At 44.8% G+C, this 115343-nt stretch carries 115 protein-coding genes, 1 tRNA gene, 13 pseudogenes and 1 riboswitch (2 of these 130 cut by a window edge); of the genes and pseudogenes, 88 read left to right on the top strand and 41 right to left on the bottom strand.

The genetic code is table 11. The features are described from left to right. From MMY81_RS02250 to MMY81_RS02185, 13 genes and pseudogenes are all read left to right on the top strand, one after another. Positions 1 to 1192 carry the 3' portion of a CynX/NimT family MFS transporter gene (locus MMY81_RS02250; protein WP_252311473.1) on the top strand. It extends 11 nt beyond the left edge of the window, so only the last 1192 of its 1203 coding nucleotides appear in the window; its start codon lies beyond the left edge, outside the window; the stop codon is at positions 1190 to 1192. A gap of 36 nt (positions 1193 to 1228) precedes the next feature. Continuing rightward, positions 1229 to 1702, top strand: a complete 474-nt coding sequence (locus MMY81_RS02245; RefSeq protein ID WP_252311472.1) for a tetratricopeptide repeat protein — start codon at positions 1229 to 1231, stop codon at positions 1700 to 1702. 34 nt (positions 1703 to 1736) lie between these two features. After that, a complete protein-coding gene (locus MMY81_RS02240; RefSeq protein WP_252311471.1) occupies positions 1737 to 2771 on the top strand; it encodes a LytTR family transcriptional regulator DNA-binding domain-containing protein in 1035 nt (344 codons plus the stop codon). Between the two features lie 138 nt (positions 2772 to 2909). Beyond that, complete coding sequence (locus tag MMY81_RS02235; RefSeq protein WP_252311470.1) at positions 2910 to 3758, top strand: ABC transporter ATP-binding protein; 849 nt, start codon at positions 2910 to 2912, stop codon at positions 3756 to 3758. After that, on the top strand, positions 3755 to 4465 hold the full coding sequence (locus tag MMY81_RS02230; protein WP_252311469.1) for an ABC transporter permease: 711 nt from the start codon (positions 3755 to 3757) through the stop codon (positions 4463 to 4465). The genes MMY81_RS02235 and MMY81_RS02230 overlap by 4 nt, the downstream gene beginning before the upstream one ends. 159 nt (positions 4466 to 4624) lie before the next feature. Then, entirely contained in the window at positions 4625 to 5515 is an 891-nt protein-coding gene (locus tag MMY81_RS02225) for a cation diffusion facilitator family transporter (RefSeq protein ID WP_252311468.1), read from the top strand. A gap of 143 nt (positions 5516 to 5658) precedes the next feature. Continuing rightward, a complete protein-coding gene (locus MMY81_RS02220; protein ID WP_252311467.1) occupies positions 5659 to 6315 on the top strand; it encodes a carboxymuconolactone decarboxylase family protein in 657 nt (218 codons plus the stop codon). 448 nt (positions 6316 to 6763) lie between these two features. Next, positions 6764 to 7126, top strand: a complete 363-nt coding sequence (locus MMY81_RS02215) for an Asp23/Gls24 family envelope stress response protein (protein WP_308215194.1) — start codon at positions 6764 to 6766, stop codon at positions 7124 to 7126. 23 nt (positions 7127 to 7149) lie between these two features. Then, positions 7150 to 7431, top strand: coding sequence for an AbrB/MazE/SpoVT family DNA-binding domain-containing protein (locus MMY81_RS02210; RefSeq protein WP_252311465.1), 282 nt, complete (start codon positions 7150 to 7152; stop codon positions 7429 to 7431). Positions 7432 to 7507: 76 nt separating this feature from the next. Continuing rightward, a complete protein-coding gene (locus MMY81_RS02205; protein WP_252311464.1) occupies positions 7508 to 7927 on the top strand; it encodes a potassium channel family protein in 420 nt (139 codons plus the stop codon). 57 nt (positions 7928 to 7984) lie between these two features. Next, positions 7985 to 8736: pseudogene (locus MMY81_RS34865) on the top strand (SDR family NAD(P)-dependent oxidoreductase). 116 nt (positions 8737 to 8852) lie between these two features. Then, the gene (locus MMY81_RS02190) at positions 8853 to 9380 is read left to right on the top strand and encodes a hypothetical protein (RefSeq protein WP_252311461.1); all 528 of its coding nucleotides are present in this window, start codon (positions 8853 to 8855) and stop codon (positions 9378 to 9380) included. 19 nt (positions 9381 to 9399) lie between these two features. After that, positions 9400 to 10356, top strand: a complete 957-nt coding sequence (locus tag MMY81_RS02185) for an alpha/beta hydrolase (protein ID WP_252311460.1) — start codon at positions 9400 to 9402, stop codon at positions 10354 to 10356. A gap of 50 nt (positions 10357 to 10406) precedes the next feature. On the opposite strand, the gene MMY81_RS02180 is transcribed toward MMY81_RS02185, so the two are convergent. Further along, positions 10407 to 10976 carry a hypothetical protein gene (locus tag MMY81_RS02180; RefSeq protein ID WP_252311459.1) on the bottom strand — a complete coding sequence of 190 codons (570 nt, stop codon included), beginning with the start codon at positions 10974 to 10976 and terminating at the stop codon, positions 10407 to 10409. A 122-nt stretch (positions 10977 to 11098) separates the two neighbouring features. On the opposite strand from MMY81_RS02180, the gene MMY81_RS02175 reads away from it, so the two are divergent. The 4 genes from MMY81_RS02175 to MMY81_RS02160 all read left to right on the top strand — a co-directional run bounded on the left by MMY81_RS02175 (position 11099) and on the right by MMY81_RS02160 (position 14663). Further along, positions 11099 to 12406, top strand: coding sequence for a D-serine ammonia-lyase (locus MMY81_RS02175; protein WP_252311458.1), 1308 nt, complete (start codon positions 11099 to 11101; stop codon positions 12404 to 12406). Beyond that, positions 12393 to 13220, top strand: a complete 828-nt coding sequence (locus MMY81_RS02170) for a GGDEF domain-containing protein (RefSeq protein ID WP_252311457.1) — start codon at positions 12393 to 12395, stop codon at positions 13218 to 13220. Before MMY81_RS02175 ends, MMY81_RS02170 begins: the two co-directional genes overlap by 14 nt. Further along, a complete protein-coding gene (locus tag MMY81_RS02165) occupies positions 13195 to 14220 on the top strand; it encodes a putative bifunctional diguanylate cyclase/phosphodiesterase (protein WP_252311456.1) in 1026 nt (341 codons plus the stop codon). The genes MMY81_RS02170 and MMY81_RS02165 overlap by 26 nt, the downstream gene beginning before the upstream one ends. A 98-nt stretch (positions 14221 to 14318) precedes the next feature. Then, positions 14319 to 14663: an AbrB/MazE/SpoVT family DNA-binding domain-containing protein gene (locus MMY81_RS02160; RefSeq protein WP_252311455.1), complete on the top strand. Its 345-nt coding sequence runs from the start codon at positions 14319 to 14321 to the stop codon at positions 14661 to 14663. 140 nt (positions 14664 to 14803) lie between these two features. On the opposite strand, the gene MMY81_RS02155 is transcribed toward MMY81_RS02160, so the two are convergent. Then, positions 14804 to 16783 (bottom strand): methyl-accepting chemotaxis protein, encoded by a 1980-nt coding sequence (locus MMY81_RS02155; RefSeq protein ID WP_252311454.1) that lies wholly within the window; start codon positions 16781 to 16783, stop codon positions 14804 to 14806. Positions 16784 to 16987: 204 nt separating this feature from the next. Here MMY81_RS02155 and MMY81_RS02150 point away from each other — a divergent pair, with 204 nt between their 5' ends. The 4 genes from MMY81_RS02150 to MMY81_RS02135 all read left to right on the top strand — a co-directional run bounded on the left by MMY81_RS02150 (position 16988) and on the right by MMY81_RS02135 (position 19513). Next, positions 16988 to 17572: a GNAT family N-acetyltransferase gene (locus tag MMY81_RS02150; protein WP_252311453.1), complete on the top strand. Its 585-nt coding sequence runs from the start codon at positions 16988 to 16990 to the stop codon at positions 17570 to 17572. 69 nt (positions 17573 to 17641) lie between these two features. Further along, a complete protein-coding gene (locus tag MMY81_RS02145) occupies positions 17642 to 18064 on the top strand; it encodes a calponin homology domain-containing protein (RefSeq protein ID WP_252311452.1) in 423 nt (140 codons plus the stop codon). A 1-nt stretch (position 18065) separates the two neighbouring features. After that, positions 18066 to 18551, top strand: a complete 486-nt coding sequence (locus MMY81_RS02140; protein ID WP_252311451.1) for a hypothetical protein — start codon at positions 18066 to 18068, stop codon at positions 18549 to 18551. 98 nt (positions 18552 to 18649) lie between these two features. After that, a complete protein-coding gene (locus MMY81_RS02135; protein WP_252311450.1) occupies positions 18650 to 19513 on the top strand; it encodes a GAF domain-containing protein in 864 nt (287 codons plus the stop codon). A 62-nt stretch (positions 19514 to 19575) separates the two neighbouring features. Here the strand turns inward: MMY81_RS02135 and MMY81_RS02130 are convergent, their stop codons facing one another. The 7 genes from MMY81_RS02130 to uvsE all read right to left on the bottom strand — a co-directional run bounded on the left by MMY81_RS02130 (position 19576) and on the right by uvsE (position 27346). Next, on the bottom strand, positions 19576 to 20205 hold the full coding sequence (locus MMY81_RS02130) for a Fic/DOC family protein (RefSeq protein WP_252311449.1): 630 nt from the start codon (positions 20203 to 20205) through the stop codon (positions 19576 to 19578). 3 nt (positions 20206 to 20208) lie between these two features. Then, complete coding sequence (locus MMY81_RS02125; protein ID WP_252311448.1) at positions 20209 to 20373, bottom strand: antitoxin VbhA family protein; 165 nt, start codon at positions 20371 to 20373, stop codon at positions 20209 to 20211. Between the two features lie 122 nt (positions 20374 to 20495). Next, positions 20496 to 21284 carry a PhzF family phenazine biosynthesis protein gene (locus MMY81_RS02120; RefSeq protein WP_252311447.1) on the bottom strand — a complete coding sequence of 263 codons (789 nt, stop codon included), beginning with the start codon at positions 21282 to 21284 and terminating at the stop codon, positions 20496 to 20498. Positions 21285 to 21310: 26 nt separating this feature from the next. Beyond that, positions 21311 to 22705, bottom strand: a complete 1395-nt coding sequence (locus tag MMY81_RS02115) for a YfcC family protein (RefSeq protein WP_252311446.1) — start codon at positions 22703 to 22705, stop codon at positions 21311 to 21313. Positions 22706 to 22822: 117 nt separating this feature from the next. Continuing rightward, positions 22823 to 25828: an MMPL family transporter gene (locus tag MMY81_RS02110; RefSeq protein ID WP_252311445.1), complete on the bottom strand. Its 3006-nt coding sequence runs from the start codon at positions 25826 to 25828 to the stop codon at positions 22823 to 22825. 24 nt (positions 25829 to 25852) lie between these two features. Next, entirely contained in the window at positions 25853 to 26290 is a 438-nt protein-coding gene (locus MMY81_RS02105; protein ID WP_252311444.1) for a MarR family winged helix-turn-helix transcriptional regulator, read from the bottom strand. 99 nt (positions 26291 to 26389) lie between these two features. Further along, positions 26390 to 27346: a UV DNA damage repair endonuclease UvsE gene (gene uvsE / locus MMY81_RS02100; RefSeq protein WP_252311443.1), complete on the bottom strand. Its 957-nt coding sequence runs from the start codon at positions 27344 to 27346 to the stop codon at positions 26390 to 26392. A gap of 156 nt (positions 27347 to 27502) precedes the next feature. Here uvsE and MMY81_RS02095 point away from each other — a divergent pair, with 156 nt between their 5' ends. The 3 genes from MMY81_RS02095 (at position 27503) to MMY81_RS02085 (ending at position 31165) form a co-directional block, all read left to right on the top strand. Beyond that, positions 27503 to 28282 carry an SGNH/GDSL hydrolase family protein gene (locus tag MMY81_RS02095; RefSeq protein WP_252311442.1) on the top strand — a complete coding sequence of 260 codons (780 nt, stop codon included), beginning with the start codon at positions 27503 to 27505 and terminating at the stop codon, positions 28280 to 28282. Positions 28283 to 28340: 58 nt separating this feature from the next. Next, positions 28341 to 29099: an IclR family transcriptional regulator gene (locus tag MMY81_RS02090; RefSeq protein WP_252311441.1), complete on the top strand. Its 759-nt coding sequence runs from the start codon at positions 28341 to 28343 to the stop codon at positions 29097 to 29099. Between the two features lie 287 nt (positions 29100 to 29386). Then, positions 29387 to 31165, top strand: coding sequence for an L-lactate permease (locus MMY81_RS02085; RefSeq protein ID WP_252311440.1), 1779 nt, complete (start codon positions 29387 to 29389; stop codon positions 31163 to 31165). Between the two features lie 48 nt (positions 31166 to 31213). Here MMY81_RS02085 and MMY81_RS02080 read toward each other — a convergent pair whose 3' ends face one another. Next, a complete protein-coding gene (locus MMY81_RS02080; protein ID WP_252311439.1) occupies positions 31214 to 31429 on the bottom strand; it encodes a hypothetical protein in 216 nt (71 codons plus the stop codon). A 156-nt stretch (positions 31430 to 31585) separates the two neighbouring features. Here MMY81_RS02080 and MMY81_RS02075 point away from each other — a divergent pair. Further along, positions 31586 to 31660, top strand: a tRNA-Arg gene (locus MMY81_RS02075). A gap of 317 nt (positions 31661 to 31977) precedes the next feature. Here the strand turns inward: MMY81_RS02075 and MMY81_RS02070 are convergent. Beyond that, a complete protein-coding gene (locus MMY81_RS02070; RefSeq protein ID WP_252311438.1) occupies positions 31978 to 32301 on the bottom strand; it encodes a DUF4352 domain-containing protein in 324 nt (107 codons plus the stop codon). Between the two features lie 155 nt (positions 32302 to 32456). Here MMY81_RS02070 and istA point away from each other — a divergent pair, with 155 nt between their 5' ends. Together istA and istB are read left to right on the top strand one after the other, a co-directional pair. Beyond that, positions 32457 to 33911 (top strand): IS21 family transposase, encoded by a 1455-nt coding sequence (istA, locus tag MMY81_RS02065; RefSeq protein ID WP_252311437.1) that lies wholly within the window; start codon positions 32457 to 32459, stop codon positions 33909 to 33911. 90 nt (positions 33912 to 34001) lie between these two features. Beyond that, on the top strand, positions 34002 to 34775 hold the full coding sequence (gene istB / locus MMY81_RS02060; protein ID WP_252311436.1) for an IS21-like element helper ATPase IstB: 774 nt from the start codon (positions 34002 to 34004) through the stop codon (positions 34773 to 34775). Positions 34776 to 35018: 243 nt separating this feature from the next. Here istB and MMY81_RS02055 read toward each other — a convergent pair whose 3' ends face one another. The 6 genes from MMY81_RS02055 to MMY81_RS02030 all read right to left on the bottom strand — a co-directional run bounded on the left by MMY81_RS02055 (position 35019) and on the right by MMY81_RS02030 (position 38187). Beyond that, positions 35019 to 35195, bottom strand: coding sequence for a hypothetical protein (locus MMY81_RS02055; protein WP_252311435.1), 177 nt, complete (start codon positions 35193 to 35195; stop codon positions 35019 to 35021). A gap of 112 nt (positions 35196 to 35307) precedes the next feature. Further along, positions 35308 to 35472: a hypothetical protein gene (locus MMY81_RS02050; RefSeq protein WP_252311434.1), complete on the bottom strand. Its 165-nt coding sequence runs from the start codon at positions 35470 to 35472 to the stop codon at positions 35308 to 35310. 161 nt (positions 35473 to 35633) lie between these two features. Continuing rightward, entirely contained in the window at positions 35634 to 35843 is a 210-nt protein-coding gene (locus MMY81_RS02045) for a hypothetical protein (protein ID WP_252311433.1), read from the bottom strand. Then, positions 35840 to 36307 carry a hypothetical protein gene (locus tag MMY81_RS02040; RefSeq protein ID WP_252311432.1) on the bottom strand — a complete coding sequence of 156 codons (468 nt, stop codon included), beginning with the start codon at positions 36305 to 36307 and terminating at the stop codon, positions 35840 to 35842. The genes MMY81_RS02045 and MMY81_RS02040 overlap by 4 nt, the downstream gene beginning before the upstream one ends. Before the next feature lie 93 nt (positions 36308 to 36400). Continuing rightward, a complete protein-coding gene (locus tag MMY81_RS02035; protein ID WP_252311431.1) occupies positions 36401 to 37228 on the bottom strand; it encodes an ABC transporter permease in 828 nt (275 codons plus the stop codon). Positions 37229 to 37245: 17 nt separating this feature from the next. Next, complete coding sequence (locus MMY81_RS02030; protein WP_252311430.1) at positions 37246 to 38187, bottom strand: ATP-binding cassette domain-containing protein; 942 nt, start codon at positions 38185 to 38187, stop codon at positions 37246 to 37248. Positions 38188 to 38307: 120 nt separating this feature from the next. Here MMY81_RS02030 and MMY81_RS02025 point away from each other — a divergent pair, with 120 nt between their 5' ends. The 3 genes and pseudogenes from MMY81_RS02025 (at position 38308) to MMY81_RS02015 (ending at position 41350) form a co-directional block, all read left to right on the top strand. Beyond that, entirely contained in the window at positions 38308 to 38757 is a 450-nt protein-coding gene (locus MMY81_RS02025; RefSeq protein ID WP_252311429.1) for a MarR family winged helix-turn-helix transcriptional regulator, read from the top strand. A gap of 1 nt (position 38758) precedes the next feature. Next, a pseudogene (locus MMY81_RS02020) lies at positions 38759 to 40792 on the top strand (molybdopterin-dependent oxidoreductase). A 78-nt stretch (positions 40793 to 40870) separates the two neighbouring features. Then, positions 40871 to 41350 (top strand): GNAT family N-acetyltransferase, encoded by a 480-nt coding sequence (locus MMY81_RS02015; protein ID WP_252311428.1) that lies wholly within the window; start codon positions 40871 to 40873, stop codon positions 41348 to 41350. Positions 41351 to 41378: 28 nt separating this feature from the next. Here MMY81_RS02015 and MMY81_RS02010 read toward each other — a convergent pair whose 3' ends face one another. Then, positions 41379 to 41990 carry a GntR family transcriptional regulator gene (locus MMY81_RS02010; RefSeq protein WP_252311612.1) on the bottom strand — a complete coding sequence of 204 codons (612 nt, stop codon included), beginning with the start codon at positions 41988 to 41990 and terminating at the stop codon, positions 41379 to 41381. Between the two features lie 215 nt (positions 41991 to 42205). On the opposite strand from MMY81_RS02010, the gene garR reads away from it, so the two are divergent. The 5 genes and pseudogenes from garR (at position 42206) to MMY81_RS01985 (ending at position 48196) form a co-directional block, all read left to right on the top strand. Next, the gene (garR, locus tag MMY81_RS02005) at positions 42206 to 43105 is read left to right on the top strand and encodes a 2-hydroxy-3-oxopropionate reductase (protein WP_252311427.1); all 900 of its coding nucleotides are present in this window, start codon (positions 42206 to 42208) and stop codon (positions 43103 to 43105) included. Further along, positions 43102 to 44531: pseudogene (locus tag MMY81_RS02000) on the top strand (four-carbon acid sugar kinase family protein). Before garR ends, MMY81_RS02000 begins: the two are co-directional and overlap by 4 nt. A 13-nt stretch (positions 44532 to 44544) precedes the next feature. Further along, positions 44545 to 45894, top strand: a complete 1350-nt coding sequence (locus MMY81_RS01995; RefSeq protein ID WP_252311426.1) for a GntP family permease — start codon at positions 44545 to 44547, stop codon at positions 45892 to 45894. Positions 45895 to 46326: 432 nt separating this feature from the next. Continuing rightward, positions 46327 to 47247 carry an aldo/keto reductase gene (locus tag MMY81_RS01990; RefSeq protein ID WP_252311425.1) on the top strand — a complete coding sequence of 307 codons (921 nt, stop codon included), beginning with the start codon at positions 46327 to 46329 and terminating at the stop codon, positions 47245 to 47247. A gap of 127 nt (positions 47248 to 47374) precedes the next feature. Next, complete coding sequence (locus MMY81_RS01985) at positions 47375 to 48196, top strand: carotenoid biosynthesis protein (RefSeq protein ID WP_252311424.1); 822 nt, start codon at positions 47375 to 47377, stop codon at positions 48194 to 48196. 56 nt (positions 48197 to 48252) lie between these two features. On the opposite strand, the gene MMY81_RS01980 is transcribed toward MMY81_RS01985, so the two are convergent. Further along, positions 48253 to 48447 (bottom strand): hypothetical protein, encoded by a 195-nt coding sequence (locus MMY81_RS01980; RefSeq protein ID WP_252311423.1) that lies wholly within the window; start codon positions 48445 to 48447, stop codon positions 48253 to 48255. A 534-nt stretch (positions 48448 to 48981) separates the two neighbouring features. On the opposite strand from MMY81_RS01980, the gene MMY81_RS01975 reads away from it, so the two are divergent. Genes MMY81_RS01975 through MMY81_RS01965 form a run of 3 tightly spaced genes read left to right on the top strand, consistent with a single transcriptional unit; the run spans position 48982 to position 51745 of the window. Continuing rightward, positions 48982 to 49176, top strand: coding sequence for a hypothetical protein (locus MMY81_RS01975; RefSeq protein WP_252311422.1), 195 nt, complete (start codon positions 48982 to 48984; stop codon positions 49174 to 49176). After that, a complete protein-coding gene (locus MMY81_RS33730) occupies positions 49173 to 51596 on the top strand; it encodes a glycosyl hydrolase family 18 protein (RefSeq protein ID WP_252311421.1) in 2424 nt (807 codons plus the stop codon). The genes MMY81_RS01975 and MMY81_RS33730 overlap by 4 nt, the downstream gene beginning before the upstream one ends. Further along, a complete protein-coding gene (locus MMY81_RS01965) occupies positions 51548 to 51745 on the top strand; it encodes a hypothetical protein (RefSeq protein WP_252311420.1) in 198 nt (65 codons plus the stop codon). Before MMY81_RS33730 ends, MMY81_RS01965 begins: the two co-directional genes overlap by 49 nt. An 89-nt stretch (positions 51746 to 51834) precedes the next feature. On the opposite strand, the gene MMY81_RS01960 is transcribed toward MMY81_RS01965, so the two are convergent. Genes MMY81_RS01960 through pgaC form a run of 4 tightly spaced genes read right to left on the bottom strand, consistent with a single transcriptional unit; the run spans position 51835 to position 54351 of the window. Continuing rightward, positions 51835 to 52326: a polysaccharide deacetylase family protein gene (locus MMY81_RS01960; protein ID WP_252311419.1), complete on the bottom strand. Its 492-nt coding sequence runs from the start codon at positions 52324 to 52326 to the stop codon at positions 51835 to 51837. Further along, a complete protein-coding gene (locus MMY81_RS01955) occupies positions 52287 to 52673 on the bottom strand; it encodes a polysaccharide deacetylase family protein (RefSeq protein WP_252311418.1) in 387 nt (128 codons plus the stop codon). Before MMY81_RS01955 ends, MMY81_RS01960 begins: the two co-directional genes overlap by 40 nt. Beyond that, positions 52670 to 53134: a poly-beta-1,6-N-acetyl-D-glucosamine biosynthesis protein PgaD gene (gene pgaD, locus MMY81_RS01950; RefSeq protein WP_252311417.1), complete on the bottom strand. Its 465-nt coding sequence runs from the start codon at positions 53132 to 53134 to the stop codon at positions 52670 to 52672. Before pgaD ends, MMY81_RS01955 begins: the two co-directional genes overlap by 4 nt. Beyond that, positions 53092 to 54351, bottom strand: coding sequence for a poly-beta-1,6-N-acetyl-D-glucosamine synthase (gene pgaC / locus MMY81_RS01945; protein ID WP_252311416.1), 1260 nt, complete (start codon positions 54349 to 54351; stop codon positions 53092 to 53094). The genes pgaD and pgaC overlap by 43 nt, the downstream gene beginning before the upstream one ends. Positions 54352 to 54639: 288 nt before the next feature. Here pgaC and MMY81_RS01940 point away from each other — a divergent pair, with 288 nt between their 5' ends. The 3 genes from MMY81_RS01940 (at position 54640) to MMY81_RS01930 (ending at position 56673) form a co-directional block, all read left to right on the top strand. After that, entirely contained in the window at positions 54640 to 55464 is an 825-nt protein-coding gene (locus tag MMY81_RS01940) for an aldo/keto reductase (RefSeq protein WP_252311415.1), read from the top strand. Between the two features lie 102 nt (positions 55465 to 55566). Further along, positions 55567 to 55980 (top strand): Rrf2 family transcriptional regulator, encoded by a 414-nt coding sequence (locus MMY81_RS01935; protein WP_252311414.1) that lies wholly within the window; start codon positions 55567 to 55569, stop codon positions 55978 to 55980. Between the two features lie 60 nt (positions 55981 to 56040). Next, positions 56041 to 56673, top strand: a complete 633-nt coding sequence (locus MMY81_RS01930; RefSeq protein ID WP_252311413.1) for an NAD(P)-dependent oxidoreductase — start codon at positions 56041 to 56043, stop codon at positions 56671 to 56673. 25 nt (positions 56674 to 56698) lie between these two features. Here the strand turns inward: MMY81_RS01930 and MMY81_RS01925 are convergent, their stop codons facing one another. Continuing rightward, positions 56699 to 57574 (bottom strand): SDR family oxidoreductase, encoded by an 876-nt coding sequence (locus MMY81_RS01925; RefSeq protein WP_252311412.1) that lies wholly within the window; start codon positions 57572 to 57574, stop codon positions 56699 to 56701. 187 nt (positions 57575 to 57761) lie between these two features. Here MMY81_RS01925 and MMY81_RS01920 point away from each other — a divergent pair, with 187 nt between their 5' ends. Continuing rightward, on the top strand, positions 57762 to 58724 hold the full coding sequence (locus MMY81_RS01920; RefSeq protein WP_252311411.1) for an IS30 family transposase: 963 nt from the start codon (positions 57762 to 57764) through the stop codon (positions 58722 to 58724). 57 nt (positions 58725 to 58781) lie between these two features. Here MMY81_RS01920 and MMY81_RS01915 read toward each other — a convergent pair whose 3' ends face one another. Then, the gene (locus MMY81_RS01915) at positions 58782 to 60251 is read right to left on the bottom strand and encodes a DUF7309 domain-containing protein (RefSeq protein WP_252311410.1); all 1470 of its coding nucleotides are present in this window, start codon (positions 60249 to 60251) and stop codon (positions 58782 to 58784) included. A 103-nt stretch (positions 60252 to 60354) separates the two neighbouring features. Here MMY81_RS01915 and MMY81_RS01910 point away from each other — a divergent pair, with 103 nt between their 5' ends. Then, the gene (locus MMY81_RS01910; RefSeq protein WP_252311409.1) at positions 60355 to 61188 is read left to right on the top strand and encodes an AAC(3) family N-acetyltransferase; all 834 of its coding nucleotides are present in this window, start codon (positions 60355 to 60357) and stop codon (positions 61186 to 61188) included. Position 61189: 1 nt separating this feature from the next. Next, a complete protein-coding gene (locus MMY81_RS01905) occupies positions 61190 to 61927 on the top strand; it encodes an alpha/beta hydrolase (RefSeq protein ID WP_252311408.1) in 738 nt (245 codons plus the stop codon). Here the strand turns inward: MMY81_RS01905 and MMY81_RS01900 are convergent. Continuing rightward, positions 61915 to 62808, bottom strand: a complete 894-nt coding sequence (locus MMY81_RS01900; protein WP_252311407.1) for a LysR family transcriptional regulator — start codon at positions 62806 to 62808, stop codon at positions 61915 to 61917. The two genes, MMY81_RS01905 and MMY81_RS01900, sit on opposite strands and share 13 nt — an antisense overlap. 186 nt (positions 62809 to 62994) lie before the next feature. Between MMY81_RS01900 and MMY81_RS01895 the strand changes: the two are divergent. The 7 genes and pseudogenes from MMY81_RS01895 to MMY81_RS01870 all read left to right on the top strand — a co-directional run bounded on the left by MMY81_RS01895 (position 62995) and on the right by MMY81_RS01870 (position 70927). Continuing rightward, positions 62995 to 65174 (top strand): annotated as a pseudogene (locus MMY81_RS01895) (malate synthase G). 106 nt (positions 65175 to 65280) lie between these two features. After that, positions 65281 to 66000 carry a FadR/GntR family transcriptional regulator gene (locus MMY81_RS01890; protein WP_252311406.1) on the top strand — a complete coding sequence of 240 codons (720 nt, stop codon included), beginning with the start codon at positions 65281 to 65283 and terminating at the stop codon, positions 65998 to 66000. Positions 66001 to 66057: 57 nt separating this feature from the next. Next, a complete protein-coding gene (locus MMY81_RS01885; RefSeq protein WP_252311405.1) occupies positions 66058 to 67296 on the top strand; it encodes an FAD-binding oxidoreductase in 1239 nt (412 codons plus the stop codon). Between the two features lies 1 nt (position 67297). Beyond that, entirely contained in the window at positions 67298 to 68680 is a 1383-nt protein-coding gene (locus MMY81_RS01880) for a (Fe-S)-binding protein (protein ID WP_252311404.1), read from the top strand. A 5-nt stretch (positions 68681 to 68685) separates the two neighbouring features. Beyond that, complete coding sequence (locus tag MMY81_RS01875; protein ID WP_374561058.1) at positions 68686 to 70140, top strand: FAD-linked oxidase C-terminal domain-containing protein; 1455 nt, start codon at positions 68686 to 68688, stop codon at positions 70138 to 70140. Positions 70141 to 70169: 29 nt separating this feature from the next. Next, positions 70170 to 70307 carry a hypothetical protein gene (locus MMY81_RS34860; RefSeq protein ID WP_374561055.1) on the top strand — a complete coding sequence of 46 codons (138 nt, stop codon included), beginning with the start codon at positions 70170 to 70172 and terminating at the stop codon, positions 70305 to 70307. Then, on the top strand, positions 70295 to 70927 hold the full coding sequence (locus MMY81_RS01870; RefSeq protein ID WP_374561053.1) for a fumarylacetoacetate hydrolase family protein: 633 nt from the start codon (positions 70295 to 70297) through the stop codon (positions 70925 to 70927). Before MMY81_RS34860 ends, MMY81_RS01870 begins: the two co-directional genes overlap by 13 nt. A gap of 35 nt (positions 70928 to 70962) precedes the next feature. Here the strand turns inward: MMY81_RS01870 and MMY81_RS01865 are convergent, their stop codons facing one another. The 7 genes and pseudogenes from MMY81_RS01865 to MMY81_RS01835 form a co-directional block, all read right to left on the bottom strand. Then, complete coding sequence (locus MMY81_RS01865) at positions 70963 to 71571, bottom strand: hypothetical protein (protein ID WP_252311403.1); 609 nt, start codon at positions 71569 to 71571, stop codon at positions 70963 to 70965. A gap of 63 nt (positions 71572 to 71634) precedes the next feature. After that, positions 71635 to 72084 (bottom strand): ferredoxin reductase domain-containing protein, encoded by a 450-nt coding sequence (locus tag MMY81_RS01860; RefSeq protein ID WP_252311402.1) that lies wholly within the window; start codon positions 72082 to 72084, stop codon positions 71635 to 71637. 23 nt (positions 72085 to 72107) lie between these two features. Next, positions 72108 to 72830, bottom strand: a complete 723-nt coding sequence (locus MMY81_RS01855; RefSeq protein ID WP_252311401.1) for a globin domain-containing protein — start codon at positions 72828 to 72830, stop codon at positions 72108 to 72110. A 146-nt stretch (positions 72831 to 72976) separates the two neighbouring features. Then, positions 72977 to 74706: pseudogene (gene atzF / locus MMY81_RS34855) on the bottom strand (allophanate hydrolase). Then, positions 74706 to 78319, bottom strand: a pseudogene (gene uca / locus MMY81_RS01845) (urea carboxylase). Before uca ends, atzF begins: the two co-directional pseudogenes overlap by 1 nt. A 30-nt stretch (positions 78320 to 78349) precedes the next feature. Then, a pseudogene (locus tag MMY81_RS01840) lies at positions 78350 to 78984 on the bottom strand (urea amidolyase associated protein UAAP2). A 56-nt stretch (positions 78985 to 79040) separates the two neighbouring features. Further along, on the bottom strand, positions 79041 to 79787 hold the full coding sequence (locus MMY81_RS01835) for an urea amidolyase associated protein UAAP1 (protein WP_252311400.1): 747 nt from the start codon (positions 79785 to 79787) through the stop codon (positions 79041 to 79043). An 80-nt stretch (positions 79788 to 79867) separates the two neighbouring features. Continuing rightward, positions 79868 to 79988: riboswitch (guanidine-I (ykkC/yxkD leader) on the bottom strand. A 32-nt stretch (positions 79989 to 80020) separates the two neighbouring features. On the opposite strand from MMY81_RS01835, the gene MMY81_RS01830 reads away from it, so the two are divergent. The 3 genes from MMY81_RS01830 to MMY81_RS01820 all read left to right on the top strand — a co-directional run bounded on the left by MMY81_RS01830 (position 80021) and on the right by MMY81_RS01820 (position 82821). Continuing rightward, positions 80021 to 81457, top strand: coding sequence for an APC family permease (locus MMY81_RS01830; RefSeq protein WP_252311399.1), 1437 nt, complete (start codon positions 80021 to 80023; stop codon positions 81455 to 81457). A 98-nt stretch (positions 81458 to 81555) separates the two neighbouring features. Beyond that, positions 81556 to 81705: a hypothetical protein gene (locus tag MMY81_RS01825; protein ID WP_252311398.1), complete on the top strand. Its 150-nt coding sequence runs from the start codon at positions 81556 to 81558 to the stop codon at positions 81703 to 81705. Positions 81706 to 81834: 129 nt separating this feature from the next. Then, entirely contained in the window at positions 81835 to 82821 is a 987-nt protein-coding gene (locus tag MMY81_RS01820; RefSeq protein ID WP_252311397.1) for a DUF4003 family protein, read from the top strand. A 78-nt stretch (positions 82822 to 82899) separates the two neighbouring features. On the opposite strand, the gene MMY81_RS01815 is transcribed toward MMY81_RS01820, so the two are convergent. Further along, positions 82900 to 83556: an adenine nucleotide alpha hydrolase family protein gene (locus MMY81_RS01815; protein WP_252311396.1), complete on the bottom strand. Its 657-nt coding sequence runs from the start codon at positions 83554 to 83556 to the stop codon at positions 82900 to 82902. A gap of 253 nt (positions 83557 to 83809) precedes the next feature. Here MMY81_RS01815 and MMY81_RS01810 point away from each other — a divergent pair, with 253 nt between their 5' ends. From MMY81_RS01810 to MMY81_RS01770, 10 genes and pseudogenes are all read left to right on the top strand, one after another. Further along, positions 83810 to 86215: a Na+/H+ antiporter subunit A gene (locus tag MMY81_RS01810; RefSeq protein ID WP_252311395.1), complete on the top strand. Its 2406-nt coding sequence runs from the start codon at positions 83810 to 83812 to the stop codon at positions 86213 to 86215. Further along, positions 86205 to 86642, top strand: a complete 438-nt coding sequence (locus tag MMY81_RS01805) for a Na(+)/H(+) antiporter subunit B (RefSeq protein WP_252311394.1) — start codon at positions 86205 to 86207, stop codon at positions 86640 to 86642. The genes MMY81_RS01810 and MMY81_RS01805 overlap by 11 nt, the downstream gene beginning before the upstream one ends. After that, entirely contained in the window at positions 86642 to 86980 is a 339-nt protein-coding gene (locus MMY81_RS01800) for a Na(+)/H(+) antiporter subunit C (protein ID WP_252311393.1), read from the top strand. Before MMY81_RS01805 ends, MMY81_RS01800 begins: the two co-directional genes overlap by 1 nt. Further along, positions 86973 to 88238 (top strand): proton-conducting transporter transmembrane domain-containing protein, encoded by a 1266-nt coding sequence (locus tag MMY81_RS01795; protein WP_308215176.1) that lies wholly within the window; start codon positions 86973 to 86975, stop codon positions 88236 to 88238. Before MMY81_RS01800 ends, MMY81_RS01795 begins: the two co-directional genes overlap by 8 nt. An 8-nt stretch (positions 88239 to 88246) precedes the next feature. Then, positions 88247 to 88459, top strand: a complete 213-nt coding sequence (locus MMY81_RS33710) for a hypothetical protein (RefSeq protein ID WP_308215175.1) — start codon at positions 88247 to 88249, stop codon at positions 88457 to 88459. Between the two features lie 21 nt (positions 88460 to 88480). Next, positions 88481 to 88963, top strand: a complete 483-nt coding sequence (locus MMY81_RS01790) for a Na+/H+ antiporter subunit E (RefSeq protein ID WP_252311392.1) — start codon at positions 88481 to 88483, stop codon at positions 88961 to 88963. After that, positions 88963 to 89246: pseudogene (locus MMY81_RS01785) on the top strand (Na(+)/H(+) antiporter subunit F1). The gene MMY81_RS01790 and the pseudogene MMY81_RS01785 overlap by 1 nt, the downstream one beginning before the upstream one ends. Beyond that, the gene (locus MMY81_RS01780) at positions 89224 to 89592 is read left to right on the top strand and encodes a Na+/H+ antiporter subunit G (RefSeq protein ID WP_252311391.1); all 369 of its coding nucleotides are present in this window, start codon (positions 89224 to 89226) and stop codon (positions 89590 to 89592) included. Before MMY81_RS01785 ends, MMY81_RS01780 begins: the two are co-directional and overlap by 23 nt. A gap of 73 nt (positions 89593 to 89665) precedes the next feature. After that, complete coding sequence (locus tag MMY81_RS01775; RefSeq protein WP_252311390.1) at positions 89666 to 90085, top strand: VOC family protein; 420 nt, start codon at positions 89666 to 89668, stop codon at positions 90083 to 90085. Between the two features lie 141 nt (positions 90086 to 90226). Then, a complete protein-coding gene (locus MMY81_RS01770) occupies positions 90227 to 91561 on the top strand; it encodes an SNIPE associated domain-containing protein (protein ID WP_252311389.1) in 1335 nt (444 codons plus the stop codon). A 35-nt stretch (positions 91562 to 91596) separates the two neighbouring features. On the opposite strand, the gene MMY81_RS01765 is transcribed toward MMY81_RS01770, so the two are convergent. Next, positions 91597 to 91881, bottom strand: a complete 285-nt coding sequence (locus MMY81_RS01765) for a hypothetical protein (protein WP_252311388.1) — start codon at positions 91879 to 91881, stop codon at positions 91597 to 91599. A 219-nt stretch (positions 91882 to 92100) separates the two neighbouring features. Here MMY81_RS01765 and MMY81_RS01760 point away from each other — a divergent pair, with 219 nt between their 5' ends. From MMY81_RS01760 to MMY81_RS33705, 8 genes and pseudogenes are all read left to right on the top strand, one after another. Then, positions 92101 to 92775 (top strand): futalosine hydrolase, encoded by a 675-nt coding sequence (locus MMY81_RS01760; RefSeq protein WP_252311387.1) that lies wholly within the window; start codon positions 92101 to 92103, stop codon positions 92773 to 92775. Continuing rightward, positions 92772 to 93601 (top strand): annotated as a pseudogene (locus MMY81_RS01755) (1,4-dihydroxy-6-naphtoate synthase). Before MMY81_RS01760 ends, MMY81_RS01755 begins: the two are co-directional and overlap by 4 nt. A gap of 125 nt (positions 93602 to 93726) precedes the next feature. After that, a complete protein-coding gene (locus MMY81_RS01750; protein ID WP_252311386.1) occupies positions 93727 to 94434 on the top strand; it encodes a response regulator transcription factor in 708 nt (235 codons plus the stop codon). Beyond that, positions 94424 to 95821: a sensor histidine kinase gene (locus MMY81_RS01745; RefSeq protein ID WP_252311385.1), complete on the top strand. Its 1398-nt coding sequence runs from the start codon at positions 94424 to 94426 to the stop codon at positions 95819 to 95821. The genes MMY81_RS01750 and MMY81_RS01745 overlap by 11 nt, the downstream gene beginning before the upstream one ends. A 139-nt stretch (positions 95822 to 95960) precedes the next feature. Further along, positions 95961 to 96848 carry a peptidylprolyl isomerase gene (locus MMY81_RS01740; protein WP_252311384.1) on the top strand — a complete coding sequence of 296 codons (888 nt, stop codon included), beginning with the start codon at positions 95961 to 95963 and terminating at the stop codon, positions 96846 to 96848. A gap of 2 nt (positions 96849 to 96850) precedes the next feature. After that, the gene (locus MMY81_RS01735; RefSeq protein ID WP_252311383.1) at positions 96851 to 97483 is read left to right on the top strand and encodes a GTP pyrophosphokinase; all 633 of its coding nucleotides are present in this window, start codon (positions 96851 to 96853) and stop codon (positions 97481 to 97483) included. 16 nt (positions 97484 to 97499) lie between these two features. Beyond that, positions 97500 to 98723 (top strand): S1C family serine protease, encoded by a 1224-nt coding sequence (locus MMY81_RS01730; RefSeq protein WP_252311382.1) that lies wholly within the window; start codon positions 97500 to 97502, stop codon positions 98721 to 98723. A 140-nt stretch (positions 98724 to 98863) separates the two neighbouring features. Further along, on the top strand, positions 98864 to 99706 hold the full coding sequence (locus tag MMY81_RS33705; RefSeq protein ID WP_252311381.1) for an STAS domain-containing protein: 843 nt from the start codon (positions 98864 to 98866) through the stop codon (positions 99704 to 99706). 72 nt (positions 99707 to 99778) lie between these two features. Here the strand turns inward: MMY81_RS33705 and MMY81_RS01720 are convergent, their stop codons facing one another. Further along, positions 99779 to 100108 (bottom strand): hypothetical protein, encoded by a 330-nt coding sequence (locus MMY81_RS01720; RefSeq protein WP_252311380.1) that lies wholly within the window; start codon positions 100106 to 100108, stop codon positions 99779 to 99781. Between the two features lie 226 nt (positions 100109 to 100334). Between MMY81_RS01720 and MMY81_RS01715 the strand changes: the two are divergent. From MMY81_RS01715 to MMY81_RS01665, 11 genes and pseudogenes are all read left to right on the top strand, one after another. Continuing rightward, positions 100335 to 101258: pseudogene (locus tag MMY81_RS01715) on the top strand (Mur ligase family protein); the annotation flags it as partial. 52 nt (positions 101259 to 101310) lie between these two features. Further along, entirely contained in the window at positions 101311 to 101490 is a 180-nt protein-coding gene (locus MMY81_RS33700) for a glutamate ligase domain-containing protein (protein WP_252311379.1), read from the top strand. A 103-nt stretch (positions 101491 to 101593) separates the two neighbouring features. Then, the gene (locus MMY81_RS01705) at positions 101594 to 101842 is read left to right on the top strand and encodes a hypothetical protein (RefSeq protein ID WP_252311378.1); all 249 of its coding nucleotides are present in this window, start codon (positions 101594 to 101596) and stop codon (positions 101840 to 101842) included. 16 nt (positions 101843 to 101858) lie between these two features. Then, on the top strand, positions 101859 to 102092 hold the full coding sequence (locus MMY81_RS01700; protein ID WP_252311377.1) for a DUF4190 domain-containing protein: 234 nt from the start codon (positions 101859 to 101861) through the stop codon (positions 102090 to 102092). A gap of 98 nt (positions 102093 to 102190) precedes the next feature. Beyond that, positions 102191 to 103252, top strand: a complete 1062-nt coding sequence (locus tag MMY81_RS01695; RefSeq protein WP_308215173.1) for an oxidoreductase — start codon at positions 102191 to 102193, stop codon at positions 103250 to 103252. 231 nt (positions 103253 to 103483) lie between these two features. Further along, positions 103484 to 104539: a hypothetical protein gene (locus MMY81_RS01690; RefSeq protein ID WP_252311376.1), complete on the top strand. Its 1056-nt coding sequence runs from the start codon at positions 103484 to 103486 to the stop codon at positions 104537 to 104539. A 123-nt stretch (positions 104540 to 104662) separates the two neighbouring features. Then, positions 104663 to 105522, top strand: a pseudogene (locus tag MMY81_RS01685) (alpha/beta fold hydrolase). 229 nt (positions 105523 to 105751) lie between these two features. Continuing rightward, positions 105752 to 106704, top strand: a pseudogene (locus MMY81_RS01680) (glycosyltransferase family 2 protein). Further along, positions 106701 to 107089, top strand: a pseudogene (locus MMY81_RS01675) (GtrA family protein). Before MMY81_RS01680 ends, MMY81_RS01675 begins: the two co-directional pseudogenes overlap by 4 nt. A 99-nt stretch (positions 107090 to 107188) precedes the next feature. Continuing rightward, a complete protein-coding gene (locus tag MMY81_RS01670; protein ID WP_252311375.1) occupies positions 107189 to 108052 on the top strand; it encodes a YfhO family protein in 864 nt (287 codons plus the stop codon). After that, a complete protein-coding gene (locus MMY81_RS01665; RefSeq protein ID WP_252311374.1) occupies positions 108016 to 109941 on the top strand; it encodes a YfhO family protein in 1926 nt (641 codons plus the stop codon). Before MMY81_RS01670 ends, MMY81_RS01665 begins: the two co-directional genes overlap by 37 nt. Positions 109942 to 109973: 32 nt before the next feature. Here the strand turns inward: MMY81_RS01665 and MMY81_RS01660 are convergent, their stop codons facing one another. Then, positions 109974 to 110540 (bottom strand): M15 family metallopeptidase, encoded by a 567-nt coding sequence (locus MMY81_RS01660; RefSeq protein WP_252311373.1) that lies wholly within the window; start codon positions 110538 to 110540, stop codon positions 109974 to 109976. A 115-nt stretch (positions 110541 to 110655) separates the two neighbouring features. On the opposite strand from MMY81_RS01660, the gene MMY81_RS01655 reads away from it, so the two are divergent. Next, positions 110656 to 111465, top strand: a complete 810-nt coding sequence (locus MMY81_RS01655; protein ID WP_252311372.1) for a histidinol-phosphatase — start codon at positions 110656 to 110658, stop codon at positions 111463 to 111465. A gap of 110 nt (positions 111466 to 111575) precedes the next feature. Continuing rightward, positions 111576 to 112460 (top strand): NAD(P)-dependent oxidoreductase, encoded by an 885-nt coding sequence (locus tag MMY81_RS01650; protein ID WP_252311371.1) that lies wholly within the window; start codon positions 111576 to 111578, stop codon positions 112458 to 112460. A 75-nt stretch (positions 112461 to 112535) separates the two neighbouring features. Here MMY81_RS01650 and MMY81_RS01645 read toward each other — a convergent pair whose 3' ends face one another. Then, a complete protein-coding gene (locus MMY81_RS01645; RefSeq protein ID WP_252311370.1) occupies positions 112536 to 112730 on the bottom strand; it encodes a hypothetical protein in 195 nt (64 codons plus the stop codon). A gap of 69 nt (positions 112731 to 112799) precedes the next feature. On the opposite strand from MMY81_RS01645, the gene MMY81_RS01640 reads away from it, so the two are divergent. The 3 genes from MMY81_RS01640 to MMY81_RS01635 all read left to right on the top strand — a co-directional run bounded on the left by MMY81_RS01640 (position 112800) and on the right by MMY81_RS01635 (position 113898). Then, complete coding sequence (locus MMY81_RS01640; RefSeq protein WP_252311369.1) at positions 112800 to 113318, top strand: SDR family oxidoreductase; 519 nt, start codon at positions 112800 to 112802, stop codon at positions 113316 to 113318. 5 nt (positions 113319 to 113323) lie between these two features. Further along, positions 113324 to 113425 carry a hypothetical protein gene (locus tag MMY81_RS34850; RefSeq protein WP_374561031.1) on the top strand — a complete coding sequence of 34 codons (102 nt, stop codon included), beginning with the start codon at positions 113324 to 113326 and terminating at the stop codon, positions 113423 to 113425. A gap of 74 nt (positions 113426 to 113499) precedes the next feature. After that, the gene (locus MMY81_RS01635) at positions 113500 to 113898 is read left to right on the top strand and encodes a hypothetical protein (protein WP_252311368.1); all 399 of its coding nucleotides are present in this window, start codon (positions 113500 to 113502) and stop codon (positions 113896 to 113898) included. On the opposite strand, the gene MMY81_RS01630 is transcribed toward MMY81_RS01635, so the two are convergent. The 3 genes from MMY81_RS01630 to MMY81_RS01620 form a co-directional block, all read right to left on the bottom strand. Beyond that, complete coding sequence (locus MMY81_RS01630; protein WP_252311367.1) at positions 113895 to 114476, bottom strand: LOG family protein; 582 nt, start codon at positions 114474 to 114476, stop codon at positions 113895 to 113897. The two genes, MMY81_RS01635 and MMY81_RS01630, sit on opposite strands and share 4 nt — an antisense overlap. Positions 114477 to 114631: 155 nt before the next feature. Further along, positions 114632 to 114835 carry an EAL domain-containing protein gene (locus tag MMY81_RS01625; protein WP_252311610.1) on the bottom strand — a complete coding sequence of 68 codons (204 nt, stop codon included), beginning with the start codon at positions 114833 to 114835 and terminating at the stop codon, positions 114632 to 114634. A gap of 31 nt (positions 114836 to 114866) precedes the next feature. Continuing rightward, positions 114867 to 115343 carry the 3' portion of an EAL domain-containing protein gene (locus MMY81_RS01620; RefSeq protein WP_252311366.1) on the bottom strand. It continues 75 nt past the right edge of the window, so only the last 477 of its 552 coding nucleotides appear in the window; the start codon falls outside the window, past its right edge; the stop codon is at positions 114867 to 114869.

The following is a 115343-nucleotide window of genomic DNA, read 5'->3' as shown; positions in this document are numbered from 1 at the left end:
AACAATGCAGGAAAAAGATCAGAATAAAAAATATCGTATACTGCTTATCATAGGAATTATCCTAATTGCTTTTAATCTCCGCGCAGCGATTACCTCGGTCGGGCCGGTACTTGGATTTATTCGGGAAGATCTCGGCGTAGACCACAGCTCGGTTGGTGTCTTAACCACGATGGTGCTGCTTACGTTTGCAGGCGTCTCGGCGATTGCGTACAGATTCGGAAACAGGGTTGGTCATCAGAGAGCCTTATTCTTAGGGCTGATCGTTCTGGTGGCAGGTATTCTTATCCGAACGGTTCCCAACCTGTGGTTTTTATATGCTGGGAGCGTTGCAGTAGGAGCCGGTATCGCCGTATGCAATGTGCTGCTGCCGGGGGTTATTAAATGGTCCTTTCCAACAAAGATGGGGCTGATGACAAGTATTTATACAACGTGTATGGCGATATCTGCGTCGCTTGCATCCGGACTGTCTGCTCCGATTGCTGAACAGTCAGGCACAGGATGGCAGGGCGCGCTTCTTTTATGGACGCTTCCGGCATTGGCAGGCATTATCCTGTGGGCATTTATTTTACACGGGGAAAAGAAAAAAGCACCGCCTGTAAAAGAAGTCGACCGCACTACCCTTATTTGGAAGTCACCTCTTGCCTGGCAGGTAACATTATTTATGGGATTTCAGTCTATCGGTTTTTACGTCATGATCACGTGGCTTCCGGACATTCTCGTGGAAACCGGCGGCGTGGCATTAACAAGCGCCGGCTGGATGGTGGCAATGATGCAGGCAGCCAGTCTTCCAGCGTCTTTTGTAACACCGATTTTAGCAGAGCGGTTTCGTCATCAGGTCGGCATTATTATTACCATAGGTCTCACAGCTTTAACGGGACTGACGCTGCTGCTCACGGCTTCCTCTTTTCCTATGCTTATTGCAGCGGTTCTTTGTATCGGCCTGGTGCAGGGAGCTAGCATCAGCCTGGCTTTGGCTTTATTTGGTCTTCGTGCAGAAACTGCTGGTAAAGCCGCTGAGCTCTCAGGCATGGGCCAGTCGGTTGGATACTTATTAGCAGCATTTGGACCGCTGATTGTAGGAGTTCTATACGACTGGACGGCTACGTGGAGTGCCGGCCTGATTTTCTTAATAGTTATCGCGGTGTGCCAAATGACAGCAGGCATTGGGGCCGGACGGAATAAATATGTTTAAGAGAATATAGTACAGTTGTCAGCAAAGGAGCCTGCTATGTTAGAAAAAGCAATCGAGCTTCTAAAGAATAAAGAATATAATCAGTCAGAAATTACTTTGTTATCTTTACTAAAAGACCCGGGTTCTAAGGCGGAAGCTGCTTTTCGACTAGCCTCATTATATGATTCGCAGGGAAAAGAAAAGATGGCTGCTGCTTATTATGAAAAAGCTTTATTATTTTCCATTAGAGGAGAGCTTCGGGAAAGAACATATATTCAATTAGGAAGCACCTACAGAGCAGTTGGTGAGTATGAGAAAGCGAAAGAATGCTTGGAGCAGGGATTGCTTGAATATCCTGAAAATCGAGCTATACAGATTTTTTTGGCTGCAGTGTATTACAATATCGGTGAAAGCAAAAAAGCCGCCACTTTATTATTGGAGAATCTAGCAATGACTTCTTCCGACCAGTGGGTCAGCGATTATAAAGAGGCGCTGCTGTTTTATGCAAAAGACCTCGATCAGTCATGGTGAGACTGCGGTTAAATAAAAAACAGGAGATGTTTTTATGTCGGTATTAAAAATTGAAGCTTTGGAAAAACAGAATGAAGATACAGTTATTTTTCCGGCGTTCGGACTGGAAATGTCAGAGGGTCAGGCAGTCGCTCTTCATTCCAATACAAACATACGAAACATTCTCCTGCGTATGCTGAATGGAGACATGAAGGGGTCGAGTGGAGATATTCATGTCCTGAATAAACCCATTTCAACGTTTACGAAGCCCGACTATACCTGTATCGGCGTTTCTTATCTGGATGACGGGCTGTACCCGAGACTCACAGTGAAAGATGTATTTACGTTTTACCGGTCTCTTTACAACTCAAGCAGAACCATTTCGGACGTTCTTCATATGCTTCAGCTCGAATCGAAGCATAAAGTCCGGGTCCAGCACCTTTCCTATTCGGAACAGCGCCGTGTACAGGCAGGACGCCTCTTGTTTCAGGATCCGGCCCTGTTTGTATGGGAAGAAGCAGACCAAAATGTAGATATGGAAACAAAGCGTATTTTTATTAAGCTTATTCAGGAGTTAAAGCAGACAGGGAAGAGTATTCTGCTGCTCACAAGTAATATGGAAAGTGCTATTACAATGGCTGATCATGTCTACAGGCTTGATGAGACCGGATGCCGCTCCATTGAAACGGAAAAAGAAGAACTGCTGGAACCTGCGGAAGAAGATTTTATTGAAGAAATAAAACCAGTGGTTCAGTTCGATAAAGTTCCAACAAAAATTGACGACAAAATTATTTTATTTGATCCTACCGAGATAGATTTTGTGGAAACGTCAGCCGGTCAGGTGCTTATTCATATAAAAGGAGAAGGGTTTCCCGGCGTGTTTACCCTGACGGAACTGGAAAGCAGGCTGCAGCCTTTCGGTTTTTTCCGCTGTCATCGCTCTTATATAGTGAACCTGCAGAAAGTAAGAGAAGTGATTACCTGGACACGAAACAGCTATACGCTCATTCTGGATGACAAGAAAAAAACAGAAATCCCTCTGTCTAAATCCAAAATGGCAGAGTTAAAAGCGATGATCGGCATGAAATAGTGCTTCATTCAACCTGAAAACCGCTCCATTCACATGTCGAATGGCGCTGTTTATCGTAAATATAAGGCGGAGCATCGGTATTTCTCTTATTCTGAAATCAGCAGCAGAACAGCTGACATCCAGCCAGGAGGGGTACTAATGGAATACAGTATCGAAGTGAATAATGTGTCCAAGGTTTTCAGCAATCATGAAGCGCTGAAGAATCTCGATTTTAAAGTGGTCACTGGAGAAATTTTTGGTTTTCTCGGTCCGAGCGGGGCGGGTAAAACGACGACAATTAAAATGCTGACCAATCAGCTCCGGCCGACCGACGGAGAAGCGTTAGTATTAGGGCGCTCCATGACAAAGAGCTGGAAGGATGATTTCCAGCAGCGTATGGGTGTATTAACGGACAACAGTGCGCTGTATGAAAGATTGAGCGTCTATGAAAATTTAAAGCTCTACTGTGACCTTTATAATCTATCGTACAGCCGGATTGAAGAAGCGCTCGAAATGGTGAATCTCGAAGACACGGGAAAAAAGGCTGTGGGAAAGCTTTCTAAAGGCATGACACAGCGGGCAATGCTGGCACGCGCTTTTCTTCATGCCCCGGAGCTTTTGTTTCTGGATGAACCGACTTCTGCTCTTGATCCTGCCAACGCCGCCCATATTTACCGAAGCCTGAAGGAGTTAAATAGAAAGGGAACAACTATCTTTTTGACAACGCATAACATGCATGAAGCTGAAGTGTTGTGTGATCGGGTAGCTTTTTTGGATCACGGTAAGATTCAGCTGTTGGATGCCCCTAAGAAGCTGCGCCGCCAATTTGCCGATAATACGATGACGCTGGAGTTAAAGACCGGCAAAAAAGTAACAATAGACAACGTTCCGGAAAATGCTAAAGCGATGTACACCTATATGGCAGACGAACGGATTGCTTCGATACACACGAATGAACCAACACTGGGAGACATTTTTGTTAAACTGACGGGGAGGGAGCTCGTATGACACCGGCATTAAGACGCATGTATGCTATTTTTCAGAAAGACATGAAAGATGTATCGAAAAATATGTATATTTCTACTACAGCATTAACTCCTCTTATTCTGGCAGTTTTTTACGGACAAATGGATGATATCCCTGTAGATATGTATTATTTCATTATTAACTTTACGTTTGCGATTGTAGCGGTCTTTGTGCAGGCGGCGATTATTGCAGAAGAAAAAGAAAAGAATACGCTCAGAGGACTGATGCTTTCCCCGGCTTCTGTAGGAGAAATACTTATAGGGAAAAGCCTGCTGACGTTAGCCTTTACGGGAATTACGCTGGCGCTTAGTATTTTTCTGGTTGGCTATGAAATTCCTAACGTTCCTGTAATTGTTGCAGCTTTGTTTATTTCCGTGCTGTTTTATACAGCACTTGGTACACTTTTGGGCCTTCTGACAAAAACGGTAATGGAAGCATCTGTTGCTTTGCTGCCGGTCATGTTTGTCTTTGGATTTACTCCTTTAATTGATGCCGTTATTAATCAGTATTCCGCTCTCTCCTTTTTGGAGTACATGCCTAACATGCAGCTTGTTGATCTGGCTTTTCAGATGGAAGCAGGAGGCGGATTCGCGGAAGCATGGCAGCCCCTTTTAATTATTACGGCGTGGTTTGCTGCGGCGCTGGCTGCAGCGTGGATCGTTTATACAAAAAGAATGACAGACAGCTGAAACAAAGCCGGTGCAGAGAAATACTGCACCGGCTTTTTTGGCGGAATGAAACATTGTTAGCAGCTTGATAATAAGTGAGCAATAGGACAAAACGTTGCTGTATCCCCACCCGAGCTCTGCTTGATAGAATAATGAAGAACATTCAAACGGAGGCGGACCATGAAAAATGAAGAAAAATACAAAAAGATAAAAATGGGTGAACGGGGAGCGATGCTGAGTATAGCGGCTTATCTATTGTTAGCTTCCGTTAAGCTGTTTGTCGGGGACGCAGCAAACTCGGAAGCATTAATGGCAGATGGATGGAACAACGTAACAGATATAGCAGCTTCGGCTGCGATATTAGTAGGTTTAATGATATCCCGCAAGCCGGCCGACAGTAATCACCCTTACGGTCATTGGAAATCAGAGTCTATTGCTTCACTTATTGCTTCTTTTATTATGATGGCGGTAGGCATTCAGGTGTTATCCGGCGCGGTGATGTCTGTACTAACCGGAGAGCATGTGACGCCGGAATGGACAGCAGCAGCAACCGGTATTTTTTGTGCTGTCTTTATGTACGGCATCTATCAGTTTAATCGCCGTCTGGGAGAAAAAATAGACAGTCAGGCCGTTAAAGCGGCAGCAAAAGATAATCTATCTGACGTATGGGTCAGCATCGGAGCAGTCATAGGAATTATAGGCGCTCGGTTCTATCTTCCGTGGCTGGATGCAGTAGCAGCGGTTGCCGTTGGATTGTTAATCTGCAAAACAGCATGGGGAATATTTAGAGAGACATCTCATTATTTAACGGATGGCTTCAGTGAAGAGGAACTGGATGCCTATAAAGAAGCCGTTTTTATTGTGCGCGGCGTATCAGATATTCGTGATATTCGGGCGAGGAAATACGGCAATAATACGGTGGTGGACATTGTACTCAGTGTTCCCCCGGCTCTTAGTATTGAACGGGCCCATGATATATCCACTCAGGTAGAAGAGACGCTGGTGCACCAGTTTGATGTGTATGATGTTCACGTTCACGTTGAACCGGCTGCACAGAGGAAGCCGAAATAAAGCCTGTTCCAGCCGGTATTTTGTTTACTTTCATTGTAATAAATGGACTTTTTTCCTGAAAGGCCCTTCACAACGCTTCTTCAGCCTGGCACGGCTTTTGCAAAAGAAAAGGGTGTACTCAATAAGAAAAAAGAGGTGGAATAATGGAAGAAGGAATCTTGTACAAAAAACAATATTTTACCCGCCTGCAGGAATTTTCATCTTTAGCTCCGGAAGCGTTCCGTGCTTTTATCGCTTTCGATCAGCAGGTGATGGAAAGCGGATCACTCGATCTTAAATTAAAAGAGCTTACAGCTGTTGCTGTCGCCCATACAACGGGATGCCCCTATTGTATCGAGCTGCATGTAGGAAATGCTAAAACAGCAGGAGCCTCAAAAGAAGAAATGGGAGAAGCGATTTTAACAGCTGCCGCCCTTAAAGCCGGGTCCGCTCTAGCCCATGGCGTGAATGCCCTAAATGCTTATGATGAAAACAAGGACGATACTCTTTATAAAAAGTCATACTTTGACAGACTCTCTGAGTTCTCGAAGCTTGTTCCGCAGCCGTTTCAAGCATTTGCAGCATTTGATGCCGAAGCGGTAAAGCAGGGAGTGCTGTCCGCTAAAGAAAAAGAACTGATTGCGGTCGCAGTTGCCCACACGACAGGCTGTCCATACTGCATAGAAGTGCATACAAAAGCAGCAAAAGCTGCCGGGGCATCATTGGAAGAGACGGCGGAGGTTATTATGGTGGCGGCAGCATTAAAAGCCGGATCGGCAATGGCGCACGGCGTAAATGCTCTAAATGCTTATGACGAATGAACGAAAACCAGCTTCCCTTCAATGGGAAGCTTTTTCCTCTTATTAGAGGTTGAATATTCTGAATTATTTCTTTTTATACAATCAGATATGTTATATACTAAGCGTAAGATATAGAAAGAAAGAATATGTGTCCAATGAATGGATTTTTTTCCTCTCATGCTTATAAGTGGCCGTAAATGAGAGCATACAGGAGAAATTGTAAGTTTGTTCTTATTGAAAGAAGTGCCGGAGGGCAGTGATTTTTACAGGTTCTTATATACTCCAAGAGCGGATTAGTCTTTCCGGAGGGCATTTGTTACATTGATATTCTAGAAAGGAGGGGGAAGTGCGTAATAGATTATCTCTTGTTCTACAGTTAAATAAGCACTCGAAAATTTAATAGTAAAGGATGGATATTTATGGCTGAAGCACATGCAAATCAACGCGATCTGCACATTGAAACAAAGTTATAGAAAAAATAGCAGCGCTCACTTTAAATGATATTCCAGAGATTTTATCAATGGACGGTGGAGCAGGAAGTAATTTAACAGAACGTCTTGGCAGAAAAGATCTGACAAAAGGCCTTACAGCAGAAGTTGGCAAAAAGCAGGCTGCTATTGATGTAAGCGTCGTGATTAAATATGGATCCAATGTTCCAAAAGTATACGATGAAGCGAAACAAAAGATAAAAGAAAATCTTGCTCAAATGACAGGACTTGAGCTGGTAGAGTTTACAATGGCAGTTTCGGATATTGACTCCGAAGGAGAGGACAAACTCGGTTTCGAAAAAACGGAAACCAGGGAAGATACGGAACAAAGAGTACTTGAATAGAAAATTAAAGGTGGAAGTCATTCATGAAATCAACAGGCATCATTCGTAAAGTAGATGAATTAGGAAGAGTTGTGCTTCCAAGAGAATTAAGACGTTCACTCGATATCGAGCAGAGAGATCCGCTGGAAATTTACGTGGATGGTGATAAAATCATTCTGCAGAAATATAAAGCAAATCACGCCTGCATCGTTACAGGAGATGTAGATGACGACAATATCTCGCTTGCCAACGGCCAGATAGTCTTGAGCCCCGAGGGAGCAGAAGAAGTATTGGAAGCATTGAAAGAGTATACAGCGAAGAAATAAGAAACGTATAACTAATAAAAGGTTTTCTCTCTCTGTCCCAGGGGAACTAAGATAAAGGAGAGAGGGAGAGAGCCTTATGATTTCAACGATATTAATTGGAATGACCATCTTATTTGTTGTGGCAAACCTGTACTACTTTTTTACGAATAAAACACATAAAAAAAGCGGTTTTGACTCAGCTTTATTTTATAAGCTGTTTTTTGTTTTAGTGGCTGTTACATTTGGTTTTGCACTGCTCTATTACTTATTATCTTTTAATGAAGTGATTCTGGTGATCAACGATCCAACTGATGCTATTGCAGATACGGGTTTTTTGAACTGTCTGTACTTCAGCGGGGTGACAATATTGTCAGTCGGGTATGGGGATCTTGTGCCTGTGGGCTCAGCGCGTTTTTTCGCATTAATCCAGGCAAGTATTGGCGTGCTTCTGCCTTCCGCTTATTTTGTGAAAGCCCTGGGAAGTAATGGAAAAGACTCAGAATCTGAATCTGAATGATTTGACAGAAAGCCTATACTTTAATGTAGAGGCTTTTTTATAAAGGAGGAAGATAGCATGAAATATATTATTATTACTGGAGCTTCCAAAGGCATTGGACGGGCCGCGGCCCTGCAGTTTGCCAAAAAAGGAGCTCACCTGTTTTTATCAGCCCGGTCAAGCCTGGAAGAACTGGTGCCGCTGATTGAAAAGCAGGGTGCCTCCGTTTCAGCTTTCCAGGCGGATTTATCAGTTAGCGGAGAAGCCGATAAAATGATGGAAGCGGCGATAGAAGAGATGAGACAAAGTACGCTGGAGGAAGCCGTACTCATTAACAATGCCGGTATGGTTGATCCAGTCGGACCTGCTGCTTCTATAAAAGTGAAGAAGTATCAAAGCATATGGAGCTTAATCTGTCAGCACCGATTGTATGTACCGCACATTTTATCAAAAGTCTGGAGGAAAAGAGTATTCCTAAGACTGTAATAAATATTTCTTCCGGAGCTGCCCACTCTACTATTTTCGGATGGAGTGCCTACAGCAGTTCTAAAGCAGGACTGGAACAGTTTACAAAAACGGCTGCAATGGAGCAGCAGGACACGACTTACCCAGTGTCTATCTATGCATTTTCGCCGGGAATTGTAGATACTCCGATGCAGGAATCGATTCGGTCGGTCAGTAAAGAAAACTTTCGTGATCTGGACCAATTCAAATCCTATAAAAAAGAAGGGATGCTGCTTCCTGCGGAGAAAGTGGCAGAAGCGCTCGAACGGGTTCTTGAACAGCGCCCCAAAGGCGGAAGCTCGCTATCGGTAGAGTCCTACATCTAGAACGTCCGCCGGATGCTGTCTCCGGCGGATGTTTTATGTAAAATATAAAACACACTGCCTTTGTTTTTATCCTAATTTAGAAAGGGTATATGAAAAGAAAGCAGAAGGAGGAAGCGATGCGCAAGTATGTATTTAAAGACAGCAGTTTTTCATCCAATCTTACAGAAATAATAGTAGAAAACAGCCTTGGAGAAGAAGTCGGCTCCATCTATCAGGAAGACCGGCGCGGCTATATAGACAAAGAAGGCTTCACATATAGAACGGCAGAGGGGCAAATGCATTATCTGGGCAGAAAATCATCACGCTTTCCAAAAATGGGTGCGGAATATGGCCTGGCGGGAGAAACACGTACATACTATCTAAAAAGCAAAACAGCGGGTTCTCTATTATATTTTCGCATAGAAGGAAAAATCGACAAAAAGCCGGTTGTTTTAGAAGAAAATTGGAAAGAAGGCCTGAATCTTTCTATGAAAGGAAGGAAGCTGGCTTCTGTGTATCCGGGAACCACTTTTTTTAAAGTGACCTACGAAGTGAGTAAAGAAGTAGAAGAAAATACACCTATATTTGCACTGATTATTTTGATGTATTTCATGCATAAACGACATCAAAAAGAAAACCACGTGCTGGAGGAGATTTTTCAATAAAGAGAGGGTGTGAAGTCCCGTGAAACGTTTATGGGCAGCGGGGTTGGTAACAGGGGGCGGCCTTCTTCTCGGAGGAGCAGGCTGGTATATGCACAGTTATGCTCTTTCAAGGAGAAACAGAACAATGTTGAAACAGGCAGAAGGGAAATCATCCGCTGCTGTAGAAGAAATGAATGAACAGTCGCGCCGCGACTATGAGTGGGCATTAAGCCTGAAGCCTGAATCACTGGAGATCACTTCCTATGACGGGCTTCAGCTTAGAGGGAAATTACTGCGGGCGAAAAATCCAACTCATCGTACGGTTATATTAGCACATGGGTACCGTGCGGAAGTCGGGCTGCGTGATATGGCTTCTCTGGCTAAAATGTATCATGAAGAATTTGGCTTTCACGTGCTCTGCCCCGACAACCGGGCGCATGGGGCAAGTGAAGGAAACATCATTGGTTTTGGCTGGACAGACCGAAAGGATTATCTCGATTGGATAGATGTCATCATACAGCAAGACAAACAGGCGGAAATCATGCTGCACGGCGTATCAATGGGAGGGTCTATCGTTTTGGCTGTGAGCGGAGAAGCTCTTCCTGACCAGGTGAGGGGTATTGTTTCAGACTGCGCTTTTACTTCTATGCACGATCAGCTCGCTCATCAGCTTAAGCAAGCTTTCGGCCTGCCGCCCTTTCCTTTGATGCCTGCTGCAAGCCTTATTAATAAGTGGTATGCTGGACACTTCTTTAAAGAAGCTTCTGCTTTAAAACAGGTAAAAAAAGCGGAGGTTCCTATTCTGTATATTCATGGAAAAGAGGACTATTATGTACCGACTGATATGGTGTACAGGCTTTATGAGCGGACGAATGCAGAAAAGCATCTGTATATAGTGGATGCAGCCGGACATGGTCAGGCTTTCAGCCAAAATAAACAGGCCTATCAAAAGCATGTGGAAGACTTTATAAAGAAGCAGTTAAACAAAACAACATAAATAAAAGCAGCCTGTTTAACCAGGCTGCTTTGTCCCCATACAATAATGTATTAAACGGGGCGGTTGGTCACGTGGTGATCCGTATCATCATCATCTGAAGAGGAATTAGATGTGTTTTGATTGGAAGAGTCACCGGACGTGCTTTGGCTGGAGGAATCTGTGCCGGAAGCGTTTGTTTCAGAAGAGCCGGAAGTGCTTGATGCGTTCTCTCCGCTCAATTCTGATTTTGCTTCTTTTACTTTTTCACCTACGCCTTTGATATCCTGCTCCGTGTTTTTCGCAGAAGAAATAATATCCTGAGAATCATTTTTTACTTTTTGAGCCTGCTCTTCCAGCTCTGAACCTCTTTCATCCAGTATTTCCTGGATTTTGGTTACAGCTTCTCTTACGATTGTAATCGTATTCTGGGTGCGGTTTCTAATACGCTCCTTGCTGCCTTCCGGATCTTCTTTATACTCCTGAACCATTTTATTTCCTGATTCTTTAAGCTTGGAAGAACTTGTTTTAACTTTTTCTCTTGAAGTAGAATTCGTTAGTACGAACGCTACGCCGCTTAGGGCACCAAGAGCAATACCAAGGCCGATTTTGCTGCCGGCTTTTGTGTTAGTTTGCTTTGCCATTGTTAGTCTCCTTTTAAATAATAGTTATTTTAATAATGGTTTCTATTTAATACCTTTACCCGTCCTTTAATAAATGTAATCATTTGTTTCATAGAATCTAAAAAAAGAAGAGGAGGTGTGGTATGGAAATTAAACAGTGGATCGAAAAGTTTCCTATCCTGAAGCAGGTAGCGGAAGCACAGGAAATAATATGGCTTAATCCTTCCTTTTCGTCCGTTCATTCTGTACATACTGCTGTTATTAATGAAGATATAGCAGAAGAGGCCAGGGAGAGGTTTGAACGGTTCAAGCCCTGGATGAAAGATGTATTTTCCTTTGAAGACCCGTATCGTTCGCCTTTGACAGAGATAGGGGATCTTCAGCAGAAGCTGCAGATCCGGGGCAGGCTTTTTATCAAACAGGACAGTGAACTGCCGGTGGCAGGATCCATAAAAGCACGCGGCGGTTTTCACGAGGTGTTTGCCTGGGCAGAGGAGCTTGCTTTGCAAGAAGGTTTGTTAACAGGATACGCGGATGATTACCGTAAATTAAATACACCGGAAGCAAAAGCTTTGTTTTCGTCTTATACGATAGCAGTAGGATCAACCGGAAACTTAGGAATGAGTATTGGCATAATGGGAGCTGCTCTTGGCTTTCAGTCCAAAGTACATATGTCAAAAGACGCTAAAGCATGGAAGAAAGACAAATTGAGAAGCAATGGTGTTCAGGTTTTGGAATATGAGGATGATTACAGCAGAGCGGTCGAGGAAGGGCGTCAGCAGTGTCAGCAGGAACAAACCTGTCATTTTGTTGATGATGAACGTTCTAAGCTTCTTTTTGCAGGCTATACGACAGCAGCATCGGAGCTGGCGGAACAGCTGAGGAATGCGGAAGTTTATCCGAGTGAGGAGCATCCTTTATTTGTTTATCTGCCCTGTGGAGTCGGCGGAGGACCGGGCGGAGTTGCCTTCGGATTAAAGCGCTTGTTCGGGGAGCATGTACACTGTTTTTTTGCAGAACCCACCCATTCTCCGGCCATGCTGCTTGGACTTATTACGGAAAAGCATGAACAAATATGTGTGCAGGATATTGGTCTGGATAATCAAACCGAAGCAGACGGCCTTGCTGTCGGACGCCCTTCTGCTCTCGCATCTAACGTCATGAAGCCTTTGCTCAGCGGAGCCTGCACCATAGAAGACAGCAGACTGTATGATTATCTGGTTCTCTTAATGGATACGGAGCAGATTTACTTAGAGCCCTCTGCTCTTGCAGGCATGGCTGGACCGCAGAAGGTAGCGGCCTCCAATTATATGAAAACAAATGGAGTGAACCCGGAAACGGTAACCCACATTATCTGGGGAACCGGAGGCGGTCTCGTGCCGGAAAGTGTAAGGAAAGAAGAGTATACTAAAGGTAAAAGCCGTGAGGAGTCCCGGGATGAATCGAATTGAACCGTACTTGGAACGAAAAGAAGCGTTTCTTCGAAGCCGCACGAAAGCATTAGGCCAAATTATAAGCACAGCTCTAATAATAGGGGCCATTTCATTTGCAGCAGTGGATTATTATTTTTCTGATATGCCCTACTCTATTTTAATAGGGGCAGGTATTATAGTGCTGGCTTTGATCGTTTTGTGGGTCACACAAAGCAGCCTTTCTCCAAAAGCCCAGACTTGGGCTATTTCGCTTTTGACTTTAATTATTCCCTTATTAAATCTGCGCTATGCTATAGTCGGAGGCCAGACGGTCTGGGCATTAATATTTGTTTTTATCATATTTTCCTTGTTTTCTTTATCGAGACTTCCTCTCATTTCTGCCGGTATTACGGGCTTGTTCACGCTCTTTATGCTCTGGTGGTACCTTCCGGAGGCTACTCTGTACCTTCAGATTTCCGATCATATTGCGAGGATATCGTTGATTATGATTTCCCTGCTGATTGCTTTTTGGATTAATACACTGTCTATCAGCAAAGAACGTATGATGCTTGCCTATACAGAAGAAATAGAAAATGCTTCTCTAACAGACAGTGCGCTGCAGATACCAAATCGCCGGGCATTCGAATTCAAATTGGAAGAGAGAAAAGAAGAGCATCCTTTTCACATATGGGTTATTAATATTGATCGATTCCGCATTATTAATCAGATTGCAGGTTATCAGACAGGTGACAATATACTGCGGCAGATAAAAGAAAGAATAGCGGTCGTCCTTCCAGAGGAAGCTTATCTTGCAAGGGGAAATCAGGATGATTTTCTTATTTATCTTTTCTGAAAAGCTCCGGAAGCAGTATAAAGACCTGGAACAAAGACTTCTTCGAGCTATTCATGAACCAATCCAATATAACAATCACCAGTTCAAGCTGAGAGCAAGCATAGGAATGGCTCCATCCGCTCAGGTGGGAACAGACACGGCCTATGTGATGAACAGCGCCGAATATGCCTTAAGAGAAGCAAAGCAGAAAGGCGGCGGTCAGGCAGTAGTCTGTACCGAAAGGTTGTCGGAGGAATCGGAATATCGGACGTTTATCACAAATCGTATGACTCCTAAAGCACTCGATAAAGAATTCAGCCTGCTGTTCCAGCCGCAGTGCGAATCGAAATCAGGAAGAATCACTGGTGTAGAAGCTTTAGTACGATGGGAGGATTCAGAAAAAGGCTTTATATCCCCGGAAACGTTTGTGCCGATTGCAGAACAGAACGGTTTTATTCATCCTCTGGGTGAATGGGTTATACGGGAAGCCTGCAGACAGACGATAGAATGGGCTGCCGAAGGCCAAATGAAAGTGGCGGTAAATATTTCCCCGCAGCAGCTTATTCACGCCGGTTTTGCAGAAAAGGTACTTGCTGTTTTAGATGAAACAGGGTTTCCTCCGGATTCGCTGGAGCTGGAAATTACAGAGCATGTTCTGGCTCTTCATATGGAAGAAGCCAAAACGCAGCTGCAGCTTCTTCGTTTAAACGGTGTGCGTATTGCGATTGATGATTTTGGCACCGGCTATTCGTCTTTATATGTGCTGCAGAGCTTTCCGCTCGATAAAATCAAAATTCCAAGAGAATTTATTCAGAACATTCATATGAGTTCAAGAAAGAAGCACATTGTTGAATTTATTATTCGTATGGCTGATGACTTAAAGATGGACGTGCTGGCAGAAGGAATTGAAGTAGAAGAAGAATTTGATTTTTTGAAAAAAGCCGGATGCAGACAGGTTCAGGGTTATTATCATTATCCGCCGTTGGATAAAGATCATTTAATAGAAGAAATAACAGGGTAACCGGCAGCCCCTAAGCACTAATGGAGATCAAGGGGTCAATTATGATAAACTAGCTGTAAGAAGGAGCCGGAAAGCGGCGATAGAGAGGAACAGATAGCATGGAAGAAAAAAGAAAAGAGCGGAAAATAAAACGAATTGCCGTATCATCCAAAAGGCAGATGAGCATCCCGAAAGAGTTTTTTGAAGCTTTGGATATAGAAGAAGAAGTGATGATTGAAAATATCGACAATAAAAAACTAGTTATTACTCCTTACCGGGAGCCGTTGGAAGATGTATCGGAAGAAATATTAGAGCAGCTGATTGCTGAAGGATTTCAGGGGGAACAGCTGGTAGAAGAATTCAAATATAGAAAGTCTTCTCTGCATATTACGCCGAAAGATAAAAAAACGGAACCGGATGAAGAAGGACCGCTAATGCCCGAGCTTTTTCCAGAGGGTAAATAAGATTAAATCTATACTCCTATTCGAAATGTTTGTTTCGGCAGGAGTATTTATTTTGTGTACGTATTGATTTTCCGTTTTAAAAACAAAAAAGAAACTCAGATGATCCGCATAATAACGGTACCTGAATTCCTTTTCACGAATTAAATGTTAAATGAATTGACCAAGTCTTTCAGTTCCGCAGACATCCGGTTCAATGACTGGGCGGCTGAATTAATTTCTTCCATGGAAGCCAGCTGTTCTTCTGTGGAAGCAGCTACTTCCTCAGAAGAGGCTGCGTTTTCCTGGGCAATCGTGGAAATGTCTTCTGCAGAAGCCGTTACACCGCTGATGCGGTCTGTAATTTGTTTGGCGGTGGAAGACACATCCTGTATTTTCGGTGCAATCTGCTCCATGCTCTGGAGAATTTCCTGGAACTGGTTCGATGTTTCTTTTGTTACGACAAGTCCCTGCTCGGCGTTTATCGACACGGCGCCCATCTGCTGGACAGACTGCTCGGTATCCTGCTGAATGCTCGTAATCAGCGTACCAATCTGCTTGGCGGATTCCGAAGATTGCTCGGCGAGTTTGCGGACTTCATCGGCAACGACCGCAAAGCCTTTGCCTTGTTCCCCGGCCCGTGCCGCTTCGATGGCCGCATTTAAAGCGAGCAGGTTGGTCTGGCTGGAAATGCCGCTGATCACTTCAAGAATATTGCCTATCTCTTTGGAACGTTCGGCCAGCGATTGAATGACCGTGTTGGAGCTGGACACCGATTGGTGAATAAACTCCATCTGCTCCAGGTTATGTTTCACGTGCTTCTCGCCTTCTTTCGCGCGTTCCGACGCATCAGACGTTAGGTCGGAAACAAGGGAGGAGCGTTCCGCAATGGTCTGTACGCCTAAGAAAACCTGGCTGATCTCTTCATTCGTCTGTTCAATTTTAACGGTTTGATTTTCTGCGCCGCTTGCGACCTGTTCGGTAGCAGAGGCCACTTCTCTGGTAGCAGCTGCCGTTTGATCCGAGCTGGCAAGAAGCTGCTCGGAAGACGAGCTCATCTGGTCAATGGAGTTATTCAGCTTCGTAATGACCGTTCGAAGCGACTCCGCCATTTTATTAAAGCTCGTACCCAGCTGGCCGATTTCATCAGAAGAAGTAATGGCCACCGTTTCGGTTAAATCCCCTTCGCTGATCCGTTCTGCGCTGCTGGAAAGGCGACGGAGCGGCTGAATGATGGAGCGGACAATGAAAAAGACAATAAGGGAACCAACGACGATGGAAATACCGATAACAACAGCCATTTCCGTTAGAATGCCGGAAGCTGCGTTGGTTACCTCATACTCATACATGGTGGCACCGATTTTCCAGCCGGTCGCATTATTTGTCATGAAGTCCATAACTTTATCTTCGCCGTCAATTTCATAGGTGAAAATGCCTTCTTCCGATTGTGCCAGTCCCGATGCTACACTTTCTTCGAGTGGTGTGCCGGTTTCAGCGGAAGGGTTGTACAAGTAGTTACCCTGGGAATCAGCAATAATCATATATCCTTCTTCTCCGACGGTATTATTTCCGGCGAAGTTAATAAGAGCCGTCAGGTCGTAGTCGATACCAGCCACCCCGGACCCGTCTTCCATCATTTTAGCAATGGTAACGGTGAGGTTGCCGGTAACAGCATCGACGTAAGGCTCAGTGACCACGGCTTCGTCAGGTGAACTCTCTGCAAGAGTGTACCAGTCTCTCGTCGTTGGATCATAATCGTCTGGAAGTTCCGCACCAGGTTCAATAATCATATCTCCTTCGGCTGAACCGGTGTAGATAGACAGTACATCGTCATTTTGAGCAATGTAATCACCCAGTTTTTCTAGTGATGCGTCCTCTTCAAATATGTTTTGATCTATATCCGAAGCAAAGAATGTAATATCGTTTTTCTTGGCGTTGATTTCTCTTTCTATCTGTTCATTGAGAAGCAAAGCGCTGTTGTCCATATTTTCGACTAATTGATTACGTACCTCTGCTTTCGCAGAATTATAGGACAAAGATCCTATAATAAGACCGGGAATAATCAATATCAGTAGAAAAGAAAGAAAAAGTTTGTTTCGTAATGATAAGTTTTTTGATGATTTTTTCCGGGTTTTTTTTCTCATGATCTGCTCCTTTAATAGTGTGATATATCCAGTTATATCGGAATAAAACAGAAAATATGAATGGAAAAACAGAATAAAAAAATAATATTTAAATAGATTGCAGTCGATATATAATAAAATTAATTATAGGTAAAAATAACTATTCGTCTATAAAAAGAAAAAAGTGAATGCTACACTGATTATAAAGAAAGGGGGCGGAGTAAAATGCATCGGAAAAAAAGATATTATCAGGCACAGCCTTTGTTCTATCTGCGTGCCTTAACAGAAAACGACGCACCCGATGTATGGAGCTACCTGTCCCGTCCGGAAGTAGTAGAACATTATGGAATGGATCCGCTCCATAACATCAAAGAAGCGGTAGAAGAGATTCAGTGGTATCATGATATAGAATCCGATGGAACCGGATGCCGATTTGCCATCGTGCTGCAGCATAATGACAGAGTGATTGGAAGCTGCGGCTTTCATAACTGGCATCAAAAAAGCGGCCGGGCCGAGACGGCTATGGAACTTCATCCGGCATTTTGGGGACGCCATATCATGACTCATGCGATGCATGTTATATTGGAGTATGGATTTCGTGCCATGCACCTGGAGATCATCACGGCACTGGTTAAATCAGAAAACATTTCCTCTCAGCGTTTAATGGAAAAACTCCATTTTCAGCGGACACAAATAGTGAAAGATGGCGTATATTCTTATTATTTGTCAAAGAAGGACTGGCAGATTAGACAAGATCCAGAGCGGTATTTTTCTATTTGGAAAAAAAAGCCCGAGGCTTTCATCACCTGACCAGCCCGAAGGTTTCGAAGATAGCAGACACAGCCGGACAACTATTATTTATACAGGGGTTAAAAAATCATGAAAAAAGTATACATACATGTAGGTTTTCATAAGACGGCAACGACTTTTCTGCAGCGCCGTATTTATCCGAAAATGCAGAACGTCACTCATATAAAAAATAAGCATATTAGTGAAACGCTTTACGATATCCGTTTGAAGTCTCTAACGGATGGTAATATCGAACTAATCCGGGACCGTTTTGCCAAATGGGAAGAAGGCAGACCGCTGTTGATTTCCTATGAGGGGCTTTCGGGGAGCCCGTTTTCCCAGAAGCGATCAAAGCAGCAGGAATCGATACTTAAGGATTTAAGACGTGTGTTTCCAGCAGAATCCTATGATGTACGTATCATCATTGGAATTCGGGAGCAGGTAAAGCTGGTTACATCTTTATATCTTCAATATATTCACCAAGGAGGAACCCAAAAGCCGGAAACCTATTGAGATGCAGTTTGGCGTGCTGGATCATTTTTATTATGATCGCTACCTGGAAATGGTAGAAGACATTTTTGGAAAAGACAGTTATTACTGTATGGTGTATGAAACGTTTAATGAGGATATCAATAAGGGGCTTCTGGAACTGCTGGAATATATGGGGGAAGATGCTGTACCTAATTACTCCAATACACAGGTAAATCGAAGCTTTGGCGCCGCACAGGCAAAGGTTGGGAGACGCTTAAATTTTTTATTCAAAACTAATCTAAATCCTAACGGAAAAATTCCGATCCGGCGCTTTCCTATAGTGGGAAAAGTTTCTCCCAGACGGGTTCTTCAAAGCAAAGCAAGCTTCAAGCTTCACTACAAACGCTATCAGCTGCCGGAACATCTGCATAAAATGCTTAAAGAAAAGTATGTGGAAAGCAACAAGCGTTTGAAAAAAGAATATAACCTGCTGCTCCCGGATAACTATGATGCTTCCTCCCGAAAATAATGAACGGAGAGGTTATGTATTACAAATTATACTAATTATAGTAAAATAGACAAAGTAGATAACGTATAGTTATCATAATAAACAGGAAGGTACCTATTATGCTATTAAATATGGAATCAGAGCAGACTGCACCGATTCTTCAAACATTTGAAGAGGCCACAGCTAACATTTTACAGTTAATGAGTGAATTTATAGATATTAATACGTTATTTATTGCTAAAAATGATGGAAGCCACAACGAAATGGTAAAAGTACTAAATGTTGATTCACCGCTTCTCGTAGAAGGAGATATTTCTCCTTTTAAAGAAACGTTTTGTTATTTAAGCGTGCAGCAGGGCTCTGAAGTGTTTGTGATTGAAGATTTAAATGCTCATGAGTCTACGAAAAAGCTGGAAGTGACGAAGCAGCTGGGAGGAGGCTCTTTCATTGGTGTCCCTGTCTACTATGGCGATGGGGAAAATTACGGTACTATCTGCGGCATCGACACGAAACAGTTTGAGTTTACGGATAAGCACCGGGAGTTGTTCAAAGCGATGGCCTCCCTATTGACCCATGTGATTGAAATTGAACGAGCACACGAGCAGGTTTTGAGCCTTTCCGCGCCGCTTGTGCCGATTACAAAGGGAGTGGCGGTACTGCCTATTATCGGTGATGTGAATGAGAAGCGGGCAGACAGTATTATTCATACCGCACTGACAAAAAGCCAGGAATATAAGCTTGATTATCTGATTATCGATCTTTCGGGTATTTTGAATATAAACAATGAAGTTGGAGCACACCTGCTGAAAATTATTAAAATTCTTGATTTAATAGGGGTCGAGCCTATTCTAACAGGAATTCGTCCGGACCTTGCTATTAAGGCTATCGCAATGGACGTGAAGAAAGATCTTAAAGAAACCATCATAGTAGGGACACTCGAACAAGCCCTGCACAATATCGGTTTTTATTTCGCAAAAAAATAAGAGAATGACATCTGATCTCTTAAGGGAGACTGTTTGTTATATATGAAGAAGAGAACAGCCTGTCAGCTGTTCTCTTCTTCGTTGTTATAGCGTATTCTTTCTTTTAAAGCAATATCAACAGCATCGTTTTTAATAATAGCCAACAACGCTTCTTTTGCCATTGTATAATCATCTACAACACTTGCTTCGAACAGTTTTTCGCGGCGTTCATCAATATAGTCCATTTCAAATCCATGATACAAAGCAAGCTGGCGGATGAACTCACGCTGTGTCCGGCCGTTTCCTTCCCGAAAGGGATGAATATAGTTCAAATCCGTATAAATCACAGCTGCCGCTTCAGCGAATGCTTCTTTCGTCTTGAAGCCTCCTGCATTAAGCTTAAGCAGGCGTTTTTCCAGGTCACTCAGCCCGATATGAAGAAAAGACGTGGCCAGAAAATTAGTAGACCCTTTCTGAATCTGTACGGTTCTCCATTCTCCGGCCCATTCATATAGATCCTGGAAAATATGATAATGGACAGCTTGAATGTGCTCCCGGTTAAAAGAACCGGAAACCCTTCTACTGTTATAAAGCTCTACCATGCGCTTAAGCGTAAAATACTTCTCTGCCTGCTCGAGCTCTTCTTTATCCTGTATGTTCAGCTTATTCCTAAGCACGTTAGTACCTGGGTACATATATGTCTGCTGTGTCATCGGTCAGGCTTTCTTTTCTTTGATCATCTGCAGAATTTCTTCCCGGGAAATGTAACCTCTGCAGAAATCTTCGGCGATTTTCATTTCATGAGCAGAATAGGTGAAGCCTTCCATTTCCATGGAGGCAAGCGCATTATCAAATGCCTTATTTTTCTCAACGACTGACATGGAAAACCTCCTGAAATCCAGTGTGTAATCTGACTCTATTATACCATAAATACCTGGTTTTTGGGGGCGGTCCATACGTGGCAGAGCTTGAAAACAGGGAAGAAGGAAGAGCGGTTTTTCGATTAGAACAAGAGTATACTTTCTAAAACAGTAACGGCTGATCCTCCTATAAAACAACGATCTTCCTCTATAGAAACGAATAAATCTCCGCCGCGGCTGGAGGCCTGTCTGGCTGAAAAAGAAGAACGTTTCAGCCGCTTTTCCCAGAAGGGGGCCAGGCCGCAGTGGGCGGATCCTGTTACGGGGTCTTCTTCTACGCCGATAGCCGGATAAAAACAGCGCGAAACAAAATCATACTTCTGCCGGCTGCTTCCGGCTGTTAAGATGACACCTCGTGTATCCAGCTTTAAAAATTCCCGCATATCTGGTGCAGCCCGGAGAACGGCTTCTTCATCAGTCGTCTCCACGATATATTCGAGCCTGTTTTTTTCTACGCTTAGAATAGGAACAGAGACACCGTCAAGCAGAGCATCAGGAATCGAGCATGCAGAAGGAGCTTCAATCGGGAAGTCGAGGATAATCTGCCCCTGTTTATAAGAGGCGGACAACTGTCCGCTTTTAGTGTGAAAGTACAGTGTCTCTTCAGCAGGGACAGAATAGCGCTCCCATAAAATATGAGCGGCAGCGAGCGTTGCATGACCGCAAAGATCAACCTCCGAGGATGGAGTAAACCAGCGGAGCTGGTAATGGAATGGCTTCTCTTTTATGAGAAAAGCAGTTTCTGACAGGTTCATCTCCATCGCTGTTTTCTGCATCCAGTCTTCTTCGGCTGACTTTTCAAGCAGGCAGACAGCTGCCGGATTTCCGGCAAAAGGGTGGTCTGTAAAAGCATCTACTGTATAGATTCTCATTTCGTCCTCCTTGAATTACGTGAAAGTTAAAAAGGTCCCCATCCGATTAGAACGCCTATGCTTAACGTCACAACCGCTATTACAGTCCAAATACAGAATAAAGGGAAAACCCAGCGCGCCCATGTTGTCCATGGTACGCCTGCAACAGCAAGACTTGCCATTAAAATTCCCGAAGTAGGGAAAATAATATTCGTCAGGCCGTCTCCGAATTGAAAAGCCTGTACAGCGACCTGGCGGGTGACGCCAATCATATCTGCAAGCGGCACAAGCATAGGCATAGCAATCATTGCCTGGCCGCTCCCGGAATTGACAAGAAAATTAAGCACCCCGTTAGCACCGAACATGCCAAGCGCAGCAAGTACAGGAGGCAGGCCCTCCAACGGTGCTGCAAGGCCGTACACGATCGTATCGAGCACAGTGCCTTCTTCGAGCATAACGATAATAGCACGAGCGAGCCCGACGACCAGAGCGCCGTAGGCAAGCTTCTGGACCCCCTGTAGAAACGTGGTGGCAATTGTATTATAGTGCATGCCGGCGATAACACCGCAGCTCAGGCCGAGAAAAACAAAAAACGCAGCCATATGGTCAATCGTCCAGCCAAGCTGGATCGAACCATAGACAAAGAAAACAAGAGCAACACCGATAAAGAAGAGCATCGCTTTATGGCGACGTGTGAACGGAGCTTCCAGTCCTTCCGTTTCTTCTTCTTCATATACCTTCATTAAGCTTTTGGAAGGATCTTTAAGAATGCGCTTTGTATACCGCCATATGTAGAAAATAGTTACGGATAAAATTAGTATAAAAACAATAATGCGAAGCACCAGGCCGGAAAAGAGAGGCAGGTCGGCAATATCCTGTGCAATACCAAGCGTATATGGATTAATGAAACCTACGTTAAATCCGGCAAAATTTGCCCCAAACGTAATAGCAACGGCAACGATAGGATCAAGCTTCAACGTACGTGCGATAATAACGCCAATAACAACAAAAGCGATGACGGCGTTTGCTACAGCACCAACCGCTCCGCCAAGCGCAAAAATAGTGCAGATAGAAGCGATCATCCAGAATTCTTTTCCCTGGGTGAGGGAGACGGCACGATGGATTCCTCCGCGAAGGGCACCGGAGCGTTCAATGATTTCAAAGGCACCACCGGTGAAAAGAACCATAAAAATGATGTCAGCAGATTCCACCATTCCCATCTGTATCGCATAGAAAAAATCCATGATTCCTACGCTGCCGGCCTCACTAAAAGAAAATGTTCCCGGCACGACCCGCTCTACGCCATCGACCATTTCCCGTTCAAAAGAACCGGAGGGAAGCAGGTAGGTTAACAGAAAAGCAAACAGCAGCACGCCGAATAAAATCACATATGTATCGGGCATTTCCCATCTTTTCTTAGAGTGGGGTGCTGGTTCTTTCATAATAGACCTCCTTCGTATTCAGAATATAACAACAGAGTATATAGGAAAAAGAAGAAGATGACAATGCGCATATCAAAAACCCCGGCCTTCTATAAAGAGAGACCGGGGCATTGCTTTTTATTCTTTTTTTGATTTAAGCTTTTTCGGTTCTTCGAGACTGATAATCGCTGTGACTAAAAGAGGCAGGATAATCAATCCGAACAAGAGGAGTCCTGTTACTACGCCGGTACCAACCTGCATCAGGGTCAAGACACCGGATGGAATCATTGCACCGAACGTACCGCACAGAATAATAACGGCTGTAATAATAACGGTGCCCATTTTAATCATAGCCTGCATCATGCCTTCGCGAACGCCAAGGCCGGCTTCTTCCTGATATCTGTCAAAAAGGAAGATAGAATAGTCTACGCCTAGGGCAATCAGCATAATGAAAGTGAAAAAGTGAACGGGCCACATAATACCCGGATAACCAAGACCATTGACGAATATCATTTCCGTTATGCCCATCGACGTATAGTAGGTGAGTAGAAGAGCTCCTAGTATAACGATCGGCTTAAATAAAGAGCGCAGTAAAATCGCAAGCACCACGAACAATCCAATTAAAATGATGGTAATAGTGTGGGTGAAGTCTGCACTTGAAATTTCCTCCAAATCGGCATTGGAGCTGGAAACGCCGCTGTAGGAAATAGAAGCATCCTCAAAGGGCGTACCCTGGACCTGCTGGCTGACTAGCTGCTTAATGTCTTCTGTCGCTTCAATAGCTTCAAGTGAATAAGGATCAGCAGCCAGACTGACACTCATCGTCATGCCTTCTTCGGAATCAAAAATATAGGTATCAAGCGATTCCTGAAAATCATCGTTAGTAAGAAATTCTTCCGGTACGAAAACGCCGGTTCCTCTAATATAAGAAGCTTCAGAAATACCTTCCGTAAACGTCTCTGCTTCTTCCAGACCGGTATTTACTTCACCGACTCCGCTGTTAGCCTGAGCAACGCCTTCCTGAAGCTGCTCAATGCCGGAAGCAAGTCCGCCTGCGCCTTCTTCGAGCGCTCCTGCGCCTTCCTGCAGTTCTGCCGTTCCTTCTGCAAGCTGCTCATTTGCAGCGGTGACTTCTTCCAGGCCGCTTTGAATCTCGCTCAGAGCGGCAGAGAGTTCACCGGCCCCTGCTGTGAGCTCGTTGATCCCGTCACTTAACGCATCCAGCTGCCCGGAAGCTTCTTCCTGCTGAGCGGTAAGCTGTTCGTTTCCTTCGGAAAGTCCGGCTTCTACTTCGGCCAGGGCAGCTTGAAGGGCGGCGGTTTGTTCCGCTATTGCAGAAATTTCTTCTGGTGACTGCGCCTGCTGGAGCTGGGCGGGTATGGCAGCGAGCTGCTCATTAATCTGGTTCAGAGCTGCTACAGGCTCATCGAGTGAACCTCCGGCTGCTTCCTGGCCTTCTGGAAGGCCGGCTTCAACGCTGTCGAGTCCGGCTTCGAGTTCTTCTGCCCCGGACTGCACTTCACCGATACTGCCGGTAAGTTCATTTAACCCGCTGTTTACTTCGGAAAATCCTGCGTCTAGTTCAGACAAGCCGTTTTCCAGTTCTCCGAGTCCGGCTTCTATATCGGAAGCACCTGAACCGGTCTCATCAAAGCCGCTGTCTGCGTCAGACAGATCTTCTTCAATGTCAGTCAGGCCATCACGGGCTTCTGCCAGTCCTTCTGATACAGCTTCCATCTGGTTATCAACATACAGCTCATCAATAATAGAGCCGGCCGGGCGTGTAACGCTTCGTACTTCTGAAACGTCGTCTGATTCTGCAATGGAAGCAGATAATGCTTCTGTGTAGGCCATTGTTTCTTCATTGATCAGGTTCTCTTCCCCGTCGATTATAATTTCAAGTGGAAGAGCCTGTCCTTCCCCGAAGGCATCGGCGATCACTTCTAGACCGTCCAGCGACTGTGTGCCGCCGCTGATTTCATCGGTATTGTTATACGACGTATTGTTGTCATACGTCAAAATAAAGGGAAGCGTAATCGCAGCTACGAGCAGCAGCGAAAGCACTGGACGGAAAATAGAAAGCCGGCCCAGCTGCTTCCAAAGTTTGTTGTGGCTGTGCGAAGCCGGTTTTTTAGAAGGCCAGAACATTTTTTCTTTTAAAACGGCCATAAAAAACGGCAGCAGCAGATACAGAACAAGTACTAATATAAACACGCCAATAGCTACGCTGACGGTGGCCTGATACATGGCAAACTCAGCAAATCCTAAAGCGGCAAAACCTACAAAGACTGCAAGTCCGCTGAAAAACAACGTTTTTCCTGCGGTTTTGTACGTGTGTATAATCGCTTCATGCGTATCTTTCCCGGACGCAAGCTCTTCGCGGTACCGGCTGAGAAGCAGTATGCAATAGTCGGTTCCTATACCAAAAAGGACGGCGACGAGGAACACCTGGGTATAGGTCGTAACTGGAAAGCCAAACCATTCTCCTAGAAATCCAACGACCGATTGACTTAATAAAAAGGCAATGGCGACAGAGAACAGGGGAATAAGCGGGGCCACAAGCGATCGGAAAACAAGAACGAGCAGCGTTAAAATAAGCAGCACCGTAATAACTTCCGTGCGTTCAAGGCCTTCCTGCGTCTGTTCGTCTATTTCATGGCTGATAATAGAATTACCGGTAATGTAGAGATCCGTTCCTTCGGGAGCGGTCAGCTCTTCGATATCTTCAGAAGCGGTGATGGATTCATCGCTTCCTCCATCTATACCAATCGGTATAAGAACGACGTTTTCATCTTCAGAAACGAGCTGCTCTCGCGTATTTTCACTTTCCAGCGGATCGGTGATGCTGCTGACGTGTGACACCAGCTCTTCGTTTTGAAGATCTTCAATGTATTGGGCCAGCTCTTCTTCCTGCTGTTCGGTCAGAGGATCATCCCATTCAAGTACAATGCTGATAGTCTCGCCGCTTTCTCCCTGAGACTCCAGCACATCGCCTGCAATCTGGGAGCTCATGTCAGAAGGAAGCTGGAACCCATCCTGTTCCCCGGCAATGTCCGTTAAACTTGGGGATATGAAAACGGAGACGACCGTAATTACGAGCAAAAGAGAAGCAATAAGCCATCTGAATTTTAATATAGTACGCATGGATAAACCCCTTTAGATAATAGATTAGTTTTTTTGAAAAATATCTTTCACTTTTTCAAAAGTAGCAATAAGCTGGTCGAGCTCTTCGTCTTTAATGTCACCAAGAAGGTAGTTTAAGTATTCATCCACCTGCGCGGATATTTCAACATAAGCCTCTGTACCCTGCTCTGTCAGCTTTACGTGCTTAACACGCTGATCTTTGTCCTCCTGGACAAATACAATGTCGCCCCGGTCACTCAGTTTTTTCAAGCGGTTGGAGATGGCGCTTTTATGAATGCCAAGCATCCCCTGCAGTTCTTTTGACGTTAACGATTGATGGGTATGAAGAAGTTCGAGTACTTTCATCTGTTCAATGGAAAATTCACCTTGTATTTCATAATTGATATGTTCGTATACTTTATTTTTTCCGTAGACCATGACGTCACTGAATAATTCGGTTGCCCGCTGAAGCTTTTGATTCATAATAGTATACCCCCTAAACTAAAAGAAGTTTATCCCATAAACTTCTTTTAGTCAATAAAAAAAGCCACCTTTTTATATGGTGGCCTGCTGCTTTCTGTATTAAAGCTTAAGGGTCGCAGCAGCGATCCGCTTAACCCCCCGCACTGTCGATAAATCTTCCGTCAGCTGAAGGGCAGCCCGGTCTTTTGCTTTAGCCTCGACCATGAAATCGACCGGTGTTTTTAGTTTCCGGAGCTCTTTCATCATCGGCTCAAGAAATGCTGCATCCACGTAGTCGGCATGACTGCGGAACTCTTTGTCCGATTTTGGGGAAGAAGCATGAATTTTGGGAGGAAGGCCGGTCCTATCCCAGGTTTTGAAAAAACGTGGAAGAATCGTGCTTAATTCTTCATCACTGCTGTTATTGGCGGCAAAATGATGATAATCAAACATGAGCGGAATGTCCTCTTTCTCGCAGATATCAAGAACTTCCGATGTCGTATACGTTTTGTCGTCGTTTTCAAGCGTCATCTGCTTTTTGATAGGGGACGGCAGGCTCTGGATGTTTTCATGGAACCGTTCAACAGCAGCTTTTTTATTTCCATATGCTCCGCCTACGTGAAGGTTAATATAGGTATCTTTTTCTATTCCCATCGCTTTGGTCATTTCATAATGGTATTCCATATCTTTTACAGCGTTGTCCGTCACTTCCGGTTTATCACTTGTAAACAATGTAAATTGATTAGGATGGAAGCTCGGGCGGATCTCGTGTTGTTTCACAAGAGAACCGATTTCTTTGTACAAATCTTTAAATGGCGTAATGTAATCCCAGGCCGCTTCTTTATGAGTAGCAAGAGGAACGAGCGCAGAAGAAAAGCGAAACAATTTGATTTCCTGGGCTGCGTTATAATGAAGCATACGAATGGTATTAGTTAAATTTTTTTCAACAGCCTGATGAAGTTTATCTTTTCTTTCGGAAGGAGACATGGCTTTCCACCGGGAAAGCGTTACCGTGCTTGCAGGGGTTGCCTCCCATAAATGAAGAGCCTGCGAGACATAGCCAATACGGATGATCATTGGAAAAACTCCTTTAAGAATTATAGTGGAAATATTTTCATGAATGTAATAGCATGTACCAATAACGTAATGAATACAGTATCTTCTCTATTCCCTATCAGAGAAAAAGATAACAAGCAGGAAAGAATATAGATAAATAAAGGAGTAACAATGGTGTTGAAAAAAAGATGGATAATTATAACAGCTCTTCTGCTGCTTGCCGCAGGAGCTTATTCTCTCTACGAGCTGCTCTATAAGAGCGATCCGGAAGAGCAAAGACAGCAGGAAGACCAGCTTGCAGAAGAAGAAACCCAGAGAGGGGATTATATGTCATATTTTGAACAGCAGACACAGGAAAATGGCGAGCTTCGGGTTGCGGTTATCGGCAGCAGTGTAGCCCGTGGTATGGGAGCAAGCTCTTCTGCCACAAGCTGGGCGGGATTATTGAAAAGCGATCTGGAATCAAGAGAAGAGCTGCGGGAGACGACGATTACATTCAGCAATTTTGGAATGAATGGTTATAAAGCGAATGATCTGCTTGAAGAAGGTGTAGTAGATAATATGGTTCAGGCCCGTCCGGATTTTATTGTATTTGAAACGAGCGTAATTAACAGCTACCGGCAGGGAGAAGCTCTTGATACAACGATAGAGTCTATTGATACCTTAATGAGGCAGCTGGAGGAAGAACTGCCGGATGCAGAAATTGTCGTTATAGCTCCAAATCCGTTGGAAACATCTTCGGCTAATATTAGAGGTAATACATATTTAGACTATTTAACTGAAACCCAGGATTATATTATAGATAATAACTGGAATTATGTAGACAGCTATACAGAAATAGAAGCGCAGCGGCAGGAGCAGGGATATAATATCGAAGACATACTCGATGACGGGATTCATCCAAACGATACGGGATACAGCATGTGGTATGACGTGCTGGAACGATATTTATTTTAAAATCGGAAGCGTATGCTATACTAAACCCAAAACGCTGCCCTAAGAGGAGGCACTTCCTATGGTTAAGTCGGTGGACCGCGCACTACGAATGATCTCCATCATCAGCAGTTACAAAGAAGGAATAGGGGTAACCGGCTTAGCAGAGGAGGTAGACGTAACGAAAAGTGCTGCTTTCAAAATCCTTACTACTCTGGTAGAGCATGGTTATGTAGAGCAGGATAAAACAACGAAAAAATATAAGCTCGGCTATAAATACCTGGAGCTGAGTTCGCTTCTGCTGGAGTCTATGGATATTCGGACGCAGGCCCGTCCATTTCTTCAGGAGCTGGAAGAAGAAACAAATGAAGTCATTCATCTTGTCGTTATGGATCAAGGACAGATGGTATATATCGATAAGCTGGAAGGGTATGAAACCCTCCGTATGCATTCAAAAGTAGGCCGGCGGGCTCCCGGTCACTGTACGAGCGCAGGAAAAATGATTCTAGCCCATTTATCTTCAAAAGAGGTAGAACACGTGCTTCAGGAGCAGGGAATGAAGCCCCACACTCCCTATACCATTACGGATGAGGGCATGCTTCTAAAAGAACTGGAAACAGTCAGAAACAGGGGATATGCAATGGAGGAACAGGAAAATGAACTGGGTATTACCTGCATTGCTGCGCCGATATTTGATAATAAAAAGAGAATTACTGGTGCGGTGAGTATCTCCGGTCCGTCCATCAGGATGTCAAAAGAACGTATCCAAAAAATCAGTCCGCTACTAATAGAAGTAACAAGCCGGATATCTTCAAGACTTGGATATATTAAAGCGATATAAGATCTGTCGGGAAGCTTGAGCCTCCCGGCTTTTCTTATTTATGCAATTATACAATTTGTAAGCGCTTAAATTTGTATAATCGTCCATATCTATTTGGCGGAGAGAATATTACGATAAAAAAGAAATAGAAGATGACATAATTTACAGAAAATAGAGAAAAATGTTGATTGTAATAAAAGCGCTTTCATTGTATGCTTTTATTATAAAAAGAAACAAGGTTTCTTATCAGGAAACAAATGCACTACATACTATCTTCTATAAAAAATGATCATGAAGGGGGAAACATCATGAACACAGGTTTATTAGCATTGCTGTCGCTGCTTCCTATTTTAGTAGTAGGAATATTTCTTGTCGGGTTAAGGTGGCCGGCAAGTAAAGCGATGCCGTTGTCTTTACTTGTAGCGGTGCTGCTTGCTTTATTTGTATGGGGGGTGCCGGGAAACGTAGTTGCCGCCGCTTCTCTAAACGGTTTAATTACAGCGGGTACGTTATTGTTTATTATTTTTGGAGCCATTCTTCTATTAAATACCCTCCAGGAAAGTGGAGCGATGCGGACGATCCGTCAGGGCTTTACTGATATTTCTCCGGACCGTCGTGTTCAGGTTATTATCATTGCCTGGCTGTTTGGCTCATTTATTGAAGGATCCGCAGGATTTGGAACGCCGGCAGCAGTGGCTGTTCCGCTGCTGGTAGGACTTGGGTTTCCAGCAATGGCAGCGGTAGTGGCCGGGATGATAATCCAAAGTACGCCGGTTTCCTTTGGAGCAGCGGGTACTCCGATGCTCGTAGGTGTGCAGACAGGGCTTTCGGCAGATGCTTCCATCACATCTAACTTTCTTGCTCTTACGACGGAAATTGCCGGCCAGGTAGCGATTCTTCACGCGATTGCCGGATTGTTCATACCACTGTTTGTAGTAGCGGTAATGACCAGATTTTTTGGGAAAAATAAATCTTTTGCGGAAGGCATTAAAATATGGAAATTTGCGTTATTCGCGTCGGTAGCGATGACTATTCCATACGTTATTGTAGCGAATGTGCTAGGTCCTGAATTTCCATCCATGATTGGCGGACTTGTTGGTCTTCTGATTGTTATTACGGCTTCCAAAAAAGGATTCCTTATGCCAAAAGGGGATGACATCTGGGATTTTGATGAAAAGTCCAAGTGGAATCCGGAATGGACTGGAAGTATTGAAATTAAAGATATCGGTCATAAAAGCGGCAGCATGAGCATGGTAAAAGCATGGACGCCTTATGTATTAATTGGGCTATTCCTTGTTTTATCCAGACAGGCGTTTCTGCCATTTCAAGGAATACTTCAGTCATTAACGCTGGAGTATCCAGGTATATTTGGTTCTGAGATAACAGCAAGCTTTCAGCCGTTATACTCACCGGGCTTCACGTTTATCGTCGTATCGGTGATTACATTCTTCATTCATGGCATGAACACCCAGGCTTATGCCAGAGCATGGGCGCAGTCCGGCAAAACGATGCTGGCTGCTTCCGTGGCTCTGATTTTCACAGTACCTATGGTACAGGTCTTCCTGAACTCTTCGGGAGGGACCGCCGGGTACGATGAGATGCCGGTTGTGCTGGCAAACAGCGTTGCTTCGCTTACAGGGGAATTATGGCCAATATTTGCCACCTTTGTCGGAGGGCTTGGTGCATTTATTGCCGGAAGTAATACGGTCAGCAACATGATGTTCTCCTTATTTCAATACAATGTAGGAACACAGATTGGCGTGAATCCGACCTGGGTGGTTGCACTGCAGGCTGTCGGCGGAGCTGCTGGAAATATGATCTGTGTGCATAACGTAGTAGCCGCCTGTGCGGTCGTAGGACTGGTAGGAAAAGAAGGGTTAATTATCAGGAAAACGCTGCTTCCTTTCTTCTACTATGCGCTGATCGCAGGATCGATCGGGTACTCGATCGTATGGGTCGGAGAAAAAGGAATCTTTAATCTCGGTACCATTATCACAGCGGCCATTGTATTCTTGGTTGTCTATATTATTGCTACCAACAACAAAAGATTAAAGAATGATATTCAAAACAGAAAAGCAGCATCGTAACAAAAAAGCAGCCGTCTTCTCCATATAAGGAGAGGGCGGCTGCTTTGTTTAGTTTCTTCGTGTTTTCGTGAAATACGTGACGTATATATATTTGATAACAAAAAAGAATACTAAAAAGAAGAAGATAAAAACAAGTGTATTTAAGAACCAGTTCACATCTAAATTTACAATATAATGCAGAAACAGGTTTGTTAATAAAGCCGAAGCAAAAGCAACAAAGAACGTACTGTTCATTAAACTATCGTATCCCCGTGATTTACTCAAATCCGCCACGCTCCTTTATATGAAAATATACTACCCTATACCCTTTAAACGGAAAGCGGTAACCATTGTTCGTTTATTCAGTAAGTAGAATGTATGTTCGGTTTACAGTTATTTCAAAATAGCGCATAATCATAAAGGCAATACAGATGCAGCTATGCCCTAGTAGCTCAGAGGAAGAGCAACAGCCTCCTAAGCTGTAGGTCACAGGTTCGAATCCTGTCTAGGGCGCCATTTATCACATATACAGGAACGAAAAATAATAAAGCACGGACGCTTAGACAAAATAAGTGTTCGTGCTTTTTTGTGGAGATATAAAATATTTCTGAGTTGAACTAATTAAGAAGTATAATCCATAGATACATAGAAGAAAAAAGTGGGTGTCTACCTCTTACTGTATTTTGCTATTCTTGTAAAACAGAATCCAGAAAGCAGGGTACCCATACTCCCAATCATTGCAGCTATCGCAATGTCACCGAACATGGCAAAACTTAACAAAAAACCCATTCCACCAATACCTACCATAATCCATCCAATGATTTTAACTAAGTTCATCTTTCTAACTCAGTTTCTACAACAATTTCTTCACCGATATCGTCCCATGTTTCGGTGTCAGATGCTGCGCTGTAACGTAACTCTATACTTTCCACTTCCTCTGCAGTAGAGTTTTCTAAGATATAAAAAGAACTTCCGCTCTTTGTAACTGCGCCTAAGTAGTCGCCATCCATATGATCGCTAAGCCACATGTCTGGCTCTAACTGTTCTCCGGTATCTGTGATTAACGTAGCTTGAGAAGCATAAAAAGTAACATCTTCTTCGATAGTGTTTTCCACCGTCATATCAACTTGAATATATTCAGCTTGATCTGTTTCCATGAAGTCAGCAAGGTCTCTGTAAACGATAAACTAGAGAGAGCAATTTATCACAATTAAGACAGAGCAGGTTTCCACAAATAAGATTGACCAATTTCCCTACAAATATGACACTTTTAATAGGCTGAGGCTAGTTTATTGAAAGTGAGGAAATTGGAGTGAAGCGATTTATGAAATATGCAGAGATCCGGCAGTTACATGCCGAAGGGTTTTCCATTAACTCGATTGCAAAAAAACTAAATATGTCGAGGAATACGGTAAAAGATTATATGGGGATGGCCCCGGAGGAATTTGAGGATTTTCTCATTTCCCTGCGCCACCGGTCAAAGAAGCTGGATCCCTTCCGGGATCCGATTCTCCACTGGCTGCAGGAGCACCCGGATTTGACTGGGGCCCAGGTCCATGACTGGTTGGAAGAACGGATGAGTTTTCGAGGTGCTACGGAAAATACAGTCCGTAATTATGTGAATGAGCTGCGCGAGATGTACCATATTCCCAAAAAAATACAGCACCGAAACTATTCGGCCACTCCTGAAAGTTTTCCGGGGCAGCAGGGGCAAGTCGATTTTGGACAAACCGTCGTGAAAAAGAAAACGGGAGGACACAAACGCCTTTACTTCATTGCTTTTGTCCTGTCCCATTCTCGCTATAAGTATGTCGAGTGGCTGGATCGTCCCTTCCGCACGGCTGACGTCGTAAGATGTCATGAAAATGCGTTTGCCTATTACGAAGGAATGCCGGCGGAGATGGTTTATGATCAAGATGCGCTGCTCGCCGTCAGTGAGAACGCCGGAGATCTCATTTTAACAGCCGAATTTACCAAATACCAAACAGCACGAGGCTTTAAAGTGTACCTTTGCCGGAAAAGTGATCCAGAATCAAAAGGGAAAATCGAACAGGTCGTGAAGTTTGTGAAATACAACTTCAGCAAAAACCGAGTGTTCGATCAATTAGCGACGTGGAATGAAGCCTGCTTGGCCTGGTTAAAGCGGACCGGCAATAGGAAAGTGCATCACAACATAAAAAAGAGACCTTTCGAAGTGCACGCCCTGGAAAAGCAACACTTACAAAAAGTCTCTACTACTTACCTATTTGAACATCATCTTTCCTCCAGTATACCAAGAACGATTCATAAGGACAATGTCATTCGTTACCTGCAGAATCGATATAGCGTGCCCTCAGGCACGTATCGAGAACAGGCATCAAATAAAGCATACCTCCAGATCATAGAGGGGCGTACCCTTTTGATTCGCTTAAAACCAACGGGCCCTGTGTTAGCAACACACCCTCTTTCCGAGAAAAAAGGGATCGTTATTTCAGACCCGCGGCATCGAGTGAAAAGCGAATCCAAGCGCAGTCTTTTAATTCATGAACTGTCGGACGCTTTTTCTAACAAAGCAGGTATTCAGTGGTTTATCGAAGCATTAACAGAAAAATACCCACGGCATTTGATCGATCAATTGAAGGTGGATTCAACAAACCATTCGAGCCCATCCAAACAGCATAGAAGCAGCTCTAAAAGATATTCAAAAGCTCCAATTAATCAGTGGCAACGATTTTCGCGATATGGCTTATTCCCTGGACCGGCAGGTCCAGCTCTCTTCTTCTCCTGACGTTTCACTCAACCCAAAATACATGGAATGGAAAGCGCCTGAACGATCAAGCGATACATACTTGAACGTATTGAAGGGAGGGCGAGGGTCATGAGCCATCCTTTTGAGTTGTTACAACAGCAATGCCGAACCCTACGGTTGGCTGAAACAGCCAAAGAGCTGCCGACTCTTCTCCGTAAAGCAGAAGCTAAAGGGTGGACGTATCATGAGTTCACCCATGAACTTTTGACGTACGAGCTCCAGTGTCGGGAACAAAAAACCATCGAACGACTCATGAAGTGGGCAGAGTTTCCAGAAATAAAAACACTAGCTGCGTATGATTTAAAAGAACAAAATGCATTAGGAGAAAAGCAATTCAATGTCTTGAAAGATCTTCATTGGGTGGAAGATGATTTCACGCTCATTTTGATGGGACCGACAGGTGCAGGCAAAACACACCTGTCCGTCGCATTAGGCGTGCATGCCGTCGAACGAGGGTTTCAAGTCTCTTTTATTTCGATGGCCAATCTGATGTATATCTTAAAAACACGAGAGCACATCAAAAAATCCAACACCCGGTATAAACGGATCATTGGATCGGATCTCATCATCATCGATGATGTCATGTATATGACGTACGAAATGCATGAAGCGCATCTTTTCTTCCAATTTATTTATGACCTCTATGGAAAGGCTGCCTTCATCTTAACGTCAAATAAAGGACCGAATGAATGGGGAAAGTTCTTAGGTGACCCTACCCTGACCACGGCGATCTTAGATCGCCTCCTTCACCGCAGTGAAATCATTACGTTTGGCGAAGAAATGGACAGCATTCGCATGAAATATCGAAAAACATTGTTTCCCGAAACAAGTGGTCTATCTTAATTGGTGAAAGTTGATCTATCTTATTTATGAAAAATTGATCTATCCTACTTGACGGTTACAGTCTCCTTCTAATTCAGCAGAAGCACCGTTGGCTTTTTCTATTTCCATAACAATAGGACCTGATTCAAAAGTTCCTACGTCGTCGGTTCGACTGATTAAGGTTACTCGACCATTTTCATCTTCTACAGTTTCACCAGGTTGGACCTCAGCATCATTTTCAACATTCTCATTATCAGATTCTTCTTACTGTTCTTTCTCAGAAGAATTACTTTCTCCGGCTTCAGCTTCTTCAGAACTGTTTGTGTCCTCAGCTTCTATATCCTCAGACTCAGTTTCTTCAGTATCTACTGATTCTTCACCACAGCCCAAAGAAACAGTCATTAATCCAACTAGTCCGACACTAAGCATGAATTTTTTCAATTTCTAAATACCCCCTTTTGTATTACGTCCATTGTAACAACTATAGTGAACAATTTATATCTTAAAAGGGGATTTATTGTATTTTTACATAGTAATAACTATAGTATAGCGTTTATTCCTCACCGTCTGTGACTTCTACTTCGACTTCTTCGGGTTCATCTTCAGCCGGATTTGGCATGTCTTCCGGCAGGTTTTCCTCCGGCAGGGCATCGTCCCCGCAGGCTGCCATAACAAAAAAACATAGAATTAATAAGCCTTGAGCTGTCATTTTTTTCACATGAAAAACCTCCTAGGATATAAGTATTATGTTTTTGTATTTGTTTTATTTCAATATATTGTATCATTATTCAGAAGTTTCACAGAATAGTTCATTCACAGATAAAAAAGCGGACCATTAATCCTATTTGGATAAGGTCCGCTTTTTGTTTTATACATTTATTAATTAAACTGTATTTCTGCATCAATTTCTTCGGCATCATTGATGGGCTCAAAGTTTTCGTAGTCAGTAGGCGGACTTATAATCATTCGAATGGACTGTATATCATCAGCTGTTGAGTTTTCAAGAACAAATGCGGCAGAACCACGCTGCGTAACCTGGCCGATAAATTCGCCTGCCATGTATTCGCCGAAGTAGCTGTCAGCTGTCAACTGTTCCCCGGTATTCGTAGTAATAATAGCTTGGCCCGGATAAAAGCGATTCGGTCTTCGCTTGTATTTTCTACTTCCATGCTGATTTCAATATAGCTGATGTCTGCGTCTTTACTGAGCATTTCCTGATAGTCTTCCGAAAGTTTTCCTTCCAGCACATTGATTTCATTCACATGAACAACCATTGGCCCACTTTCGAAAGATCCGGCCTCTGTGATTTGTTTTACAACGGTCATTTCACCCATATCGGTACTAATGGTATCGCCGGAATTGGTTTTATTATCTGTCGTGACTTTTTCATTTGGTTCACTGTTTGTTTCATTTTCAGTTGTTTCTGTTCCTTCCACTGTATCGGCTTCATTGTCTGCTGTTTCGTTTTCCGGGCTGAACACAGTAATAAAGATGAATACTGCCAGTACAGCAGCCCCGGCCCACAGTAAGCCAATAAACAATTTACCCATCATGACACCCCTATTCAATTGTGGTAAGAATATTTTACCAATTCACTCGGGGATAAACAATGGCCCAAAGCTCGAAAAAAGCACTATGGCAGTGTCTCAGGCATTGGCGCGTCTAAAGCTTAACGTGGCTAAAAGAATAAGAACAACGGTGAAAATGAAAATAAAGGCGATCTCCATGGCTACCGTGAGTGTCGTACCGAACAGCTGAAGGTTAAGTCCCATCGCTTCACGTATCATCGGAGATAGGCTTTCTACATCTATCATTATTTTCTTCATCACGTCAACGCCGTAGGTAACGGGATTCAGTTTGACGATGACATCCATCCAGGGGGGCATGTTATTAATAGGGAATAATGCACCTGATAAAAAGATCATCGGCATAACAAGAATCTGGATAATGAGCTGAAATCCCTGGGTAGAACGCAGAAAGCTTGCGATCAACAGACCGAAAGAAGAAAGAGCACAGGCTAGCAGAAACATAAAGGGTATCACGAGCAGCAGGGAAGTAAGGCTGTATTCAATTCCGAGAAACGGAATGAGCAGAAAGAGCATAATTCCCTGAAAGGTAGCAATCGTAGAAGCGCTTAATACTTTTCCGATCGCAATGCTGACTCTGGAAATAGGAGAAACGAGTATTTCTTTCATGTAGCCGAAGTTTTTGTCTTCGATAATAGATAGGGAAGAAAAAATGGATGTCATTAAAAGAGTCATGGAAACAATACCCGGAAATACAAACTGCAGGTACTGAAAATCTTCTCCTGCATCAGGCATGCTGCTGCCAATTAAATTTTCCATTGTGCCGCCCATGCCTCCGCCAAAAATAAGCAGAAACAGAATGGGCATCGAAAAGGAACCGATCAAACGGGCACGGTCCCTGAAAAAACGGGTGAGGTCTCTGATCCATATTGCAAAAATACCTTCCATCGCTGTTGACCTCCTTTCTACTGTTTTTCAGGTTCTGTACTGCCAATATTTCGTCCGGTGAAAGAAAGGAATACGTCATTTAACGTGGGTTTTCTAATGTTCAGACGGGTCAAGGGCACATTCAGATTTTTAATGAATTCGGATATAAAAGAATCACTGCTGGCTACTTTTAAATAAATGATATCTTCTTTCGTCGTCACTTCCGCTTCGGGAGCTTTTTCCTGAATTTCAAGAAGGGCCTTTTCGTTATCCTGAGTGGAGAGCTCTATAATATCGCCGCCCAGCGTGTTTTTTAAATTTTCCGGCGAGTCCATCGCAATGATGCTGCCATGATCCATAATAGCGATCCGGTCGCTGATTTCGGCTTCATCTAAATAGTGGGTAGTCAGAAACATCGTGATTCCTTCTTTTTCTTTTAAGCGGAGAATATACTCCCAGATGTGAGCTCTTGTCTGCGGGTCAAGTCCGACCGTCGGTTCGTCGAGAAACAAAACTTTCGGATAGTGAAGAAGGCCGCGGGCAATTTCCAGACGTCTTTTCATGCCGCCGGAGAACGTTTCGACTCTGTTTTCTTTTTCTTCTACTAAATCGACAATTGTCAGCACTTCCTGAATGCGTTCCTTTCTTTTGCTGCGCGGCACGTTGTAAAACCGGCAGTGAAGCATAAGGTTCTCCTTTGCCGTCAGCTTCTCATCAAGGGTGTTTTCCTGAAAAATAATGCCGATGCTCTTCCTGACGTCACGGCGGTCTTTATTCCCATCAAAGCCATTAATGGTAATGCTTCCGCTTGTAGGGGCAAGCATGGTGCAGATCATGTTAATGGTCGTACTTTTCCCAGCGCCGTTCGGACCGAGGAATCCAAAAATTTCTCCTTCCTGGACGTCGAAATCAATGGAATCAACGGCCTTTTTATCTTTATATGTTTTGTTAAGCTGACGAACTTCGATAATATTATTCATTCTGTCACCCGCTTCTGCTATAATTAGTTATGATATCATAACTAATTATTCCTCTTTTACGAAGGGAAGTCAATTGATCTATACAGAAAAATACAGGAAAGATAAAATAGAGGTGCGACGATGACACTAACAAAAGAACAGCAGACAGCCGATCGGCTGCTTGCCGTATTTCCACTTATTAAAAGAAAGCTTATGCCTCCTATGCAGGTCCTTCACTGCGAAGGTCTGCATCACACACACTTTATTATTCTGCGTATGCTTCAGGAAAAGCACAATATCCGGCCGACCGATCTTGCGAAAGAAATGGGCATTCAGAAATCAAATATAACGCCGCTGTTAAACAAAATTCTCGAACATAAGCTGATTGAAAAGCGAAGGGATGAGAAAGACAAACGAGTCATGTATGTACTTTTGACAGAAGCAGGGGAGCGTTTCCTGCAGGAGCAGAACGGCTTATTTCATGAAAGTGTAGCAGGGAAACTACAGTCTTTGGAAGCAGGCGACCTCGATACATTGTCCGCCGCTGTCCATTCTCTTGAAAAAATATTGCTGAAAATAGAGGAGGAGTAGTATGGAACAAGTGAAGCAGGAAGGTGTATATAAGTCGGTTTGTCCGCTTGACTGCCCGGATCAGTGCGGGCTGCTGGTTCATAAAAAAGAAGGACGTATTGAAAAAATAGCAGGGGATCCCGATCATCCGGTAACAAAAGGTGCGATCTGCAACAAAGTCCGTCACATGACAGAAAGGCTGTATGATGACAAGCGCCTGACACATCCTTTAAGACGGACCGGCCAAAAAGGAGAAGGCACATTTGAACGGATTACATGGAAAGAAGCGATTGAAGAAATAACAGCACGCTGGAAAGATCTGATAGAAACGGAAGGACCACAAAGCATTCTGCCGTACAGCTTTTACGGAAATATGGGAAACCTCAGCGCAGAAGGAATGGGTCATCGCTTTTTTCACTATATGGGTGCGAGCCGTCTAGGGCGTACCATCTGTTCTACCGCGGGCGGCGTTGGCTATAATTATACAATGGGATCGAGCATAGGAACCGATCCGGAAGACACCAAAGATGCGAAATTGATTATCTTCTGGGGAATTAATGCGGTCAGCACGAACATGCACCAGATCACCCTGGCCCAGGAAGCAAGAAAAAAAGGTGCCAAAGTAGTCGTCATTGATGTTCACAAAAATCAGACTGGTCGTTTTGCCGACTGGTTCATTCCGATTAAGCCCGGTACAGATGCCGCACTGGCTTTAGGAATGATGCATATTTTATTTGCAGAAGAACTGGTGGACCGTGATTTTTTGAATAAATATACGATCGGCTCAGATAAGCTGGAACAGGAAGCCGCTTCTTATACTCCCGGCGTAGTCTCCGCTATTACAGGAGTCAGTATCGAGGATTTATATGAGCTGGCGCGGATGTACGGGGAAGTAGAGCCGGCGTTTATCCGCATCGGCAATGGCATTCAGCACCATGACAACGGCGGTATGTGTGTTCGTACAATTGCCCTGTCTTCCTGCACTTACCGGCCAGTGGCTGAAAAAAGGAGGCGGCGCTATTAAAGGAAACAGCGCCGTTCTTGCTTTTAATACAACGGCAATGCAGCGGCCGGATCTGCTGAAGAATAAGCAGACGCGCGTCATTAACATGAACCAGATCGGTGAAGCACTGGTAACAAATATGGAGCCTGCGGTCCGGTCAATGTATGTGTATAACAGCAACCCAGCGCTTGTCGCACCGGACACAAATAAAGTGCATCAAGGATTAGCTCGTGAAGACCTGTTTCTGGTCGTCCATGATATGTTTGCAACGGAAACTGCGCGCTACGCGGATATTGTGCTGCCAGCGGCATCCAGCTTTGAAAGTACGGATTTTTACACATCATACTGGCATCATTATGTACAGATGCAGCAGCCGGTGATAGACGCGTACGGCGAAAGTAAAAATAATTCCGAGGTGTTTCGACTGCTGGCCGAAGCGATGGCGTTTGATGAGCCGGCTTTATATGAAGAAGACGAAGAGATGATTGCCCAGGCTTTCAGCAGGACTGGAAATGAGAGCGCGGCTCATGTTACACTAGGCAGCTTGAAACAAAATCATTATATAAAAGCACAGCGGCCGGAGAGCTGGCTGGAGAATCTCTCTACGCCAAGCGGGAAAATTGAATTGTTTTCAGAAAAGATGGAGAAAGCTGGTTTTTCAGGCGTACCGACGTATCAGCCGCTTCCGGATGAAGAAGGAGACTTTTTGTTTATTCCGGCGCCGAATCACCATTTTCTGAATTCTACTTTTGCCCACAATGCAAAGCACACTAAGCTTGAAAAACAGCCTAAAGCATTTTTGAATAATAAAGACGCGGAATCTCTGGGGATTGAGGACGGAGACATAGTGCGTCTGTATAATCCCCGGGAGAATGCCATTTTCCGGCATCAGTGGGAGATGCGGTTCTATCCGGCGTCGTGGTCACACAGGGCCTCTGGGCAGAAGCGCCCGGCACAGCAAGGCGCGTAAATGATCTGACACCGGACAGGCTGGCCGACATGGGCGGCGGAGCCACATTCTTTTCTGGACGCATTCATGTAGAAAAAGCATAAGTGTGATAAAATAATGGTTACTCAGAAAGCCTTCTTCACTGGAGAGGGCTTTCGCGAACGGACAAGGAGCACGGATATATGATTATTCCATTAGATTTGGAAGACTCTAATACAGCTCAGTGTATTTTAGATCTGCAGCGTACAGCCTATCGAATTGAAGCAGATATGATGGATACAGATGATATTCCTCCTATGCGCGACAACGAGTCAGCTCTTAGAACATGCGGAGAATCTTTTTACGGTTATGAACGGGACGGTACTGTGATTGGGCTGGTTTCCTATCAGTTAAAAGACGGTATGCTGGAACTCTGCCGTCTCGTCGTTTCCCCTTCTTATTTTAGAAGAGGTATCGGCAGACAGCTCGTTGATTTTGTACTTTGCCAGCCTTCCTGGGACCTTGCCACAGTCTGTACCGGAAGCGTAAATGAGCCCGCGTTATCGCTCTATAAAAGCGTCGGTTTCCAGGAAGCCGAGGAATTGGAAGTATCTCCGGGAATCATCCTGACGCGCCTGGAACAGGTAAAAGAAAGATCCGATCGTATAGAGAAAACGTCCTGACACATTGTGTCAGGACGTTTTTTCAGCTCTAAAAAACATGAAGAGAGAAGTCTAAGTCTGCCTGAAGATGCATCTTCATCAGTTGTTCGGCTTCATCCGGCTCATGGCGGCGGATAGCGTCATATATTTTCTCGTGTTCTTCGATAAGAAGAGGACGTTGATGGTACACTACGGTTTTTCGAAAAAGATAAATGATGGACTGCATCCGATCAATGATATCAATCATAACAGGGTTGCGGCTGGCCTGCATAATGACATCATGAAATCGTTTGTTTGCTTCCATTACTTCTTCTTTTGAACCTGATTTTCCTATTTTTACACATTGGCTGAGAACTTCTAAATGGTTTTCACTCATGTAAGAGGCAGCAGAGCGGGCGGCTTCTCCTTCAAGAAGAATACGGACTTGAAAAGAATGGCGTAAATCGCTTTCTGTAGGCTGAATAACTTTCTTTTTTGAAATAAGACCTTCTTGTTCTAAACGCCGGATGGATTCTCGGATAGGTGTACGACTAACTCCGATATCATCGGCCAGACGTTCTTCTATAAGCTTCGTACCGCCTTTAATTTCACCACTTAATATTTTATCTCTAATAATCTCATAAGCTTTTATATAAGCGTGTTGAGTAGATTGTTTAGCCATCATAGTTGTTGGTCCCGAAGCATTCTATACAAATCCTTCAGTCGAGCCTCCTTAACATACATAATAAATAAGCCTTTCTACTAGTATAGAGCTTCCCTCCATGAATGGAAAGAATAGAAAAATGTATACATTTGTAATATTTTGTATACAAAATTAAAGAAAGCGTGTACAATCGCTTTATGAATGAAAACGCTTTATAAACAGGAGGCAGAAAAATGAATATTGGTTTTATTGGACTGGGAATTATGGGAAAGCCTATGGCACTTAATTTACTAAAAAAAGGATACAGCGTTACGGTGTTTGATATAAACACAGCATCGGTTCAGGAGCTTGCAGGTCATGGAGCGCTGACAGCCAGTACCCCGAAAGAGACCGCGGAAGAAAAAGATGTATTAATTACAATGCTTCCACAGGCAGCTCATGTAGAGAGTGTTCTTTTTGGACTGGAGGGGGCTTCGGAATCTCTTAAAGCTGGTTCTGTTGTAATAGATATGAGCTCTATTTCTCCGATTGTATCGAAGAGTCTGGCCGCCAGATTAATGGAACGAAACATAAGTATGATTGATGCACCTGTAAGTGGAGGCGAACCGAAAGCGATAGATGGCACGCTTGCCATCATGGCAGGAGGCGAAGAAAACACTTTTCATCAGGTGTATGAAGTTCTTAAAGGAATGGGTGAAGAAATTACTCTTGTTGGAGAAAGTGGATGCGGTACGACAGCAAAGCTAGCTAATCAAATAATTGTAAACGTCAACATAGCAGCTATGTCGGAAGGACTGGTATTGGCTTCTAAAGCAGGTATTGATGTAGAGAAAATGTATCAGGCAATTCGTGGAGGACTTGCCGGAAGTGCAGTATTGGATGCAAAGGTTCCTAAAATTCTGGATAGGGATTTTGTTGCCGGAGGCCGTATCGATATAAATATGAAGGATTTAACCAATGTGATGGAAACTGCACATGCTTTAGATACACCTCTCCCATTATCGAGTCAAGTACTTGAAATGTTTCATGCGATGAAAGCAGACGGGAAAGCAGCAGATGATCATGGCGGTCTCGTACAGTACTATGAAAAGCTGGCTCACACAGAAGTGAAGCATAAGGAGGATCAGCAATGAAAGAACTTAACTACCACAGTATGCTGAATGCTTTGGAACCTATTGATGAGAAAAAGGTAAATATGCTTTTGGAAAAAGAAAGAGCATCTTTTTTCCATCAAACTATTGTATTGGATGATGATCCGACGGGTGTGCAGACTGTGCACGACGTATCGGTTTATACAGACTGGACAGAAGAAATAATTGCAGAAGGGTTCGAGGAAGAAAGCAGCATTTTCTTTGTTCTGACCAATTCCCGTGCGCTGAGTGCAAAAGAAACCGAGAAGCTGCACGAAACGATTGCTGAAAGAATTGAGCGAGTTGCCTCACAGAAGCAGGTTCCTTATCTTATTATCAGCCGGGGAGATTCGACACTGCGGGGGCACTACCCGCTGGAGACAGAAGTATTGAAAAATACGCTGGAGAAACAAACAGCAGAAAAAATCGACGGAGAGATCATTCTGCCATATTTTAAACAGGGCGGAAGGTTGACGATTGATAATATTCATTATGTGAAACAGGGAGAAAATCTGGTTCCGGCTGGAAAAACAGAATTTGCTGAAGATCGCACATTTGGTTTTACATCAAGTCATCTCGGCGAATGGGTGGAAGAAAAAACAGAAGGACGCTATAAGAAAGAAAAAGCCGCATATATAAGCCTTACTTCGCTGCGCGGACTGCAGATAGATAGAATAACGGAACAGCTGCTTCATGTGAGCGATTTTAATAAAGTAATCGTAAATGCGGTGGAGGAAGCAGACGTGAAGGTTTTCACGGTGGCTCTGATGCGTGCTTTGAAACAGAATAAAAAATTCCTCTATCGAACAGCTGCAACGTTTACAAAGATACTCGGAGGGATTTCTGATAAGGAACTGCTTAAAAGAAAAGATCTTCTTCCAGCAGGCAGTCGAAAAGGCGGTTTAATTGTTATTGGTTCGCATGTGAAAAAAACAACGCAGCAGCTGGAAGCGTTAATGGAGTTGGAAGATCTGCGCTTTATTCATTTTGACAGCCATTTAATCGTAGAACCAGAAGCTTTTCAGAAAGAAGTAGATAGTGTTCAGAATCAGGTGGATGAAGGGTTAAAAAAAGAAATAACTACTGTGGTTTATACGAATAGAGAACGTCTTGATATGGGAGAAGGCAAAAAAGAAGAAGAGCTGCAGCAATCTGTCCGTATTTCAGATGCACTTACAAGTATTGTAAGAAATGCAGCAGCAAGTCCTGCTTATATTTTAGCCAAAGGGGGCATCACCTCAAGTGATGTTGGAACGAAAGGCCTTGGAGTGAGAAAAGCTATAGTAAAAGGTCAGATTGCTCCTGGTATACCCGTGTGGGAAACAAAAGAAGAAAGTCTGTTTCCTCATATTCCTTATATTTGTTTCCCGGCAATGTAGGAGAGATAGACACGATGAAACAGATTGTAATGATGCTAGAGGAGAACTGAGGAGGAAAAGAGAATGTTAACTGGCAATTTATTAATTCTTATATTTATCCTATCATTGGCCGCGCTGTTTTTTCTAATTTTAAAACTCAAGCTTGAACCTTTTATCGCGCTGATAGGGGTGGCATTTGCTACCGCTCTCGCGGTAGGTATTCCTGCAGCCGAAGTACCCGGTGTTGTTACGACAGGATTTGGAGAAACGCTTATTGGGGTTGGTATATTAATTGGTCTAGGTGTTATATTCGGCCAATTTCTGGCCGCATCAGGTGCTATTGAAAAAATAGCACAGGCTGTGCTGAAAGTATTTGGTATTCAAAAATCTCCTATGGGACTGGCTCTTACGGGAACTGCTGTTTCTATTCCAGTATTTTTTGACGCCGCTTTCGTTATTCTAAGCGGATTGATTAAAAGCCTTTCGAAGAAAACCGGTATTTCGATAGTTAGTTTTGTAACCGCTTTAGGAGTTGGTTTGATTGTTTCCCACAGTATGATTGCTCCAACACCCGGTCCCCTGGTTGTAGCGGAAAATACTAATTCAGATCTTGGTTTGTTTATATTATATGGTATTATCTGCGCGATTCCTGCTACTATCGTTGGGGGTTACTTATATGGAATGTTTATTGGAAAACATGTAAAGTCTGCCGTAGACTTAGAAGAGACGACAGCAGAAAAAGCAGCGGCCAGAACAAGAAAAGAAATAAGTACTTCTTTATCCTTTGCTCTTCTTATTCTTCCTATCTTTTTAATTTTAGTTAATACTATATCGCAGTTCTGGATTGGAGAGGGAACTCTTTCTACTATCATTGGTTTTATTGGAGATAAAAACGTGGCATTATTTATTAGTGTTCTTGTTGCTATAGTAGTGCTTCGTCCTTACATCTCTACTTCAAGTCAGACGCTTTATTCAGATGCCATCAGCTCAGCCGGTTTGATTATTCTGGTAACCGGAGCGGGTGGCGCATTCGGCGCTGTTATTAATCAAAGCGGTATTGGAGATCATTTAATCGTAGTCATGCAAAGCTGGAGTATTCCAGTCTTTATATTAGCTTTCATTTTTTCGCAGATTCTCCGGGCCTCCTTGGGCTCTGCAACGGTCGCCCTTGTCACCACATCAAGTATTCTTGGACCGCTTGCCGGAGAACTGGGCGCTTCACCTGTCCTGCTGGGGCTTGCAATATGTGCAGGTGCAATTGGTCTTTCTCTTCCTAATGACTCCGGTTTCTGGGTCGTAAATAAGTTTGGTAAATTAACTATTCCACAAACATTGAAAGCATGGACGGTGGGAGGATTTATTGCTGGACTTACAGCGCTTGGAATGGTGTATCTGCTTCAGGCCCTGTCTGGTATTCTGCCTGGATTATCTTAAAAAGGGACTGTCCCAAACTCACTTTACAGATTGATCTTCTTCATTCTGCCAGCAGCACAATAAGGCGAAGACAAACGAACAAACATCTCGTACTTCTTTTGTAAAAGAAGTACGAGGTGTTTTGAGATGATTCTGATGTTGATTATTAACATGCTGAACGGAAATATAAGAAAAACCAGACGGCGAATCGAGCAGACCAGCCATCGGTGAAGATAAACAGGGTGTTCTTTTCCTCTTTAGCTGAGGCATGGCCTGCCGAACGCGTCCGTCTGGAACATACTAATTATCTACTGAAGCTGATTTGGGGTTTTTGATGTTTCCTTTTGAGACAGTCTCTTTTATTTTCTGTATGAACAAGAAAAAGTGTGGATGCGTGCTTTTATGGGAAGATATAATAGAAAAGACTTTCAGCATAGAAAGGAAGCGAATAGTATGAAGTACCGCAGATTAGGAAAAACAAATTTGGATGTATCCGTTATTGGTTTAGGCACATGGCAGTTTGGAGGAGAATGGGGCGTTGATTACAAGCAAAAAGAGGTTGATGCCATTTTCGATAAGGCAGAAGAAACAGGCATTAACTTTATTGATACAGCAGAATGTTATGGGGATCATTTATCCGAGAAGTTCATAGGAGCGGCTATTGAAAACAATAGAGACCGCTGGGTGCTGGCTACTAAGTTTGGTCATAAGTTTCATGATTTATATGAGCGCCGCCATTATGATGCGGAAGATATGCAGAAGCAGCTGGAGGATTCCCTGAAAGCCCTGCGCACCGATTATATTGATATTTATCAATTTCACTCAGGCACGGACGAAGAATTTGATAATGATGCGCTTTGGACCATGCTTGATAAGCAGGTGCAGGCCGGTAAGATAGGTCATATCGGCCTTTCTATCAGTAAGAATGACAATACGTATCAGACGAAGCAGGCGACCAGCGTTGGAGCGGGAAGTATGCAGGTTGTTTACAATCGTCTCGACCGTACACCGGAAGAAGAAGTGTTTGCTCTCTGTGAGGAGCACGACCTTGGTGTGATGGCCCGTGTGCCGATGGCAAGTGGTTATTTAAGCGGTAAGTATAAACCCGGCGCTGTATTTGCCGATAACGATGTCCGTCACCGTCATGATAAAGAGGAAACCAGCAGGAAACTGGAAATGGTAGAAACTCTTTATAACACGGAAGTTCCGGAGGGTGTTCCTATGTCGCAGTGGGCACTGGCATGGTGTTTGAAGCATCCGGCTGTTTCGACCGTTATTCCCGGCTGCAAAAATCCAGAGCAGGTAGAAGCAAACGCTAAAGCTGCTGAATTGGATATCGTAGCAGATAATCATCCGCAGTCTACAGTAAAATAATCAGAAGAAGGTCCCTCCCTTTATGGAGGGGCTTTTTCTTCTGCCAAAAATGATGCTTTGCTTTTCTTATAACGGTCGCTTCTGTATATTAGAGAAAGAACAATACATAGGTAAAGCGGGGTATTAGATGAGAAATACTGCTTGGGATCACTGGTTGTTTCGTTTTTTTCTGATTTGGTACAGCATTGGAGTCATTCTGCTTCTGCTTGATCTTGTACCATCCTGGCTGGAATGGGCCAATGCGGTTTATTTATGGGGAGCCGGGCTGATCGGTGCTGTTTATCTGGCGCGAACCTATGGAACGGCACTTGGTACTGTGCTTGCGCTGATCATTTTCTTTTTTTCCATGACATTGGAAGGGATAGGCGTCCAGTACAATTTATTTTTCGGAAGCTATGAGTATAATTCTGATTTCGGTATCATGATTCTTGGCGTGCCGCTAACGATTGGAGCCGCATGGGTGGCGATCGTAGCAACATCGCATAATATTGTAAAATATATATATTGGCTGCTTCCAACAGCAAGCCGGTGGCGCCGGGCGCCGGGGTTTATATTTATTGGAGGCATACTGGTAGTCGGCATTGATTTTGTACTCGATCCGGTTAACTATAAACTCCAGGAGTACTGGCTGTGGAATGAAGGAGGCTGGTATTACGATATTCCTTTCTCTAATTTTCAGGGCTGGTTTATTATAGGTATTCTTATGCATGCGCTCTTGTTTTTCGTGCTTCGGCATCACTCCGGCTTTAAGCTGAGCCGTGCCGCCTACTGGGAGCCGCGTGCCGCTGTTGTGTATGTCCTGATGACGGCGATGTTTACGATTCTTGCTTTAGCCGGAGGTCTGTGGCTTGCAGGAGCGATCGGTGTGCTGTTAGTCAGCGTCTGTACGGTTATTATCATTCAAGGGCACAGGCTGTCGCAGAGACGGCGTTTAAGCCGTGTCCGGTAATATGACGTGGAAACAAAACAAGCAAAGCAGACAGAAGCCTGCTTTGCTTGTTTATATCAGCGCTGTTTTTTGTCGAGCCAGCGTCTGTTCCAGCCGTCCACCGTTTTTTTTGCAGGGTAAATGGTGATGGCAAGCACTGCGAGAATAACAAGAGCTGCGACGGGCTGGCTGCCGAGCAGGAAAATAACGACGGCAAGAGCAGCCAGGAAATAAATAAATCCTAAAATCACATATATAATGAAGGAATCCATTTATTTTCACCTCTTTTGCTTGGATTTTGAGTTACTGCGCTGTTTATAAAGAATGGTGAAGACAGGAAGCATAGAAAATAAAAAAAGAACAAGGGCTCCGCCTGTCAGAACTAAAAGCACATCTCTGGAAAACAGTGAAACAAAGACATGTTCGTCAGGATCTAGTACTATATATGCTCCGGTCAAACACATCAGAAGAATAAAAGAAAGCAAAGGGAAAAGCAGCATCCGTAACATAAGTATTCCTTCTTTCCCAGAATGAATACCAGTATTTTACCATTAATTGTGCATAAATACGTAACAGAAACTGTGAAGAAAAGGGGGAAATGAAATGAAGCACAGTAAATTTAAGATTTTTCTCGTCGTCATATGGATACTGCTAGGCGTTTGGAACCTCGGGCTTGGAGCTGCCGTTTATTTTATACCGGCAATATACTTTGGACACTTGCTCATATACTGGCCGGCCTGATGTTTTTAGCGGTCAGCGTATGGGTAAAAAAGAAGAACACGATATAAAGCGAAAGAAGGCCCGCCATGAACAAATATCCGGTTATTTTATGCTATCACGGCGTGACAGAGGATCAAAGCAAAACAGATGAGCTGGTTTCTTATATGGAAGATATAAAACAACAAGTAACCTGCTGCGGGATAAAGGCTATGTCTTTGTTTCCCCCTCAGAGTTTAATGAGTGGTACGAGGGTCGAACCGGCGGAGATCCACCGGCTGTGATTCACTTTGATGATGCGTTGGAAAGCATGGATCCGGCAGCGAAGTGGCTTATAGAGGAAACGATTCCCTTTGGTATTGCAGTTATTGCTTCGAGACAGCGAAAGCGCGTTCCGGAAAAAGGGTACTTATCATGGAAACAGCTTGCAGCCTACGTAAAAACCGGACGGGTCGAAATACTGCATCATACGTATGATTTTCATCATTACGTATTAAATAAAGAAGACGGAAATGCGGCGTCCGTTCCCTTTCTGGAAAGTCCACCGTGGATCGATGATGGGGCCGAGATCTGGGCGGAAAAGACAGAGGCGCCGAAAATATATGAACGAAGCCTGTTGGAAAACTCGCTGGCATTTCCTTTGTTCGGAACGGATTCAGAAACCAGCCGGCCTATTGAATCTTCGATCACTTTTCAGTCGGAACAAACTACTGACGTGCAGGATCTTACCTTGTTTGCCTGCGGGCATGCTGGAGAGCCTTACGAGGCAGAGATAGAGATACAAATAAATGAAACATCGGTATTTAATGGCTTTTTTACATCAGATTGGGTGGAAAATGACTGGACCGTATTTTCTTTTAACGAAAAAGTAAAAGTGAAAGAGGGAGAAGAAACAACGATTCGCTTTATTACCAATAATCAAGGCACCGGGACGTTTCGTGCGCATGCAAGGCTTAATGAAGTACAAGATAGTGCTGCCTTCAGTACAGATGTGTCTGCGGACTTTCCGGCCGGCGCTCCCTGGCCGGTTAAAATCATAGGAATGCTCTCCAGCGGCCGCGGCTCTTTGATGAGTGAAGAGATGTATCAGCAGCTTATCCGTGCAGATATGAAACGCTGGACTTCTGCAGTAGAAGCTTACCTTGACGCAGATTGGATAGAGCATGAAGGAAAAATAGAACAAAAGCATCCGGAGAAAAAAGAAATGGCGGGTACGGATGCAGCTGGAGATATGGTCCGGACGGTCTTTTCCTATAAGGCACCTTCTGATTTTAAGGCTGAGCTTATTCAATTTAACTGGGACAGCCCGGCCGGAGCCTGGTATCCTTTTCGAATGAACGTTTTTATTCAGGCGTCAGAAGAAAAGAGTCGTTTTGAGGCTGCTTCTTATGTACCTGGATGGATAGAAGAAACAGAGGAAGTTCCATTGAAACCATATGTTTTTGAAAAAGAAAAAACATATATAGTAACGCTGGAAACGACAGGACTCCCCTCTGGAAACCCTGGTTTCTTAACGTTTAGAGAGCAGGGGTCTCCTTTTGTCTTTATGGAGGCTAAATCACAGAAAAAACCGCTCAGGCCGGATCATTTCTGTTTTCCATTCGGGGCCTATTACCCTCAGGTGGATGAAACCGGCATAACCGTACATTCTGTTATTCGGGATATTCTGGAAAAAGAAGACATACAGGCGGGGTGGGGCGTCTATCCGGAACGAATTCGTCCTGTAACCGAGCCGGCAGAGCCCGGCCTGCGTCATGATAGATATGCCTTACCAAGATTTATGGTATATGGAGATGGGGACAATGCTTCGATTCTTCGCCAGCTGGAGGTTTACACAGGCAGCCTTTCTTATCAAAAGCCGAAAAGAAAGCAAACCCCTCCAAGGCAAATATCCATTGAATACGATGCCGCCGGCACAGCTGAACTAAAACGACATCCCTTTGCCTATGCTGCTTTTGATACGTATTATTTCGAACATGACGGACACATTGAACCTGGAGATATTAACGAAAAAGATAAGCAGAGGGCTAAAGACAATGGCGCTGCTATACTGCTGGTGTTTTCCAATTTCAGCTTTGAACTGGACGAACCGGATGGAGCCATTGCTCACAGCGTTCTTCAACATCGACCTGCATATATATCCCAAATCACAGAGATCTGCGAGCAGGGCGGCTGGGACGGAGTAACCATTAATCTGGAGTGGGTATACCCCGGAGACCGTCAGGTGATGAATGAGTTTATATCGGAGTTAGCCGCTGTTCTTCATAAGAAGGGCAGGCTGCTTCATCAAACCGTTCCGGCTGTGACCGGCACTTCCTACGATTTAGAAGAATGGACCGGTTGGGCAGATTATCGATTTCTGGCAGAACAGGTCGATGCTTTGAAAATTATGTCCTACACTGAGGGCGTCGATGATGAACCTCCCCAGCCGCATGCTCCTGATGGATTTCATCAAGAGGTGTATGACTACGTAGACCGATGGGTCAGAAAAAAAGACAGAGAAAAAATTCTGGTTGGGGTGAATGCGTTTGGCCGTATATGGACAAAGCAGGAGGATGGTTCTTTTCAAGGCAGATATGTGACCACCCATGAAGCTGTGGCCGAAGCTGTTCTTCATAAAGCATATATTGAAGAATATAAAGACGGAGAGTGCTTTTGGAAACAGAAGAGGCTGCCTGCTACTTTTCGTCTCCTCTTACAATAGAAAGAGCCGAGCAGACGGCCGTGTCCCGAGGCTACGGCGGTATAGGCGTATGGAAAGCTGATGACGGGGACGTGCTGGATTATGAGGGTCGAAAATCCCTGCTGAAAAAAAGAAAAAGCCATTTTATAAAAAAATGGCTTCCATGGTAAAGAAAAAGAAAGCAGGGCGGCTGCTTTCTTTTTTTGTATGATTAGGACGCTTCCGGATTATTTTCTTCCAAAACGGTACAATATTTTCTTCAAAAAATGGCGTGCTCAAAGAATACGATTTGTCCAATGCGGGTCTTCATCGGGCATAATAACCCGGGGCGCAAGAATATGCGTGCCTTCCATGCCCTGCTCCCTGGAAACGTCCGCAAGTGCCTCAGAGCTTCTCCAAATGGATAAGCAAATTCGGTCACTTCAATATCCAGTTCGGATTCCAGTACTTCCACACTTCGTGCAAGGTCTTCCTCAAACATATCTTTATTTTCTTCTTTTAGAAAAATGGCTTTATCCTGATTTTCTTCAGCCAGACGGTGCAGGTCATGAGTATGCGAGCCAATCGTGGCCAGTCCGCTGTCGCGCAGGGTTCTGAGATCGCCCCAGTCAGCAAGCGGCTGACTTTCAAAATCCTGTTCGCCGACCTGGCCGGAGATAACAAACACAGTAAATGGTATATCTCGTTCTTCAAGTATAGGAAGAGCTTCATCTACAATACTTTCATCAGCATCATCAAAAGAAATCCACACGCAGTTGGGAGGAAACTCCCCCTGTTCCTGATACTCGCGAAGTTCGTCGGAGTAACGAAGGTGGCATTCTCTTCGATCATCTTATCGAGCTGATCTTCGAAATCATCAGCGTATACCGTATATGTCGTCAATTCATCAGAATTAGTCATCGTTTCGACGCCTTGATTAAACACATTACTGTCTTTAATCCGGTGATAGTTCAGGCCAAGGCAGCCTTCATTATTTAAAGGCTCATTAAGCTCGGTCATTTTTTCGCTTTCAGCCTGGTAATGGGGGATAAGAAATGCAGCCATTCCTCCTATAACCGCAATAACCAGAAGTATGCTCATTCCTTTTTTCAATCTCATGATCGCTTCCTCTCTTTAAGAATTTCCGTCACCGGGCTTTTCGTAAAGGTCACATAGCGTGAACTTCTTAGTTTTTCTATATCTTCTTTGGATATGAGATCGAGATCGGCCATATCTTTTGTTGTAGCAGCAGGCGGGTAGTTTCTTCTGCGTAATGAGCCGAATCGATGGTAATTATATTTTCTCCAGATCAACAGCAGAGCGACCATAACGGCAAATGCCGCGATCGTACTCAGCATGAATACCCGTATTTCACCATTTGTTATTTTAAAAGTGATTTTTAACAATCGGGAATAAGGATCGTTAATGTACAGGGCGGCGCTTATAAAGAACCAGGCTACCATGGCACTGTAGGCCCACAGCACAAGGGTCAAAATAATAGACACAAAAGATGTCAAATAAGACTGACGGGACTGTATTATGAATCGGTTTTGCGCTGGCCACGATCGGGGCTGTTCCATGTAGCATATCCTCCTTTAAGACGGGATTTAATTGTTTTTGGCATAGCGGCTACAACCACAAAAGCATTGATAAACCAATAGAAGATTGGATACCAGGCAGCCCAGAAATAATAACGTTTAATCTGGTCGTACTGCGAATCGATTCGTATTGAAACAAACAGTTGAATCAAACACAAAAGCACGAGAGCAAATGAGGTAAAGGTCAGCCAGATCAGAAGATCCTGCGGCGAATTGGAGAACATAATCAAATAGAAGGTAACGGTTACCCAGGCAAAGGACCAGACTGTGCTGATACACTGCTCTATATAAATCGGCCAAAGCCTGCGGTGTTTCCAGCTGAACATCAAATACCAGTAGCGGAACATAACTTCCTGTCCGCCCTGGGCCCAGCGGACCCGCTGGTTCCATATTCCTTTAACGGTCTCGGGAACAAGCATCCAGCATAAAGCGCGCGGCTCAAAACGAATATCCCAGAAATTAGCCTGAAGTTTCCAGGAGACAGCTATATCTTCGGTAATCATATCGCGGTCCCACAGCTTCACATCTATCAGTGCTTTTTTACGGAAGGCGACCACAACGCCGGAAACGGTCATGATTTTTCCGATAACGCGCTGGGTTCTTTTAATAGAGCCGATAATAGACGCATATTCGACCAGCTGCATACGGCTGAGAAGGGTGTCACGGTTACGGATTCTCGGATTCCCCGTAACGGCGCCGACTCTTTCTCCTTTATGAAAGAAATGACGGACAAGATGGTGAATTGCATAAGGATCCAGAATGGCGTCACTATCAACACAGACAAGATATTCTGCATTGGAAGCGTGAGCGGCCATATGAAGGGCATTTGCCTTCCCCTTATTTTCCAGGCAGTCAATTACTCTTAAGTTCGGGTAATGATCAACAAGTTCATGAAGGGCATCACTCGTATGGTCACTGCTTCCATCATTAACTGCGATAATATCGAAAGATGGGTATGGCAGTTCGTAAAGAAGACGTATCGTTTCTCTTATGGTTTCTTCTTCGTTGTAACAGGGTACTAAGATATTGACATGGGGCCAGTCAATTTCATTTAAATCAAGCGGCTCCCTGCGCTCCCTGTACCAGGCAAAAATTAAAGCTCCTGCTATCCAGAATAACGATAGTAAAAAAGGAGCGAGGAAAACAAATGGGGACGACCATTGAATAAATTGATTGGATGATTCAAACCAAGCGGGCATTCTCAATCTCCTGTTCTTTAAATAATTATTTTTCAATCGCTATAACGAACGTAACGACAGTATAGACCCGTTCTTTATAAAACACAACAGGTTAGCAGTGTTTTTTTGGTAAAGTATTGACAATTCCCTTCTGTTTCAGTGTATACAGAGAGATATTTTATTTATATTAATTTCTTATAACGAACGAAAAAGAAGAAAATTCCTCTGGAAATCACGAAGTAAGCACCTTTGAAAAAGGAATGGTATAATTATTTCTGAATTCGAAATAATAATTAAAGGAGCGATAGAATGCAGCACGTAACGTTGAATAACGGATTGAAAATGCCTCAGCTTGGATTTGGAGTATGGCAGGTGGAGGACAATGAAGCAGCATCTGCAGTAGAGAAAGCGATTCAGACCGGCTACCGCTCTATTGATACAGCAATGATTTATAAAAATGAAAATGGCGTAGGCCAGGGAATTAAAAACAGCGGTATTAAGCGCGAAGATTTATTTATAACGACGAAAGTATGGAATGCGGATCAAGGGTACGATAATACGATTCGTGCTTTTGACGAAAGTCTGGAGCGCTTAGGTATGGACTACGTTGACCTTTATTTAATCCATTGGCCGACTCGGGAGTTTGATGATTATGTGGATACGTATAAAGCAATGGAAAAGCTATATAATGATGGAAAAGTAAAAGCGATCGGTGTCTGCAATTTTGATGTAGATCATCTGCAGCGTCTGCTGGACGAATGTGACGTTAAGCCGGTACTCAATCAAATTGAATGCCACCCATACCTTGCACAGAAAGAAGTAAAGGAATTCTGTGCCAAGCATGATATTTTCGTAGAAGCATGGAGTCCGCTGATGCAGGGTGGAGATGTTCTAAAGGACGAGGTTGTGCAAAGCATCGCTAAGAAGCACAGCAAAACACCGGCACAGGTCGTTCTGCGCTGGCACCTGGACAACCATTCTATCGTTATTCCTAAATCCGTTACGCCATCCCGGATTGAAGAGAACTTTGATGTGTTTGACTTCGAGTTGAATACTGAAGACATGCAGAAATTAAACGAACTGGACCGCGGCGAAAGAAAAGGACCGCTTCCAAGTGAAATGAATACACGGTAATACTCGAAGGCGCCTTTCCGGCGCCTTTTTTTCTTATAAAGAAACAAAAATGTTGACAATATGCGTAATTGTAACTAAGATAGTTACAATGGTGGTGAATAAATGATTAATACTCGATTTTCAGTAGCGGTCCATATTTTGGCTCTATCTGCCTCTGTGCCGAGAGAACAGCTCACATCTGAATACATTGCCGGCAGTGTAAATACGAATCCGGTTGTTATTCGCAGAATAGGAAGCATGCTGAAAAAAGCAGGACTCCTTGACTCCCAGGCGGGCATCCGCGGATTCGCACTAACCAGGCAGCCGGAGGCAATCACGCTGCTCGACATTTATCAGGCGGTGCAGAAGGAAGAAGAGGCATTATTTGCTGTACACCCCAGCCCTAACCCGGACTGCCCGGTAGGAAAGAACATCCAGGGTGCTCTCGATACAGCTTTTACCAACGCCCAGGAGGCGATGGAGCGGGAACTGGCCGATTTATCGCTGAAGAATATTATGAACGATCTCTTTTCTTAAAAAAGAGATTTTTTTACCACCACAATGTAACAGAATCAGTTACAAATAGGAGGATGACAAATGAACATTGGAATTATTGGAGCAACCGGTAAAGCAGGGAAGCTTATTACGGAGGAAGCGTTAAAAAGAGGACATAAAGTAACGGCCATTGTCCGTGATGCTTCAAAAGTAGACAAAGCGGAAGTATCTGTAGTGGAAAAGAATATATTTGAAATTACGGCAGAGGATATGGAGCCTTACGAAGTAGTCGTTAATGCCTTTGGTTCCGCTGAAGGAGAGCCTTATGTGAAGGCAGCGAATGTATTGATCCCGGCTCTTCAGAAAGTGGATACTAAACTGTTCGTAGTAGGAGGAGCTGCGAGTTTGTTTGTAGATGAAGATAAAACCACGCGGCTGATTGATACGCCGGAATTTCCGGATGCGTATAAGCCAATGGCAGGCGGAATGGCAGAACAGTTAACCCAGCTTGAACAGGCAGAAGGTATCACATGGACATTTCTAAGTCCTCCTGCTGTATTTGATGCAGATGGTGTGAAAACAGGTTCCTATGAAACAGGAAAGGATCACCTGCTTGTAAATAAAAAAGGGGACAGCTATATCAGCTATCCCGATTACGCAGTGGCTGTTCTCGACGAAATAGAACATCCGCAGCACGTTAATGAACGTTTTACTATTGTAGGAGAAGCAGAATAATTCCCAGCCCCCGTTTCCATGGGGGCTAATACATATGCTTAATTGTTTGGTAATAGTTGCCCCAATGAGGTTTTCTGCCATCAATGTCTTTAAAACCGTATTCTTCAGACAGGCCCCAGCTGGAGAGATGTCTTCCTGTTTTCGAAAAAGCTTTTGGATCAGCGGCAAGCGAAGCTACTGCCCGTCCGACGAAAAATGGCGTTTCCGACTGGGCAAAATGTGAATCTTGAACGACAGCATCCTGCCAGTTACTCTCGCTCACTCCGAAATAATCCAGCATTTCCTCTGAGCGGAGAAAGCCGGGAGTAATAGAAACGACCGCTGTATTATAAGGGCTCAGCTCTTCGGACATCGAGGTGACAAGATTAATGATAGAAGACTTGGCAAGCGTATAGTAGAGGTTACCGCGGTAGCTGTAATCGGTACCGTCTGTTATTTCCACGATCAGGCCGCTGTGCTTTTTGGTCATGAGACGGGCGGCATAGTAGCTTGTAATCATGTGACTGTGCACGGCTCGCTCCTGCATCATTAGGCCGTTGGAAAGGTTATGCTCCCAGAAAGGGATATTCCATTCCGTCCATTTTTCTCCGCCCCAAATATCGTTGACGACCAGATCAAGCTGGCCCTGCTGTTCGCGGTCTATTCGTTCAAATAAAGCTTCTACCTCGGAAACAACGGTATGATCAGTTCGTACTGGAATACCTTTTCCGCCATAGGCGGTGACCATTTCTGCCGTATCGTCAATCGTTTCCGGCCGGTTTAAATCAGATGGAGCGCCGCGGGTGCTCCGGCCGCTGCAGTAGACTGTCGCCCCGGCTTCCCCAAGCATAACGGCAATGCCGCGGCCGGCTCCACGTGTCGCACCGGCAACCATGGCGACTTTTCCTTCCAGAGCTTTCATTTTTCTGACGCCTCCTTTTTATAGAATCTGTGTAATAAAAGAGAAAAAGCGCAAAAATGAAGTTTGTGTACTTTAACTATCCCGCTTTATGTCGCCGATTGTAAAATTAAGCTAGACAATGAAAAAAGGCACTCGTGGTACACTCAATATGAATTTCCGACCAAAGAAATCATAGGAGTGATCACGAATGACCTACACCCATCTTAGCACGAATGAAGTCGTTCTCATAGAAGTGTATATGCAGAATGAACTACCGGTTTCCAGGATCGCCAAACAGCTGAATCGGGCCCGTCAAACCATCCACAACGTGGTGTCGTATTTGCGGGAAGGCCATAACGCTCTGGATTATATGCAGCGGTATCAGGCTAATAAACAGCGCTGCGGCCGAAGACCAACGGTCTTATCCGAAACCGATCGCATCTACATCATCGAAAAAGTAGGAGACGGTTGGACCCCTGACGTTATCGCTGGACGACAAGAACATCCGCTTCCCTGTTCTAGGCGCACGCTGTACCGTATGTTCGAGCGCAGGGTGTTGGACCGAAGCGCGCTGCCGATGAAAGGGAAACGAAAACCTAATGGGCATCAGGAACGCCGGGGGAAACAGGCGTTTCGACGAACCCTTTCCGAAAGGGAACGCGATTATCCGATCTTTTCACAGGAGTTTGGCCACCTAGAAGGTGATACGATTGTAGGCCGTCACCACAAAAGTGCGATTATTACGCTGGTAGAGCGTCTGTCAAAAGTCATTATTACGCTTCAGCCGGAAGGCCGCACAGCTGGTGATATTGAAACGACGCTGCACCAATGGTGCAGCCGCTTTCCAAAGCACCTTTTCAAATCAATCACGTTTGATTGTGGGAAAGAGTTTTCGAACAACTGGCGGTCGATCAGTAATAAGCATGACATCTCCATCTATTTTGCAGATCCGGGAACGCCTTCTCAGCGTGGGTTAAACGAACATTCGAACGGTTTGCTTCGAAGGAATGGACTGCCTAAACAAATGGACTTTCAACAGGTAGGTCCATCCTATATATCCGCTGTAGCTTCCAAACGAAATCATATTCCAAGAAAATCGTTAGATTACCATACACCGTTGGAAGTATTCATGAGGTACATGGGGACTGATATATTGTCTAACTTAATTTGACAATTTAAATGTATAAAAAACAAGGCTCAGATTATAAAAATCTGCCTTGTTTTTTTGTTATTTGGATTGGCTCATCTGTTTCATTAATTTCTCCATTGGAGGGAGTTTGGATGTTAAATATACTTCGACTCCAATTTGTTTGGCAACAGGCATAAGGATGTCACAGATTTCCGGATCGGCGGCTAGAATCTGGGAAGGACGGCCTTTTAAATGGTTGAAAATGATGTTTACCAGTTTGTTCTGCAGGTATGCCGCTCTTTTTAAAAATGGGAATTCTTTATGGTCAAACATTTTTTCGTTATCTGCGTTAAACCAGATAGAGCTTTCAACAAGCAGCGGGCGCTCTTCTTCTTCACTTTGTAGAGCATTAGGAAGTGTAAAGACGCCAAGCGCAAGTTTTGTTTTGATCTGCGGTTCTTTCTGCAGGCGGGTCATCGTCCACTGATCGACCTTCAGTCCGCCGGTGTAGCGGAGCGGCTCGTCTGATGACGTAAAAGGAAGCTCGGTGTCAATCCATTTCCCCTCAGTAAAAAGACGGGCGCGGCGCTGTTTTTTAGACGTTTCTTCGAGGAAATTCTCATCATGTCGAACATGCTCATCTATAACAGCGGCCTGTTCGAGCACTTTCGCCATGAATATAGTTTCTGAAGAAGTTAAAAACCACGGATAGTATCCAGGCAGCATACTGCGGATAACGGGCCATTCCTGTCCGTCACCAAAAGAAGATCCGGCTTCTTTAATAATGCGGGCGTCCTCTGTTTCCAGGTCTTCCTGACTGTCAAAAGTTAAGATGATGCACTTCTGGTGCAGTGCCTGGTAGTTTTTCCCGTGAAGAAGGCTGTAAAGTGCATCTTTTCCTTCTTCTCCATGATAGACGGCAATGCCGTGCACGCTGTTATTTCCTTTTAGGATACTGCAATAGGCTGTTTCATCTGTCCGTTCGTCCCGGACAATGAATATCTCCTGGTCTTCAATCCGTTCCCAAGGGGCAAGGTCGTGAAATGCTTTCGCTTGCTCAAATAAATGCTTCCACTCAGATGCAGTAGCCTGTTCTGAGACGGGGATGCCTGGTACAGAAATACTTTTGCTGCTTTCGGAAGCGGTCTCTTGTCCGGATGTTTTCTTTAAGGAGGCAAATGCTTCATTTAAGCGGTGTTTTTCTTTTGTTTCATTGAATTCCCCGTCGTGCTGTTCTAGGGGCTTCGTTACTTTAATGCAGAGCGGGTATGTTTTTTTCGGGTCTGCTTCCACGATTTTTTCGAGCAGAACCACATAGCCGGCGGCACTGTCTGCGTCTGACTCGTAAAGCGCCTGGTCTTTTTCTTCTTTTAAAACAGAAGCCAGGGAAGCTTCGTGGTCAAGTGGTGTATTTTCTATAGAAAAAGTATAAGAAGCTTTCTCTTCGAGTAGAAAGCTGGTCGCTATTACAGAATGAACATCGGCAAGGGGCGTTTGGCTGTCAAGCTGAACACGTCTCCAGACAGGAGGCTTGCTCTGCTTTATTTGCAGTTTTAATTGATAAATCATAAAAAGAACCTCCATTTTGTTAATATCTATACTTTCTTGTCTTTCTCACGGTAAAATAAAAGACACACAGCATTAAAAATACCACAACCACCGGAGGTTCACAATGACTGAAAAGATAGATACACAAAAAAAGCTCCAAACGAGAGAGTCTCTTATAGAAGATATGCGCTCTATCGGAATAGAAGAAGGGATGACGCTGATCGTCCATTCTTCGCTTTCTTCCATTGGATGGGTAAGCGGAGGTGCGGTGAACGTCATACTGGCACTAATGGATACAGTAACGGAAGAGGGTACTATTGTGATGCCGACCCAGACCCCGATGCTGTCTGATCCGTATGAATGGAATGATCCTCCTGTGCCGGAAGAATGGCACGCGCGTCTGAAATCGGATATGCCGGGATATCATCCGGCTTATTCTCCTTCATCCGGGATGGGAACAATACCTGAAACCTTCCGTACCTTTGAAAGTGTTACAAGGAGCATCCATCCGGCCGTTTCTTTTGCTGCGTGGGGTAAAAATAAAGATGTTCTAATGGAAGATCATCCTTATGATTTTGCTCTTGGAAATGGCAGTCCGCTCGGAAAATTATATGAGGCAGGCGCTTACGTACTTCTGCTCGGAGTTGAATTTGACAGCAATACAAGCTTTCATCTGGCAGAATACCGGATTGCCTACCAGGACAAAATAAAAACGAGCCATCCGGTCATTGAACATGGCGAAACCATTTGGAAAGACCGGGAGGATATTGAATTCAGGGAAGAGTTATTTGTGGAATTAGGAGCGGATTTTGAAAAAGAAGAGGACGTAGGGTTTGGCAAAATCGGCTCTGCCCATATCCGGCTTTTTAAAATGAAAGACAGCGTGGACTATGCGGTCCGATGGTTTAAACAGAGGGATAAAAAAACAAATAAAAAACAACAGAAAAGAAGGCAGTAGGATGAGTAGAAAGCTGTTTTCACGAAAGCGGCTGCTTATTGCAGCTGCTGTTATACTTGCAGCCGCAGCCGTGGTCCTGGTTGTCTACCTGCGGCCCTACCCGCCGGATGCTGCAGCGGAGAAAAGCATGGCAGAAAGCGGTGCGGTGGAAGAGGATAACTGGATTGTTTTTCAGGCAGAGCAGGAACAGGGTCCTTCGGTTATTTTTTATCCGGGAGGCCTTGTGGAGGAGCAGGCTTATGCGCCGTTGGCTCAGGGACTGTCGGAAGAAGGCTTCACAACATACATTATAAAAATGCCTTTTAATCTGGCCGTGATTGCTCCAAACCGGGCAGAGGGGGTTCTGGAGGAAAATCCGGAGAAAGAATTTGTCATTGGCGGCCATTCGTTAGGCGGATCCATGGCGTCAAGGTATGCAGCCGAAAATCAAGCAGCGGTACAGGGAGTCTTTTTCCTGGCCTCTTATCCGGATGAAGGCGGCCGTCTTGATCAGTCCGGCCTGCCTGCTTTAAACATCACCGCTGAAGAGGACGGCGTACTTAATGAGGGAAATTATCAGGAAGCGGCGGCTTATCTGCCGGACAGCACGGAGTCTGAAAGCCTGGCAGGCGGAAATCACGCCGGATTTGGCAGCTACGGTCCGCAGAAGGGTGACGGAGAAGCCTCTATTTCCTCAGCAGAGCAGACGAGCCGGACAGTGGATATAATGCAGAGCTGGATGTCCGATCAGGTCGAGTGAACCAGGTGGGCCTGGGACATGGATATAAATTCCCGGACAGCGAAGGCCAGATACTTGTCTTTTTTCCAGATCATCCCGAGTTCAAGGTGCAAATTGGAATCATGAAGAGGAATGGCGGTAATCTGCTTCTGATGAATGTCCCGGCAGATTCGGCTTGGCAGAAGCGCTACCCCGAGTGTTGCTTCGACCATGTCGACCATGAAATCCTTCTGTGAGCTTTCACAGACTATATTCGGCGAAAAGCTGTGCTGTTCACATTCTTCAATAATCCTGTCATATAAAGAGAAATCGTTTCGGTATAAAATAAATCGTTCCTCTGCCAGTTCTTCTACAGCAACAGAAGCACGCCCCTCCAGTTTGTGGCCGGCAGGAACAATCAGCATTAAAGGATCTTTCAGCAGTTTTTCCATTTCGAAGCTTTTCTGTTCAACTGGAAGATTGCAGATCAAACCAATATCAAGGGTACCTTCATCGACCCCCTGTTTAATGGACTTCGTGCCGACCTCTGTCAGGAGAAGGTCAATGGACGGATGCGCTTCTTTATAACGGCTGACGAGCTGCGAAAAAAAAGCAGCACCTATAATAGGCGGAATTCCAATACGGATTTCGCCTTTTTTTAATTCAATAATATCGCTTAGTTCTTCGTTCATATTGTCAAAGGCTTCCAATACCCTTTTGGCGTTCACGAGCACGGCCTTTCCAGCATCGGTTAATTCAAGTTTTTTGGAATAGCGATAGAATAAAGGCACGCCGATTTCTTCTTCAATGTGCTTAATCGCTTTACTGAGAGAAGGCTGGGAGATGTGAAGGGCAGCAGATGCTTTTGTGAAATTCAGCTGTCTGGCCACTTCCGAAAAATATTTCAAATGTTGAATATCCATGATGTTTTCTCCTTTTAGAAATCGCTTTCTTTCTATTATAACGTGTATCCATTTCTTTTCTATAGCCAAAAGGCATAACACGTATTCCAGATAAGTATTTTTACAAAATAGCGCTTTCATATACAATGGATATAATCAGAAAATAAAATCTATTATTGAATAAATTCCTTAAGGAGGAATGTATATATGCAGAATTACCAGAAAATCGGACGGCTTCAGGTGGCTTCCGAACTATATGAATTTGTTAACAACGAGGCACTTCCCGAAAGCGGACTGAATCAGGACACATTTTGGAAAGGTTTTGATGAACTGCTTCATGATCTCATTCCGGAAAACAAAAAGCTGTTGGAAACAAGAGTGGAGCTTCAGGAAAAATTGATCACTGGCACAAAGAAAACGGCCAGGGGGATTTTGGAAGGTACAAATCATTTCTTGAGTCAATCGGCTACTTAGAGCCGGAAGCGGATGATTTTAAGATCAGCACAAGCAATGTGGATGAAGAGATCACCAGCCAGGCAGGGCCGCAGTTAGTCGTACCGGCTGACAATAAACGATATGCGGCAAACGCAGCAAACGCGCGCTGGGGAAGCCTGTACGATGCTCTATACGGCACGGACGTAATCAGCGATGAAGACGGAGCTGAAGCGGGCTCGGACTATAATCCAAAGCGCGGGTCCAAAGTAGTAGAGTACGCGAAGTCCTTTCTCGATAAAACCGTGCCGTTGAAAGGTGCCTCTCATGCAGATGCTGTGCAGTACAGCATTTCAGGCAGAAGTCTGCACGTGAAGCTGGAAAACGGAGATACCGTTAAGCTTGAAAGCGAAGACCAGCTCCAGGGATACCAGGGTTCTGCAGAAGAACCGACTTCGATTCTGCTCAAGCATAATAACCTGCATGCAGATATCCAAATCGACCGCAGCCATCCAATCGGCAAAACCGATGGAGCCGGCGTGAAAGATGTTGTGCTCGAATCAGCGACGACGACTATTATTGACTGCGAAGACTCGGTAGCTGCTGTAGATGCAGAAGACAAAACGAACGTATACAGCAATATTTTAGGTTTGATGAAAGGCACCCTTACCGCTGAATTTAACAAAGGCGGCAAAACGATGACGAGAAAGCTGAATGCAGACAGGGAATACACGTCGCTCGACGGTGGAAAAATGAGTCTGCACGGCAGAGCGCTTCTGTTTATGCGAAATGTAGGACATCTTATGACCACGGATGCGATTCTGGATGAAAACGGAAATGAAGTACCGGAAGGAATAATGGACGGTGTCATCACAAGCCTTGCTGCCAAGCATGATGTTCTCGGTACCGGCGAACTGCACAATTCAAAAGAAGGATCCGTATATATCGTAAAGCCGAAAATGCACGGCTCCAAAGAAGTAGCATTTGCCAATAAATTATTCGAACGTATTGAAGATCTGCTCGAATTAAAGCGCAATACGCTGAAGATCGGCGTGATGGACGAAGAACGCCGCACGACCATCAATCTGAAAAACTGCATTAAAGAAGTAAGAGAAAGAGTTGTATTTATTAATACAGGTTTCCTCGACAGAACCGGCGATGAAATTCATACGTCCATGGAATGCGGCCCAATGATCCGCAAAAGCGAAATGAAATCGTCCATCTGGCTTGGAAGCTATGAAAAATCAAACGTTGATGTAGGACTGGGCGCAGGCCTCAAAGGAAGAGCCCAGATTGGAAAAGGGATGTGGGCGATGCCTTCGCTGATGGCATTAATGCTCGAGCAAAAAAGCGGCCAGTTAAAAGCAGGTGCGAACACGGCATGGGTTCCTTCACCAACAGCCGCTACCCTGCATGCTCTTCACTACCATGAGGTAAATGTGCACGACGTACAGGAAGAGCTTGCCGGACGAAACGAAGATCATAAAGATAATATCCTGACTATTCCGGTTGATAAGCAGGCGGCCTGGAACAGAACAGAGATTCAGGAAGAACTTGATAATAACGCCCAGGGACTTCTAGGATACGTCGTACGCTGGGTAGAGCACGGCGTCGGCTGCTCGACAGTGCCTGATATCAACAACGTTGGCTTAATGGAAGATAGAGCAACGCTCCGTATTTCCAGCCAGCATATGACAAATTGGCTGCATCAGGGCATATGCACGAGAGAGCAGATTGAAGAAACGCTGCTCCGCATGGCCAAAGTAGTAGATGAGCAGAACGCCGATGATGCGGACTACAGAAATATGAGTGATGATCCCGATCAATCGGTCGCTTTCCAGGCTGCCCGTGACCTTGTCTTTAAAGGAACCGAACAGCCAAGCGGATACACAGAGCCGATTCTGCACAGAAGACGCCGTGAAGTAAAAGAAGCGCTGGTAAGCGGAAGAAAATAATAAATAAAAAAGATCTAATAGAAAGCCGGTACCTGCATCATAAGGATCGGCTTTTCTTTTCAACACAGGTTGTCTGATATGTGATAACAGAGAAAGGAGATGGATTATGGAGGTGGAAAAAGTTCCCGCTGTCCACATTTCGGAGCACGTTGCTGCTGAACTTGAAACCCAGATTCAAACCGGAACCTTTGAAGCCCACGAAAAACTGCCGTCGGTCCGGGAGCTGTGTGTTCTGTTTGAAACAGGAAGATCCGCTGTACGGGATGCGATTTCGACTTTAAAAGGAAAAGGACTTGTTTATGTAAAAAAAGGAGAAGGCACCTTTGTATCCCCTTTTGATGCAGCAAAGCTTTTTCATTCGGGCATTCTTCTTCCTGACCAGCAGGCGATTCAGGAGCTGTTTCAAGTAAGAAAAATGCTGGAAACAGAGATGGTCAAAGAAGCAGCCAGCTACCGTACACCCAAGCAGGCAGACGCCGTAGCCGAAGCAGCAAGAGCGATGGAAGCAACGCTTGGCCCTGACAGTTGGGAGCTCGATTATGCCTTTCATCAATCGATCGCCAAAGCTGCAGGAAATACGATTCTTGTACAGCTAATGGAATTTCTGTCATCGACAACTAAAAAAGCGATGATTGATTTTCATCATTATTTAGCAGCTGATCCCGCCTCTTCTCAAAAAATTATTGACCAGCACGCTGATATTGCCCGCTTTATTGAGGAAGCAGATCCGGAAAATGCACGTCAGGCGATGGCAGCACATTTATCGTACGTGGAACAAAAAATGCAGGAAAGTATTCTATCGGAAGATAAGGAAAGGAGTGTTTAATATGGAACTAGAAGAAGTGGTGTCCCCCAGCGTATATCAAAAACAGAGCAGGCCCATGTGCTCGGCAATGGAGGCGATCATACTGTTTATCCCGAAACGGAAGATGAAATCGCCCGGATTCTAACCTATGCAGGAGAACATGGCAAAAGTGTATCAATAATAGGCGGCGGCACGAAGCGCGGATTCGGCGGTACGAAAGACAATACCGATATCCTGCTTAGTCTTGAAAAATTTGCCGGCGTGATAGAGCACGTTCCTGGAGATATGACGGTGACGGTGAAGCCCGGTACAGTGATGAAAGACATTCAGGAATTTCTGGCAGGTCATAATCAAATGATCTCTCTTGATCCGGAATGGCCGGAATATGCGACGATTGGAGGAATTGTGGCCAGCAACAGCAGCGGGCCGAAGCGATTGAAGTACGGCTCCGCAAGAGACCATGTTATTGGGATGAGGGTCGTTTATCCGGATGGAAGAATTACCCGGACCGGTGGAAAAGTAGTAAAAAATGTAGCCGGATATGACATGAACAAGCTGTTTGTCGGATCGATGGGGACGCTCGGTGTGATTTCGGAAATTACGTTGAAGCTTCGCCCGCTTCCGAAACAGGAAAAACTTGTACTGCTGTCCTTTTCTAAAGAGCAGTGGGAAAAGCTCCGCCCGTTTACGGTCGGCTTTCTGGATTCTACACTTGAGCCTGTCTCGCTGGAACTAATGAATCCTGCATTATCAAATAAATTGGCCGGCATCGAAAGCTACACGCTGGCAGTAGCCTTTGAAGACGTCGAAAACGCGGTCGCTTTTCAGGAGAACTGGCTGGCGGAGAACAAGCCGGCAGAAATGAGCATGACCGTCATGGAAAAGAACGAAGCTGTTTCTTTTTGGAAGCGCTTTACTGAATTGTCACCTAAGGACCCGTCGTCTACTTCTGATATAAAAGCTTCGATAAAGACAGGCAGTAAAAACATGGACGTCTTTCACTTAATGGTGGAAACGGACCGTCTTCACGAGGAAAACGGGACTTCTGTTTATGCACACGGCGGACTTGGGCACGGAGTATCAAAGATGTATATAGAGGGACCGGAAAGCAGCGTTACGGCAGCAGTTAAGAGTATAAGAGCGAAAGCAGAGGAATTAGGCGGGTACGCGTTGATTACCCATCTGCCGCTTGCTTTACGCCGAGAGATCAGTGTGTGGGGAGATCAGCCATCCTATTTCTTTTTACTGAGCGGTATAAAAAAACAAGCAGACCCTGAGAAAATTTTAAATACGGGTCGATTTGTCGGAGGGATATAACATGAGTATGGCAAAGGATTACACAATGGAGAAGCAGCCGGCCTGTTCGACGAAGAGTTTAAGCAACTATTTTCAAGAAGACCATCCGGATCCAGCCAAATGGGATGACTGTGTTCACTGCGGCATGTGCCTGGAAGCCTGTCCGACCTATTTGGAAACAGGACAGGAGCAGCATTCCCCAAGAGGACGCGTACATTTAATTCATGCCGTCGCTGAAGGAGAAATCAAGATGGATCAGTCCTTCTCGGATGCCGTCTTTACCTGTCTGGACTGCCGGGCCTGCGTTACCGCTTGTCCGGCTGACGTGGAAGTAGGCGGGCTGATTGAAGAAGCCCGCGGCCAGATAAGGCGCGCGGAGCCGCTCACCGGCTGGAAAAAAGCATTCAGCACCACGGTGCTTGAGAAATTGTTCCCGCATACGAATCGCTTAAATAAAATAGGCGGCCTGCTCCGTTTTTATCAGAGCAGCGGCCTTCAGTCGCTGACCCGGAAGTCTGGAGCGATGAATCTGATGCCGGATCATCTTTCCGGAATGGAAGCAGTTATGCCAAACGTTGGACATCCCGTTCAGGAGAAATATAAGAATATGCCGGTTATTCCTGCAAAAGGCGACGAAGTCAAAGGCAGAGTAGCATTTATGACCGGCTGTATTATGGATGTGATGTTCAGTGACGTTAACGATTCTACCATCGATGTATTAACGCATAATGGAAGCGAAGTCGTTATACCGAAAAACCAGACCTGCTGCGGTGCACTTCATGTGCATGCGGGCGACCGTGATTCCGGACGCAAACTGGCTAAGCAGAATATTGAAGCGTTCAGTGACTCCGATACGATTGTTATTAATTCAGCAGGATGTGGATGCGCCCTGCAGGAATACCCGGAATTATTTAAAGATGAGCCGGCCTGGAAAGAAAAAGCCGAAGAGTTTTCCGAAAAAATTCAGGATATTTCCAAGTATCTGTACGATACAGGATACGAAAAGCCGCAGACCGAAATGAAGACAAAAATTACCTACCATGATGCCTGTCACCTTGCCCATGGACAGGGTGTAAGAGAAGAGCCCCGTCAAATTTTAAGGGATATTCCAGGAGTAGAGGTTGTGGAAATGCCGAACGCCGATACATGCTGCGGAAGCGCGGGTGTGTATAACCTGACAAATCCTGATATGGCAAACGCCGTCCTCGATCGAAAAATGGAAAATATTCCGGAGGATCTGGAAATGATTTCGATGGGAAATCCGGGCTGTATGCTGCAGATGGCTATGGGCGTACAGAAATACGGCAGAAGTGAACGCATTGTCCACACTATTCAGCTGCTGGACTGGGCGTATAAAAAACAAAAAGAAGAACAACGGCAGTTACAAACTTCTGGAAAGGGGTAAATGGCATGCAGTTAATGAGAAGAAAAAAGAAAGTAAGCGCAAACCAGGATCATCATATCGAAGCCTTCTTTAAGATAGTCGGGGAAAAAGAAGTGCTGTTTGAGGATGTCGACATGCTTTCCTACAACTGTGACGGCTTTACAATTCACCAGCATTCTCCGAAGGCTGTCGTCTTTCCTAAAAACACAAAGGAAGTTGCGGCACTCGTTAAATACTGCGCACAGAACGACCTGCCTTTTCTGGCGCGCGGTGCCGGAACAGGGCTGAGCGGAGGTGCAACACCTCTCAATAAGGAAGTGATTATCAGCCTTGTCAAAATGAAAGGGCTGCTGAGCGTGGATTATGAGAATCGAAAAGCAGTTGTGCAGCCTGGGTATGTAAATCTTCATTTAACCAACTCCATCTCCAGTAAAGGCTATTACTACGCGCCGGATCCTTCCAGTCAGTATGTATGTACTATCGGCGGAAACGTAGCGGAGAACGCAGGCGGAGCCCACTGTTTAAAGTACGGCGTAACCACGAACCATATTCTCGGCCTGGAAGTCGTTATGCCCAACGGAGACATTATTTCCATAGGGGAAGATGGTGTGCCGGACTCTCCCGGTTACGATCTGCTTGGTCTTCTTACCGGATCAGAAGGCACGCTTGGCGTCGTCACGGAAATCACGGTTCGTATTTTAAAGAATCCTGAAATGAAGCAGACGGTACTGGCCTACTTTGACCAGGTGGAAGATGGCAGCCGGGCAGTATCAGACATTATTTCCGCAGGCATCGTGCCGGCGGCGTTGGAGATGATGGACCAAACTGCGATAGAAGGGGTGGAGGAGGGATCTTTCCCTGTCGGCCACCCCCGGGATATTGCAGCACTGCTGTTGATTGAAGTAGACGGAATTGCGGCTGGTATTGACGAACAGATTGAAGAGATTCTTGCTGTCTGCCGCCACAATAACGTAAAAGAAGTCAAGGTAGCTGAAGATGATGCGGAGCGCGGCAGATGGTGGGCCAACCGAAAGACCGGATTTGGAGCTATGGGAGCCATTTCCCCTGATTATCTGGTCCAGGATGGAGTGATCCCTAGAAGCCGTCTGCCGGAGGTGCTGGAACAGATCAATGATATCAGCCGCAAGTATGAACTGCGTATTGCCAACATCTTTCACGCAGGTGACGGGAATCTTCATCCGCTGATTTTGTTCGATTCCAGAAACCCTGGAGAAACCCAGAAAGCGGTAGACGCAGGTTCGGCATGTTTGAAGGCCTGCTCGGATGCAGGCGGATCAATAACAGGAGAACATGGAGTAGGTATTGAAAAGATTGAAGAAATGCGCTTTATCTTTTCGGATGAAGAAATCGAAGCACAGACGAGGATTCGGGAAGTGTTCAACCCGGGCAACTTATTAAACCAGGGCAAGCTTTTCCCTATGCCGGGCCGCTGCCTGGAAGTCAAGAAAGCTGTACAGTAACAGACCCTAATAAATGGAGGCAGAATACGATGAAACTATGCAGATATGAGTACCAGTCGAATCATTATTATGGAGAATGGACCGAAGAAGGGCTGAAGCCGTTTAAAGGGGATCTGTTTTCAGGAAGAGAAGCAACCGGGAGAAACACACGGGCATGCCGATGTTAAACTGCTGGCACCCGTCGAGCCGGAGAAAATTATCGGTATTGGAGCAAAATTATGTAGGGGATAAAAAAGATCTGCCGGATACACAGCCGGAGATTCCGGTCTTTTTTTACAAGCCGGCTTCTTCCTTGATTGGTTCAGGAGCAGAAGTCCGCATTCCGGAAGGGGTGGACGAGATTAAGTTTGAGTCTGAGCTGGCTGTAGTCATTGGAAAACGCACGAAGAATATCGAAGAAAACGAAGTGCTCGACAGCATTCTGGGCTACACGGTAGGTAACGACGTAACAGCCCCGCAGTTTTTCCATGAAGCCGGACACTGGACCGTTGGTAAGTCATTTGATACGTTTACGCCGCTCGGACCGGCGATTCAGACCGATCTGGATCCGCTTAATGTGTACGTGAAAGCATTTGTAAATGGGGAAGAGAAACAGAACAGCAAATCCGATCTGATGATCGTTTCTCTGAAGCGGATGGTGTCCTACCTTTCCAAAGTGATGACGCTTGAGCCGGGTGATGTGATTTTAACAGGAAGCCCGCTTGGCGCAGAATTTGTGAAAAAAGGCGACAAGGTCGAATGCACGATTGATGAAATCGGCACGCTGGAAAATACGTTTACAAAATAGTGAAAAGCCGCTCCTTCTTAGAGGGAGCGGCTTTTCTATCGTCGTCTTCTAGTGTTTCTGGAGCGTGTGCGGGAATGATCCCCGCGTTCCCGCTCATCTTTGTCTCTATTACGCATTGTTTCTTCCTGGGCCTGCGTGCGGCCTTCCTGGTCTTTCTCATTTTCTTTTGAATAATCCGAGCGCTGACCGTGCCAGATTAAATCAAAAATAGCCCGACCGTTTGAAGGCTGGCCGTCAGGAAGGTAAACGGGAAGGGCATCAAATAGTACAAAATAGAAAACATAAAATAAGAATTGGTTCCAAAATCCCCATTCCGGGATAATGCCTCCTACGATCAAACTATTGATTAGTACAGCTACGATAATATTACTGAGCATAGGGGAGGCATAAATCAGCCCATGCCAGAATTTTTTATCCGGGTTAATTTCATCATATTCAAACCAACTGTACATAAAAAAATAACGGCGGACCTCAATCGTTTCGGTCCGGAAAAGCACGGGACCGCTTCCTACCGTCAGCTTCTTATTAGTAGCTCCCAGCAGACTTACGACTAAATAATAGCCGGACTCCCGGATAATAGAAACGAGAGGAAGAATAACAAGAGCGGAAAGCAGTAAATAAAAGAAATCAATTAACGTAAACACAGGCGGTACAACTCTCTTTCCTTCTTTATTCTATGCATTATCTTACCATAAGAAGGGTGGAGATTAGGAAATAGGAACAAAATTTTCGGTAGAAATATCATGCCGGCCGATTTCATGGAGGCGTGAGACAACGGCTTCTACAAAAGCAGGCGGTCCGCACACGTAGCAGCGGGTATCTTCCTGTGGCAGGGCAGATTGAAGTGCTTCCCTGGTGAGCGTCGTTTCCGTACCGAAATAAGCAGAAGATGGATATTCTGGTTCAGGGGCTGTATACAATGTCAGTGACTGAGAAACGGGAAGCTTTTGGAGGGCACTGTTGATTTCCTGCTGCAAAGGATGATGGTTATGATTTTTGGCAGCGTAAATAAACGTAACAGCCGATGCGTAAGACTCAGGCAGAGACTTTAACATACTGACAAGCGGCGTCAGGCCGGAACCTGCGCTGATAAAGGCAATAGGTTTGCCGCTCGTCTGTTTGGAGTATAAAAGAACCGAATGGAGCAGACAGTTCAATAGCCTGTCCTGCCTTTGTCTGCTCATGAGATAAGAGGAAACGATTCCTTCTTCTTCGTGCTTGACCGTAATTCGATAGGAGCCGGTACCGGGAGCATCGGACAGGCTGTAAGAGCGTACATGGTGTATTCTTCTCCTGGTATAGAACAACGCAGACTTACGTACTGTCCGGAAAGAAAAGAAGGCAGCGGGGAATGGTCGGCAGGCTGAAGGTAGAAAGACTTCATTCTGCTGCTTTCCTGTACAATATCGACCACCGTAAAGTCTTTATAACCTGTCCATCCTTTAGGTTCTTCTTCTTTTGTTTCATATAATGTCTGTTCGGCACGAATAAAGATGTCAGCAACGGCTCCATAGGTTTCTGTCCATGCCTCCAGAATGTCAGTTGTGGCATTTTCCTGCAGCACCTCTTCCATCGCTTTGATTAAAAAGTGGCCGACGATAGGATAGTGTTCCGGCTTTACGCCAACGCTGGCATGTTTTTGTGCGGTCTTTTCTACAAATGATTCGAGTACCTCAAGACGGTCTACATAAGAAGCTGCCGCATAAAGGGCTTGTGCCAGTGCTTTCGGCTGGGCGCCGGTGGCCTGATTTGTATGATTAAACATGTTCAGCAGCTCCGGGTGGGCTTCGAACAGCATAGCGTAAAACTTAGTCGTGATAGCTTCTCCATGCACAGCCAAAACCGGGGCGGTGCTTTTTACAATATCAATTGTGTGTTCTGAAAGTACTCCCTGCTTTGTCATAAAGTCTCTCCTTTTAATATGTATCTATAATACATATTAAAACAGTTTCTTATGGAAAAAACAACGCTTCACAGAAAACGTACGATTTTCGTCAAACATGAAAAAAAGCCTGCCTGGCTGTTTCACGTGAAACAACCGGCAGGCTTTTAAAGAGATATAGAGCTGTTCTGGTAGGCTTTCCAGCCGCCGAATGAGGTGATGTCTTTTCCATAATCAGCAGCCTCTGCTTCGCAGATAAATCCAGGAGTGAATGTTCCATCTTCCAATTCCACTTTACCGATTCCTAGCGGGGAAGGAATGCCCGCTGTAAATGAACCGAGCTGATCAAGCGGCATTTTCCATAGCTCCAGCGCAATGGAAGCACCTTCCTTTTCGGAACGAATCATTCCCGGCTTAGCCGGGATCCCGGTACTTCAACAAGTTTGTATGCGGGAGCGGACACTGTCTCTTTTACAAAAGAGGCTTCGTGGGAGATCATCTGTTTTTCAAGCTCAAAACCTCTCATATGAAGACCGCAGACCGCAATCATTACTTCTTTTCGACTGCTGCAGCGCTGTATTTCTGTCGAAGCGCCAACCAAAAGCGAGTCATTATCCTGGCTGGCAAATAACGTAATACCGAATGGAAGATTATGATCGGCAAACGATTGGGGAAGGGAAACGGCACATAATTCAAGAAGATTGCAGTGGTTAGTGTAACGCCCCATGTCACTATTCGTCTGAATAGGGCTTTCCCTTACCTCGTTTCGGCTCCATGTTCCGCCGGCTGTTGGCATGATAAGTACACTGTTTTGCAGCAGAGCTTCTGCCTTTCTAGTATAAGCCTTAAGCTTATGCCTGGCTTGAAATAGTGCAGCGGCAGTGTAGTCAGATTAGTGCCGGAACGAGCACTTTTTCGGTAACTGGAAGGAGAGCCCCGGGATGGGAGTCTGCAAATCCGCCCAGTTCTGCCCAGCGTTCTGCTACAGCGGGCCGTCATATAAAACAGAGGCCGCTTCTTCCATAAACGCTGTAGATACATACTTGATGGGGAGACCGGATTGTTCCAGCGCGGCCACAGTCTGTTTCCATGCCTGGCGGTACGCGTCGGCAAAGGGACCGAAAAACGCCGGTTCTTTATCCGGAAGCAGGTAAGACTGCGGTTTTGTTTCGGATAAAGCAGGGGTTTCCCGCGACCATGGATCTGCTTGATCAAACCCTCTAATGACTGAATCTACAAGAGAGGCGTCTTCCATTGTATTCGTGAAGACTGTTAAACAGTCGATGCTTGCGCAGGCGGGAACGATGCCGCTTACAGGCCAGGAACCAAGGCTTGACTTCCAGCCGACTAAATTATTTAAGGCGGCAGGAACCCGCCCGGATCCTGCTGTATCTGTTCCTAAAGCAAAGAGGGTTTGTCCTGCAGCGACAGAGACAGCCGAGCCGGAGCTCGATCCTCCGCTTATTAGATCAGGATTCCAGGCGTTCTTTGTCTCTCCATAGGGACTTCTTGTGCCGACCAGTCCTGTTGCAAACTGATCCAGATTTGATTTTCCTACAGGAACGGCTCCTGCTTCGATCAGACGAGCGGCGGCTGTGGAATGCTCTTCCGGAATATAGCTGTAGGCTTCACATCCCGCAGTCGTCGGGACACCGGCAAGGTCTATATTGTCTTTTAGAGCAAAGGGGATTCCCCATAAAGGAGCTTCTTCTATCGAAAGGTCCTTGAGCCTGTCCAAGTAAGGCTGAATAAAGGAAAGGGAAGGGGGAGTAATCCATATATTATAGAATTTCTCCTCTTCGGCCTGTGCGATAAGCTGATTAATCAGAGACTCCGGATCTGTTTGTCCGGACGTATAGGCTTTTCTTAAAGCAGCAATAGATTGATAAGCATGCATTACACAGAAACCTCCTTTTTTTCGGTAATCCCTAAAATGGTCTGGCCGGGATGCACTTCATCTCCAGGTTTCACTGACAGACCTGTCACATATCCATCACAGGGAGCTTCAATGATAAATTCCATTTTCATGCTTTCTTCTATAATAAGTGTTTCTCCCTGTTTCACTTCTGATCCGTTTTCCACTAATACTTTCCATACGCTGCCGGGAATCGAGCATGTAACAGGAGACGTCCCTTCCGGCAGTCCTTCTTCGGGCTGTTCGGTTTTCACATCCTGCTCGGACACGTATTCTGCCAGCCCCTGTTCCTTCCAGCGCTGTCTTTCTTCCTGGAAAGCCTTCTGCTGGTGCTGTTTAAATTTAGCAGCACCGGACTCTACGGCCTGCAGGTCTTCGATATAATCTTTAAGAGAAAACGTTGTTTCAGTAATGTCTGCTTCAAAGCGGCCGCGCAGGAAATCCTCCCGAAGCTCAAGCAGTTCATCGGCGCTGACGGATAGTATTGAATTTGGTCGAAGAAGCGGAGCAGCCATGGCTTGCCGGGTTCAAAGCTTTTGGTTTCCCGGAATTTGTTCCACATTTGAATGGTTCGGCCGACAAACTGATAGCCGCCCGGCCTTCCATTCCATAGACGCACATGTAGCACCACCGATTCCTACAGCATTCTCAGGTGTCCACGTCCGTGCCGGATTGTACTTGGTTGTTACGAGCCGGTGCCTTGGATCGGTTGGCGTAGCGACCGGAGCTCCGAGATAAACGTCTCCCAGACCCATCACGAGGTAGTTCGCATCAAACACGACATCTTTTACATTGTTAATGCTGTCAAGGCCGTTGATCCGACGAATAAACTCAAGATTATCCGGGCACCACGGTGCATCAGGCCGCACATTCTTTTGGTAGCGTTCCGTGGCAAGCTGGGTCGATGGATCATCCCAGGAAAGGGGAAGCTTTACAATGCGCGATGGAATAGTAATATCCTCTAAAGCAGGAAGCTGTTTATCAAGCTCCAGCACTTTTTCACATACCTGCTGGACGTTGTTTTCCAGTGGATTGATGCGGATCTGCAGAGAGCGGATACCCGGCGTCAAATCCATAATAGGGAAATCACCTTCCTGGCGGATTGCTTCCATCAGTACCTGCACCTGAAAACGAAGCAGCAAATCCAGTTCCATTTCTCCGTATTCAACGAGTACGTTCTCGTCCCCGCTGCAGCGGACGGTTATTGGAAAGCGTCTCTCTTCTGTTTCACGGGCAAGAATAGGGTAGTTCGGATCAAACGAACGCTTTTCAAAAGATAGTACAGGTATAGGATGGGAAGATTTTTCCCGAAGCGTCTTCAAGTAGGCTTCCTGTTCCAGGCGAAGTGACTCTGCCTGGTTAAGGGTTAACAGCTGAAAGCGGATCGTATCTCCGGCATGAAGCTGGCCGATTTTCCAGAACTCTGCAGATGCCGTGGTGACGGGACAGACAAATCCGCCTAGACTCGGACCATCCGGACCAAGCAGAATAGGCATGTCTCCTGTAAGGTCAAGGGTTCCTACTGCGTAAGCATTGTCATGAATATTGGAAGGGTGCAGACCGGCTTCGCCGCCATCTTCTCTTGCCCACAATGGAGCAGGTCCGATCAGACGCACTCCGGTTCTGGAACTGTTAAAGTGCACTTCCCACTCAGTTTCTTCAAGCTGTTTCAAATAGGCGGGAAGCAGAAATTCTTCCGTACAGTGCGGTCCGGGAACGACTCCGATCGTCCACTCTTTCTGAATAGCCGGTTTTTCTGTGGCTGCTAAAGGTTCACTGATGGCTGGAAGAGTGTTTCCGTTAACGCGCAGAACATCTCCTGCACGAAGAGCTCTTCCGCCGTGGCCGCCAAAGCCGCCGAGTGTAAACGTAGAAGCGCTGTTAAGTGTCTGCGGCATATCAAATCCGCCTGAAACAAGCAGATACGTACGCATGCCTGCTTCGGCCTGTCCGAAGGAGAGCACCTGTCCTTTACGTGCGAGGATAGGATGGTACAAACTGATTTCTGTTCCATCGAGTACCGGCTGCATATCAGCACCTGTTATACAAAACCATATATCTTCACGAAAGCTGTAGGACCCGCCTTGTAACGTCAGTTCCAAACCGCTTGCTTTTTCATCATTCTGCAAAAGCTGGTTACCGATGCGGAAGGAAAGAGGATCCATTGGACCACAGGGAGGAACACCTACATCCCAGTGGCCGACGCGTCCCGGCCAATCCTGTACTGTGGTCTGGATGCCGCCGTCTACTACTTCGAGTGCCATCTCAGAAGGAGAAAAGCTGTTTAACAGCTGCGTATGAACCTCTCCTTTTTGAAAAGAAGGTTCCTGCAGAAGGCTTTTTATATAGAGGAGATTGGTCGTCACTCCGTACATTTTTGTTTCAGAAAGCGCCGCACTCAGCTGTTTAATCGCTCCATCCCGGTCTTTGGAATGAACAATTACTTTGGCAAGCATAGGGTCATACAGCGTAGTGACTTGAAGGCCGTCGCGTACCCAGCATTCATTCCGGGCGAGAGAAGAAAGCTCGACCCGGTCGATCTGACCGACGCTCGGCCGGAAATCATGAAAGCTGTCTTCCGCATAAACACGTGCCTGTATGCTGTGGCCCTGAATCGTAATAGGAGGAAAGCAGGAAGTTCGCGGGCGGCTTCGAGAATCATCCACTCTACTAAATCAACCCCGGTTACTTCCTCTGTCACCCCGTGTTCCACCTGCAGTCTTGTGTTCATTTCGAGAAAATAGAAGGCTTCTGAATCAGGGTCATACAGAAATTCAACGGTGCCGGCATTTTGATAGCCTGTAGCAGAAGCCAGACGTTCCGCTGAAGCAGCCATTTCTTGTCTGACTTTTTCTGAAAGAAGGGGGGCGGGTGATTCTTCGACTACTTTTTGATTTCTGCGCTGAATGGAGCAGTCTCTTTCTCCGAGAGAAACGACATCTCCTTTCCAGCTTCCAAAAATCTGTACTTCAATATGACGTGCAGAGGAAATGTACTTTTCCAGAAACAAACCGCCGTCGTTAAAGTTATTCTCTGCAAGGTGTGTTACGGCATCAAAAGAAGAGAGCAGACTGTCTTTGTCCTTACAGATTCTCATGCCAATACCGCCTCCGCCGGCGGTGCTTTTGAGCATAACGGGATACCCGATCTCAGCGGCTGCAGCGACAGCTTCTTCTGCGTGCTCCAGCAGATTTGTGCCGGGAAGAAGGGGAACATCGGCGTTAGCAGCGGCTTCTCTGGCAGAGTGCTTTAAGCCAAAGAGCTCCATCTGCTCAGGAGTAGGTCCGATGAACGTAATTCCTTTTTCTTCGCAGGTACGGGCAAACTGGGCATTTTCACTTAAAAAGCCGTATCCCGGGTGGATGGCGTCGGCACCGGTATCAAGAGCGGCCTGAAGAATGGTTTCCGGATGCAGGTAGCTTTCCTGGGCGTTTCCTTCTCCAATAAGAACAGCTTCATCGGAATGATCCACGTGGAGGCTGTCCTGGTCGGCTTTAGTATAGATAGCGACAGAAGGAATGCCCATTTTTTTTAATGTCCGTTCAATTCGTACCGCAATCGCACCGCGGTTGGCAATAAGCACCTTTTTAAACATAAAACATTCTCCTTTCTTCTATATAATGAGTTATTTATTCCAGATGGTTACTTCAATCGGCGTAGGGTTGTAATCGTTGCACGGGTTATTAAGCTGTGGGCAGTTGCTGATTAGTACGGTTGTGTTTGTTTCTGCCTGCATTTCTACGTAATAGCCGGGGCTGAGACTCCATCTTCGAAGGTAAGCCCGCCTTCCGGCGTAATCGGAACGTTCATGAAGAAATTAATGTTTGGCGCCAGGTCCTGCTTGGAAAAGTGACCGCCGCGTTTCGACAATTCATACATAAACGTATCGCGGCAGTTATGCATCGCTTTTTTCTCATGCGCATAGCGGACCGTATTGCTTTCCGCAGAGCAGGCGCCTCCTACAGTGTCGTGTTTACCGACGGAATCAGCAGTAATCGTGAGAAGCGGCTGACCGGATTTTGCCCGAAGAACCGAGCCGGTCGTAAGGTAGATATTTTTCTGGGCGGTGACCGTTTCAATGGCACTGTAGCTGTCTTCCGGATTTAGGGCATCATAAAAGAGGGTGTCTGCCGCCTGATTGCCTTCAAGATCTGTAATTCTGAAAACCTGCCCGGGTTCCAAATCATACATCCAGCCTTTTCCTGCCGGAATGGTTCGGGTGTATACGGCATCCTCTATTTTTCGATGACTGGTTGTAATTTCTTTCGCTTGTGTCACTATCGATCATCCTTTCCAGATAATTGAATTTTCCAAATTCATTTGGCAGAAACGGGAGAAATGATAAATCCTTCAGAAAGCAGGTCCGCTTCCCAGGTATTCTCATAGGCACGGCGGTTTTCTCCGCATAGGTTTAAGCAGATATCATTTTCAGCTATCGGTTCAGCAGCCCCGGCTTCAAGCTTTACAGGCACGGAGGGGTATACGGTAGAAGTATCAAGCGGATGGGGCGTATTGGATAAGACGATAAGCAGATCCATTTCCGTCCGTAAGGTGATGGTTTCTCCGGCTCCGGCATTCTCTGGATGAAAGACCATTTCGCCTCCGTCTTTAACGGCTACTTTCGAAAAAACATTCACAACAGGAACCGTATCCCGCATCGTCAAACCATTTCGGAATAGTTCCATGGAAAAATTCTCTTCTCCGCTGCGATAGCGTTCGTTCCGCTCGGATTGATAAGTTGTCTTGCCAAACTGGGTGTCGGTCCAGCTGGTTTTAGAAAAGCCGCCAAAAGAGTCATGCCACCCGGTGTCATCCTCGATAATACCGGCCATCGCTTTACCATTGTCGCTCATCATCACATGTCCTTTTGTTAAATGGGAGGTGTGCTGGGCTTTGAGCGTATCCGGCATATTGTAGCGCTCTGTCCGGTCATGAGTGTTAAACAGGAGCATGGATACATTTGCTGTGCTTCCTGATGCGGTTAAGCGGAACAGGCTTCCTTTTTTAACAACCCCAGACCACTTTTCTCCAGCTTCCAATGATTTTGTCCAATACGGATTCATTATTGTTCCTCCTTTAGAATAGATAATTCTTTTATCAGCAATGAGTTGAAAAGTAATAAAAAAAAGCCTGAGAGAATTTAATCTCCCAGGCTTTTGTCCGTCCGTGTAAGCTGCAGCCAATGCTATCCGGCTGTGCCCGCTTTCTCTCGGACCTGTCCTGTCAGCAGTGGAGCTGACAGCGGAACCCTAGAAAGCATTTTTCGCCCCTCAATGTCATAGACAAGGAGGCCTTTATGTTATTTTTGAGGATCGGTATGTGTGCGGTGTATATAAAAAGTGTAGTGGAGCCTGGTGGCAAAGACAATAGTTATGTGAGGTTATATAACATGTTTTTTTGCCTGTTTATTTTAATGAGCGGACGCCGTGGTTTTGTTCTTAGAGGCTGTAGAGAAATAAAAGGCATCAGACAAAATAAGCTGACAGATTTTCTGCCAGAGTTGTTGATTAAATCAAAAAGACTCCCGAGAATGAACATCATTAAGCACGAACAGCCCGGCCGGCTGACGTTTCTATTTATAAAAATTATATATCAGAATAATTTAATTGATGCTATGATCCCAACAGAAAGAAGGAAAATAATGGCTGAAAAAGCAGAGTTGAAACGTACATTAACACTATGGCAGGTTGTTTTTATGGGTTTGGCATGGAACACACCGATGATTTACTTTTCTGTATTTGGAGTAGCTTTTGAAGGATCTTCGGGGTTTTTGACTCCGGCTTACATCTTTGCCGTGGTTGCGGTTATATTTACTGGAACGAGCTACGCTATTATGGCTAAGAAAATTCCTATTTCCGGTTCTGCCTATACATTCGCCAAAAAAGCTATTCATCCAAATGCAGGATTTCTAGTAGGGTGGCTGCTTTTGTTCAATTACTTATTCGCTCCCATTATTGCCTGCATTACATTTGGTGTTTTCCTGAATGCCCAGTTTCCGGGTGTTCCGGCTCCGGTTTGGATCATTGGATTAATTGTTCTGCTGGCGGCCATAGCAGCTATGGGCATTAACTCTTCCGCCAATTTAAGCGGATTGTTTGTCATTATGCAGATTGTGTTTATCATTGCTTTTTGTATTATTCTCATCCGCGGCCTTTGGACAGGAGAAGGCGCAGGCGGTTTGTTCTCGATTCAGCCTTTTGCCGGGGATCTTACCGTTCCGATTATGCTGGCAGGAGCTTCGGTTGTGATTTTCTCGTTTCTTGGATTTGATACGATTACTACGCTTTCCGAAGAAACAATAGATCCTCAGAAAACAATTCCGAGGGCGATCTTTATTATGATCGGAATTATCAGCGTGCTTCATATCAGCAGTTCGTATTTGATTCAATTGGCACAGCCAGCGTTTTCATTTGTGAACATAGACTCTGCAGCGATGGAGCTTATGGCGCTTATCGGAGGCAGCGCACTCAATGCCATTTTTATGACTGTTTTAATCGCAGCTATTTTTACGCAGGGGTTAGCTTCGATTACGGCTGTTTCCAGACTTCTTTACGTCATGGGAAGAGATGGTATCCTGCCTGAAAAATATTTCGGATACATTCATCCCCGGTTTAAAACGCCGGTTTTCAACATTGGCCTAGCTTCGGTTCTGTCTATTCTCGCTTTATTTATCAGTGTAGATGCAGCGCTCCGCTTCGTTAACTTTGGAGCACTTACAGCCTTCTTTTTGTGAACATATCTGTTATAGCGTTGGCTGTCCGTCAAAAAGAGACAACGAGCCTGTATCAGCGCATATTTTATATTGGAGTCCCCGGCATAGGAGCCTTTATTATGCTCTGGCTGTTATTTCTTCTCGATACGCCGACCATCATTGGGGGAATGATCTGGGTAGGGGGAGGACTGATTTATATGCTTTATCTCACCAGAACATTTACGAAGCCGCTCCCTGGTACCGTAAAGCAAACAGTTATATTGAAATAGAAAAAAAGACTCCTTTCCAATAAAAGGGGGTCTTTTTTTCTTCTGTTCTTTAATGGAGTGAGGTACTGTTTGAGTTTATAAAGCAGTATAATGGTTAATGAGATAGAAATGCGGAAAGGGTGACATCGCATGGAAAATGAATTGATGGCAAAACTGGAAACGTATGAAACGTATTATTCCATTTTAAAAAAAGAGCTGAAGTGGCAGGTAGTAGACGCAAGAGTACTTATGCTGATTTCTTCCATGTACGTGGTGAGGAAAAAAGAGCTCGACGTCGAACGGTTTAAGGAAATCGCAGAGTACATGAAAAAGAAAAAAGGTGTATTCAGTGCCTTAAATGGTGCTCAAGTATACGTAGGAGCGGCTACGCTCAATATCCGTTTCGATGATCCGGAAGACAAATACCATGAATGGATGGAAGTCTACGATCAGCTGGTGAACAGCTCTTTTCAAAGAGGAAGCTTCACGTATATATCTGCTTTGCTGGTTCTTGATATAAAGAAGGAAGCAGACAGTCGAAACGATCTAATCGAAAGAGCTAAACGCGTATTTGATTTAATGAAAAAAGACCACATGTTTTTAACTTCAAGCTCAGACTATCCAATTGCAGTGCTTTTGGCTGCTTCGCCGGAAGAAGAAGGGCCGCTGATGGTGAAAATTGAAGAACTGTACCGGAATCTTCACGACAAGGGATTTAAAAAATCCAATGAACTGCAGATGCTGAGTCATATTCTTGCTCTGCGTAATAACGAAGAGACGGATATCCTCGTAAAACACGCGATGGATGTAGTGGTTACCCTGGAAGCACAGGAAAAAAAGGTGCGCCCGGTTCATTATCCGGAAGTAGGAATTATGGCACTGGCCGAGGAAAAAGAAAAGCTCGCTGATTTTATTGTAAGAATTGAAAAAACGCTGAATGATTCCAAGGAATTTAAATGGCATAAAAAAATGAACTTTACGATTGCTGTACAGCTTTCTGTCAGTGAATACGCGGAAGAAGCAGCCATTACACAAACCGCCGTTCAGACGTCGCTGGAAAGTATTCTTCAGGCCCAGCAGGCTGCAATGACAGGTGCTATGGTTGGTGCCATTGCTTCCGGCTCCAGCAATAACTAATCCTGAAACAAAAAAAGACGAACCGCCGCCGCGGTTCGTCTTTTTAAATAGATAAAGCTTCCAGTGCGGAACCTTTTATTATACTTCCAGCTTTTTTCGTTCCGTTACATAATCTTCGGTTACATGAATTTCCAGCATTTCGCCGTCTTTCATGAATTTAAAGGTGCCGTTATTGAAGTCGGTTCCGGTCTCTTTAAAGAAAATGCCTTCGTACTGCGCGTCGTTTGTATGATTGAAGCTGATCTTATACTGATCTCCGTCCCGTACAAGATAAGCGTGACAGCCTTTTTCATAATCTCCGTCATGGTCTCTAAGTTCTCTGGAGACAGATATAATATGAAGGTCGATAAAAGGCAGCTCTTTTAAAAGAATGTTAACAAAAGAACCCTTCGTAATTTCTTCCCAGCGGCTTTTCGCCGTCTGGCCGATAATAATCTGGGTGACACCTTTTTCTCTGGCCACTTCTCCGATCACTTTAACAACAGGACGTTTTTCGTTGTCTTTCAAAATAAACTCGGTCGCCCCGTACTCCTCGGCAAGCTTTTTCCAGCTTTCAATATACTGGCTTTTTTCATGATCCAGATTATCAGCGGGAGCAGGGTCAATTGATACTATATATAAAGGACAGTCAAGGCGGGAGGCTATTTTGCATCCTCTGCGTATTAATTTGGCACCGTTTGGCCCGTAATAAACACAGACCAGAATACTTTCATCCATTGTACCTTTACCGGTCATGATCTTTCACCTCGTGTAAATAAATTCTTGAGTATTGGTAAAGCTCTTCCATAGGCTACTCCTCGCCGCATGTTTTGTCAATAAATAATCAGGAGACTGCTGGAAGCGCTCTCTTTACAATTATATCATGAGCTGGAGAAAGTTTATGTGATTATTATGTGCGAAACAGGCATCCTTTCTTTATACTAGTGTATATAGGAAGAAATTGAAAAATGATGGATCGTGTTGTATCCAGTGAGTAGGAGGTTACATTTTGTCCTGGCTCCATTCCGTTGTACTATTACCCTTTTTATATGCACTTATGATTCCTTTCCTTTACCGATACGCATCCCGTATTCATACAGGATGGTTTGTTCTGCCGCTGCCCCTTATTATTTTCATCGTGCTGGGGAGCTGGCTGCAAGGTATAAGTGAAGGAGAGACCATGCTCTACACGCTCTCCTGGATTCCTGCCTATGGTATTAATTTATCGTTTTATGTAGACGGGCTGAGTCTTGTGTTCGGTTTTTTAATTAGTGGAATCGGTGCTTTGGTCGTTTTGTATTCTATTTTTTATTTATCAAAAACGAGAGAATTGTTACATAATTTTTACGTATATATGCTTTTGTTTATGGGAGCGATGCTGGGCGTTGTTTTCTCCGACAATCTGATTGGATTTTATTTATTCTGGGAGCTTACGAGCATTTCGTCTTTTCTTCTGATCGCCTTTTGGTATCAGCGGAAAAAATCCCGTAATGGTGCGCAGAAAGCGATGTTGATTACCGTGAGCGGCGGCTTCTCCATGCTCGTGGGTATTATTATGCTTCATTCCATGGCCGGCACTTACAGCATCCGCGGTATTATCAGCCAGGCTGGAGAGCTGCAGGATCATTCTTTGTTCGTGCCGGCGATGATTTTTGTTTTAATTGGGTCATTTGCTAAATCTGCACAATTTCCTTTTCATATCTGGCTTCCGGATGCAATGGAAGCGCCGACCCCTATCAGCGCTTACCTGCACTCAGCCACGATGGTAAAAGCCGGTATTTATGCGATAGCCCGTTTTACTCCGTTTTTTGGAGGGACTGGAGAATGGTTTTGGATTATTACATCGGTCGGTTTGATTACGCTTTTCTGGGGCGCCGTTAATGCGATGAAACAAACTGATTTGAAGGCGCTTCTCGCTTTTTCTACGATCAGTCAGCTGGGTTTAATTATGTCACTTCTCGGGATAGGTTCGCTTGCTTTAGCCGTTCAGGAGGAAGCAGAGGCTGCCCTCTATACAACAGCCATACTCGCAGCAGTCTTTCATTTAGTAAACCATTCCACGTTTAAAGGCTGTTTATTTATGGTGATCGGCATTATTGATCATGAAACAGGAACGAGAGATACGAGGAAATTAGGCGGCTTAATGAGCCTGATGCCTATCTCTTTTACCCTTACATTGATCGGAAGCCTGTCTATGGCAGGAGTACCTCCGTTTAACGGCTTTTTGAGCAAGGAGCTGTTTTTTACAAGCTCCCTTTCTCTTGAGGAAGCCGGTGTATTTTCGGCCGGAGGGGCGGGTCTGCTGATTCCGGCAGTTGCCTGGGTGGCAAGTGTTTTCACTTTCGTTTACAGCATGATTCTTATTTTTCATACGTTCCGGGGCAAATACCGTCCGCGCCGCCTTGAAAAAAAACCAAAAGAAGCACCGCTTGGAATGCTGATTTCCCCGGCAGTACTGGCCGCTTTCGTAATTGGCATTTTCTTTGCGCCCAACGTGCTGGCCCATTACGTGCTGGAGCCGATGGTTGCTTCCGTCCTGCCTGGAAATGCCGGTGACTTTTCTATCCATATTGAGGCCTGGCACGGATTTAATACCGAGCTTTTCATGACCATTGGTGTGATTTCGCTTGGAAGTCTCCTGTTTATGACCTGGAACAAGTGGAAGGGTATCTTTAGCTTGTTCCCGCAGGTATACACGTTAAACAATGCGTATGCTTCCGGCATTTTTAAAGCCGAACAAAGGGCATATTCCTTCACTAACCTCTATATGAGCGGTTTAACAAGAGATTATATTCAATACATTTTAGGAATACTCATACTGCTTACAGGAGGAATGTTGTTTTTCTCAGACAATATTTCTTTTCAACAGATAGATATATCAACAGTGGAAGTGTATGAAATACTTCTTGCTGCAGGGCTTGTAGCAGGCGCGCTTACCGTTATGCTTGCTTCCAAAAGACTGACGGCTATTATTGCTGTTGGAGCGGTGGGATATCTGGTCGCATTATTTTTTGTTATCTTCCGTGCGCCGGATCTGGCATTGACTCAGCTTGTAGTGGAAACGGTATCCGTTGCTTTGTATCTTCTCTGTCTCCGGTTTCTCCCGGAGTTTCGTTTCCGCGAAACGGCAAGACGTGTCCAAATTCCCAACTTAATCATTTCGCTCGGTGTAGGTGTGCTGATCACTTGTTTCACTCTGGCTGCGCAGGGCAATAAACTGTTTCCGTCGGTTTCGGTCTATTTTGAGGATTCATATGAGCTGGCGGGCTCCAGAAATATGGTAAATGCTATTCTGGCTGATTTTCGTGGATTTGATACGCTGCTTGAAATCATGGTTCTTTGTATTGCCGGACTGGGCGTATATTCCTTAATCAGTCTTCGGATGAGGGAAAAGGGGGATGACGGTGAAAATTAATGATGTCATTTTGCAGACCGTTACAAAAATAGTAACGTTCATTATCCTCACTTTTGCCATTTATTTATTTTTTGCCGGACATCATAATCCAGGGGGCGGCTTTATAGGCGGACTGGTCATTTCATCCGCCTTGATTTTAATGCTTTTGGCATTTGATATAGAGACCGTTACCCAGACGCTGCCTATTAACTATAAATTAATTACCGGCCTGGGCGTGCTGGTGTCTTTATTAACAGGAATGGCTTCCTTCGTATTTCATGTGCCTTTTCTAAGTCAGACTCATCTGCAGTTTTATATGCCGATCGTTAATGAAGAAATAGATATTGCGACAACTATTATTTTTGAAATAGGAGTGGCCATGGCAGTTGTCGGCACCACGATGACCGTCATTGTAAGCATCAGCCGCAACAAAGGGGATGAGGAATAATGGAGACTGTAATGGCCTTTGTTATTGGGATATTTTTCAGCATCGGTACGTATTTAATATTAACAAAAAGCCTGCTTCGTATTATTTTGGGCACATCTATTATCGGGCACGGGGCCCTGCTGCTGCTTTTGACGATGGGCGGGTTAAAGCAGGGTGAAGCTCCACTGCTTGGTATGGGGGCGGCAGCTTATGCGGATCCGCTGCCGCAGGCATTAATACTTACAGCCATCGTGATAAACTTTGGAACAACCGCTTTCTTTTTAGTGCTTGCATACAGAGCCTACCAGGAGTTTAAATCCGATGACATGAAGAAGCTGCGGGGGACAGAGCATGAATAATATAGTGATTCTGCCTATCGTCATTCCTTTTCTGACAGGAGCTCTGCTCGTTCTTTTTCCTAAATATGTCATGATTCAACGGCTGCTTAGCGTGCTGTCGTTTCTGACTGTATTGGGGACGGCGGTTTATCTGCTGCGCCAGGTCGGAGGAGAAGGGATACAAATTCTTAATCTCGGCGGATGGGAAGCGCCCTTTGGTATTGTGCTGGTAGCGGATACTTTTTCTTTGCTGCTCGTCATTACTTCCGCCATTGTAGCTCTGGGATGCCTGATTTACTCCTTTCAGTCGATTGAATGGGAAAGAGAACGTTTTTACTACTATGCATTTATTCAATTTCTTATTACGGGAGTAAACGGCTCTTTTTTAACAGGAGACATCTTCAACTTGTTCGTATTCTTCGAGGTGATGCTGCTGGCTTCTTATGTGCTGTTATCCCTCGGTGGTTTAAAAAAACAGCTTCGTGCGGGCATTATGTATGTATTGATTAATATTGTTTCCTCGATGCTGTTTATCGTAGCGATTGCCTACTTATATGCCGTGACAGGAACGTTGAATATGGCGCATCTCTCTGTTCGTGTAGCGGAAGCGGGACAGCCTGATCTGCTTACAGCGATCGCGCTGCTGTTTTTGGTTATTTTTGCTGTGAAGTCGGCCCTCTTGTTTTTCTATTGGCTGCCGGAATCCTACAGCGCACCTCCTACCGCCGTTTCTGCTTTGTTTGCCGGACTGCTGACGAAGGTAGGGGTGTACGCTATTTTTCGCATGTTCACCTTGATTTTCTATCATGAACCCGGCATTACACATAACGTTATCGCCTGGATGGCAGGTCTGACCATGATACTTGGAAGCATCGGGGCTGTAGCGTACGGTAATATTCAAAAGGTACTGGCTTATAATATTGTTATTGCGATTGGATTTATTGCGATTGGTATTGCTGTGTTTCAGGAGACAGCTTTGACCGGTGCGATTTATTATTTGATTCATGATATGGTCGTAAAAACGCTGCTTTTCCTGCTTGGAGGCGCAATGGTAGGTCTTGTTGGCACTTACCAGTTAAAAGAGATGAGTGGCATGATCCGAAACCACCCGTACTTGGGCTGGATGTTTTTTATCGCTTCTTTTGCCCTGGTAGGAGTACCTCCGCTAAGCGGATTTTTTGGAAAGCTGCTCGTGCTCCAGGGAACGCTGGAAACCCAATTTTACGTATTGGGTGCCATCGGCCTCTTTCCAGCCTCGCCGTATTATATTCCACCATGAAGATTTTCATGAATGGATTCTGGGGAGAGAACCAGCTGAGCAAAGAGGATGAAAAAACCTCTACGCACGGGCTGCTGCTTCCCTGCACTCTGCTTATATGCGTGAGCTTGTTTTTAGGCATCGGTGTCGAATGGGTGAACCCATATATATCGGCAGCAGCTTCTGACTTAATGAATCCTGCTTTTTATATCGAAGCAGTGCTTGGCTCTGCTTACTCATAACGGCAAAGGAGAGGATAGACAATGCCGGCTCAAATACTGCTTAATATTTTAATTGCTGTTCTATGGGCATCTTTTCAGGATGAAGAAGGCATTTATGTAACGACATTGATGACAGGCTATGTGATCGGACTGGTCCTTATTTTCTCTTTCCGCCGCTTTTTCCCGAAAGAATTTTATATGTGGAAGCTATGGAGTATTACGAAGCTGCTGTTTATTTTTATTAGAGAACTTATTTCATCCAGTATTCTGGTTATCCGCCAGATTCTGCGGCCGCGCCTGAACATAACGCCGGGCATTTTTAAACTGGAAACAGAGCTTTCCACCGACTGGGAAATTACCTTTCTTGCGATGCTTTTAATGCTGACGCCGGGCTCCGTCGTAATGGAAATATCTGCGGAAGGCAATGTGCTCTATATACATGCGATGGATATACCGGAATCTCAGAATAGAGTGATAGCAACTAAAAATTCATTTGAACAGGCTATTATGGAGGTGACCCGCTGATGTTTGCCATTGCGATGACTATCAGTCTTGTGTTTTTATCTGTTTCTATCCTTGTAGGTCTGTATCGAGTTATTATCGGTCCTTCCATGCCGGACCGGGTGATTGCCCTTGATGCGATTGGTATTAATTTAATTGCAGTAGTTGCTGTGCTCTCCGTTCTTTTCGAACGAGTGCATATTTGGAAATTATTCTGCTGATGGGAATTATTGCCTTTATCGGAACCGTTGCCTTCTCCAAATATATTGAGAGGGGGATTATCATTGAGTCCAGACGTGGTGATTGAAACGATCGTAGCTATTCTTCTTCTGATTGGAACGACACTTGCTCTTCTTAGTGCAATCGGTATTCTGCGGCTTCCTGATGTATATACCAGGTCCCATGCCGGCACAAAGAGTGCGACATTAGGCGTATTGTGTACGCTGCTCGGTACTTTTATTTTTTTCGCAGGTATGGAGAATTTTGTCAGTGTACGCCTGATTTTAGGGATTTTGTTCGTGTTTTTGACAGCCCCGGTAGCCGGACATCTTATGTGCCGGGCTGCCTACCGCTCCGGTGTTCCTATGTCAAATCGGAGCGTCCAGGATGAGTTGAAAGATGTCATCCTCTCTGACAAAGAGGAACAGCGTTGAAGGCCAGAAGGGATTCAGCCGCGGGTGTAGAATAAATACTATAACGAATAAAATGCAGAGAGCGGGGACTGAAATGAGTATGCAGGCAGAACGGATTTTCATTAACCTTCCAGTGAAAGACTTACAGAACTCCATCCATTTTTTCTCTGAACTTGGATTTGAATTTAATCCGCAGTTTACAGATGAGAATGCCACTTGCATGATAATCAGTGAAACGATTTTTGCCATGCTTTTAACAGAACCTTTTTTTCAGACATTTACGAAAAAAGAAATCACCGACACCTCCCGGAATATAGAGGCGATCACTGCCCTGCAGGTGAACAGCCGTGATAAAGTAGATGAAATAATCAGCAGTGCAGTCCGGGCCGGCGGGACATCCCCGCAGGCACCGGCTGAGCAGGGATTTATGTACGGAGCAAGCTTTGAAGACCTGGACGGCCATCTGTGGGAAGTTATGTATATGGATGAAAGCGCAGCTGATCCAGAAGGCTGAAGCGCAAGGGTGCTGCAGAATCCGGCAGCATCTTTTTTATGACCTGCTGTGAAAAGAAACCATCGTTCGTTTCTTCCGATTGCCCGGGTACTGTGATAAGCTAGAAAAATAATTACGTATTTTTTCGAAAAGAGGGATCCTATGGGAAGCTACGATACGCTTCTAACGATTTTTACAAAAGAAGTGAAACGGGAAAACGAACGTCTCGTGGCGAGTTGTTACGGATGGTGCCGCTCTGAGCTTTCAGGGCCTCAGGAGTTTCCAGGCGCATTCATCATAACGAATGAACGAGCCATGTTTTTAAATAAAAAGTATAAGCCGGAAGAGTCAATCACATTTGATTATAAAGAAATGAAAAATATAAAATTGCTGGAGGAGAGGAAGTTCAGTTTTGAATCCGAAGCTTACAGTATTACGCTTGGGGACATTAAACAGGCGAAAGCCGGCGATATAGCAGCAGAGCTTTCCAACCAGCTTCAGCAGTTTCAGGCAGAAGAAGAAACCGGTCTTGAAGAGCAGGAAGATCTGCAGACTCAGGTTCCGTTTGCCTACGTGCCGTTTACGTATCAGGATAAATGGTGGTACTCCACCTGGTTTATTACGGTGCTGGGTATTCTCGCGGTCCCTACATTGTTTATAAGCGGTGTAGCAGCTATTATTTTAGCGAATGTGCAAAAGAATAAACGTCTGACGATTACCCACCATTATCAGGAGATGAATAAAGAACTAAATGAGCGGTTCCAGGAAAAGGTGTTTCAGCTTGAAAATGAGCTCTCCGACAAAAGAAAGCTGTACGAACATGATATGGCACAGCGGAGTGGGGAAGTGGCTGCACTCGACAGAACCATTGAGTCAAAAAATCAGGAAATGACGAAGCTGTGGGATCAGCAGAATTCTTTTGGAGCCCAGATGGAATCTCTGCACAAATCAAAGCGTCATTTGGAAGAAGAACATGAACAGCTTGGTATGAAAGTCATGGAGCTTGCTGAGACAGCGAGTATTACGGAAGGATACCGTAAGCTTAAAGAAGAAGTGAATCTTCATGACGTCCATGCGTTTGAAAGAGCCTTTGATTTTCAAGAGGCAGATGAATATCGTACTCTTTACCACAGCTGGAAAAAACAGCAGCGTGATATGATCACAGAAGATCGTGCTGTACTTGTTCATGAAGGAGCCTTTACCGCTTCAGAGGAAGAGGAAGTGCCGGTTTCCCATATCAATATGAAAAAAATGATGCTGCGCGCGTTTAATGAAGAATGCGAGCTTACGATCACAACCCTGGTGGAAGGCCAGTTTGAAACAGCAACGAAACGTATTCATAAAGCATTTGACCAGATTAATATGCTGGCCATGCCCTTTGGAATGGAAATTGCGATGGATTATCTGGATGCAAAAATTGCTGAATTAAACGTCTGCTACGAGATGCTCGAAGCGACCGGTGAAAAAGATATTTTATTAAAAGAAAAAGCAAAATAAGCAGAAGCGGCTTTGGCCGTTTCTGCTTGTTTTTTTCAAATAGGTTCATCGAGACGCTGCAGAGAAGGCGGTTCGTCTTTGTTTCCAAGCACGAGAAATGTTCCTTCTTCTCCAGGTGCCAGTTCACAGGTGAATATCTCTGATCCGTCCGCTTCTTTTTTTACCTGCAGGTGGTGGACACCAGGCTCTACTGTAAAAGACAGCTTTTGATTTCGCTTGATACGTCCGGTCTCTTTTTCATCAATGAATAATTGAAATCCACGCAGAACCGCGTACCGTTCCTTTCGGCGGACAAATGTAACAGTCGAGGATGCTTTCATTTGTTTACCTCCTTCATAGGGCTGGATAGAAAAAAGGTTTTGTCTATCGTACCACATTCTCTCTATTCGATAGACAGCATTTACGAAGACCGGCGCTCCTTTTAAAGTACTGCTCTACTTTTCTTATTAATTCTGACAGTACGACTAGCCAATCTATTCTTCTATGCATTACACTGAATACAACCGTACGAAGGAGTGAATGGAAAAGGAGATAAGATAATGAATTTCCCTATAAATCAAGATAGAGATTACCATATTCTTGTCGTTACCTCAGTTTCGGCGGAAAAAGATGCCGTTCTTAGAGGTCTTAATGCATCAAGCAGCTTTGATGTAGTGACAGCAGGAGTCGGCTCCGCGGCAGCCGCAGCAGCTACAGCCGCGGCATTATCCCGAACCCGTTATGATCTTGTTGTAAGTGCAGGTATTGGCGGAGGATTCGAGGGGCAGGCGGAAGTAGGTTCCCTTGTAATCGCCAATGAAATCATTGCAGCTGATCTGGGAGCAGAAACCGAGACGGGCTTTCAAACGATTCAAGACATTGGGATGGGGCCGGATCGCGTGGTCGTTGATGAAGGAAAAATAGAGATCGTAAAGCGGGCGCTTCGTTCTTCCGGCCTTGTGATTAACATTGGGCCTGTGCTGACGCTTTCTACTGTCACCGGCACTGCTCAAACAGCAGAAAGGCTGGCACGGCAGGTGCCGGGAGCAGCGGCAGAAGCAATGGAAGGATTCGGTGCTGCCACCGCCGCAGAAATGTTTGGGGTGGATTCGATGGAAATTCGTGCTATTTCCAACGTGGTGGGCCCTCGTGACCGGTCGGCCTGGCGCATTAACGAAGCGCTTGAAACACTGGAAGCGGCTAGTTCTATATTATCGGAGGTGCTGATTGAATGAATATAGCTTATTCTCCATGCCCAAATGATACATTCGTGTTCCATGCTTTGGCGCATGGTTTAATAGAAGGAGCCCCCGAACTGGAGGTTCAATACGCAGATATTGATATTACAAATACATTGGCAGCAAAAGGAGAAGGGCCGGAAGTAATGAAGATTTCTTTCGCGGCACTTCCTTACGTTCTGGACGACTATGCGTTGATTCCATGCGGAGGCGCGCTAGGCGTGGCTGCGGACCGCTTATTTTATCGGCGGATGAAAAAAAACCGGAAGAGCTTGCGGGCAAAGTTGTAGCAGTTCCAAGTGAACGCTCTACAGCGTATATGCTGTTCCGCTTTTGGGCCAAGCAAATGATGCCGGACAGCCTGCCTGTGATTAAGGTGATGCCGTTTGACGATATTATGCCGGCTGTACAGGAAGGCCGCGTGGACGCCGGACTGGTTATTCATGAAGCACGGTTTACCTATCAGAACTACAATCTTCATATGATGGAAGACCTGGGGGACTGGTGGGAAAAAGATACCGGCTTTCCGATACCGCTTGGGGCGATTATTGCAAAGCGTTCGCTTGATACAGATAAAATAACAGAGTGGATACGGGCATCGGTCGATTATGCATGGAAGCATCCAGATTCCTCAAAAGAGTATGTGATGGAACATGCGCAGGAGATGTCTGAAGACGTTGCTGAATCACACATTGATTTATACGTAAATGAATTTACGCGCGATCTTGGAGAAGACGGGTTTGCTGCGGTCGAATCTCTTTTAACTCGTGCGGCAGCTGAGGAGATTGTTCCTGCTGTTGATTTATCCAAATTAAGAAAATAACTGCGGACATGCAGAGACAGCCGAAAAAATCCGGCTGTCTTTTTTGGTGCCGGCTTATTTTTCGGGGCGGGCTTGTGGTATTATGCTTATACCTTTACAAATACAGATAATGGATGGTGCCTCCGATGAAAATTTTAGTCGTGGAAGACAATGCAAGCGTCCGTTCCATGCTGGACATGTTTTTTTCCAAAGAAGGGATTACAGGAACCTTTGCAGAAGACGGACTGAAAGGATATGAGCTGTATAAGCAGGAGGAGTGGGACCTGCTGATTCTGGACTGGATGCTTCCCGGTATGGACGGCGTAACGCTGTGCCGGAAGATCAGGCAGGAAAAGGGCAGCGTGCCGATTATTATGCTGACGGCTAAGGACAGTGAATCCGAGCAGGTAATCGGCTTTGAAATGGGTGCGGATGATTATGTCACCAAGCCATTTAGTCCGCTTGCCCTGATGGCACGAATCCGTGCGGTTACAAGACGCACCGGGAACGTGACGGAAGAGGCGGAAGATAATCATATTATTACGTCCCGTTATTTTAAAATAAATGAACGTACAAGAGAAGTATTCTATAAAGGGACGCCTGTCCTTCACTTAACTCCCAAAGAATTTGATCTGCTGCATTTTTTAATAAAAAATCCAAGACAAGTATTCACGAGAGAGCAGCTGCTTGAGCAGGTATGGGGTTATCAGTTTTATGGGGATGAACGGACAGTGGATGTGCATATTAAAAGACTGCGTAAAAAGATGGAGAGCGAAGATAATACCATTTTTCATACGGTCTGGGGCGTAGGCTATAAATTTGAGGAAACGGAATCGGTATCCCATGAAGATTAGATACATGTATCAGCTGCTGGCAAGCCACCTCGGTGTGTCGATCCTGGCACTTCTGCTGCTCGGCCTGCTGTTTGTTAATTTCGTAGAGGAGTTTGTGTATCAGGACAAAGTGGATGAACTAACCGCTTATGGAGAAGATATTCTAACGGATCTGGAGACCGGCTCCAGCCCGGCATCGCTCTCTCCATACAGCGAAGTCCTGCGCGTGCAGAACATTAATTTCAGCGTGTTTGATAATGATGGAAGAGTACTGTATCCGGAGGCTGGCAGCTTTCCCAACCCCCAGTTGACGGATGAGGAGTGGTCCCGTATTCAAAACGGAGAACTCGTCGAAGAAACAAGGGACGCCGGACGTTTTGATCAGACGGTATCTTTAGTCGTGCTGCCTTTTTTTGAAAATGGAGATTTCTCCGGTGGAGTGCTGCTCGTTTCACCTATCAGCAGCTCTGCGGAAATCATCGCCCAAATCAATCAGTATTTACTTTACACAGCGCTGATTGCTCTGGCAGGGGCGCTGCTGCTAAGCTACCTGATGTCCAGGTTTCACGTCAGCCGGATTCAGCGGCTGCGCAGCGCTACTTCCTCTATCGCAGAAGGGAATTATGATGTGGACGTGCCCTCATCTGACTTTGACGAAATTGGGGAGCTTGCCAGTGATTTTCAGGAGATGGCCGCGGATTTAAAGCGTTCCAACGCTGAAATAGAAAGCCTTGAAAACCGGCGCCGTCAGTTTATTGCGGACGTTTCCCATGAGATGAGAACCCCTTTGACGACCATTAAGGGAGTGATCGGCGGGCTGGAAAGCGGTATGATCGAGGAAGAGCAGAAAGAAAAAGGGCTGCGCTTAATTAACGAAGAAACGAAGCGGCTGATCCGGCTTGTGAACGAAAATCTGGATTACGAAAGAATCCGTTCGAACCAGCTGGTACTTCAGAAAGAGCAGGTGCAGCTGGAAGAAGTATTTGAAATTATTAAAGAGCATTTAATAACCCAGGCCGAAGAAAAGCAGAACCGGATTATCATTGAAGCAGAACCGCATGTCACCGTGAATGCAGATTACGACAGGCTTACCCAAATTTTGATGAATATTACGAAGAACAGCATTCAATTTACAGAGAAAGGCACGGTATGGCTCCGTGCCCGGGAAGAAGAAACGGAGACTGTGGTGGAGATTGAAGATACTGGAGAGGGAATCGATCCGGAAAAGATAAAAACCATCTGGCGCCGTTTCTATAAAGCTGATATCTCGAGAGCCAACGTAACGTTTGGAGAATTTGGACTCGGACTGTCCATCGTGAAGCGTCTCGTAGAACTTCATGATGGTACCATTGAAGTGAAAAGTGAAAAAGGCAGAGGAACAATCTTTATCGTCCGTTTTCCTAAATAAATATGTAAACCGCAGGGGCGATCCTCCTGCGGTTTTTTAAAGTTTCTTTGTTCTTTCATAGTCTGTTCATAGTTTATTCATAATTACCGATTATGCTGTAAGAGCAGGCAGAAAAGACAGAGAGAAAGAGGCGTTCAGCATGTTTAAAAAAGGAAAAAAGAGATATTTTATTGGACTAATTATTGCGGCGGCAGTCATAGGGCTGCTTATTACAGGCTTCAGCCGCAGCGATGCGGTAGCCGAAGTCGGTGATGAAACCATTACAAAAGATGAGCTGTACGATGAAATGGCCGCTTCCTCCGGAGAAGCAGCGCTGGATACGATGATTACGGAAAAAGTAGTTAATGCCGAAGCCGAAAAGGCTGAAGTAGAAGTCACCCAAAAAGAAATCGATGAAGAGAAAGCAACGCTGGAAGAGTCCTACGGCGGAGCAGAAGCACTGGAATCGGCTGTCTCCCAGAGCGGCCTCGAGATGGAAGATCTGGAAAAGCAGATAGAGACCACGCTTAAAGTCGAAAAGCTGATGGAAGCAGACATTTCCGTGTCGGATGAAGAAATTGAAACATATTATGATGAAAATAAAGATGAGCTGGGTGAGCCGGCGCAGGTAGAAGCAAGTCATATCCTGACAGAAGACAAAGAAACAGCAGAAGAAGTCAAAACAAAACTTGATAATGGAGATGACTTTGCAGAACTGGCAGAAGAATATTCAACAGATACTGCTTCAGCGGAAAATGGCGGGGAACTCGGATTTTTCGGCACAGGAGAAATGGCGGAAGCGTTTGAAGAAGCTGCCTTTGATATGAAAAAAGATGAAATAAGCGAACCTGTTGAAACAGAATACGGCTTCCATATTATTCACGTCACCGATAAAAAAGAAGCTGAAGAACCAACTCTTGAAGACAGCAGAGCAGAAATTGAAGAAACGCTGAAAGACGAGAAGCTTGATGCGAATTATACGACCTGGCTGGAAGAAACAAAGGAAAAATACGATATTAAAAATTCGCTGGCGGATGAGCAGGAATAAATATGCAGACCGGGGAGAAAGACTGGGAGATCTGCTTGATGAAGAGACGATTTGCCCTCCGCGAGATGGAAACACGGCTGCATATTCTAAATGAAGAATTCAAAGTGCTGCACGAGCATAATCCGATTGATCACATGATATCGAGAATCAAGTCCCCGCATGCAATTGAAGAAAAGCTTATTAGGAAAGGATTTCCCGTCACAGAGTCCATGGCAGAAGAGCATATTCGGGATATAGCGGGACTGCGGATTATATGCTCCTTTACAGATGATGTATATCATATCAGCCGTCTTATTGAAGAGCAGACGGATCTTCGTCTTACGCAGAAAAAAGATTACATTGAAAAGCCTAAGCCGAACGGCTACCAGAGTCTCCACTTAATAGTGGAGGTGCCTGTAAACCTGACAACAGCAGCAGAATTTATTCAAGTAGAGGTACAGATCCGGACAATGGCCATGGACGTATGGGCCAGCCTCGAACATAAGATGTATTATAAATTCCGCCATGATGTACCCAAATATCTGCAGGAAAACTTAAGAGAATCCGCTGTAACCCTATATGAACTTGATGAAAAAATGAATACCCTCAAAAAAGAAATCAATATGTTTCATACACTGCCATCGATTCGAATATAAAAAGGAGGTATTACAAATGGGATACTATAAAGAAAAAACAGACGGCCCGTCGAACAATAAAACGAAAAGAGGCTACTTTTTATCCAGTCTCTCCGGACTGGCTGCCGGTGCAGTAATTATGATGGCTGCCGGTCCGCAGATCAGCGGATTGGATGGAAGCGGGGCAGATGCCCAGACCGATGCACAGACGAGCGGACAGACTACAGCAGAGACCGTGTCCTACGATGTGAATTCCGATGTGACAGAGGCTGTTGATAAAACAAGCGATGCCATTGTAGGAGTTACCAATCTGCAGGCTGCCGCTGCACAGAATGGTTTATACGAAGAGAGTGCGGATGCTTCGGAAGATACGGAACAGGAAGCAGGAACGGGCTCTGGAGTTATTTATAAAAAGGATAGCGGAGAGGCTTATGTCGTTACGAATAACCACGTAGTGGAAGGCGCGGATCAGGTGGAAATTACGCTTTCCGATGGAACCAAAAAAGAAGCAGAGGTACTCGGCGAAGATGTATGGACCGACCTGGCTGTGCTGAAAGTAGATGCCAAGGGCATTGATACAGTAGCTGAATTTGGAGATTCCTCCGTACTGAAGTCCGGCGAGCCGGTTATTGCTATCGGCAACCCGCTTGGAGAGCAGTTCTCCGGATCGGTTACGACAGGAGTTGTTTCCGGAACGGAGCGTTCTATTCCAATCGATGTAAATGAAGACGGAACAGCAGACTGGCAGTCAGAAGTAATTCAGACCGATGCAGCGATTAACCCTGGTAACAGTGGAGGAGCGCTGATTAACTCCCAGGGACAGGTGATCGGCATAAATTCCATGAAGATTGCCCAGGAAGCAACGGAAGGAATCGGCCTGGCTATTCCGATTAACAGCGCCCAGCCGATTATCAATGATCTGGAATCAAACGGAGAAGTGGAACGTCCTGCTCTAGGCGTAGCTCTGCTTGATTTAACCTCTCTCCCCCAGCAGTATCAGCAGCAGCTTAACCTGCCGGAAGACAGAACCACAGGAGCGGTTGTACAATCGGTGGAGCCCGGCTCTGCTGCAGAGTCGGCTGGAATTGAAGAGCTTGATGTGATTATCGGAGTGGACGATGAAGAAATCGCAACAATGTCAGAGCTTCGCCAGTACGTATACACAAATAAAAATATTGGGGACGATATAAACGTATCGGTGATTAGAGAAGGCAAAGAAGAACAGCTTACGCTTACACTCGACAGAGGAGAACAGCTTTAATAGAACAAAGACAGCTGGCAGAAGAGGCCAGCTGTTTTCTTTCATTGGATTATCTCCCCCTCTTATGTAACGGTCATAATATATGGTAAGCTGGTACAATCAATATGACGTAATAGAAAAAGTAATGCGAGGTAGGTACAGTGAAGGAACAATCAGCTCAAAATTACGACCAGCTTCTGCACGATTATTTATTATCCCATTCCAATCAGTTAAGCGAAGAATGGTATGAATCGATAGATGACAGTGATCCCTCATCCGTTTACGCCTCTACTGATCCGGAAACAACAAAAAAACTAAAAGAAATGAACACTACATTCATTCAGCAGTTTGTCGAAATATTTAATACGGAAGAAGAAGAATTTTACGAGAAGTTTGAAAAGAAATTTGCGGCTACAGTAAAGGAAGAAGAATACGTTAATACTCCCCTTATTACGCTGCAAAGAGAATTCTCACGCTACCGTGATATGGTTTTAGGATATATTAAATCATTTGTTAAAAGCTATCACGGGGAAATCTCTCAGGAGGAACTTCTTGCCTGGAATGAAAAAGTGACTAAAGCTTTTGATTTTACGATCCAAATGTTCATGCGTGAAGCCATTCAGAAGACAGACCAGCAGCTAAAAGAGCAGGAAGATGTCATTAACGAGCTCAGCTCTCCGGTCATTGTTTTGAAAAAACATCAGGCGCTGCTTCCGCTGATCGGCAATATTGATGCAGCCAGAAGCGAGATCATTGCAGAAAAGACGCTCGAGGAATGCAGGCAGAAGGATATTGAACACTTATTTATTGACCTGTCCGGTGTGCTCAGCATGGACCAGTTCGTCGCACAGAAAGTGATGGATTTGTCTCATGCCCTAAAGCTGATCGGTATTGAAACAATTCTTTCCGGTATGCGTCCGGAAATCGCACAGAAATCGGTAAATCTGGGGATCTCCTTTAAAGAGGTCCGGGTCGTGACGAATTTGAATGACGCGTTATTTTAGAAAAAGAGGGCAGAAAGAAATACCTGCCTCTGTCGATAGCAAAAGGCTGTGTCCAGAGACGCAGCCTTTTCTTTATTTGTCAGGTTCAAGGTCTATTTTCTCATCCGCAGAAGCTTTCTTTTCTATTGTCAGAACAATACGCTGCATGGGAACCCCTCCCATCGGAACCGTGCGTTCTGACAGCCGGTAGAGACTGCCGTCCACCCGGCAGAGCCCGTTTCCTATATATACCGCGTCGCGTCCATCTTCCTGAAGTTTTTTCTCCGCCGCTTTCCCGATATTGGTCATTCCGGTGTGCCGCTCTTCCAGAGTAAAGGAAATACTTTTTTTCCGATAACCCATTAAAAAATTAAAAAACCATAACGCGAAAACAATTACAATCAAAGCGAGAATAAGTTCCAATAAATACACCTCTTTTCCAATGTAGTGAAAAAATAAATGGTTAATTTTACTTATTATACCAAATGAAACAAAGGCTGTTAATGATAATAGGTGGAAGTTGAAAAAAACGTGTCCGGCGGGGTACACTTTACTCGATCTTATTACTTGCCTGCCTTTTCCTGCAGGGGAAAAAGGAAAACAGGTACATGTTATAAATGGCGAATAAAGATAGAAAGCAGGACAGTGAATGCATATAAAGTTCCACGGAAACCAAATGTTCGACTACCTCCAGGTGTTCGGTAAAGAGGCTGGAGAAATTGATTCTATCGTGTTTGACTCCCGTAAGTCGCAGGACGGTTCTGTTTTTTTCTGCATGAAAGGCTTTAACGAGAATGGGGAAACCTTTATCGAAGAGGCGATCAGCAAAGGAACGACAGTAGTTGTAAGCGAAAATGGAAAACGAATGAAGGACTTAAGCAAACAGTATCCCAATCTTACATTTATCGAGGTATGGAACACGAGAACAGCTGCAGCCCAGTTTTCTGCTGCTTTTTATGAAAACAGCTATCGTTCTTTATTTCTAATGGGAGTGACCGGAACGAATGGAAAAACGACCGTAGCCTCTTATATACGCTCTATCTTCAATACACTGGGAAAGCCGACCGGGATGATTGGAACGAACGGTATCTGGTCTTCCAAAGAAAAACTGCCGTTTCGCGGAAGCACCCCGACTACTCCGGAGGCGCCTGATCTGCATAGAATCTTTTCTGAATATGTAAAGCAGGGAGAAGAAGCGGCTGTGATGGAAGTATCCTCTATTGCGCTTGACCAGAAAAGAGTGGAGGGACTTCAATTTAATGTAGCTGTGCACACGAACTTGTCACCGGAGCATATGGAATACCATAAAACGTTCGAGAACTACCGCGAAGCTAAGCTGGAATTATTTAAACAGACCGATAAAGCCGTAGTAAACGTAGATGATGTATTAGGAACGGAAATCCTTTCTGTATGTCCGGGAAAAGTATTAACGTACAGTCTCGATCGGGAGACTGCAGCAGATATTCATGCGTATGCTCTTACACCATCAGATACGGGAACCAGTGCAGTAATAGAAATGGATGGAAATGCCCATAACGTTTTTCTGCCGGTATTTGGTGAATATAATGCAGCCAACGTGCTCGCCGCCATCTGTACTGCCCTGCACGCCGGATATTCGTTAAGCCGTGTGCTGGGCAGCAGAGAAAATAGAACCGGTCGAGGGCAGATTTCAAATAGTATGGGGAAAGCAAAAGCAGAAAATCATTATAGATTATGCCCACACTCCAACGGCGATGGACCAGCTTTTAAAGGAAGCGAAGAAGCAGAATAATGGCCGGCGGATTATATTAATGCTGATGGGATAGGGATACGGGATTTTTCCAAAATGCCCCGAATGGCAGAAACAGCAGAGGGAGAGCAGATCATATTGTCGTTTCTGTCGATCATCCTGGTGATCATGAACCTCAGGTGATTATAGAAAAAGTATTATCCGGTTTTAAGCATCCTGATGATCCTTCCATTCATACCGCCCCAAATAGAAAAGAGGCCGTTCGGAAAGCGTTATCGCTTTCAGAAGAGGAGGATATTGTTCTGTTGACGAGCGGGTGTATAAATGGGGGACAGATTGTAAAAGGAAAATCTATCCCTCATTCTGATGAGCGGGTGATTGAAGAATATTTTGCAGAAAACGGCTGTGATCAGCAGCAATCTATATAAAAGGAGACAGCAGCGCATGGCACAAGAAGCAGAAGTAAACAGAGACGCTATTGTAGCAATGGTGTTTGGTATTTTATCTTTATTTGCACCGGTTATAGGCATTATTTTCGGGGTCATGGCCATTATTTTTGGAAAAAATGCCCGTAAAAAAATCAAAGCAGCCCAGGAAAAGGCATGGCTATGGCAGTTACAGGAATTGTGTCCGGTATCGGCGGCATTTTATTTTCTCTTTATCTCATCACTTTTATGATTGTTCTTGTCGTTCAGGCTTAAAGAAATGTTTATGGGTAGATATGTACAGGGTATAGCAGTAACCATAACTAACTATAAATAAGCAGGGTGATAAAAATGGACAAGTTCGATAACAATCTATTTAACCAGGGAAACATAAGCAATCATATTTTTAAGAACCGCTACATGGTCGGGCCGATGACCAGAGTGAGTTCAGAGGCAGATGGCACCCCGAATGAACGGGTGCATCAATATTATGTGCGCTACGCGAAAGGCGGATTTTCCGCGGTGATTACAGAAGGAACCTATCCGGATACAGCTTACAGCCAGGGCTATGAAAATCAGGCAGGGCTTGCCACTGAAAAGCATAGAGATGCCTGGAAGCCTATTGTAGAGGATATAAAAAACAATGGGTCAAAAGCGATTGTTCAGCTTATGCATGCAGGAGCACAATCGCAGGGCAGCTATTACAATGGAGAAACGATTGCCCCGTCTCCCTACGATCCAGATGCTGAAAAAGTTGGAGCTTACGGCGGGGAAGGGAAATTTCAAAAAGCACGTGAAATGACGCAGGCGGACATTGATGAAGCAAAACGTGGATTCGTCCAGGCTTCGATTTATGCAGCAGAAGCCGGGTTTGATGGTATTGAGCTTCACGGGGCGAACGGCTACCTGCTGGATCAGTTCCTATCAGAGGGCATAAATAAACGTACTGACAAATATGGGGGCAGTGTAGAAAAGCGCCTGACATTCCTATTGGAAACTATTAAAGAAGTGAGAGAAGCTATAGGAGATGACATGGTACTTGGTATCCGTATCTCCCAAATCAAAGTAGTAAACCCGAACCACAAATGGTCAGGCGGAGAAAAAGAAGCCGAAACGATTTTTGGTATACTCGGCAGGTCCGAAGTGGATTACATTCATATTTCTGATGATGATGCCGCAGAGCCCGGCTTCGGCGAAGGAACGATGACGATGGCAGCAGCTGCCAAAGCATACGGCGGTCTCCCTGTTATTACAGCAGGAAATCTGGCAGATCCGGATAAAGCAGCCGGCATGATTGACCGGCAAGAGTGCGACTATGTGGCTGTGGCAAGAGCTGCTCTTGCCAATCCGGATGCTCCTAACCGCATTCAAAAGGAAAGCCTCTTGATGATTTTAACCCTGATGAAATCATGAGTCCCAAAGCATATGTGAAAGACACCGAGCTTTCCAGAGAAATGATTCCAAACGAATAAAGTAAAGCTTCCGCTGCGGCGGAAGCTTTTTTTATAGGGAAAAGGCAGGAAGGCTCATTTACACGTTGAGAGAAAGTAAATAAAATACAAAGGGACAGTAAAGCATGTTCCATGTAGTAAATTTAGGGGTATAAAAGAAAAGGATACTAAGAGAGAGCAAGGCGGGAGAGAAATGATACGAAAGAAAAAGGCTGCAGCTTTTACCGGCGGGATGTTATTCATTATTACGCTGCCGTTTTTGATAATGTTTTCTATTAATGTACTGGTTGATCCGCTTTGGTTTTTCAATCATGAAAACAGATTTAATGAAGTACAGGAAGATTTTGACGAAAGACAGCAGAAGGTCAATCGTGTCGCTTTCGCCGGAGAAGAGTTCGATACTCTGCTTATCGGCAGCAGCCGCGTGACTTATATAGACCAGGGAGAGTTTGGAGAGGAGGACGTCTTTAATATGTCTTCCGGCCATATGAGCCATAAGGAGTACGGTCCTTACCTTGAGTATGTTGAAGAAAAAAGAGGAGAACCGCTGGATAAAGTATATATAGGATTTGATTTTTTTGCGACCTCTGAGAATAAAGGAGTAACTGATCCGGCACCATTTATTGAAAACGCAGAAGACCGGTTTTATCCTCTAAAAGCTTACTTATCGAGAGATATACTGGAACAGTCATTTGACAATGCAGCAGCCTCTGTAAAAAATGAACCTTTTCACAGAAGCTATGACCGTAATAATGCTGGGACGACAGAGAAGCTGGGCTCGGAAGAAACGCAGGAACGAATTGAAGAAAAAGATCAGGACTTCGAAGACGTAACATACGATGACCAGACGTACTCCTATGATGAAAGCTTTAAGGAAGAAATGCAGCAGCTGCGGGAGGCTCATCCGGATACAGAATTTACAGCGTTTACCACGCCGGTTACGGAAGACTTATTTCGTACGATGCAGCAGGAAGGACGAGAAGAAGATTACGAAAAGTGGCTCCATGATATTACGAATGTATTTGGTGGAGTAGAGCACTTTATGTATGTGAATTCCGTGACGGAAAATCCTGATTATTTTTACGATGCCCATCATTATTATCAGACACTTGGTGATTTAATGGCTCATCGGATGGCGGGCGTGGAGGATAACGAGCTTCCAGATGATTTCGGTATTCGTCTCACTGAGGACAATATCGATGAGCAGGTACGACTTTTAAAACAGAATGACTGGAAGCTTGAAGAGTAGAAACGATAATCCGTTCCCGATGTGCAGGAAGAATTCTCCCGGCAGAGGGAGCGTCAATTACAAGTTTACGCCTTCAGCCAAAGGGAATATAAAGAAATAACCAGCAAAAGGGAGGCTGACATTATGGCAGATATCACTTTTGAATATATTGAAACAAATGGCATACGTCTTCATACAGCGACAGCAGGACCTGACGATGGTGAACTGGTCGTCCTGCTTCATGGATTCCCGGAATTCTGGTATGGATGGAGACATCAGATAGACATGCTTGCAGAGCTTGGCTATCGGGTGATTGCCCCGGATCAAAGAGGGTACAATTTAAGCGATAAACCTTCGGGAGTGGAAAACTATACACTAAATAAACTGCGGGACGATATTATCGGTTTGATTAAATACCATCATAAAAATAAAGCAATTATTATCGGACACGACTGGGGCGGAGCTGTCGGATGGCATTTAGCTGCGACGCGTCCGGAATATGTAGAAAAGCTTATACCCATTAACATCCCGCATCCGGCGGTTATGCCAAGGGTACTTGCCAAAGAGCCCCAGCAGTGGGTTAAAAGCTCTTACATGCTCTTTTTCCAAATGGCAGAAACCCCGAGAAAGCTCTGCGCGCAAATGATTTTCTAGCGATGGAAAAAGCGCTGCTTACCTCGAGCAGGGCAGATGTGTTCTCACCTGAAGATATAAAGAAATATAAAGAAGCGTGGAGTCAGCCCTGGGCGCTGACAACAATGCTTAACTGGTACCGGTCTATTTCCAAATCGGTAAAATTACAGGGGGCGGATAACAATATTCCTGTGCCCGTTCAAATTATCTGGGGCGCAAATGACACGTTTTTATCCAGGAATCTTCCTAAGGAGAGTCTTAAACTGTGTATGGATGGAAAGTTTGTTCTTGTAGAAGAAGCGACGCACTGGGTTCATCATGAACAGCCTGACATTGTGAATAGAGTAATTAAGGATTTTCTGGCAGAGTAGCATAATAGCTGACCGGCTGAAGCCGGCCGGCTTTATTTATGCAGTAAACAGATAATTACATAATTTCACATAGCTTTTCAATGTGTCTATGAAACCAAATCAGCTTTCTTCTGGTATATTATAATATTGGTTCGATTCTTCTCTGACAGCTGATACAGGCACTAGTTTAAGAGAGTATAAAAGAAAGCAGCATGTAAAAAAAGAGATAAATGTAATTGGAGGAGCAGCTATGAGCGGTTTACAGCCAACCGTTTCCTTCATTATACCGGCGTATAATGAAGCAGAAAACGTACCGTTAATTCATGAAGAGTTACGGAAAGAATTTGAGTCCTTATCCTATCAATATGAAATTGTTTATATAGATGATGGCAGCAGTGACAATACGCTGCAGGTGCTGCAGGAGCTGGCCGGCTCTTTTAGTGAGGTGTGCTACATTTCCTTTACGAGAAACTTCGGTAAAGAAGCAGCTTTGATTGCCGGCCTGGAGCACGCTAAAGGAGAAGCTGTGATTATTATTGACGCTGATCTGCAGCATCCGGTGTCCCTGATTCCGGATATGCTTAAAGGCTTTGAAGAAGGGTACGACCAGGTCATAGCCCAGCGCAATAGAACAGGCGATTCTAAAGTACGTACCGGCCTTTCTAATATTTACTATGTATTAATGAACAAGCTGGTAGATGTAGACCTTAAAAATGGTATCGGTGATTTCCGTCTGTTGAGTCGGCGCGCGGTTGATTCTATGCTGGAACTAAAAGAAGGCAATCGTTTTTCCAAAGGTCTGTTCTCATGGATCGGATATGACCAGAAAATTATCCACTATGAAAATGTGCAGCGCGCCAGCAGGGCGAAACAAAATGGTCCATGTCGAATCTGGTTAACTATGGAATCGATGGAATGATTTCTTTTAATCATAAACCGCTGCGTATCTGCTTGTATGTCGGGTTATTTATTCTAATGCTATCCCTTGTGTACATTACGATTATGTTTGTCCAGGTTTTTAGCAATGGTGTGAGCGTGCCGGGTTATTTCACGACGATTTCAGCCGTACTCTTCCTCGGAGGCCTTCATTTATTCAGCCTTGGAGTAATAGGTGAATACATCGGCCGGATTTATTACGAAGCCAAGCAGCGTCCGCATTATCTTGTCCGCGAAACAAACACAACGAGGAGACATAAGAAATGAAGCGTTTCAACACAGAGTTCACTCGTTTTGTCCTTGTCGGCGGCATGAACACGTTTAATTTTATGTCGTATTTTTAGTCTGCCATAACCTTTTGTCCTTTCACTATATGGTGTCACACATTCTTGGTTTTATTGTCAGTCTGGTGATTTCCTTTTTCTTGAATACGTATTTTACGTACCGGGTAAAGCCGACGCTCTCAAAGTTCCTGCAGTTTCCGATTACCCAGTTTGTTAATGTAGCTGTGTCCTCCACGCTTGTATTTATCTTTGTGGAATGGCTGCAGCTGAACAGCAATGCAGCACCGCTCTTCGCTGTTATTTTCACCATCCCTATCACGTTTATTGTTACTGGAAAAATACTAAAAAATAACGGTGGGCCTCTATGACTAACAAAAAGAAAAATAATTATTTTAATCGCTGCTGCCTTTGCCGCTGCTTTTTTCTCTCATTTCTTCTTTCTAAGGGAATGGTGGAACGACAGCTATATGCTTGGCCCCAATGACGGTTTGAATCAGGTAGCACCCTTTAAAGCACTGTTATATAACGAATACACAAGCGGGAATTTCTTTTATTCCTTTTCCTTCGGAATGGGTGCAGGTATATACAGCCAGCTTGGTTATTACTACTCTACCAATCTGGTGTACCTTTTTTCTGTTGCCGTTGTATTTTTGCTTGATACGATAGGGATTATCGATTCCCCGGATGCGCTGTTCTGGGCCCAGGCGAACGTATGGATAAGCGTAATACGAGTGACCGTAATTATTTTAATTACTACAGCAGTCTTCCGCTACATGAAAATTCAGACAGTCCCAGCTTTTGTGGGGGCTTCTTTATATGCCATCAGCGCTATTTACTTCCGGCACGTGGTTTTTTGGGAATTTTTTGCGGATGCTTTGTTATGGGTGCCGCTTCTCGTATTAGGAGTAGAAAAAATTATTCGGGAAAAACAGCCGGCCTGGTTTGTTGTTGCCGTTGCACTGACAGTTTTCTCTAACTTCTACTTTGCCTATATTAACCTCATTTTTATCGGTATTTATATTCTGGCCAGATGGCTGATCCGTTTGGAAAGAATGAAGCGCCGCTTAAAAAGCAGTTTAAAACATTATACGCTTGGCGGGATTCTTGGCTTTGGAATGGGATCTCCAGGCTTTATTCCGGCTGCTTACGGTTACTTTAATAACCACCGGCCGCCCTATGAAGACAGCATACCGCTGTGGGATTTTTCCGACAACATCCTATTTACAAGCCTGACGCTGCTGCTTCCTACTATCTTTTTGCTTTTTGTATGGATAGGGACCTTCTATAAAATAAATTGTTCCTTCTGTTTGCCTCTATTAGTTTACTATTAATTATTCTGCATTTCAGCCCGCTTGCCGGCAGTTTATTTAACGGTTTTTCTGCACCGAGAAATCGTTTTGAGTACCTTGCTTCTTTCACAATAGGAGGCATGACAGCTGTCGGTCTGCAGCTTTTGACGAAAGTGAAGAGAACCTGGCTGGTCACGGCAGGTATTCTGGCTATCGTGATGTATATATTTATGTATGTGACGGGCGATGTGGCAGACAGTGATACGAACCAGGGGGTTTTGGTGCTCATTCAGGCTTTTGTCATAGCACTGGTTTTCGTGCTGTTTGGCTGGTTCCGCAAACCGGCTCTTGGCTACACGCTGCTTGCGGTTATTATGATTGGCAATATCCTGGTATTAAATAACCACCAGCGGATTGAGTTTCACGAAGGAAATAACGTGGATCAGGTTACACGTGAATATATGCTAAGTGAAGATTATATGAATGAGGAACAGATGAATTTGATTGACCGTCTCCAGGCTCAGGACGAAACAACGATGCCGCGCCTTGATTGGAGAGGAGAGGATACGAGAAATAATATTCCTCTTGTGCAGGAATTTTACGGAACAAGTGCTTACTCGAGCATTCAAAATCAAAATATGCTGTTTTTATATTATGAGGATCTGGAAATTGATATGGAAAGTGAAAGTGTCAGCCGCTATTCCGGCTTTGGCGACCGGGCGAATTTGTACAGCGACCTCCGCGGTAAGTATCTGATGCACGCTAAAGAGGAGGAAGAAGTCGTTCCGTATGGTTTTGAGGAGTTCATGGAAAGTGAAAACTATGTAATCTATGAGAACACAAATGTTCTGCCCTTTGTTCAGACGTCGAGTACTATTTATGATAGAGAAGACGCGTTGAACCGTTCGATTCCAGAACGGGAGCAGGCCATGCTGTCAGGTATTATATTAGAGAATCCCGCCGAGAATGCCGAGATTCCTGACGACAGCCCCGACATTCTGGAAGAAGCAGAAGTTGTGCCGGTGAATGGTGAGTATAATGACGGCCAGCTTACTGTTACAGAAGAGGAAGGCGGTCTTGATATTGTTCTCGGGGAAGAGTCTGAAACATGGGAAGATCTATATGTCTCCTTTTACCTTGAGAACAATGATCGAGATGCTCCTGGTTTTCTGCTCGACGTTAACGAATTCCGGACGGATCGGAAATCTCATAATTCCTTGTACCGGACAGATGTAAATGACATTACCATCCGGGTGGAGAGTACGGATACTATATCTATCCGCATTCCTGAAGGCAGTTATACACTGGACAACCTTGCGCTTGCCGGAGAAACCTACGAAACGCTCGAACAGGCTGCAGCCTCTGAAACTCATGAAGATGAAGAGGTGAGCATAAAAGGAAATCGAATGGAGCTTGAATTTAACAATTCAGAAAATGATACGCATTTAACGCTGCCGGTTCCTTATGAACTGGGATGGGACGTTAAAGTAAACGGAGAATCAAAGGATGTACTGGAAACAAACTTTGCTTTTCTCGGCACAGAGATTGAACCGGGGGATAATACGATTGAATTTGTCTACTACCCGCCATTTTTCCGATTTACCTTTGTCGTGTCCGTTATTGCTTTTGTTGTTACGGCACTGTGGGGAATCTATAAATGGAGACAAAAAAGAACAGTAAAGAACCTTTCCGCTATTAAGTGGAAAGGTTTTTGTCTATTCCGAAAAGAGAGTATACTGGGTACAAGACGCACGAACAGGAGGGAGTTCCATGTGGAAAAACGCCCAGCATATGGCGTGGTTTATTGCCGGACTTGTTGTTATATTAAGCATATTTCGTCCGGGCTACGTCAATTATTTATGGATGGTTCTCATCGTTGCGATTGCTCTTGTCATTCAAGTGCTGTACTGGTACAAAGAAGGACGGTATGAAGAACACACCTAGTCAAAAAACCGGAGAGGTATTATAAAGAGTCTTCCGCCCGCTGCAGATCGCTGATATTCCAGCCGTAGCTCTGCTGAAAATGCGGATAGTCCGTAAAGCCCTGCCAGTCGCCGCCCCATTCCAGTCCAAGGTCTTTTCCTATCTCTCCGACTTCTTTATAATCGGCGGTACCGCTGTTGTTTCCATCCCGCTTGACATCCCAGTGGATTTCTCCATCTTCATCAAGTACGGCAAAGTCAAAGGCAAGACCATAATTATGATAGGATTCTCCTCCACGGGCACTTGTTACAATCTGGCCGGGTTCGGTACGGCCCTGCGCATACAGCGCATCCTGCTCTTCTTTTGTACGATATTCCTCTGTAATAACGATATCTATTCCTCTTGCACCGGCCCGTCGGATGATACGGTCTCTTTTCTCCTCCACACTCGGGTGCAGTCCATTTAATTCTATAATCTCTTCAGCTGATACTTCAGGCTGAAAAGGATTTTCTGTTATTTCCATCAAGTCGGTGTTATCCACAAAGAACAGCACAGCTAATATGAAGACACCTGTCCATAGAATGGTTAAGCCAAAACTCCATTTCACTCTACATAAGTCCTTTCCTTATAAACTTCCTTGAATATATAATGATTTTTCCTTTTTTGTCAATAAAAGCACCAGTCTCCGGATATCTGCTAAACTATATACAGGAGGGGATAACATGAATAAATTTGATATGCATACCCATCATTATCGCTGCGGCCATGCCAAAGGAACGATGGAAGATTATATTAAAGCGGCGTTGGATTCAGGTCTTCAGGTTATTGGCATCTCTGATCATTCTCCTTACTTTGCCGAAAAAACAGATCATCCTTATCCACACATTACGATGGCAGCAAGCGAATTTGAAGAATACATAAAGGAAATAGAAGCGTTGAAACAAAAATATAAAGGCCGGATTGATGTGCTGGCGGGGGTGGAATCCGATTATTTTCCAAAAGCTGCCTCGACGTACAAGCATGAGTTTGCTAAATATGAGCTTGATTATCTTATCGGTTCGGTTCATTTTGTAGAAGACCAGAATATTTTTAATAAAGACCGCTGGACGGGAATGACAGACGAAGAAATGCTCCGTGTGAAAAATGAATATTATCATTTAATTCAGCAGTCAGCGCGCAGCGGAATGTTTGATATTCTCGGTCATATTGATGCTTTAAAAGGATACTTCCCTTACATCTCCGAGCTCTATACTCCTGAAGTCGAGCAGACGCTCAAGGTGATTGGGGAAACAGAAACGGCGATCGAAGTAAATACGTCTGGAAAAATGAAGTACTGCGGAGGGTGGTATCCTTCTGCTGGTATATTGGAAATGGCCTGCCATTACGATGTGCCGGTAACATTTGGATCAGACAGCCATGTGCCGGAACGCGTAGGTGATGAATGGGAAGAAGTCCGGCAGGTACTAAAAGAAACAGGCTTTAAAGAATGGCGCTACTATAAAAACAGAAAACCGGTCATTCAGGCATTGTAGGAAATGCGTAACGTTCTATTCCTCTCTTTTTAGAAAGAAAGGTTTTAAGACTCCTGCTTGGAAGGGTATACAAAACTATAATACATACTAATAAAAAGGTGGCTGAATCTATGGAAAAGCGTGCATTGCAGACAATCGGTTTTGTTGGTCTAGGAGTAATGGGAAAAAGTATGGCAGCGAACTTAATGAAAGCAGGATATACGCTTTACGTATTTACCCGGACAGAGGAAAAAGCAAAAGACCTGATTACAGAAGGCGCTTCGTGGGTTCCAACAGTCAAAGAGCTGGCGCAGCAGGTAGATATCGTCATTACAATGGTCGGCTATCCTTCGGATGTAGAAGAGGTGTATTTTGGAGAAAACGGAATTCTGGCCGGCGCTGGTTCGGGAAGCTATGTCATTGACATGACGACGTCCAAACCAAAGCTTGCCCAAACTATTTATGAGCAGGCTAAAGAGAAAAATATCTACTCCATTGATGCGCCGGTATCCGGCGGAGATATCGGTGCAAGAGGAGGCACGCTTGCTATTATGGCGGGCGGAGATAAAGAAGCATTTGATGCGCTTAAAGATGTATTTGAAGCAATGGGATCAAATATTAGATGGCAGGGCGGGGCAGGGGCAGGACAGCATACGAAAATGAGTAATCAGATCGTTATCGCTTCTACAATGATGGGTGTGGCTGAGGCGATGGTCTATGCTAAAGCTGCCGGTCTCAACCAGGAAGAGGTGCTTGAAAGTATCGGTACTGGTGCTGCCTCCAGCTGGTCTTTGACAAACCTTGCTCCAAGAATGATAAAAGGAGATAATGCCCCGGGATTTTATGTAAAACACTTTATTAAAGATATGGGAATAGCGATTGAATCAGCTGAAGAGCTTGGCATTGAGACACCGGGACTCCGGACCTCTAAACAAGTATACGAAGCGATGGCAGAAGCAGGCGAAGAAGACAGCGGCACGCAGGCTATATATAAATATCTGCTGTCCCGGTCGTAAGAACACGCAGTAAAAAGGCAAAAAAAAGAAGCTTCTTCTGATGTTTCATAGAAAGAAGCTTCTTTTATTTCACAATTACTCGTGTACATCATAACCAAGTGAATTCGCTACTGTTTTACGTTCAGTAGGAATAACTAGAAATGTTACCCCGTTATCATTAGAAACGATAATATGATTCGGCTTAGCTGCCGCCTCTGCTTCTTCTAAAGATTTAAACGGTTCTTCCGTAGTTGCTTCCATCTTTTGAGCTGTTGTTTCTTCATTTGCCATTGTGTCATCCCTCCTCTTTAGGATGTGTACCCGTTTTTAATGAAAATAAAAAGGAAAAGGAGAAATTCCGTGAAAAATTCTTATTTTATTACAGGTTTTCCGGGCTTTGTAGCTGGAGCCCTGCTTCGCGAGCTTATGAAAGAGAAGCCGGATACAGAATCAATTTACCTTCTCGTTCATCCGGAAAAGCTGGAAGAAGCAGAAGATAAAGCAAATGAAACAGCAAAAGCACAGGCCTTTCCACGTGGCGCCATTCAAATCGTTTCCGGCGATATTACTAAATCGGGTTTGAATATAGATTCAGCGTATGAAAAACAAATAAAAGAACAGGTGACCCATGTTTTTCATCTTGCAGCAGTATACGATTTGTCCGTTTCCTACCATCATGCCTATTCGGTCAATGTAACAGGCACAAGAATGGTGAATGACTGGGTGAAGGAGCTCCCGCATCTAAAACGTTATACGTATTTCAGCACGGCTTACGTAGCTGGAAAAAGAGAAGGAAACATTTTTGAAACGCAGCTTAATGAACAGCAGTACTTTAAAATAATTATGAACAAACGAAATTTCAGGGTGAATTTCTTGTAGAAAAAATGATGCGGGGAACCGTTCCTGTAACGATTATACGTCCTGGTATTATTATGGGTAATTCTGTAACGGGGAAACGGATAAGTTTGATGGATTTTATTATTTAATAAAGGCAATGCGTAATCCAACCCAGGCAGCTTTTCGAGGATATACGGGAAGCGGGGAGGCGGAAGGGAACTTCGTGCCAGTCGATTATGTCGTCCGGGCTTCGCTTTACCTGGCCCATGAAGCAAAGGGAGAGAATCATACGTATCACCTGACGGATCCAAATCCTTATAAGATGAAAGAGATTCAGCGTATGCTTGCGCTTGAAATACATGGCAGAGAACCAAAGCGTAAAGTTCCGATAAGTTTTCTTCGTATGCTCTTATCTACAGGATCCTTGCGAAGAAAGCTGGGCATTCCGAAAGAGACATTGGATTACTTTGAATACAAAGCATCGTTTGATACAAGAAGAGCCGCCCAGGATCTGGATGGGTCAGGTATTGAATGCGCAGACTTAAAAGAAAGAATCGCCCCTGCTGTTCAATACTTCGAACAGAATCAGGACGATCCCTCCAAATTTCCTTTTCTTCGCTAAGTTTGAGAACGATCAATAACAGGAGCGGCGTGAGGCGGCTGATAGGAACGCATGCCGGCCAGCAGTGCTGCTGCATCGTTATCATGAATAAGCATGGATCGTTGGCTTTCTTCGAGAAAGCCTTCTTTCTGCATGTGAACAAACAGGTTTAGGAAATGGTCATAGTAGTGATCAACATTCAACAGGGCTACTGGTTTTCGGTGTGCACCAAGCTGAGCCCAGGTGAAAACTTCCGCTAATTCTTCCAGCGTACCGGGACCACCCGGGAGAGCAATAAATCCATCAGCAAGCTCTTCCATTTTTGCTTTTCTTTCATGCATGGATCCTACTACAAGAAGCTCACTCAACCCTTGATGGGAAAGCTCTCTCTGTTCCAGCATCTGCGGGATAACGCCAATAACCTTTCCACCTTCCCGAAGCGCACTGTCCGCCAGGGCCCCCATTGTTCCGACAGAAGCACCGCCGTACACTATGTCGATGCCTTCCTTTGCCAGAAGTGATCCAAGGACGGAAGCGGCTTCTTTATATTGTGGGCTGTTTCCCATTCTGGAGCCGCAGAATACGGCAATTCGTTTCATTGGAAAAACTCCTCATATTGTATTTACGACATGCTATCTGCCTGGTTTGTTCGATTAAACTTAGGTTTATCATAAGCTTATTCCTGCTGTTGTGACAAGCCCGGATACATGAAAAAAACCGGCCCCGTTTACTTTTGCAGGCCGGCTGAATGAATTTAGAAAGAAATGGAGTCGTTTGACTTGCCTGCAAAGTAGTTGGCTTCAATTTCTAAAGGAGAAAGCGGTTTGCTGAAATAAAAACCTTGAATATCCGAGCAATGATGGTCTTCGAGATAGGAAACCTGTTCCGCAGTTTCCGCCCCTTCCGCTGTAATAGATAGGTTAAGATGACGTCCCATTGCAATAATAGCGCTGGTGATTTTTTCGGTTCTTGGATCAGAGTGAATGTCTTTAATGAATGAACGGTCGATTTTTTAACCGCTGAATGGGAAATTCTTTTAAATAAGAAAGCGAACTGTGCCCGGTGCCGAAGTCGTCAATAGACAACGATACCCCAAGATCCCTGAACTTGTTTAAAATACCTATGGAACGATCCATATGATCCATTGTCATGCTTTCCGTGACTTCAAGCTCGAGCAGGGATGGAGAAAGATCGTAACGCTGCAGCATGGCAGCTACATAATCAACAATATCGTCGGATTGAAACTGTTTGGGTGAGAGATTGACAGATACCTGGATAGGGGTGCCTGCCTCTTCCCACTTTTTCGCCTGAGCGCAGGCCATATCAAGAATAGCTTCCCCTAATGGAATAATCAGACCGGTTTCTTCAGACAGCGGGATAAACTCACCGGGGCTTTTGATTTCACCTGATTTTGTTTTCCAGCGCACCAGTGCTTCCACACCAACCATAGTACGATCGGTACAGCT

The sequence above is a fragment of the Sinobaca sp. H24 genome (assembly GCF_023845525.1).
Note: the sequence above shows the minus strand (reverse complement) of the source record. Positions and strands in the feature narration are given on the sequence as shown.

Coding starts and splice junctions, on each gene's coding strand:
- MMY81_RS02010 (WP_252311612.1), bottom strand. CDS start 41,990: ATGGCTAAACAATCTACTCAACACGCTTATATAAAAGCTTATGAGATT.
- MMY81_RS01900 (WP_252311407.1), bottom strand. CDS start 62,808: ATGGATATTCAACATTTGAAATATTTTTCGGAAGTGGCCAGACAGCTG.
- MMY81_RS01920 (WP_252311411.1), top strand. CDS start 57,762: ATGACCTACACCCATCTTAGCACGAATGAAGTCGTTCTCATAGAAGTG.
- MMY81_RS01940 (WP_252311415.1), top strand. CDS start 54,640: ATGCAGCACGTAACGTTGAATAACGGATTGAAAATGCCTCAGCTTGGA.
- MMY81_RS01925 (WP_252311412.1), bottom strand. CDS start 57,574: ATGAAAGCTCTGGAAGGAAAAGTCGCCATGGTTGCCGGTGCGACACGT.
- MMY81_RS02190 (WP_252311461.1), top strand. CDS start 8,853: ATGCGCAAGTATGTATTTAAAGACAGCAGTTTTTCATCCAATCTTACA.
- MMY81_RS01745 (WP_252311385.1), top strand. CDS start 94,424: ATGAAGATTAGATACATGTATCAGCTGCTGGCAAGCCACCTCGGTGTG.
- MMY81_RS01650 (WP_252311371.1), top strand. CDS start 111,576: ATGGAAAAGCGTGCATTGCAGACAATCGGTTTTGTTGGTCTAGGAGTA.
- MMY81_RS02125 (WP_252311448.1), bottom strand. CDS start 20,373: ATGTCAGTCGTTGAGAAAAATAAGGCATTTGATAATGCGCTTGCCTCC.
- MMY81_RS01795 (WP_308215176.1), top strand. CDS start 86,973: ATGAATAATATAGTGATTCTGCCTATCGTCATTCCTTTTCTGACAGGA.
- MMY81_RS01645 (WP_252311370.1), bottom strand. CDS start 112,730: ATGGCAAATGAAGAAACAACAGCTCAAAAGATGGAAGCAACTACGGAA.
- MMY81_RS02115 (WP_252311446.1), bottom strand. CDS start 22,705: ATGAAAGAACCAGCACCCCACTCTAAGAAAAGATGGGAAATGCCCGAT.
- MMY81_RS01750 (WP_252311386.1), top strand. CDS start 93,727: ATGAAAATTTTAGTCGTGGAAGACAATGCAAGCGTCCGTTCCATGCTG.
- MMY81_RS02180 (WP_252311459.1), bottom strand. CDS start 10,976: ATGGCAAAGCAAACTAACACAAAAGCCGGCAGCAAAATCGGCCTTGGT.
- MMY81_RS01765 (WP_252311388.1), bottom strand. CDS start 91,881: ATGAAAGCATCCTCGACTGTTACATTTGTCCGCCGAAAGGAACGGTAC.
- MMY81_RS02130 (WP_252311449.1), bottom strand. CDS start 20,205: ATGACACAGCAGACATATATGTACCCAGGTACTAACGTGCTTAGGAAT.
- MMY81_RS01825 (WP_252311398.1), top strand. CDS start 81,556: ATGCTCTGGCTGTTATTTCTTCTCGATACGCCGACCATCATTGGGGGA.
- MMY81_RS01815 (WP_252311396.1), bottom strand. CDS start 83,556: ATGACCGGTAAAGGTACAATGGATGAAAGTATTCTGGTCTGTGTTTAT.
- MMY81_RS02025 (WP_252311429.1), top strand. CDS start 38,308: ATGACACTAACAAAAGAACAGCAGACAGCCGATCGGCTGCTTGCCGTA.
- MMY81_RS01995 (WP_252311426.1), top strand. CDS start 44,545: ATGTTAACTGGCAATTTATTAATTCTTATATTTATCCTATCATTGGCC.
- MMY81_RS01690 (WP_252311376.1), top strand. CDS start 103,484: ATGATACGAAAGAAAAAGGCTGCAGCTTTTACCGGCGGGATGTTATTC.
- MMY81_RS01980 (WP_252311423.1), bottom strand. CDS start 48,447: ATGGATTCCTTCATTATATATGTGATTTTAGGATTTATTTATTTCCTG.
- MMY81_RS01890 (WP_252311406.1), top strand. CDS start 65,281: ATGGAGGTGGAAAAAGTTCCCGCTGTCCACATTTCGGAGCACGTTGCT.
- pgaC (WP_252311416.1), bottom strand. CDS start 54,351: ATGCCCGCTTGGTTTGAATCATCCAATCAATTTATTCAATGGTCGTCC.
- MMY81_RS33710 (WP_308215175.1), top strand. CDS start 88,247: ATGAATGGATTCTGGGGAGAGAACCAGCTGAGCAAAGAGGATGAAAAA.
- MMY81_RS02205 (WP_252311464.1), top strand. CDS start 7,508: ATGATTTCAACGATATTAATTGGAATGACCATCTTATTTGTTGTGGCA.
- uvsE (WP_252311443.1), bottom strand. CDS start 27,346: ATGATCATCCGTATTGGCTATGTCTCGCAGGCTCTTCATTTATGGGAG.
- MMY81_RS01930 (WP_252311413.1), top strand. CDS start 56,041: ATGAACATTGGAATTATTGGAGCAACCGGTAAAGCAGGGAAGCTTATT.
- MMY81_RS01915 (WP_252311410.1), bottom strand. CDS start 60,251: ATGATTTATCAATTAAAACTGCAAATAAAGCAGAGCAAGCCTCCTGTC.
- MMY81_RS01990 (WP_252311425.1), top strand. CDS start 46,327: ATGAAGTACCGCAGATTAGGAAAAACAAATTTGGATGTATCCGTTATT.
- MMY81_RS01905 (WP_252311408.1), top strand. CDS start 61,190: ATGAGTAGAAAGCTGTTTTCACGAAAGCGGCTGCTTATTGCAGCTGCT.
- MMY81_RS01975 (WP_252311422.1), top strand. CDS start 48,982: ATGAACAAATATCCGGTTATTTTATGCTATCACGGCGTGACAGAGGAT.
- MMY81_RS34860 (WP_374561055.1), top strand. CDS start 70,170: ATGAAACTATGCAGATATGAGTACCAGTCGAATCATTATTATGGAGAA.
- MMY81_RS02160 (WP_252311455.1), top strand. CDS start 14,319: ATGGAAGAAAAAAGAAAAGAGCGGAAAATAAAACGAATTGCCGTATCA.
- MMY81_RS01730 (WP_252311382.1), top strand. CDS start 97,500: ATGGGATACTATAAAGAAAAAACAGACGGCCCGTCGAACAATAAAACG.
- MMY81_RS01695 (WP_308215173.1), top strand. CDS start 102,191: ATGGACAAGTTCGATAACAATCTATTTAACCAGGGAAACATAAGCAAT.
- MMY81_RS02140 (WP_252311451.1), top strand. CDS start 18,066: ATGCAGTTTGGCGTGCTGGATCATTTTTATTATGATCGCTACCTGGAA.
- MMY81_RS02240 (WP_252311471.1), top strand. CDS start 1,737: ATGTCGGTATTAAAAATTGAAGCTTTGGAAAAACAGAATGAAGATACA.
- MMY81_RS02245 (WP_252311472.1), top strand. CDS start 1,229: ATGTTAGAAAAAGCAATCGAGCTTCTAAAGAATAAAGAATATAATCAG.
- MMY81_RS02175 (WP_252311458.1), top strand. CDS start 11,099: ATGGAAATTAAACAGTGGATCGAAAAGTTTCCTATCCTGAAGCAGGTA.
- MMY81_RS01655 (WP_252311372.1), top strand. CDS start 110,656: ATGAATAAATTTGATATGCATACCCATCATTATCGCTGCGGCCATGCC.
- MMY81_RS02070 (WP_252311438.1), bottom strand. CDS start 32,301: ATGGAAACAGATCAAGCTGAATATATTCAAGTTGATATGACGGTGGAA.
- MMY81_RS02210 (WP_252311465.1), top strand. CDS start 7,150: ATGAAATCAACAGGCATCATTCGTAAAGTAGATGAATTAGGAAGAGTT.
- MMY81_RS01855 (WP_252311401.1), bottom strand. CDS start 72,830: ATGACAAAGCAGGGAGTACTTTCAGAACACACAATTGATATTGTAAAA.
- MMY81_RS01630 (WP_252311367.1), bottom strand. CDS start 114,476: ATGAAACGAATTGCCGTATTCTGCGGCTCCAGAATGGGAAACAGCCCA.
- MMY81_RS01870 (WP_374561053.1), top strand. CDS start 70,295: ATGCCGATGTTAAACTGCTGGCACCCGTCGAGCCGGAGAAAATTATCG.
- MMY81_RS01955 (WP_252311418.1), bottom strand. CDS start 52,673: ATGAGATTGAAAAAAGGAATGAGCATACTTCTGGTTATTGCGGTTATA.
- MMY81_RS02150 (WP_252311453.1), top strand. CDS start 16,988: ATGCATCGGAAAAAAAGATATTATCAGGCACAGCCTTTGTTCTATCTG.
- MMY81_RS01820 (WP_252311397.1), top strand. CDS start 81,835: ATGGAAAATGAATTGATGGCAAAACTGGAAACGTATGAAACGTATTAT.
- MMY81_RS02225 (WP_252311468.1), top strand. CDS start 4,625: ATGAAAAATGAAGAAAAATACAAAAAGATAAAAATGGGTGAACGGGGA.
- MMY81_RS02085 (WP_252311440.1), top strand. CDS start 29,387: ATGAACACAGGTTTATTAGCATTGCTGTCGCTGCTTCCTATTTTAGTA.
- MMY81_RS01935 (WP_252311414.1), top strand. CDS start 55,567: ATGATTAATACTCGATTTTCAGTAGCGGTCCATATTTTGGCTCTATCT.
- MMY81_RS34850 (WP_374561031.1), top strand. CDS start 113,324: ATGATGCGGGGAACCGTTCCTGTAACGATTATACGTCCTGGTATTATT.
- istB (WP_252311436.1), top strand. CDS start 34,002: ATGAGCCATCCTTTTGAGTTGTTACAACAGCAATGCCGAACCCTACGG.
- MMY81_RS01740 (WP_252311384.1), top strand. CDS start 95,961: ATGTTTAAAAAAGGAAAAAAGAGATATTTTATTGGACTAATTATTGCG.
- MMY81_RS02110 (WP_252311445.1), bottom strand. CDS start 25,828: ATGCGTACTATATTAAAATTCAGATGGCTTATTGCTTCTCTTTTGCTC.
- garR (WP_252311427.1), top strand. CDS start 42,206: ATGAATATTGGTTTTATTGGACTGGGAATTATGGGAAAGCCTATGGCA.
- pgaD (WP_252311417.1), bottom strand. CDS start 53,134: ATGGAACAGCCCCGATCGTGGCCAGCGCAAAACCGATTCATAATACAG.
- MMY81_RS02145 (WP_252311452.1), top strand. CDS start 17,642: ATGAAAAAAGTATACATACATGTAGGTTTTCATAAGACGGCAACGACT.
- MMY81_RS02230 (WP_252311469.1), top strand. CDS start 3,755: ATGACACCGGCATTAAGACGCATGTATGCTATTTTTCAGAAAGACATG.
- MMY81_RS02040 (WP_252311432.1), bottom strand. CDS start 36,307: ATGATGGGTAAATTGTTTATTGGCTTACTGTGGGCCGGGGCTGCTGTA.
- MMY81_RS02235 (WP_252311470.1), top strand. CDS start 2,910: ATGGAATACAGTATCGAAGTGAATAATGTGTCCAAGGTTTTCAGCAAT.
- MMY81_RS01880 (WP_252311404.1), top strand. CDS start 67,298: ATGAGTATGGCAAAGGATTACACAATGGAGAAGCAGCCGGCCTGTTCG.
- MMY81_RS01800 (WP_252311393.1), top strand. CDS start 86,642: ATGGAGACTGTAATGGCCTTTGTTATTGGGATATTTTTCAGCATCGGT.
- MMY81_RS01835 (WP_252311400.1), bottom strand. CDS start 79,787: ATGAATCCGTATTGGACAAAATCATTGGAAGCTGGAGAAAAGTGGTCT.
- MMY81_RS01790 (WP_252311392.1), top strand. CDS start 88,481: ATGCCGGCTCAAATACTGCTTAATATTTTAATTGCTGTTCTATGGGCA.
- MMY81_RS02120 (WP_252311447.1), bottom strand. CDS start 21,284: ATGAGAATCTATACAGTAGATGCTTTTACAGACCACCCTTTTGCCGGA.
- MMY81_RS02105 (WP_252311444.1), bottom strand. CDS start 26,290: ATGAATCAAAAGCTTCAGCGGGCAACCGAATTATTCAGTGACGTCATG.
- MMY81_RS01760 (WP_252311387.1), top strand. CDS start 92,101: ATGAATTTCCCTATAAATCAAGATAGAGATTACCATATTCTTGTCGTT.
- MMY81_RS02035 (WP_252311431.1), bottom strand. CDS start 37,228: ATGGAAGGTATTTTTGCAATATGGATCAGAGACCTCACCCGTTTTTTC.
- MMY81_RS02220 (WP_252311467.1), top strand. CDS start 5,659: ATGGAAGAAGGAATCTTGTACAAAAAACAATATTTTACCCGCCTGCAG.
- MMY81_RS02030 (WP_252311430.1), bottom strand. CDS start 38,187: ATGAATAATATTATCGAAGTTCGTCAGCTTAACAAAACATATAAAGAT.
- MMY81_RS02135 (WP_252311450.1), top strand. CDS start 18,650: ATGCTATTAAATATGGAATCAGAGCAGACTGCACCGATTCTTCAAACA.
- MMY81_RS01830 (WP_252311399.1), top strand. CDS start 80,021: ATGTTATTTTTGAGGATCGGTATGTGTGCGGTGTATATAAAAAGTGTA.
- MMY81_RS01770 (WP_252311389.1), top strand. CDS start 90,227: ATGGGAAGCTACGATACGCTTCTAACGATTTTTACAAAAGAAGTGAAA.
- MMY81_RS02155 (WP_252311454.1), bottom strand. CDS start 16,783: ATGAGAAAAAAAACCCGGAAAAAATCATCAAAAAACTTATCATTACGA.
- MMY81_RS01910 (WP_252311409.1), top strand. CDS start 60,355: ATGACTGAAAAGATAGATACACAAAAAAAGCTCCAAACGAGAGAGTCT.
- MMY81_RS01775 (WP_252311390.1), top strand. CDS start 89,666: ATGAGTATGCAGGCAGAACGGATTTTCATTAACCTTCCAGTGAAAGAC.
- MMY81_RS01875 (WP_374561058.1), top strand. CDS start 68,686: ATGCAGTTAATGAGAAGAAAAAAGAAAGTAAGCGCAAACCAGGATCAT.
- MMY81_RS01735 (WP_252311383.1), top strand. CDS start 96,851: ATGCAGACCGGGGAGAAAGACTGGGAGATCTGCTTGATGAAGAGACGA.
- MMY81_RS02015 (WP_252311428.1), top strand. CDS start 40,871: ATGATTATTCCATTAGATTTGGAAGACTCTAATACAGCTCAGTGTATT.
- MMY81_RS02090 (WP_252311441.1), top strand. CDS start 28,341: ATGGTTAAGTCGGTGGACCGCGCACTACGAATGATCTCCATCATCAGC.
- MMY81_RS01985 (WP_252311424.1), top strand. CDS start 47,375: ATGAGAAATACTGCTTGGGATCACTGGTTGTTTCGTTTTTTTCTGATT.
- MMY81_RS01700 (WP_252311377.1), top strand. CDS start 101,859: ATGGCACAAGAAGCAGAAGTAAACAGAGACGCTATTGTAGCAATGGTG.
- MMY81_RS02170 (WP_252311457.1), top strand. CDS start 12,393: ATGAATCGAATTGAACCGTACTTGGAACGAAAAGAAGCGTTTCTTCGA.
- MMY81_RS02165 (WP_252311456.1), top strand. CDS start 13,195: ATGATTTTCTTATTTATCTTTTCTGAAAAGCTCCGGAAGCAGTATAAA.
- MMY81_RS01670 (WP_252311375.1), top strand. CDS start 107,189: ATGCTTGGCCCCAATGACGGTTTGAATCAGGTAGCACCCTTTAAAGCA.